Raw genomic sequence first — 113,339 nt, 5'->3', positions numbered from 1 at the left:
TGAGCAGAAAGCAGATGTCAGACAGGCGTTTGTCGCGGCCGCGATGGTTGACATTATGCAGGATCAGGATTTCGAGCGAGGACAGATCCGGGTGCCCCGCCGCCGCCATGCAACGCGTGACCCAGCGGGTAAAGGCGTTGGACACGATGATCAGCCCGAACTCAAATTCCGACATTTCCCACCCTTCGCCCTCGGCCAGATGGCGCGATGACACGATGCGGCGGGAATCGGCAGGCGGAGAGGCGGCGGTTTTCTTGGTCATAATCGGCTTTTCTTGTTGGCAAAACGCTGATGTGTTGCCGGGAATTTATGCATGAACGATAATTTTTCTCAAGCTTGGTAAATGCCAAAACACATCGCCACCGTCGCAACACTCTGAAAATCCAACGACTTCCCGGCTGTCACAGCACGCTGTGAATACATTTAAAAAACGTTGACAAATTGTAAGTGTTTTTGAAATGATTTGCGAAGTTGAACACAGGGAGAAAAAAGATGTTCATGACGAAACTGCTTGGCGGGGCGGCGATTGCCGTGGCCGCTTTGACATCTCAGGTCAGCGCCGAAAGCTGGGATATGCCGACCCCGTACCCGGATGCGACCTTCCACACTGCCAATATCCATGAATTCGCCAAAGACGTGGCCGAGGCCACCGGCGGCGCGCTCGAGATCAAGGTGCATTCCGCCGGGTCGCTCTTTAAACATCCCGAAATCAGCAAGGCCGTGCGCAGCGGTCAGGTGCCGGCGGGCGAATTTTTCCTTTCGCTTCTGGCCAATGACAACGCCGCGTTTGGTGTGGATTCACTCCCCTTCCTCGCCACCAATTACGGCGAAGCCGAAAAGCTTTGGGCCGCTCAGAAAGAGGTCATTGACCAGCTCTTGGACGAACAGCGTTTGATGGCGCTTTACGCGGTGCCATGGCCGCCGCAAGGCCTTTACACGACCAAGGAAATCACCTCGGTGGCCGATCTCGCAGGCCTGAAATTCCGCACCTATAACGCCACATTGGAAGAGTTTGTGAACCTCGCCGGTGCCGCGCCAACCCAGGTCGAAGTGCCTGACATTCCACAGGCTTTCAGCACTGGCCGTGTCGAGGCGATGATCACCTCACCCTCCACCGGGGCCAATTCCAAAGCCTGGGATTTCCTCAGCCATTACACCGATATTCAGGCCTGGATCCCCAAAAACATCGTCGTGGTGAACAAACGCTCCTTCATGCGTCTGGACGAAGCCACCCAGGCCGCCGTGCTTGAGGCCGCCGCCAAGGCCGAGGCCCGCGGATGGGAGATGAGTCAGGCAGAAACCGCCGCCAAGATCGCCGTTCTCAAGGAAAACGGCATCACCGTGGTGGCCCCCAGCGAAGAGTTGATGAGCGGCCTGAAAGATATCGGCGCGCAGATGCTCGACAATTGGAAAGCCAAAGCAGGCGATAGCGGTTCGGCGCTGTTGCAGGCCTATCAGCAGTAACACGACACCGGTTCGGCGGGGGCGACCCCGCCGGCCAAACCTGTGGGAGGGCAGGATATGAGAGCAGCATTGGATTTCATCTATCGCGCATCAGGGGGGCTGGCGGCTTTGTTCATCACCGGCATCACCGTGATCGTCGCCATACAGGTCGTTTTGAACCTGATCGACAAAATCGCCATCAAATTCACCGGGCAGGGGGTTGGGCTGACCATCCCGTCTTATGCCGATTTCACCGGGTTTTTTCTGGCCACCGCCAGCTTTCTGGCGCTGGCCTACACTTTGCGGGCCGGGGGGCATATTCGCGTGACGCTGATCACCTCGCGCCTTGCCGCGCCCATCCGTCGTGTAGTCGAAATCATCGCCGTGATCATCGCCCTGGGGATGAGCACCTATGCCACCTGGTATATGGGCCTTTTGGTTCTGGAATCTCATGAGTTTGGTGATCAAAGCTCGGGTATGGTCTCTGTGCCGCTCTGGATCGTGCAAACCCCGGTCGCCTTTGGTCTGGCTGTCCTGACTCTGGCCCTGGCTGACGAACTCGTTGCGCTTTTCCGGGGGCAGCCTGCCTCTTGGGATGGCAAAGGCGACAACCTGCTGAGCGAATAGGGGACCATCATGTCAATCGCTGTACTTTCGCTGATCCTGCTGGTTCTGCTCTTTGCCTTTCTTGGCTCGGGCCTTTGGGTGGCCTTTTCGCTGCTGGGTGTGGGCGTTGCCGCCATGGCCCTGTTTTCAAACGCACCTTTGGGTCTGGTCATGGCCACGACTTTCTGGGGTCATAGCAATTCCTGGGCTCTGGCCGCCTTGCCACTGTTCATCTGGATGGGCGAGATCCTGTTCCGCTCGCGCCTGAGCGAAGACATGTTCACCGGCCTCGCACCCTGGATGAACCGCCTGCCGGGGCAGCTCTTGCATGTGAATGTCTTTGCCTGCGGGATTTTCGCCGCCGTGTCCGGCTCCTCTGCCGCCACCGCCGCCACCATTGGCAAACTCTCGATCCCCGAACTGGCCAAGCGCGGCTATCCCGAACAGATGGTCATCGGCACCCTGGCCGGGTCCGCCACGCTGGGCCTGCTGATCCCGCCCTCGATCATCCTGATCGTCTATGGTGTCGCGACCGAGCAATCCATCGCGCGGCTCTTTGTGGCCGGAGTCCTGCCGGGTCTGCTGCTGGTCAGCCTCTTTGTCGGCTATGTGGTGATCTGGGCGTTGCTCAACCGCAAATCCCTGCCGCTTGAGGACATGCGCGTCAGCTTTGCCGAGCGTCTGAAACGCTCGCGCCGCCTGTTGCCGGTTGTTCTTTTGATCACCGGTGTGATCGGCTCGATCTATGCGGGCATTGCCTCGCCCACCGATGCCGCCGCCGTGGGGGTTGTTCTGGCTCTGCTGCTGTCCTGGCGCTCGGGCACGCTCAGCTGGGAAAGCTTTCGTGACGGGCTTATGTCGGCCACCGTCACCTCCTGCATGATCGCCTTTATCCTGGCGGGCGCGTCCTTTCTGACCGTTGCCATCGGCTTTACCGGCATCCCGCGCGTGCTGGCGGAATGGATCGGATCGTTGGGCCTCTCGACCTTTGTCCTGCTCGCCGCCCTCACCGTGTTCTTTGTCGTGCTCGGCTGTTTCCTCGACGGGATCAGCGTCGTGGTCCTGACCGCTTCGGTGATCATGCCCATGGTGCTTCAGGCCGGGATCGACCCGCTTTGGTTCGGCATCTTCCTCGTCATCGTTGTCGAAATGTCCCAGATCACCCCGCCCGTTGGCTTCAACCTCTTTGTGCTGCAATCCCTCACAGGCCGGGACATTCTGACAGTCGCCCGCGCGGCCCTGCCGTTTTTTGTCTTGATGATTGTCGCTCTGGTTGTCATCACTCTAGTCCCAGCCATCGTGACCTACTTGCCGGAGCGGATGTGACCCAGACCCTGCAAAAACACGTCTTTCCTGTCATCCGCACCGCCGGAGTGACGGGGATGCTGGTCAGTTTCGACGACCGCCTCAGCGAACCGGCCAACCGGGCCGCGCTCAGCTTTGCCGCCGCTGTCAAGGCGCAGGGCTGGGACGGGATCGAAGATGTCTCGTCTTCGCTGATCTCGGTCTGTCTGAATTTTGACCCGCTGCATCTGCCCCATGCGGATCTGCAAGCCAAGCTCGAGCAGCTCTTGCAATCGCAGGATTGGTACGCCTCAGACCTGCCGAACGGGCGTCGGTTGTGGCGCATCCCGGCGGTCTTTGGCACCGATCTTGCCCCGCAACTGGAGGAGGCCGCCACCGCCGCCGGCATGAGCGCGGAGGAGGCCGTCACCTCTCTGACCTCGGCGCGCACCCGCGTTCAGGCCATCGGCTTTGCCCCCGGTCAGCCCTATCTCGGTCAATTGCCCGAGGCCTGGGACATCCCGCGCCAAAGCCAGTTGACCAAGGACATTCCCCAGGGCGCACTGGTCGTGGCCATCCGCCAGCTTGTCCTGTTTGCCGTGCAGGCCCAGACCGGCTGGCGACAGGTCGGGCAAACCGCCGTCAAACTCTACCAACCCCGCGCCGCTGATCCGTTCATGCTGCGTCCGGGGGATGAGGTGATGTTCCACGCCATGTCTCGCGAAGAGCTGGCAAATATGCAAACCGATCCGATGGGTGGCGCAACCTCCGAGGTGCTGTCATGAGCCGCACATTGACGACGCATCGCATCGGTCCGGCGGTGACGATCCAGGATATTGGGCGGCTTGGCTATATCGGCGAAGGCGTTTCGCGCGGCGGGGCCGCCGACCGTCTGGCGCTCAGCGAAGGGGCGGCCCTGCTGGGCCAGCCCGATACTTTGCCCGCCTTGGAAATGATGGGCATGGGCGGCGAATTTGAAGCCAGCGAAGATATGCGCATCGCCCTGACCGGGGCGGAAATGCGTGCCACGATCGACGGATCTCCGGTGGTTTGGAATGCCAGCCACCTGCTGCCCGCTGGCGCGCGCCTGTCTATTGGTCCCGCGATAACAGGCTGTTACGGTTATCTGCATCTGGCTGGCGGCATCTCCGGCGCGGCCGAGCTTGGTTCGGTCGCCGCTCATCTTGCCGCCGGGCTGGGCCGTGCCTTGCAAGCGGGCGATACCCTGCGCGTCAATGCTGACAGCGGCGGCGAGACCGGGCATTTCCTTGAGCGGGATGATCGCTTGACCGGCACAGAGATCCGCATGGTGGCCAGCTATCAAACCCCGCTTTTTGCCGAAAATGAGATCGCGCGCTTTCAATCCGAAGCCTTGATCAAAGACGCCCGCGCCAACCGTATGGGCGTGCGCCTCAACCCCTCCACAACCGGCTTTGCGGCAGAGGACGGGCGCAATATCGTCTCGGATTCCATCATGCCCGGTGACATCCAGATCACCGGCGATGGCACGCCTTTTGTGCTGATGACGGAATGCCAGACCACCGGCGGCTATCCCCGCATCGGCACGGTTCTGCCCACCGATCTGGCCCGCGTTGCCCAAGCCGCGCCCGGCGCGCCGTTGCGGTTCCGCTTTGTCACGCTCGAAGAGGCGGTCGAGATCGAGCAAGCTCAGGCAAGCTATCGCGCCGGTCTCAGGCAGCGCCTGCGCCCCCTGATCCGGGACCCGCATAAGATCGCGAACCTGCTCTCTTACCAACTGATCAGCGGTGTGATCGCTGGCAACGAAGAATATGTCTAAGGAGGATTTGCCATGAGCCGCAGTGTCGATCTGAACGCCGATATGGGCGAAAGCTATGGGGCCTGGAGCAAGGGTGATGATGCCGCTCTGCTGGACATCGTGACCTCAGCCAATATCGCCTGTGGTTTTCACGCCGGTGATTGGGATGTCATGGCCGAGACCATGGCGCAGGCCGTGGCCAAAGGGGTGGGGATCGGCGCGCATCCGGGCTTTCCCGACCTGCATGGGTTTGGCCGCCAACGGATGGGCTTTTCCCACGCCTCGCTGGGCAATCTGGTGCGCTATCAAATCGGTGCAGCCCAGGCCATGGCGCGTGCCGCCGGGGGCGAGGTGCGCCATCTGAAGCTACACGGCGCCCTGGCCAATATGTGTTCCGAGGACGAGGCCATGGCCCGCGCCTGCTATAGCGCCGCCATGTCCGTCGCGCCTGATCTGATCGTCATGGTGCTGGCAGGCACGGCGCAGCAACGCGCCGCCGAGGCCTTGGGTTGCAAGATTGCCTGCGAAATCTTTGCCGACCGCGCCTATAATGATGATGCGACGCTGGTCGACCGCGCCTTGCCCGGCGCGGTGATCCACGACCCGGCCATCGCCGCGCCGCGCATCGCCGATATGGTCGAGGCCGGGGCGATCATCGCCGAAAGCGGCGCACGCATCCCAACCCGCATCGACACGATCTGCCTGCATGGCGACACCCCAACGGCCGTACAAATCGCCGGTTCCGTCCGGGATGAACTGCAACGCCGAGGGCTTGAGCTGCGGATGTTTGATTGAGGAGATCCCGATCTTTCATCTAAAAACAAAGGGTTGCCTGTGATGTTTCCCCGGATCGCTTGCGATCCGGTTCGCACCCGACCCCGCCCCCCAGGGCGGGTGCGAATTCAATCCTAGGCTTCAACTCGCTGCAACGGTGTTTAGCTCAATACCCGGTCACCCAGAACGCCGACCCGCCCTCGGTGTCGGGTGCGAACCTCTGTTACGCCCGGTCGTTACAGCGACTTCAATTGAACTGGATGCGTTCTAATAAGGCAGCCCGATATAGTTCTCGGCAAAGACCTTTTGCGCATTCACATTGTCGCGCAGGAAATTCACATCCGCCAACTGCATCTTCAGATCAAATTCGCTTTGATCCGGGAAACGGTGCAGCAGATTGGTGGTGGTCCAGCTGAACCGCTCGGCCTTCCAAATCCGCGCCAGCGCTTTTTCCGAATATGTATCAATGCCATGGCTGTCACCATCGTGATAATGCTGCACCAGACCGTTATAGAGGTAATGCACGTCGCTCGCCGCCGTGTTCAGCCCTTTGGCCCCGGTTGGCGGCACGATATGGGCCGCGTCGCCGCAAAGGAACAACCGTCCCCAGCGCATCGGCTCGGTGACGAAACTGCGCAAAGGCGCGATGGATTTCTCAATCGAAGCCCCCGTCACCAAAGCCTCGGCATATTTGCTCGGAATCCGCCGTTTCAGCTCCGTCCAAAAGGCATCATCGCTCCAATCCTCGGGCGTATCAGACAGCGAACACTGCACGTAGTAACGGCTCAGGTTTTCATTGCGCATCGAGCACAGGGCAAACCCGCGCTCGGACCCGGAATAGATCAACTCGTCATGCACCGGCGGTGTCTCCGACAGCACGCCAAGCCAGCCAAACGGATAGAGTTTCTCATATTCGCGCCGCACGTCCAGCGGGATGGTCTGGCGGCTGACCCCGTGGAAGCCGTCACACCCGGCGATAAACTCGCAATCGATCCGATGGGTGGAGCCATCCTTTTCATAGGTCACATAAGGCGCGTCGCCATCCGCCTCGTGAATCGTGACACCCTCAGCGTTGAACACCACTTTGCCATCCATGGCCTCGCGCGCGTCATAGAGATCGCGGGTGACTTCGGTCTGGCCGTAAACCACCACATGGCTTCCTGTCATCTCTTTGAAATCGATGCGAAATTCCTGATCCTCATAGGCGATGACCGTGCCGTCGTGAATGTGGCTTTCACGATCCAACCGCGCGCCAACGCCCGCCTCGCGCATCAGGTCAACGAAACCAACCTCAAGAATACCGGCCCGAATGCGCCCCAGCACATAGTCGCGGGTCTTGCGTTCCAACACGACGGTATCAATGCCCTTGCGGTGCAAAAGTTGGCTGAGCAACAGGCCGGATGGGCCGCCGCCGATGATGACTACTTGTGTGCGCAACGGACTGTCTCCTCTTGTGGATGCCTTATATTGATTTCCAATTTCGATAAAGTAAAATGAAGTTACTGCCTGTTTCCTTGTCGAAAATGGAAAGAATATGATCGACCGACGGATCAAGTTCCGCCATATCCAGTGTTTTGTTGAGATTTGCCGCGAGAAAAGTCTCAAACTGGCGGCGGAAAAACTCTATCTGACGCAACCGGCGATCTCGAAAACTCTGAAAGAGCTCGAAGAGATCATGGCAACCACCTTGCTCACCCGCAGCCGGTCCGGCGTTTCCCTGACGCGCGAGGGCGAGGTGTTTTTGCATTTCGCGCAAATGTCGCTGGCGGCCTTGCAGCAGGGGCTGACCGGGGTGGAACAGCTTGGCTCGGCGGGCAAGACCCGGCTCTCCGTCGGGGTGCTGCCCTCGGTCGCGGCCCATGTCATGCCGGTTGTGGCGCGCGAATTTGGCGAGTTGGCCCCAACCGCCAGCCTGCATATTGAGGACGGCCCGCATGGTTTCCTGATGGAACGGCTGCGTATGGGGCAGCTCGATCTGGTGATCGGGCGATTGGGGCGGCCCGATAGCATGCAGGGCGTCAGCTTTACGCAACTATACGAAGAGCGCGTGGAATTTGTCGTGCGGGCCGGGCATCCCTTGGTTGAACAACCCGATATCAAGCGCATTGGCAATTGGCAGGTGATTTACCCGCCCGAAGGCTCGGCCATTCGTCCCTTGGTCGACCGGTTTATGATCGCGCAAGGGTTGACCAAGATCGATAATCGCATCGAAACCGTCTCAGGGGCCTTTGGCCGTGTTCACACCCGCCAGTCCGATGCGGTTTGGATCATCTCTGCCGGGGTGGTCGCGAATGAGTTGGCGGATGGGCATCTTGTTGCTTTGCCGTTCGAAACGTCGATGACCCGCGGCCCGGTCGGCCTGATGCAGCGCCCGGATGATGGCCAATCCCCCGAGGCGCAAGTCTTTGGTCTTGCCGTCACCTCAGCCCTGCGCAAGCTCAATATGACTGCCGGGTAATTGCCGATGAAATAGCGTTTCGCTCATTATTTCAGCCAACTTAAAGTTGCGCTTATCTGACACAAATAGTGTCGGGTGTTGCGTTCTTTACCCTGCTAAAGATAACTTTGCTAAGGCCATGTCAAACAGGACAAAGCATGCAAACATTTGGCGAATTGATGTTCACGCAGGACGTGCGTGCAGAACAGGAAACCCGCGGATCGGCAGACCACTATGCGCGCCCCTATCGCGAACTGACGATCGGGCCGCGCGAGCAGGAGTTTATTGAAACGCGCACCAGTTTTTACATGGGCACCGTCAATTCCGATGGCTGGCCCTATGTGCAACATCGCGGCGGGGAGGCCGGGTTTTTGAAGGTCGTGGATGACACGACCCTGGCCTTTGCGGATTATCCGGGCAATCGGCAATATGTCTCCACCGGAAACCTGGCCGGAGACTCCCGCGTCTCATTGTTCCTGATGGATTATCCACGCCGCGCCCGGCTGAAAATTCTGGCTCGGGCAGAAGTTGTGGAGGCAAGTGATGAGCCCGAGCTGACCGCAACCCTGGCCGCCCCGAACGACCGCCCGGTGGAAAAGATCTTTAAACTGACCGTGGCCGCGCTGGATTGGAATTGCCCCAAATACATCACGCCGCGCTTTGACGAAGAAGAGATCGAGGCCATGCTTGGGCCGCGCATGCGCAGCATGGCCGAACGCATTCGCGAGCTTGAGGCCAAGTTGCAGGATGCCGGGTTGAACTGAGCCTAGATCACAGACAGTCCTGGATTACGTCCCGCAGCTTGCCCAGATTGATGGGTTTGGCCAAATGGCCATCCATCCCACTGTCAAGACAGGCTTTTTTGTCTTGCGGCGAGGAATGCGCCGTAAGGCCGACAATATGGCAGCGCGCAGCCTCCTCAGGTTTTTCCGCCTCGATCAGCCTGATCTGAGCCGAGGCTTCTAACCCGTTCATCACCGGCATGCTGACATCCATCAGAACCAGGAATGGATTGTGGTCCCGGTATTGTTCAACAGCCTCAACCCCGTTGGTGGCTGAGACAAAAGGCAGGCCTAGCCGCTTTAACACCATCTGCACCAGTTTCAGATTGGTGGCATTGTCATCGACAACCAGAACCTTGCGGTCGGTTTTGGGCAGCGGGGCAAGCTTGCCTTTTTTGGCATTGGTGACACGCGGCAGGGCCGGGCGTTGGCCATTCTGGCTGACTTGATCGATCACCTGCACCAAAGCCCGCGCCGAAACAGGTTTGGCCAGGGTCGCGTCCAGCTTTTCCGTGGCGATTGTGCTGCCCATGGAATGCAACAAAATCACCCGTGGCGGATGACCAGAGGTGACGCTGTTCAGGCTATTCAAAAAGGGCTCAAGCTTGAGATCCGAAACCCTGTCATCAATCAGGACAAAGGCCGGGGGTGCCCGATCTTTTGCCAATGTTTGCAAACTGTTGAGCAGAGCCTTGTCGGATTCAACGCTGGTGATCTGGATACGCGCATTGGTCAGACATTCCACCAGACTGGCCACAAGGTCGGGCTGGTCACTCAGCAGCACGCCATAACCCTCAAATGGCCCACGTTTTTTGGCGGGGCTGGGGGTGGCAGGAACAGGAACAGCCTCGGCCAGAGGCATTTCAAAGCCAAAGCTCGATCCGACCCCAACTTGCGAAGTCACCTGAATGCGCCCGCCCATCAGTTCAACAAAGCCCTTGCTGATGGCCAGCCCCAACCCGGTGCCCTCATGTTTGCGGGTAAAGCTGCCATCGACCTGGGTGAACCGGTTGAAAACCTCTTTGATCTTGTCCTGCGGAATGCCGCAACCGGTGTCCTGCACCTCGATCCTGAGGCGATCCTCGCCAGATTTTGACAGCACCCGCTGCGCATGGATCAATACATGCCCCGCCTCGGTGAACTTGACCGCATTGCTGGCAAAATTCAGCAAGACCTGTTTCATGCGGGCAAAATCACCCAGCATCATCTCCGGCAAATCAGGATCGCACCGGGTGATCAGCTCAACATTCTTGCGCGCCGCCTGCAGGGCCAGAACCCGCGCCGTGTCTTCGACCAGATCCTGGATATCAAGCGGCTCCTTGCGCAGTTGCATCTGACCGGCTTCGATTTTGGAAAAATCCAGGATGTCATTGATAATATTCAGCAATGACTGGCCGGAGGTGGCGATGGTATCGACCAGATTGGATTGATGTTGATCCAATTCGGTTTCCGCCAACAGCTCGGTCATGCCCAAAACGCCATTCATCGGCGTGCGGATCTCATGGCTCATACTGGCTAGAAATTCGGTCTTGGCCGCTTCGGCAGAGCGGGCCTGTTCCAGCGCCTGACCCAGCTCAATATTCTTGGAGTTCAGATCCAGGCTGAACTTTTGCAGCCGGGTTTGCGCATCCTCATTGGCGGCCAGTCGCGCGCGCAGATTGTCCAGCATCTTGTTGAAGGATGTGGCCAGGCTAGAGACCTCATCATTGGTCTGAATATCGATGAACTGATCCAGATTGCCCGCCGCCGCGCTGCGACTGGCCTTGGTCAGTTTTTCCAAGGGGGCGGTCAATCGTTGCGCAATCAGAAAGCTGATGAACACGCTGAAGATTGTGAACAGGCAGGCAAAGGTCAGATTTCGGTAAAGAACAAAGGTGATATCATGCTGATCCAGGGCCGTATGAACCGAATAACGCACCGTCCCGTAATAGGTCATGCCCAGTTCGACCGGTAGGGCGACCTCGACAACGTCCCCCTCCCAAACCAGCTGCAATTGCCCGCTGTTTTGCGCTTGATCGACCAGAGCATCTTCGATGGTTGCCAGAAACAGCGACCCGCCCTCGTCCTCGCTGGTCACCAGCAAAGTGCCGTCCGGGTCGATGAAATCCAGCCTGGTGATTTCGGGCTGCTCGGCCAGTTCTTCATAGATCACATCCAGCTCGGCCGGGCGATTATCGATCAGATAGGGCAGGGTGGCTTCGCGTACCAAAGACCCAAAGGATTTGGTCTTTTCCAGGATACGCTCATTCACCAATTGCAGCTGGGTAAAGGTGTTGATGATCGTCAGGGTCACCACGATGGCCGCCGTGGTGAGCCCGAAATACATCGCCATGCGTCCGCGCAATCCACGCGTCTTTCGCCTGATATATCTGGCGACGGGAGGGGCCTGAACGAACGCCACGTCTAGTCTTGCATTAATACAGTCTGAGAACGTCCAAACGGCTCAGCAGGGCATAGATCGGTGCAAAAGTCGCCTCAACCCCATCCGGGAATTCGTCAAACCGGGTGGTTTTGTGGAACTTTTTCATGATCTTCTTGCCCTCATCACTGCCCTCCAGCGCGATAAGCTTTTGCTTGATGATCTCTGCCAGCTCTGGCGACAGCCCCTTGCGCGCGATCACCACCTGACGTGGCACCTCCATGCTTTGTGCCAGCGCGCGGTATTGGCCGGGGCGGGCCTTTTCCAGCATGGCAAAGCCGCGCGGATCGGTGGCCGCCGCATCGATCCAGCCCTTGGCCAGCCACAGAACCGTGTTTTTATCATCCTGGGTAAAGACATAGCCCAATGAGCTGCTGCTGAAATCAGCCTCGCGATTGGGCAATTCGATCACGTCCAGCCCCGCCTGCAACACCATATCCAGGGGCAGCAAAAACCCCGAGGTTGAATCCGGGTCCTGAAACCCGATGCGCCGCCCGACCAGATCCTCGATCGATTGCAGAGGGCTATCCGTGGGGACAATGATCAGCGAATGATAGCTGCCAACACCGCGTTTCCAGCGGCGCAAAAACGGCTCCGCCCCGGCCTCTCGCGCGACCCGAGCTGCCACAAGCGGGCTGTCAAAAAACAGATCGACACGATCCGTTGACAAGGCTTCGACCATATCCTGCGATGTCGGCAAGACCGAGATCTCGACCTCGGTTATGCCATGGTCTACCAGTTCTCTTTCTAGATAGGCGGCAAGGGGGGCAAAACGGTCCAAGTGCTTGCGCACATTGTCATTTACACTGCCCAGGGTCAGGGTCTCGGCCTGGGCCAAGACCCCTGTTATGGCGAAAAAGAGGGATAGGATGATGGCTCGCATTTATCTGGCTCCGATATTCGGTTCGAGCCGACCATATATGCCAATCCTTGCATGACCTTTAAATACAAGGGTGAAACCGGGCTGATACGTGTTGGATTTTACCTAAGCTCATCGCGCTGGTGAAAAACAAAACTGCGCATCGAAACAGATCCCAGATCAATCGCATCGGTCATGAATGTCAGATCATCCCCGGCATTGGCCGCCCCGGCGATTGTCAGCGCGGGCAGGTAGTGGTCGATGCTTGGATGGGCCTCTTTCAGCAGCGATCCCAGCCCCACTCGGTCACTCAGGGTTTTCAGATCCCGCGCCTCGAGCCGTTCGGCAAAACGGGTGTCAAACTCCACCGCGAAATCCAACGCGCCGCCGTCAAAGCGCATCCGCCGCAGGTTATGCACCACATTGCCCGACCCCAGGATCAGCACGCCGCGATCCCGCAAATCTGCCAGCAACCGCCCGGTTTCCACATGCCAGTCCAGATCCTTGCTCATATCCAGCGAGACCTGAAACACCGGCACATCCGCATCGGGATACATGGAGTTCAGCACCGCCCAGGCCCCGTGATCCAGTCCCCAGCTGTCATCCTCTTCGGCGTGATGGCTGGCCAACAGGCTGGCCACGGTCTTGGCCAGGTCCGGCGCGCCGGGGGCTGGGTATTGCTGTTGATACAGCGCCTCGGGGAAACCATGGAAATCGTGAATGGTTTTAGGGGCTTGTGACACATCCACCAGAGTTGTGCCCCGTGTCATCCAATGGGCCGAGACCACCAGAATGGCCTTGGGGCGCGGCAGGCTTTGGCCCAGCTCCGCCCAGGATTTGCTGAACGGATTGTCACCCAATGCGTTCATCGGGCTGCCATGGCCCAGAAACACCACCGGCATTCTTGCGCTGGGGCTGAACCGGTCTTTCAAATCCGTCAATGTCAGGCTTTGCATGTCGTTCTCCTTACCGGCCCGAGGGGGTGCCTCGGGCCTTGTCAGATATCAGGTCGCTTGGCCAAGAACCCGGTCAACAACCGGCAGGCGCAGAGCATAGGCCCCGCTGCCCAAGGCCAGGATCACCACTTGGATCATCGCCCAGAAAACCGGGAATTCCCATCCGCCGCCCTCAGCTGAAAACAGCCAGCCATTGCCCGAATGCACCCAGGCCGCGCCCAGCAATACCGGCAGCAGGGTGAGTGCCACCACACGGGTCGCCACGCCCAGGATCAAGGCCGCGCCACCGACCAATTCGGCAAAGATCGTCAGATAGGCCAGAAAACCGGGCAGGCCGAGGCTTTCAAAGAAGCCAGCCGTGCCGGCGGGGGTGAAAACCAGCAGTTTCAAAAGCCCATGGGCGATAAAGGCGGACCCGCTGGTCACGCGCAGGATCAGGGCGGCGATATTGGTCGATACGGTCTGTTGCATGTCGTTTCCTTTCAGCTGCCCTTCTTGGGCATTTGGCGTTGTGTTCGCGTCTGAGGGAAAGATAGATCCGCTTGATATGTATCGAAATGGCGAATAAATAGAATGACTATCCACATTTTGTTCGCAATAGGTGTGCCATGGACATCACCGATGCTTTGAAATCCTTTGTCGCTACGGCGCAGACCGGCTCCTTTACCAAGGGGGCGGCGCAGCTGGGCATCTCCAACCGGCTGACCTCCAAATATGTGGCCGAGCTTGAGCGCCGTTTGGGCATCCGTGTCTTTCAGCGCACCACCCGCCGCATCGGCCTCACCCCCGCCGGAGAGGAGCTTTTGGCCCGCGCCCCGGCCTTATTGGACGAGCTCGAGCTGATGCTCTCTGAAGTCTCGGACGCCGCGCCGGATATTTCCGGGCTGATCCGGCTGTCGGCTTCGGTGAGTTTTGGCGAGCTTTGCGTTGCCCCGATGCTGGCCCGCTTTGCCGCGCGCCACCCCGAGATTTCCTTGGATCTGCGGCTGAGCGATGATCACGTGGACTTGGCCAGCGACGGGCTTGATCTCGCCTTCCGCATTGGCGAAAGCGCGCGCTTGACCGTCAAGGCGCGCAAGCTGGCGATGATGCGCCCGGTCATTGCCGCCAGCCCGGATTATCTGGACCGTCACGGCACCCTGGCCACCCCCGCCGATCTGGCCAATCACGCTTGTATCATCGACACCAATCGCAAGACGCCGCAGCGCTGGCAGCTTGATGCCAATGGCCCGGCCTTCGACGTGACCTCGCGCTTTCGCGTCAACTCAGCCCGCGCCGCAGCCGAGCTGGCCGTGGCGGGCTGCGGGCTGACTTTTGCGCCGCGTTTTGTGCTTCAGGATCACCTGGACAGCGGTGCTCTGACGTCCGTCCTCAGCGAGCATATCACCATCGAAACGCCGATCAGCATTGTCTATCTCGAAGGCCAGACCCTGCCGCGCAAGATCCGCACCCTGATCGAATTCGCAGTCGCGGATTTCCGCGACCACCCGCTGTTTTAACATACTGCCAAGAACCGCCCCTCAGCGATCCGCCACGCAGCTCTGGCTCTGCTCACCCAGCCCATCAATGCCCAAACGCACGCTGTCCCCGGCCTTCAGATAGCGCGGCGGGGTAAAGCCCATGCCAACCCCCGGAGGCGTCCCGGTCGAAATCACATCGCCCGGATGCAGCGTCATGAACTGCGACAGATAGCTGACCAGATGCGCAACCCCATAGGCCATGGTCCGGGTCGAGCCATCCTGCACCCGCTCGCCATTCACCTCCAGCCACATGCCCAGATCCTGCGGATCACCCGCCTCATCCGGCGTCACCAGCCAGGGCCCCATCTGTCCAAAATTGTCGCAGGATTTGCCCTTGGTCCATTGGCCCTGCCGCTCAATCTGAAAGCCGCGCTCAGAGACATCATTGATCACGCAATAGCCCGCCACATGATCCAGCGCCTCAGCCTCGGTGACATATTTCGCCGCCTTGCCAATCACCACGCCCAGCTCGACCTCCCAATCGGTCTTCTCTGAGCCACGCGGGATCAGGATCGGATCATTCGGCCCGCAAATCGCCGAGGTCGCCTTCATGAACAGCACCGGTTCCGAGGGCACCGCCATCCCCGCCTCTTCGGCGTGATCGGCATAGTTCAAGCCGATGCACATGAACTTGCCCGTGCCCGCCACGCAGGCCCCCAGCCGTGGCTCCCCCGCAACCTTGGGAAGCGAGGCCACATCCAGATCCTTGAACCGGTCGAGATTGCCCAAAACCTCGCCCGACAGATCCCCGATCAACCCGCTCAGATCGCGAATATCACCGTTGTCATCCAAGACACCCGGCTTTTCGGCCCCACGCGGGCCATAGCGCAAAAACTTCATCTTTTCTTGTCCTTACAAGTTCATCTCTGGGTCAGATCATCGGGTCAGATGGTCCAACCACCATCAATATTCATCACCTGTCCCGTGGTAAACGCCGCCTCGTCTGAGGCGAGGTAACAGGCCAGCGCGGCAATCTCTTCGGGCTGTCCAACGCGGCCCAGCTTTTGGCGGGCGTTGAAATCCGCCCAGGCCTGTTCGTAATCCCCCGTGGCGCGCAGCCGCTCATGCAATGACGGGCTGTCGACCGTACCGGGGCAGATCGCATTGGCGCGCACCCCCTGTTGCACGTAATCCGCCGCCACTGATTTGGTCAGCCCGATCACCGCCGCCTTGGTGGTGCCATAGACCATGCGATTGGGCACCCCGGTGATCGAGCTCGCCACCGACGCCACATTGACAATCGCGCCATTGCCCCGTGCAATCATGCCCGGCAGCACCGCGCGAATGGTGTGAAACATCGACTTCACATTCACGGCAAAGGCCTGATCCATCTCCGCCTCGCTGGCTTCCAGGATGGTGCCGCCATGCACCATGCCAACACAGTTGAACAGCACATCCACCGCGCCGATTTTGTCCACCGCGTGTTGAATGGCCTGCGGGTCGGTGACATTCAGGTTCAACACCTCCAGCCCGCTGACCCCGTCGAGCGGACCGGTGTTGATGTCACTGGCAAAGACCCGCGCGCCTTCTGCCGCCATCCGCTCCACCGTCGCGCGCCCGATGCCCTGCGCGCTGGCCGTGGCCAGCACCGTCTTTCCCTGCAACCGCATCCGCGCCTCCCACAACCGCTATGCTTTATGTGCCGCGATAGGGGCAGATCGCGCGGCTTTGTGCAAGCGTCGAAAGGGCGTTTCGATGCGCGAAAATCAGCGAGGGATTGGGCAGGGCGGCCCGGCTGCAAAAATATTCTGCGCAATAACGCGAATGTGACACGGATTTTTCGGCTGCAAGTCCAGCGAATGTCGGCAAAAGGGCCAATCCCCCCAAAACGCGCATCGTTTTGTACAGATTGCCCAAGGGGTGCGGGTTAGGCCTCGGGAATTCGGGCAAAATCGGGCTGGGCAATCTCTCCGAAACGGGCGCAGAATCGGACAGATTGCTGTTTAAGATTTGGTTAAAGGGGCAGGGTTAAGGCAGCGAACGCTTCAGGTTTGACAGCGGATGATCTCATCTAGGGTTTGCTCCAAACCATCCCGCCCACGCGGGACCCAGCCAAGCGCACGCAGCTTATCTGTATTCATGGCGCTGACCTTGGAACTGTCTGAAAGCGAAGGGAAATTTCCGTTGATGCCGGAAAGATTGGCGTAAGTCTCCAGCAGATCGCGATGATCCAGAATGAAATCTGAAACGTTGAAAGTCTCTCCCCTGATGCCATTTTCAATTATAATATCAATGGCTTGTATCAGGTCCGCAATATGCACCTCCGTCCCGGCGCGCGCGCGACTCACTTTACCCGCTGCGAAATCAGCAAAAAGCCCTTGCCATTTATGCCCCCGCCCGGGAACCGGAGGCCCGTAAACACCGGTGATGCGCAGGCTAACCCCCAGATTTCCCAGCGCTTTTTCCGACTCGTGTTTGACCCGCCCATAAAGCGTATCGGGCCGCGCGGCCATATCCTCAAACAGCGCTGTCCCAGCCGGGTAATCACCATAAACCGCGCGGGTGGACAAAAAGATCACCTGACATCTCGCCCGCTCCGCCGCCTGCCAAAGGTTCAGCGTACCATGTTGATTCTTATGGATAAAATCACCTGGATTGTCCCCTTCGCCACCGCGATATTTGCCCGGAACATGGGCAAATCCGGCATGGATCAACACGTCAAACCCGCTCAGATCAACATCCTGCCCCAGCTGCCAATCAACATCCGCCTTGCGCCCAAACCGCGTAATATCATGATTTCCTTGACTAAAGTGCTGCGCGACAGGCTGCCCAAGCAACCCGCTGGCCCCGGTGATGGCGATCCTCATGATGGGTTGGAAAGCGTATTGAGATCAATGGCTTGGCCGCCATCTGCATAGTGCCGCCACAGCTCGATCAAGGGGCGCAATTGCTCTGACTTTTCATGATCCTGCCAGGGTTTTTCATACTGAAAATGCAGCACATGAATCGACGGCCAATGCCATAGATTTGGTAGGTTCATCCAAACATACTGCAGCATGTTGTAGGTCACCGGCAGCCCGTGCCAATCCGGGAAATTGCTTTGCAAGAATGTCTGATCCGTGCGTCGCCAGAAGGCCTCGGGCTGATCCAATTTTTCCAACATGTTTTCAAAGGTTTGCGGGTTTGGCTTGGCAGTGAAGACCCCGGAATTCAGCCGGTGAAAATCCCCCAAACCCTCGTAAACATTTGGCGCAGCACAGAATTCCGGATAGTCAAACAACCGATCGCAATTTTGCAAAACCAACGTATCCGCATCCAGAAACACCACGTTTTCATAGTCCAATTGCCACAACCTCAACTTGGCGAAATTGTCCAGCGGGGTGTGGAACTCTGGCTTTTTTCCCTTTGTAAACGGGGCTTTATCATGCATTACCTTGCGGGCGTGACGGGCGTTGAACGCTTCTGAAGTCGGCAAAAGCTCGGTCTTGATCAGACGTGCATCGCCCAATTGCGCCAGCGCGTCATCCGGCACGCCGCCCGTATAAAGCACCACCAAGTCAGCCCGCGTCTGAGTGAGCCGTAGAGAATACAGTAAGGCCTTGGCCCCCAAAGCAAAATCCGCGTTGGTGACCAAGGTGACATAGGCATTTTCGCTGCGCGCCGGGCGGTTTGCGACCCAGCTCATGAGACCGACCGAATGGCCCGCCCCTCGGGATCATGCTCGACCTTCTGCGACAGATCCTTGGTCCAGGCAGACACGGCCGGAACGCGGGAGCGATCCACGCGATAGGCGAATTTCTTCGCCACATCAACGACTTCGTCCAAGAGCCCCTCTTGCAAAGTGATCGGATCAAGGCCGAGTTCCAGGAATTGTTCGTTGCGCACGACCAGATCATTCTCAGCCGCTTCCTTGCGCGGATTGGGCAGATAGGCCACCTCGGCCCCGGTCATCATCGCCACCAGTTCGGCCAGATCACGCACCCGATGCGTTTCGGTCATCTGGTTAAAAATCCGCACGCGATCCCTAGCCTTGGGCGCATCCGCCAGCGCCAACTCAATACAACGCACCGAATCCTGGATGTGGATAAAGGCGCGTGTCTGCCCGCCTGTGCCGTGGACCGTCAGCGGGTGGCCAATTGCGGCTTGGATCAAAAACCGATTTAAAACAGTGCCATAGTCGCCGTCATAGTCGAAACGGTTGATCAGTTGATCATGGCGGCGGGTCTGGTCAGTATGGGTGCCCCAAACGATGCCCTGATGCAAATCGGTGATCCGCAGCCCATCATTTTGCGCGTAGAACTGGAACAGGATCTGATCCAGGCTCTTGGTCATGTGATAGACCGAGCCGGGCTTGGTCGGGTACAGGATCTCTTGGGTTGCGCGCCCACCATCGAGCTTGTCCAGCTCAACAGTCAAATAGCCCTCGGGGATCGCGGCACCGACGCTGGAATAGCCATAAACGCCCATCGTCCCAAGATGTACCAGATGCGCATCAATCCCGGTTTCTACAAGCGCTGCCAATAGGTTATGGGTCGCGTTGATATTGTTGTTGACGGTATAGACCTTGTGGCGGTCGCTTTTCATAGAATAGGGCGCGGCGCGCTGTTCGGCAAAGTGGATCACCGCGTCAGGGGCGTTTTCACCCATCCAGGTTTTCAGCCGTTCATATTCCGAAGACAGATCAAGCAGGTGGAAGTTCAAGCGACGACCGGTCAACTCGTGCCAGACGCGGCAACGTTCCTGGATCGAGTCCATCGGGGTCAGCGATTGCACCCCAAGCTCTGTATCAATCCAGCGTCTCGATAGGTTGTCGATGATGTGAATCTCATGTCCAAGATGTGACAAATGCAGCGCTGTGGGCCAACCTACAAAGCCGTCTCCGCCAAGAATTGCGATTTTCATGCCATGCTCCTTGTTTTGGCGCTGGCTATCAATGGGGTGTAACAATTTGGCGACGGGCGGCGGAATTACGCCCGCCCAAACCCCGCGACCTGACCCAAGGCCAAGCGCAGAAAATCCGTCATGAAACCGTCACTGCGCTGTCACATGCAGCGCCTAAGCCCTGCGCAATCGCACCTCGGAGGCGGAGTTGATGATCAACCGTACTTTGTTCTTGTCCGATATCCATCTTGGCACCCGAGGGTGCAGCGCAGAGTTGCTATTGGACTTTCTCAAGGAACATGACGCGGACACGATCTATCTCGTTGGAGATATCTTTGACGGCTGGGCGCTGCGCCGCGGCTGGCATTGGCCGCAAAGCCATAACGACGTGGTGCAAGAGCTGCTGCAGCGCGCCCATGACGGCAAACGCATAGTCTTTGTGCCCGGCAATCATGACGAGGTGATGCGCAATTATCTTGGCACTCATTTTGGTGGGATCGAGGTGATGCGCACCGCCGATTTCACCGCTTTGGACGGCAAACGCTATCTGGTCACGCATGGGGATCAGTTTGACGCCGTGGTGATGAATGCCAAGTGGATCGCCCATCTTGGCGACCGTGCCTATGAATTTCTGATCTGGCTCAACCCCAAGATCAATCGCATCCGCTCACTTTGGTCTGGGCGCTATTGGTCTTTGTCAAAATGGGCCAAGCAGCAGGTGAAATCTGCGGTGAACTTTATCGGTGAGTACGAAGATGTCCTGGCCGAAGAGGCGCGGCGCGGCAATTATGATGGCGTGATCTGCGGCCATATTCACCACGCCAATATCAAGACCATCAACAACATCCTTTACGTCAATACAGGCGATTGGGTCGAAAGCTGCACGGCGGTGATCGAACGCCCGAATGGTCGGCTGGAACTGATTGATTGGGAAGCGAAAATCGCGGCCAACAAAGAACGCCCGCGCCGCAGAAATCGCCCGAAAACCAAGAAGAACAGCCTTGTCGATGTGCAGGGTTAAACAGGATTTATCATGACTTCACTCCCTTCCGTCAGCGAGCAAATCGGTGCCGCCGTCAACCAGAATGATGCGCTTAGCAAAGAGGGGCTGCTGGAGCGTTTGTTCGCGCGCCTGTTCCACGGCTTGGTCTATGCGCAGATCTGGGAGGACCCGGTTGTTGACATGGAGGCGCTGCAATTGGGGCCGCAGGATAACGTGGTTTGCATCGCCTCGGGGGGCTGTAACCTGTTGTCGTATCTGACGGCGGATGTGGCCTCCATCACTGCGGTTGATCTGTCGCCGGCCCATGTGGCGGTGAACCGGATGAAGCTGGCGGCGGTGCAGTATTTGCCCGACCACAAGGCGGTTTACGACATGCTGGGGCATGCCAATTTGCGCGACAATGTTCTGGCTTTTGACACCTATGTCGCCCCGCATTTGGACGCTGAAACTCTGGCTTGGTGGAATGGCCTGACCCTGCGCGGTCGGCGCAAGATGATGCTGGCGCGCGGGTTCTACCACTACGGGCTTTTGGGGCGGTTTTTGTCCGTGGTGCATCTGGTCACGCGGATTGCGCGGGTCGATTTCGCCCCCTTGCTGCGCGCCAAAACGCTGGCAGAGCAGGCGGCGTTTTTTGACCGCGAAATCGCGCCGCTTTATGACAGCCGTTTTGTGAAATTCGTGGCCCGCCGCCGCGCCTCTTTGTTCGGGCTGGGCATTCCCCCGGCGCAATATGACAAACTGGCGGCGGATGCTGGGGGTGACGTGATCCCGGTGCTTAAGGAACGGACGCGCAAGCTGTTTTGCGACTTCCCGATTGCCGAGAATTACTTTGCCTGGCAGGCCGCCAATCGCGGCTATCAGCCGGACGGGCAGGGCTCCGTCCCGCCCTATCTGGAGGCACAGAATTTTGCCGCTGTGCGCGCCAATGCGCCCCGCGCCACTGTGCTGAACCAATCCCTGACCGATATGCTGGCGCAGCAACCCGCTGCGTCCAAAAGCGCCTATGTCTTGCTGGATGCGCAGGACTGGATGAATGATGATCAGCTCAATGCACTCTGGTCCGAGATCACGCGCACAGCCGCCCCCGGCGCGCGGGTGATTTTCCGCACCGGTGGGGCAGATGACATTCTGCCGGGCCGGGTGCTGCCTGAGGTGTTGGATCGCTGGGCCTATCAGCAAGAGGCTTCAAAACGCGGTTTCCAGAATGACCGCAGCGCGATTTACGGCGGCTTCCATCTTTATGAATTCCAAGGGTGACGTGATGGCGGACAGCACGACACATCATGGGGCCTTGATGGATGGTATCTATCGCCGTCAGCGCCTGATTTATGATGTGACCCGCAAATATTACCTGCTGGGGCGGGATCATCTGATTGATCAGATGCACCCCGAACCCGGCGCGCATATACTCGAGATCGCCTGCGGGACCGGGCGCAATCTGGATCTGATTGGTCGCCGCTATCCGGGGCGGGTTTTGTATGGTGTCGATATCTCGTCCGAGATGTTGATAAACGCGCACAACAAGCTGGGCGCACGTGCAAGTTTTGCGCAGGGCGATGCCTGTGCTTTTGATCCCGAAACCCTGTTCGGGCAGGCGCGGTTTGACCACATTGTCATGTCCTATAGCCTGTCGATGATCCCGGATTGGCAGGCCGCCATTGCCGAGGCCCTGCGCCATCTTGAACCGGGCGGCACCCTGCATATCGTTGATTTTGGCGATCAAGCGCGGCTGCCGCGCTGGTTCAAGGCGGGTCTGCGCAATTGGCTGGCTCGGTTTCATGTTACGCCCCGCGACGGGCTTGCGGATGTGATATGCGCGCAAACCGGGGTGGAGGTGACGTTTTTGCCGCTCTATCGCGGCTATGCGCAGTATGCACGGGTCACCAAATCACCCGCGTGACAGTCGGCAATTGCTTGCAAAGCCTTGCTATGCGGGCTTGCCTGTCGTCATGTTATAATATAACAGATCACATCTGACGTCATAACCATGGGGCCTGGTGTGAAAGATACGCGCATTCCTGTTACTTTGCTCACCGGATTTCTCGGGGCGGGCAAAACCACATTGCTCAACCGCATCCTGCATGAGTCCGGTGAACGCATCGCAGTGATCGTCAATGAATTCGGTGAGGCCGGGCTGGATCATGACCTGATCGAAACCGCCTCGGACGATGTCATTCTGATGGCGTCGGGCTGCCTGTGCTGCACGGTGCGAGGGGAGTTGGCGGATACCGTTTTGCAATTGCTGCATCGGCGTGAATCCGGCTCGTTCGAGTTTGACAGGATTGTTATTGAAACCACCGGTCTGGCCGATCCCGGCCCGATTATGCAGACCATGGTTGTTGATCGCGGGCTGGCACGGTTTGCACGCTTGGACGGGGTTGTCACCCTGGTGGATGCCGCCAACGGAGCGACCACTCTGGACGCCCAGTTTGAGGCCGTGTCACAGGTCGCCGTGGCCGATTTGATCGTTCTCAGCAAGACCGACCTTGTCATGTCTGAACAAGTGGCGGTTTTGGAGGCGCGGCTCAAAAGCTTGAACCCCAATGCGCGCATTCTTCATTCGGTCAGCGGTGAAAACGTCATCGATCACATGTGGGATCTGAGCGGTGTGAGCGAAGGCGTCGCCCCGGCCCAAGCCGTGTCCTGGCTGGCCGCTCCGACAACTCCGACGGCGGACCCATTTGCCAACCTGTCCGGGTTTGCCAATAAAACCCCCGAGCCATCCCCGTTCAATCCGCATGACACCCGTATTGGCACGGCGTCGATCATTCTGGATGAGCCCCTTGAGGATCGCCAGTTTGACGCCTGGTTGAACACGCTGATTTCGTTGAAAGGCCCTGATATTTTGCGGGTCAAAGGCATTGTCTTTCTGAAGGGGATCGACATGCCTTTTGTCTTTCACGGCGTGCAAAAGATCTTTACCCCGCCGATGCCGATCCGCGATTGGCCCAGCGATGACCGTCGTTCGCGCATCGTGGTGATCGCCCGCGACATCACACGACCCGAATTGCAGCGCAGCTTTGACATGCTGCGCGGAACCTTCTCCTCCGAAAAAGAGCCTGCATCCTCATGAAAGATATCAATCCCAACGACTCCCGTCTTCCGGTCACTGTTCTCTCCGGCTTTTTGGGCGCGGGTAAGACCACGCTGCTGAACCGTGTCTTGAACAATCGCGATGGCCGCCGTGTTGCTGTCATTGTGAATGACATGTCCGAAGTGAATATCGACGCCGATCTGGTGCGCGAAGGCACCGAGCTGTCGCGTTCGGAGGAGACTTTGGTTGAAATGTCCAATGGCTGCATTTGCTGCACCCTGCGTGACGATCTGCTGAAAGAGGTGCGCAAGCTGTCCGAAGAGGGGCGGTTTGACTATCTGTTGATCGAATCCACCGGGATCTCGGAGCCGCTGCCCGTCGCGGCGACCTTTGATTTTCGCGATGAAGAGGGTGAAAGCCTGTCGGACGTGGCCCGGTTGGACACGATGGTGACGGTTGTTGATGCGGTCAACCTGCTCGAAGATTTCTCGAGCCATGATTTTCTGAGTGATCGCGGCGAATCCCTGGGCGATGATGATGATCGCAGCCTGGTCAGCCTACTGACCGAGCAGATCGAGTTTGCCGATGTGGTGATCCTGAACAAGGTGTCCGATGCGGGCCCTGAGCGGGTGAAAAACGCGCTCAAGATCATTCGCGCGCTGAATGGTGACGCCAAGATCATCGAAACCGATCATTCCGACGTCTCTGCCGAGACCATTCTGGACACGGGCCTGTTTGATTTTGACACGGCGCATGAGCATCCGATGTGGGCCAAGGAGCTTTATGGCTTTGCCAATCACACGCCGGAAGACGAAGAATACGGCATCACCTCTTTTGCCTATCACGCCCGCGCACCGTTTCACCCGCGCAAGCTCTATGAGGTGTTGAACGGTGATTTGCCGGGTGTGATCCGCGCCAAGGGCCATCTTTGGGTGGCGACACGTCCGGATTGGGCGATTGAATACAGTCTGGCCGGGGCACTGTCCTCGATCAAACCTTTGGGGCGCTGGTGGGCCTCTGTCCCGCAGGAACGCCTGCCCACGCATCCCCAAGCTCAGGCCGAAATTGCGCGCAATTGGGTAGAGCCTTGGGGGGATCGCCGGCAGGAGATCGTGTTTATCGGCACGGGCCTGGATCGCGAGGCGATTTGTGCACGTTTGAACTCGGCGCTGTTGGACGTGGATGATTTCATGCCGATTGACTGGTTCGAACTGGACGATCCGCTGCCGCAATGGGGCTGACCCTTATCCGATACATCAAACGGCCCAAAGAAGTTTGGGCCGTTTTGCTTTTGTGACCCTGGCGCGGTCCAAAGCTGACCATCGCCGGCGTTACCTGTTCGAGTTTTGATCATTCCTGTTCGTTCCTGTTCACTTTCCCGTGTGCATCCTGGGGCGTTTGACCGTCAGTAAGGGCCTTTTCACACTGTCCGAACCGACGGCCAGTTCCGACAGTGCCTGAGAAAATAGCCTTGAAAATATGAGTCCAAGGCGTGCTCAACTCTTCCTTTGATAGCACGATCTTGGGCCTCAAACCGGATGTCTGAAGCTGTTCGCTTGGCCGTGAGCAAAGGTGATTGCCACATGTCCCTTTGATCGATTGCGCTATCATACCCGAACGCGGTGGCCCGGATCGATTCGCATTTGACGATGCTTGACCCGGCTTTTCGCGCGATTTCGGGGAGAGAACATGTTCAAACTATTCGCATCTACTGCTTTGACGCTGTGCCTGGCTGGCGCGGCCTCGGCGGAAACATTCAAATGGGCGGGCACGACGGATCCGCAAACAATGGACCCGCATGCGGTCAACTCTGCGCCGGTTCTGGGGTTCCTGAACAACGTTTACGAGGGCCTGGTGCGCCGGGGCAAAGACATGGCGGTTGAGCCTGCTTTGGCCACCTCCTGGGAGCCGATTGGCGTGGGCGAAGGCTGGCGTTTCAACCTGCGCAAGGGCGTGAAATTCCACGATGGCGCGGATTTCACCGCTGAGGATGTGCTGTTCAGCTATCAGCGTGCCTCATCCGAAGCCTCGGACACACGCAGCTGGTTTGCGCCTGTGGCGGATGTGAAGGTGGTGGATGATTACACGGTCGACATCCTGACCTCTGCCCCCAATCCGATCTTTCCGGATTCCATCGCCAACTGGATGATGATGGACAAAGGCTGGGCCGAAGCCAACAGCACGGCGCTGCCAGATAAGGAAAACGGTAACTACGCCACGTTGAATGCCAATGGCACCGGGGCGTTTATGCTCAAGGATCGCCAGCCCGGTTTGACCACAACCCTGGCCCCGTTTGATGGCTGGTGGGATGAGGCGGAACACAACATCACCGAGGCGGTATTCACCCCCATCGACAACCCGGCCACCGCTGTGGCGGCGCTGTTGTCTGGTGATGTGGATATGATCAACCCGGTGCCCATTCAGGATGCCGCCCGTGTGGATGAACGTGACGGCACCAAGGTCATTCGCGGGATTGAGGCGCGTGTGATCATGCTGGGCTTTGGTCAGGACCGGGATGAGCTGAAATACACCGCCATGGCCGGACAGCCCAACCCGTTCAAGGATGCCCGCGTTCGCGAAGCCGTGGCCAAGGCGATCAATGTCGATGCGATCCTGAAAACCATCATGCGGGGCAGCGCCGAACCTGCTAGCCAGTTGGTCAGCCCTGCCATGCGCGGCTTTTCCGATGCCTTGGCCGCACGTCCCGCCTATGACGTGGCCGGTGCCAAGGCGCTCTTGGCCGAAGCGGGCTATGGCGATGGGTTCTCCTTTGGTCTGAAATGCCCCAACAACCGTTACCTGAACGACGAAGCGGTGTGTCAGGCGGTGACGGGCATGTTGGCGCAGGTGGGAATCAAGGCCGAGCTCGACGCCATGCCGGTGCAGAACTACTGGCCCGAACTGCGCGCCGACAATTTCGACATGTATCTGCTGGGCTGGTCGCCGGGCACATTTGACCACGAACACCCGGTGCGGTTCCTCGTGACCACGCCAAACCCTGAGAAAAAGCTGGGTTCGTGGAACTTTGGCGGGTTCTCAAACGCGCGCGTGGATGAGCTGTTGCCGATGGTCCAGTCCGAGATCGACGATGGCAAACGCCAAGCCATGATGGATGAGATCACCTCGATCTATCAGTCTGAACACGCCTATGTGCCGATGTATGTGCAACCGCTGGTTTGGGGCGCGCAGGACAATATCGAGCTGACACAGCGCCCGGATAACTTTTTCATCCTGCGCTGGGTCACCGTGAACTGACTTTCAGCTCGCTTAAAAGAGCAGAGCGCCCCTAAGCTGGGGCGTTCTTTACCGCCTGCGGGTTTCAAGAAATGCTGTCATATATCATCCGCCGCGTCCTTCAATCAGTGCTGGTGTTGCTGATCGTGGGGTTGGTGGCCTTTGCCATGTTCACCTTTATGGGTGATCCGATCGACAATATGCTGGGGCAGGAACGCACTCAGGAAGATGTGGATCGTTTGCGCGCCCGGTTGGGTTTGGACCAGCCCTTTGTGGTGCAATATGTCAAATTCATCCTAAGCGCCTTGCAGGGCAATTTTGGTGTGTCTTACGAACAGGGGCGTCCTGTGGCGCAGATCCTGGCCGAGCGCGCTCCGGCGACGCTGGAGCTTGCGCTGGTCTCGGGCGTGTTCGCGCTGGGGGCGGGGATCGTGCTGGGCGTGTTCACAGCCATCCGCCGCAACGGATTTATGGCGCAGATGGTTATGACCATCAGTCTGGTTGGCGTGTCGCTGCCAACATTCTTGATTGGCATCCTGCTGATCTACCTCTTTTCAGTTGAACTTGATTGGCTGCCCAGCTTTGGCCGCGGCGAGGTGGTGGATCTGGGCGGGTGGACGACCGGATTTCTGACAACCAGCGGGCTGCGCGCCCTGATCTTGCCCGCGATCACTCTGGGCCTGTACCAGATGACCCTGATCATGCGGCTGGTCCGGTCGCAAATGCTTGAGGTGCTGCGGCAGGACTACGTCCGATTTGCCCGCGCCCGTGGACTGCCAGAGCGGGCCGTGCTGTTTCGCCATGCGCTGAAAAACACCATGGTGCCGGTGATTACGGTGGCGGGCTTGCAGCTGGGATCCATCATCGCCTTTGCCATCATCACCGAGACGGTGTTTCAATGGCCCGGTGTCGGGTTGCTTTTCATCAACGCCATTCAGTTTGTCGATATCCCGGTTATGGCCGCCTATCTGATGCTGATTTCCGTGATGTTTGTCGGGATCAACCTACTGGTTGACCTGCTATATGTCGCTATTGACCCGAGGTTGCGCACATGACGACGAGTTCCGAGCAAACGGCCAAGCCCAAATCCATGCTCGCCCGCGCCTGGGACAGCGATGTGGGATACAGTTTCCGTCATTCGCCAGTCGCGATCATTTCAAGCACGGTGGCTTTACTACTCATCCTCGCGGCGGTTTTCGCGCCGCTTTTGGCCGTGATGAACCCGTTTGATCCGGCCAGCCTGAACCTGTTGAACGGATTCACCCCACCGCTGTCACAGGCGGAATTCAGTCCGGATTGGTTCCTGCTTGGCACCGATGATCAGGGGCGCGACGTGTATTCGACCATCCTTTACGGGATGCGGATATCGTTGTTTGTCGGCTTTGCCGCTGTGGCGCTGGGCATGGTGATCGGGATCACGCTGGGCTTGATCTCGGGCTATTTTGGCGGCTGGGCGGATGCCATCATCATGCGGATTGCCGATGTGCAGCTGACCTTTCCCTCGATCCTTGTGGCGATGCTGATTTTCGGTGTCGCCAAGGGGGTCACCCCGGTGGAGTATCGCGACCAACTGGCGATCTGGGTGCTGATCCTGGCGATTGGCTTGTCTGACTGGGTGCAATTTGCCCGGGTGGTGCGGGGTGCGACACTGGTGGAAAAGAACAAGGAATATGTTCAGGCGGCGCGGCTGATGGGGCGAGGGGCGCTGCCGATCCTGTTTCGCCACATCCTGCCCAATGTCATGTCGCCGGTTCTGGTGATTGCTACCATTTCACTGGCCTTGGCCATCATTGCCGAGGCGACGTTGTCTTTCCTCGGGGTCGGGGCCCCGGCCACGCAGCCAAGCTTGGGCACGCTGATCCGCATTGGCCAAGGGTTCCTGTTCTCGGGCGAATGGTGGATCTTGGTCTTTCCTGCGGTGACCCTGCTGGCCTTGGCGCTATCCGTGAACCTGTTGGGCGATTGGCTGCGCGACGCCTTGAACCCGAAATTGCGATAGAGGCTGGTCATGTCACTTCTCGAGATCAAGGATCTGACTGTTGAATTCCCCACTCGCCGTCAACGCTTTGTCGCGGTGGCTTCGGCGGATCTGGTGGTGGAGCCCGGTGAAATCCACGGGCTGGTTGGCGAAAGCGGGGCAGGGAAGTCCACCATTGGTGCGGCCATCATGGGGTTGCTTGAGGCACCAGGGCGCATCACCGAAGGGGAAATTGCTCTGAATGGCAGCGCGATCAGCGGGTTGGATCAGGATGCCATGCGGGCACTGCGCGGCAACCGGATCAGCATGATCTTTCAGGACCCGCTGACCTCGCTGAACCCGCTTTTCACGGTCCGCCAGCAATTGGTGGAAACCATCTTGACCCATCTTGATGTGTCCGGAGAAGAGGCCGACCAGCGCGCCCGTGACCTGTTGGACCGCGTCGGTATTCCCGACCCGGACACCCGTCTAGACCAATATCCGCATCAGTTTTCCGGTGGGATGCGGCAGCGGGTGGTGATTGCGCTGGCTTTGTGCTCTGAGCCCGAAGTGATCATCGCGGACGAACCGACAACCGCGCTGGATGTGGCCGTGCAGGCGCAAATCCTTGACCTCATTCGGGAATTGGCAGAGGAGCGGCAGGTTGGGGTGATCCTGATTACCCATGATATGGGCGTGATTGCCGACACGACCGATCGGGTCACGGTGATGTATCAGGGCGAAGTGGTCGAAACGGGGCCAACCGATCAAGTTATCGGCGACCCGCAGCATCTTTATAGCCAGTCGCTGATTGCTGCGGTGCCGCGCCCCAATGAGCCGCGCCATCGCTTTCCTCAGATCAGCTATGGTGGGCGGCAAACCCGCTTTGCCATCGAAGATATTGCTCGCAATTGGCCACGCCAAGATGCCGATCCCGACACCCCCTTGATCAAGGTGCAAAACCTGTCGAAACGCTTTCTGGAGAAGCGCAGCCTGATCCCGGGCAAAAGCACCTATTTCACCGCTGTCGATGATGTCAGTTTTGACATTTTCCCGGGCGAAGTCTTTGGCATTGTTGGGGAAAGCGGGTCGGGGAAATCCACCATCGCGCGGCTTATCAGCGGGCTGCATCGGGTTGATGGCGGCGTGGTTCACTTTCGCGGCCAAGAGGTAAGCGATCTGTCCAACAAAGCGGTTCAGGCGGCCTTTCGGCAGGAAATTCAGATGATTTTCCAGGATCCGTTTTCATCGCTGAATCCGCGTATGCGGGTGGACCAGATCATCGCAGAACCGATCCATCACCACCGGTTGCTCAGCGGCAGCGCCGTCAAAACCCGCGTGGCCGAACTGTTGGAGCAGGTCGGAATGGGGGCGGAGGCGGGTTTCAAATACCCGCATGAGTTTTCCGGCGGGCAGCGTCAGCGTATTTGCATCGCCCGAGCATTGGCCACCCAACCGCAATTCCTGATTTGTGACGAGCCCACCTCGGCCTTGGATGTGTCCATTCAGGCGCAAATCCTAAATATCCTTAAGGATTTGCAAGAGCATCTGGGTCTGACCCTGCTCTTTATCAGCCATGATTTGCCGGTGGTGCGTCAGATGTGTTCGCGTGTTGCCGTGATGAAGAATGGTCAAATGGTCGAACTGCAGGCGACCGAGGATCTGTTTGCTCGGCCAAAGACAGAATACACGCGCGAATTGCTGTCCCTGATGCCGCGTTTGGACGCCTTGCAAAGCAGTGGCTCCTGATGCGCCTATACGGCTTTGATACGGTTAATACGTTCAAGGTGTTGATCATGCTCGAGGAAATTGGCCAGCCCTATGCGTTCGACCCAATCGATATCCGGGCAGGCGAACAGCACAGCCCCGGTTTTCGTGCGCTCAACCCCAATGGCAAAGTGCCGGTTCTGGTGGTCGAGGAGGAGGTGCTGGTCGAATCTGCTGCGATCTTGATGTTTCTGGCGGATCGTTCAGGCTTTGGCTTGGCCAAAACCGGCTGGCAGCGACAAAAGGGGCTGGAATGGTTGATGTTTCAGGCCTCAACCCAAGGGCCTTTGTTTGGCCAGTTGGAATATTGGGTTGAGCTGGCGGGCGACCCGAACCCCGAGATGCAAAGCCATTACCGCGCCATCTGCCAAAAGATCCTTGTGCAGATGGAGAGCCGTTTGGAACAGACCACTTGGTTCGACGGAGCCGATTACGGCATCGCCGATATTGCGCATTACACTTGGATGATGCGGGCATCGCGGCTTGGGCTTGATCTGAATGACTGCCCACATGTCCGCGCCTGGATGTTGCGGATCGACAAACGCCCGGCGGTGATGCGAGCCACTCGGGATGCTTTCAGCCCTTTGCCATCCTCATCGTCAAGCTCGCCCCGGTCTCAACCGGATTGATGGTCAAAGACCCACCATGCTGCTCAGCCACGGTCGCAGCAATGGCAAGGCCCAGACCACTGCCATCAGAGGGTTCTACCTGTGAAAACCGCCCCAAGGCGGCTTCGGCATTGTCCGGCGACAGGCCTTTTCCGTCATCACTGACCGTAATGGCGATATGCTTATCCTCGTCACGCAACGTGACCGAAATCATGCTCAGCCTGGCCCCGCCATGTTTAAACGCATTGTCGATCAGGTTCTTGAGGGCTTCGGAAATAAAGACTTGGTCGCCTTTGATCGGAACCGTGCCTTCGGGGGCCGAAAGTTCGAATTCCAAACCTTGCGAGAGCAATTCAGGCCCGATTTGCGCGCAGACCTCTTGAACGGTTTCGTTCAGGTCAAACCGGGTGAACTGGCTGTCCGGAACGGGTTGGCGCAATCGATCCATAGACAGCAATTGGTTGGTGATGCGGGTGGATTGGCGCGCGGCGGTGATCAGAGCGTCCAGACGTTCTTGGCGATCTTCCGGTGTCGGGGAATCGCGCAAGGTTTCCGCCATGGACAGCACCGCAGCGGCGGGGTTGCGCAATTGATGCGCGGCGTTCGAGATAAAGACCTGATGCGCGTTCATGCTGCCTTGGATCTTTTCCAAGAGGTGGTTGAGCGTGGCCACAACCCCCTGAACCTCGACGGGAACGCTGCGTTTGATCTGGCTGAGATCATCGGGGGAACGGACGGAAATCGCTTGTTGCAGATCAAGAAGCGGGCGCAGGCCCAGATGCACGCCGAACCAGACCACCAAAGCCAGGGTCAGGATCAACCCGGCCATCAGGCTGATGGCGCGGCGCGCGATTTGGGCGGCAAACTCCTCGCGTTCGGCCATACGCTGCCAGACCGTCACGGTCGCATTGCCCGAGATGCCGTCAATCGATACGCGTTCAATGATCCGCAAGACTCGAACTGGTTCATTGCGATAGCTGGCGCGGTCATAATGGGGGCGCTGCAGCTCGGCCTTGGCGGTTGAGGCCACAGCCGGGGGATAGGCATAGCCGGTGACGTAAATCCCGTCCGGACCAGTGGCGTGGTAAAACACCTCGCCGCCTGCGGCATCGTGGATCAAACCACTGGTGGTCGGTGACAAAAGATCACCGCCCGAAATGGTTACATCGCGCGAAATGGCCAGGGCGGCGGACAGCAATGAACGATCAAACAGGTCCTCGGCGGTGGCCTGCGCAACGTTGTAGCGCCAGATGCCAAGCATGATCGATACCAGAAGCAGGGGTATCATGATCAGGGCAAAGAGCCGTTGGCGCAGGGAATAGGTGCGGGTCATTCGCGCAGCTCTTCGAGCATGTAACCAAGGCCGCGCGCGGTTTTGATCGCAACGCCGTAATCGGCCAAGCGACGTCTGAGCCTTGAGACCAGCGGCTCGACCGCGGTTTGATCAACATCCGCGCCGATGCCATAAACATGATCGGTCAGCAGCGTTTTGGAGACGATGCGGCCGCGCCGTTCCAGAAGGCATTCCAACACCGCCAATTCCTTGCGCGGAATATCCAGCGGCACGCCTTCGACGCTGACCTGCCGGGCGGTGCGATCAAAGGTGATATTGCCAATATTGTCCTGCGCGCCGAATTCCAGGTTCTTGCGGCGGGTCAGCGCGCGAATGCGCGCCTCAAGCTCGTCCATTTCAAACGGTTTCACCAGATAATCATCCGCGCCCAGATCCAACCCGGCAACCCTGTCGCTGGTTTCGCTGCGTGCGGTCAGCAAAATGACAGGTGCGCTGTCACCCCGCGCCCGAAGCGCGCGAAGAATGTCGAGACCGCTTTTGCCCGGCAAATTGATATCGAGCACCACAAGGTCCGCCCCTTCCTGCGCCAGGAAAGCATCCGCCTCGGCTCCGTCATGCAGCACATCCGCCGCGTGCCCCCGATCACGCAAACGGTAAGAGATCGCTTTGGCAAGAGACTCGTTGTCTTCGACGATGACGATCCGCATTTTCACTCCCTTTGGCTGCGTGCAAGGTTCACGCAAGGTTGGCCCATCATGTTCAGCAGATCGTTGGGGGAATCAATCCCCCTCATTTGTCGAACATTGTCGCTTTGGAGGCACGGACGTGTTTGACTGGTCATTAGGGAGGAACATATGACCGTTCTCAAATCCACACGCAACGCCGTGCTCGGCCTGATTGCAGCCGCCGGTCTGGCGATGCCTGCCCAAGCCGACGTCGATTTCTCGGGTAAGACCATCGAATGGGTCATCCCCTTTTCTGAAACAGGTGGTTCGGCCAAATGGGCCAACTTCTTTGCCCCGCTTTTGGGTGAGGCGCTGCCGGGTCAGCCGACCGTTGTCGTGAAATTCATGCCCGGTGCTGGTTCGACCAAAGGGGCGAATTGGTTCCAGAAGCAAAAGGATGGGGACGGTACGCTGTTGTTCGGCTCGTCCGGGTCTACGCAGTTCCCCTATCTCTTGGGTGATCCGCGGGTGCGTTATGAATACAATGACTGGAACGCGGTCATGGCGTCGGGCACCGGAGGTGTTGCCTATCTGAATGCCGAAGACGGGGCCAAGTTTGATGGCTCTGCCAATGCTTTGCAGGACACCGATTTCATCTATGGCTCGCAAGGGGCAACCCGTCTGGACCTCGTGCCGCTTTTGGCCTGGAAAATGCTCGGCATGAATGTCGAGCCGGTTTTTGGCATCAAAGGGCGCGGCGATGGCCGTCTGATGTTTGAACGTGGCGAGGCCAATATCGATTACCAAACCTCTTCGGGTTACCTGAAAGGGTCGACCGCGCTTGTGGATGCAGGCAAGGCCGTTCCGATGATGACCTGGGGTGCCTTGGACGAAAATGGCGAGATCGTGCGCGATCCGACCTTCCCGGACATTGCAACCTTCAAAGAGGTTTGTGAGGCGACCGAAGGCTGTGAAACCTCGGGCGAAGCGTGGGATGCGTGGAAAGCCTTCTTTGTCGCGGGCTTCCCGGTGCAGAAACTGGCCTTCCTGCCTGCGGGCACTCCGGATGACATCATTGCAGCCTACACCAAAGCGTTTCAGGACGTTGTCGCGCGCGACGATTTTGCCGAGATTTCGTCCAAACGTGTTGGCAAATATTCGGTCTTTACCGGTGGGGGCGCGCAGACAGCCCTGGGCACCGCGACCAATGTTCCGGCAGAGGCCAAGGCCTATGTCACGAATTGGCTGAGCGAAGCTTATGGCGTTACGCTGAAATAAGCTGGACTTAGGTCAAATCGGCACCAGGCGCGCCTGTTCACCCCTGTAACGGGCGCGCCACCCTTCTGAAAATCCTGACATTTTTTTGAAAGCGAGTCCCATGGAGATGTTCGCAACCGCACTTCCTGCGCTTGGAGAGGCGTGGGCATTGATCTTGCAACCTGTCGTGCTGGGTTATCTGGTGCTTGGCGTGGTGATGGGGCTGGCGGTCGGGGTTTTCCCCGGTCTCGGCGGCATTGCAGGCCTGTCCCTATTGCTGCCTTTCATGTTTGGCATGGACCCAATTCTGGGCCTGGCTTTGATGATCGGCATGGTGGCGGTTGTGCCGACCTCTGACACGTTTGCCTCGGTCCTGATGGGCATTCCCGGCAGCTCGGCCTCTCAGGCGACGGTTCTCGACGGGTTTCCCATGGCCAAAAACGGTCAGGCGGCGCGGGCGCTGTCGGCTGCTTTTGCGTCGTCGCTGTTTGGCGGGCTGGTCGGAGCCTCGTTTCTGACGGTATTCATTCTGGTCGCGCGTCCCGTGGTTTTGGCCTTTGGCCTGCCCGAGATGCTGATGATCACCATTCTGGGCCTGTCCATGGTGGCCGTGCTTGCCGGGCGTATCCCGCTCAAAGGGCTGGCGGCGGCGGGTTTGGGCCTGATGATCGGCACTATTGGCGAAGCGGATGCCGGCGGCTCCCTGCGCATGGCCAGCTATGACATTCCCTATCTCGCGGATGGTCTGAAACTGGTCATCGTCGGTCTTGGCATCTTTGCGGTTCCCGAAATTGTCTCGCTCCTGCGTCAGGATCGCTCTATCGCCAAAGGGGCTTCGCTTGGGGCGGGGTGGCTGGATGGGGTCAAAGATTGGTTCGCCAATATCTGGCTGTCCATTCGGTGCTCGATCATCGGTGTGGTCGTGGGCATCATTCCGGGCCTTGGGGGCTCGGTCGTTGATTGGATCGCCTATGGTCATTCCGTGCAAACCACCAAGGACAAAACAAAGTTCGGCAAGGGTGAAGTGCGCGGCGTGATTGGGCCCGAAAGCTCCAACAACGCCAAAGAGGGCGGTGGGCTGGTTCCGACACTGCTGTTCGGCATCCCCGGTTCCGGCTCTATGGCGATCTTCATCGGCGCGGTTGCTTTGCTGGGGTCTGGCGATATCGAAGTCGGCCCGGGCATGCTCAAGGACAATCTCGACATCACCTATTCCATCGTCTGGCTTTTGGCGCTGGCCAATGTTGTTGGCACGATCATCTGCATCGCGGCCTCGGGTGGCATCGCCAAGCTGACCACGATCCGCTTTACCTATCTTGCGCCCTTCCTGTTCATGCTAATCAGCTTTGCCGCCTTCCAGTCGGGTCAGAATTTCGAAGACCTTCTGGCGCTGTTTGCCATCGGGTTGATCGGGATTTTCCTGCGCCGTTTTGACTGGTCGCGTCCGGCCTTTCTGATTGGGTTCGTTCTGTCCAACCCGGTGGAAAAATTCACCAATCAGGCGTTCCAGATCGCCAGCTTCCGCTTTCGCAAAAGCTTTGAAGAAGGCATGGAATACGTGTTCAGCCCCATTGTGATCGTGCTGATCATTATCACCGTGATCTCTGTGGTGCTGGGTATTCGGCAGGCCAAAACGATCATGGCCGAGGGCGATGTACAGTCCGGAGCCAAGCGCGCGCCGCTGGTCTTTCTGCTGGTTATCGCAGGCTACCTGATCTTTGCGCTGATCAATGCCAATATGATCCCCGACTACAATATGACGGATAAGATCATCCCCTTGGTTATTGGCGGGTTTTCTCTGGCCTGTTGTGTAATCCTGTTGGTCCAGATGATGCGTCGCCCCGAAGGTGACACGATCTTTGCCGACAAAGAGGTGGCGGGTGAGGATGCGGATGCGCCTTTTGGGTTGTGGTCCACCTTGGCCTGGTTTGCTGGTCTGATTGCGGCCACCTGGTTTGTCGGCTTCATTCTGGCCTTGATCGGTTTCCTCATCAGCTTCCTGCGGGTGCGTGCCGGGGCCGGCTGGGGCAAGACATTGCTGCTGACCGCCTGCGGGATCGGGTTCATGTGTCTGATGGCGGGAGCGCTCAATCGCGACTTTCCTCCTGGGCTTTTGCAGGGGGCGGTTGATCTGCCATGGCCGCTCAAATGACCCAGACAGCGATTCCCTATCTCTTTATGCGTGGTGGCACATCGCGCGGGCCATATTTCCGGCGCGAGGATCTGCCAGAGGATCTGGATACACTGGCCAAGGTGCTCGTGGCTGCGCTGGGCTCGGGTCATGCGTTGAATATCGACGGGATCGGCGGCGGAGCCGCCGTGACCACCAAGGTTGCCATGCTGTCTGAAAGCGATGATGACTGGGCGGATGTGGATTACTTCTTTGCCCAGGTTTCGGTCGAAGACAGCACCGTGGATTTCAAACCAACCTGCGGCAATATCCTGTCAGGTGTTGGACCCGCGGCGATTGAACTGGGGCTTGTCCCGGCAACCGACACTGTGACCGAGCTGCGCATTCGCGCGGTCAATACCGGCGCGCGGGTCACGGCCCAGGTGCAAACCCCCGGCGGTCAGTTGACCTTTGACGGCGAGACCGAGATCGCAGGCGTTCCGGGGGCGTCGGCACCCATTGCGCTGAATTTCATGGGGGTTGTCGGGTCCTCGACCGGGGCGTTTTTGCCGACAGGCAATGTGCGCGACCTGATCGACGGAATCGAAGTGACCTGCATGGATGTCGCTATGCCTCTGGTGATCGCACGGGCCGAGGATTTTGGCCTGACCGGTTATGAAAGCGCGGCGGAACTGGATGATAACACAGCGTTCTTTGCACGAATGGAGGCAATCCGGATCAAGGCCGGGGCCTTGATGGGGATGGGCGATGTGTCCAAATCGGTGACGCCGAAATTTGGCCTTTTGTCCCCGGCACGAGATGGCGGAAGCATCGCGGTGCGCTATTTCATGCCCTGGAAAACCCACCCGACCATGGCCGTTACAGGGGCGCAATGTCTGGCCTCTTGCGCACTGACCCCAGGGTCCGTGGCCGAAGGCATGTTGGCGCGGCCAAATGAAAACCCTGCCAGATTGGTGCTGGAACACGCGTCGGGAACAATCGACGTGTTGGTGGATTTTTCCATGGATGACGGGTTTGCGCTGAATTCAGCGGGCCTGGTGCGCACGGCAAGAAAACTGGCAGACGGGCATGTCTATGTTCCTGCCAGCGTCTGGGCCGGACAAGGAGACAGAAAATGAGCATGCGCAATATCTTGGTGGCCTTTAACGGGTCTGACAGTTCGGTCGCGGCATTGAAATATGCCGCGTCTCTTGCGCGGGGCGAGGGGTATGTCACGGCGCTTGTGGCCCATGCCCAGCATGAAAGCTTTGACAGCCGCGCCCGCTGGGTACCGGACAAGGCGCGCGAGATCATCGCACAGGCCAATGCAGATCTTTTGGCAGGGATCGCCAATCGGTTTGAAGCGTTACAGGCTGAGCTTGGTCTGGGGGAACGGTTGCACTTCGAACAGGTTGCTGGACGTGTCGATACGGTCCTTGCGGAAACCGCGCGGACCTATGATTTGATCGTCGTCGGGCAGGATGGTGTTGGTGAGGCGGATGATCACGTTTCCATCCATCCCGATCGCATTGCTCTGCTCAGCGGTCGACCGGTCATCGTTGTTCCCCAAGACCATGATGCGGAGGCCAGCCACACCCATGCGGTGCTGGCCTGGGACGCCAGCCGCGCCTCGGCGCGGGCCCTGTCGGACAGCCTTGGATTGCTCGAAGATCAAGGGCGGGTGACTGTGTTGACGGTTGGCGAAAACACCGCGTCACGGCCCGTTGATGATGTGCTCAGGCATTTGGATCGGCATAAGGTGCAGGCTGAACATCAGCCCATCGCATCTGAGCCGGGCGTGGCCCGCGCCTTGATCGCTTATTGCCAGCAAACCGATCCCTGCCTGTTGGTTATGGGGGCCTATGAGCATTCCAAATTCCGTGAGGATTTTCTGGGCGGCGTGACGGCGCGAGTCTTGCGCGAAACGCCTGTGCCGGTTCTGTTGTCTCACTGATACCCGTCCTAACGCCTTTCCCTGGCAAGCAGTCAACAAAGAGGTTCGCTATGAAAGTTCACATTCTTGACGATTGGTTTGATACCTTGCGTGGCCTGCCATGTTTCAGCCTGTTGGACGGTCAGGATGTGACGGTTTGGACAGATCACGTGCAGGATGTGTCTGTGTTGGCCGACCGACTTGCTGAGGCTGAGGCGGTTGTCTTGTTTCGGGAGCGCACCAAAGTGACGCGCGCGTTGATTGAGCGGCTGCCGAACCTGCGCTTGATCAGCCAGCGCTCTGTCTATCCGCATATCGATGTTGCGGCTTGCACAGATAACAACGTGCTTTTGTGTTCCAAAATGCCAAAAGGTGGCACAAATTACGCGGCGGCCGAGCTGACCTGGGCGCTGCTGATGGCGGCGATGCGCCAGATCCCCGCGCAGATGGCAGCGACCAAGGCCGGGAAATGGCAGATCGGCGTTGGCAAGACACTGCGCGGACGCGTGCTTGGGCTTTATGGGTATGGGCGCATTGCCAAGGCGGTGGCTGAATACGCGCGGGCCTTTGGGATGAAGGTGGTTTGGTGGTCCTCCGACGAGGGGCGCGCCCGCGCTTTGGCGGAGGGTGCTAACGTTGCAGAAAACCGCGAGGCGTTTTTTGCGCAAAGCGATGTCGTCTCGGTTCACCTGCGCCTGAAACCCGAAACCAAGGGTGTCATCACCGCCAAGGATTTTGCAGCCATGGGCGCGGGCGCGGTGTTTGTGAACACTTCGCGGGCCGGGTTGATAGCGCCTGGGGCGTTGTTGGATGGTTTGAATGCGGGGCGTCCGGCGACTGCGGCCATCGACGTGTTTGACACAGAGCCGATGCGCGATCCCAATGACCCGCTCTTGTCCCATCCCAACCTGATTTGCACCCCTCATATCGGTTTCGTCACCGAGGATGAGTTTGAAGTGCAATTCCGCGACATCTTTGAACAGGTCGCGGCATACAGCGCCGGTGCGCCGATTCACATGATCAATCCCGAGGTCTGGACCCCGTCCGTGTGACCATCTTGGCGACAAGAGGCGCGCCGGTGATGACCAGAACAATCCGCACCAGATGGTGCGTGATAACAAAGCCGAGATCCGCGCCAGCGACAATGGCCAGGACCGTCATTTCCGCCTGACCACCCGGCGCAAAGGCGAGAAAGGCTTCGATTGCCGGAGCCAATCCAAGCCGGTTGGCCAGTTGCGCAAAAAAGGCCGCCAGCGCCGCGAGGATCAGAACGAAGGCCACACCGGCTGAGATCGTTTTGCGCAACTCGGCCATGGTGACGCCAACATAATGCACGCCAACACCCATACCGATAAAGAACTGCGCCGCCAGAATGGCCTCGGCCGGGGGGCGACTGTGCAGGACATCCCCAAGTGACAAGGCGCCGGCAGTGATCATCGGACCAAGGATCGACGCGCCAAAAAGGCCGAGCCTTTCGCCGCCTTTCCAGCCGATCAAGGCTGCGACAGCCATCAGGATCAACTCAAAAGCCGGGACTTGGCTGATGGGCGCACCGATAGGGTTGGTCAGGCCCGCGCCATAGAGATGGGTCAACAGGATGGGCGCGACGGTCACGATGATCAACACCCGCGTGGCATGGATCAAAGACAGCGCGCGGGGATCGCCGCCTGCCTCCTGTCCAAAGATGATCATGTCCTGCAACCCGCCCGGCATGGCAGCGTAATAGGCGGTTGGCATGTCAAAGCCGCAAATCTTGCGGAAGAACGGCACGCCGACCAGGCCGATTGCGGCGATGTAAAGCGGGATCAAGGCAACCGACGCCGCCATTTGCGGAAGTTGCGCCAGAACCGCCGGGGTGATCGAGGTCCCGACGGCCACGCCTAGGATCGTGCGCGCGCCCACGGAAACTTGCCCAAACCCCTTGAGCTGGACACCCAGAAGCGCGGCCAATAGGCAGCCCGCCATGGGCCCGAACAGAAAGGGCAGTGGCAGGCCGGAGAGGTAAAAAACCGCCAACCCGGCAAGGGCAAACCCCAAGGTCAGGCCGCGCCCGCGCCATTCAGCGGACATGGGGCACCCCGGTTTGACTGGTGTTTTCTGTGTTCACGGGCGCTGGACCTTTCCTCATGGTGCGGCGCGCTTCTTTTGTTCTTCGCGGATCAGGGCCGCCAGCCGATAGAACCCATGGGCCATTTTGCTGAACGGAGTCAGCAGAAAGAAGCTTAAAACCGAGCCAAGATGCAGGGCCAAAATCAGCGGCATGACAGAGGTCGCCCCCAAGGCATAAAGCGCCAAACCGCTGGCGGCGACAAAGCCCAACAAGGCGATAAAGGCCATGTCTCCCCCCCAGGCTTTTTCATCGCCAAGCGCCCGGTCTGATTTGCGTTTCAGCAGGATCATGGCAATGGTGCCAAGGGTCAAAAGGACACCGCCGGGCAGGCCCAGCAGCTTGGGCAGGGACCAAAGCGGGTAGGGGGCGGGGAGACCAAAGACGTAATGCATGATCGTCCCAACGGCAGTTGAGGCAAAACACAACAGGAACCCGTACATGATGGCTTGGTGGATATGCCGGCGGGCCTGGGAAAACCGGTCTTCATCCTCAAAATTGCAGCCTTCGCCATGGCCTGCTGCGAGGTCCTTCATCTTGGCGGCTGAGGCAAAGGCCCCGATCACATGAGAGAGACGCAAGCCTTCGCCGCCAACATCGGCCCAATAGCGTCGCAGGCTAATCGCGAGGCTGATAAGCGGGAACAGGAAGGCAGGCAGAAAAATAGCGACCATGGCAGAATGGGACAGGGCGGCATAAAATCCATTGCCCGCGCCCGTGCCCAAAACCCGTATGAGCAGGAACAAGACAGCGAAGCCAAGAACGCCAAGCAGAGCAATTCGAACCCCATGAGTGTGAAACGCCCGTGCAGCGGGTTGCGGCCAGGCATAGCTTTCCCAACTATCGCGGCGCAGTTCGGCCAAAGCTTGGGGCAGGTTCAGGTCGAATTCATGCGGGGCGGTGTATTGGCAGGCGTAATAACAGCCGCGGCAGTTATGGCAAAGATTGGCCAGCTGAGTCAGGTCGCCATCGCCAAAGGCGCGTTCCCGATGCAGGGCCGGAAAGACCGAACAATAGCCTTCGCAATAGCGGCAGGCATTGCAGATTTGTGCCTGTCGGCGGGCCTCTTGCAGCAAATCAGTTTGCATAATCAGCGGCCTCCCGACCTGCGATGCGTCCAAAAACGGTGCCGATGGTCATGCCAAACCCGGCCAGGTAACCTTGCCCCAGGATCGATCCCGCCATGGTTTCGCCAGCGGCCCAAAGATTGCGGATCGGCCCTTTGTCGGTGCCACACTGGGCGTTTTCATCGACCTTGAGCCCGAGATAGGTGAAGGTCACGCCAGTGCGCAGAGAATAGCCGTAAAAGGGCGGTTCGGTGATCGGGCGGGCCCAATTGGTCTTGGGCGGTTTGATGCCTGATGTTGAAACACCGTCCAGTTCGGTGGGGTGAAACCCCGATGTGTCCCCGCAGGCCGCGTTAAAGTTAGCCACGGTTTCAGCCAGCTTGTCGCCGGGCAGATCCATCATCTGTGCCAGGTCCTCAAGCGTATCAGCCTTGAGCGGCGGAAAGACCGATGGCATGAACAGGTTCAGCGATTTGCTGTCGATGATGACATAACCAACCTGATCAGGCTGCGCCGCCACCAAGCGGCCCCAAATCGCATAGCGTTTCGGCCAAACATCCTCGCCCTCGTCATAAAAACGCTCGGCGTTTTTGTTCACCACAATGGAAAAGGGCACGCAATCCAGCCGGGTCACGATGCCGCCATCAAATTTGGGCGCGCGCCCGTCAATGGCAACGGCATGGCATTGCGTCGGGTCTCCGATTGATTGCACGCCTTGATCCAACAGATCGGCCAGCACGACGCCCCGGTTATAAGGCGTGCCGCGGATCAGAAAGTTTTTCGCCGGGTCTCCCCAGGCGCGGGTCAGCCAATCAGTATCGGCCTGAAACCCGCCCGAGGCCACGATAACCGCAGTCGGCGTGATGCGTTGCGTCTTGCCTTGGTGGGTGAAATCGACCCACTCGATCCTGTCTCCGTTCAACTCCAGATGGGTCACCGCGGCCTCGTATTTGACCTCGACCCCAAGTGTGTCAGCCGTCCGGTAATAGGCATTCACAAGTGATTTGCCGCCTCCCATGAAAAAGGCATTGGTGCGGCCCAAAGACAGCGTTCCCGACAATGAGGGTTGAAACCGCACGCCGTGTTCTTGCATCCAGGGCAGGCATTGCTCGGACTGACGGATGGCAAGCCGGGCCAGGTGTTCGTCGGTTTTGCCATCGGTGACTTTCATCAGATCGGCAAAATAATCCTCTTCGCCGTAATCCTCGACCAACGGGCCCAAAGGCCCGCTATGCATACAGCGAAAATTGCGTGTGTGGCGCGAGTTGCCGCCGCGATAAGGTTTGGGTGCGGTTTCCAGAATGAGGACACGCGCCCCAGCCTCTGCCGCCGTCATGGCCGCGCACAGCGCCGCGTTTCCGCCACCGATTACGGCGATGTCATATTGCTCAGTCATGATGCTCTGTCATGGGCCTTGGATCGTTTGAATTCTTCTGCGGGCCAATCTGCCAAGACCCGTTTGATTTGACTAATGATGCTTTTGGTGAGATTAATGCGTCATGCGCATTAGTTTTGATTTCAGTGATCTCGAAGCCTTTTTGGCGGTCAAGGAAACCGGGTCTTTTCACCTTGCGGCGGATCGGTTGAACCTGTCGCAATCTGCCATCACACGCCGGGTTCAAAAGCTTGAAACATCACTGGATTCTATCCTGTTTGAGCGCACGACCCGCGATGTGAAACCAACGCTAGCGGCCAAACGGCTTCAAGCGCGGGCCGAGGCGATTTTGAGCGATGCGCGTGAAACGGCCATTGCCATGCGCGATGAAAGCGTCGCCTTTGCCCATCAGCGCAACGCTTTGGTGACGGTCGCGGTGATCCCGACCGTGGTGGCGCAGTTGATCCCCGAAGCGGTGCGCAGCTTTCGTGCCAACGGATATGCGGCGCGGTTTCGTTTCCTCGACTACACCGCCAACAAGGTCGCAGAGGCGGTGGCAAAGGGGGATGCGGATTTTGGCATTTGTTCCATTCCGGAGTTGGAGCCGAACACGCGATTTGATCCTTTGTTCGATGACCAAATTGTGCTGGCTTACCCTCAAGGGCATCCCATAGCCGCAAAGCCTGATCTGACCTGGTCGGATCTTGATCAGGTCGATCTTATCGTGCCTGCCCGCGGCACTGGAAACCGATTGTTGATTGACGAAGCCATGGCGCGCGCCAGATTGCCGTTGAACTGGAGCGTCGAATTTCGCCGCTCAACCACGGCGCTGGAGCTTGTTGCAGAGAATGTTGGTTTGGCGTTGTTGCCACGGTCTGCGGTGCGGTCCTTGCGCGATCCGCGCGTTGGTTTTGCGGCGGTCAGTGACCCGGCGGTCCTGCGCCCGATTGGGTTTCTTACCCGTCACGGGCACAAAGCAACCGAGTCCGAAGCCGCCTTTATCGACATCATTCGGCGCATCACCACGCGATGGAGCGATCCTGACCTCCAATAGCCCTTAAGGCTTTGGTCGCATTTTCGCGCTTTATGCCTTAGCATGAGCGTTAGGAAACGTTGCGAACATGCTGCCATGACCTCTGTGCTCTCTCTTTGCCGCCTGGGATGGGCGTCTTTTGCCTCGACACTCTCGCTGAGTGCCGCCGTCCATGCGGCTTGCACGGATGATGCGATGATCGTCTTTGATGGCTCCGGGTCCATGGCGGAAATGGGGTTCAACATGATCGATGAACCCCGCATTTTCGAGGCGCAGCGCGCCCTGCGAGATGTCATGCCGAAAATTGCCCCCAATCGCCGCATTGGTTTGATTGTCTATGGGCCGAAACTGGCCAGCGCGCCTCAGGCCTGCGCGGGGGTGGATTTGCGCTTTGGCCCGCGCCCTGATGCTGCACAATCGGTTGTCGACGCGATCAACGCGCTTGAGCCCGAGGGCAACACTGCCCTGACAGAAGCGGTGAGCATGGCCGCTGATGTCCTGGATTACCGCGTCAAACCCGGAACCATCGTTTTGATCACAGATGGCAAGGAAACCTGCGGCGGTGCGCCCTGCGCATTGGCGAACCACCTTTATGCCGAAGGGATTGAAACGACCGTCCATGTCATCGGGTACAAAGTGCGCGGTGAGCATTTCCACTGGCCGGGAGAGAGCGACGGTGATTATGCCCGAACAGACAGCACCGCCAAATGCCTGGCCACGCAAACTGGTGGCGAATATGTGAATGCTGAAACCGTAGATCAGTTAATTGAGGCGATGAACCGTATGCTGGGATGCAACTTACTGTTTTAAAGTCAGGATGCCCCGGCACTTTGCCGCCGCCAAGCTGTGGCGCGCCGTTCCATCGCCCCGATCAGCGCAAATTCGACGAGCAGCATAAAGGCGACAAAACTCAGCGCATAGGCCAGCACATATCCGGTTTCAAACAGTTGAAAATACAGATGGATCTGAAAGCCGATACCGTTGCTGCGCCCGAGGAATTCAACCACCAACACGATTTTCCAAATGATCGCCACGCCGTTGCGCATCGCACCTGCCAGATAGGGCCAGAGTTGGGGCAGGACAACATGGCGTAACACGGCGCTGCGCTGCATGCCAAAGACGCGGGACATATCGCGCAGCTTGGGGTCGAGCGCCTGCACCCCCTCGCGCACGGAAACCGCCACCATCGCGGTTTTGTTCAGGGCAACGGCGGTGATCGCGGCCGTTTCATTCAACCCGATCCAGAGATAGCACAGCACGATCACCACCAGGGCCGGGATGTTCAAGAGCACCACAAGCCAGGAGGAAAACCACCTGTTGAGGCGGGGCGACAGGCCCATGATCCCACCAATTGCACAGCCCAACCCCATGGCCAGCGCAAAGGCAAAGACCACCCGGCGCAGAGTGGCCAGAAAGTGATGCGGCAGCTCTCCTGACAGGGTTTCAGCCTTGGCGATGCGCCAAACCTCGCCCGGCGCAGGCAGAACCGAAGGATCATCGCCCATCCAAGCTGCTGCCGCCCACAAAACAATCAGGGCAATCAAAGAGATCACCACAGGTTTTGTATCTGTCACGGTCTTGGTCATGGCAGGCACATTGCCATGACGGGGCACGCTTGCCAAAAGCAATCGCGCCACCCTAGACCTTGGTCGAATAGGGCGCGCTGCCATGACCGGCATAGGCTTTGCGCCATGTTGACGCTCTTTCGTTTGCTTACCGTGCTGATCACGCTGATGGCCGTGCCTGCGCTGGCCGACCCGTTGCCACGCGACAAGATCGCGCCCTATATCGTGCCCCCGATGAGCCTTGGCGAGCAGTTGAATGACAAGGGAGTCTGGCAATTGCTCAACTCTGGCGGGGCCGAAGCGGGCTATGTCTTTGAGACCGAGCCGATGGCCCCGCTGCCGGGGTTTTCGGGTGCCTCCATCAATATGCTTGTGGTTCTGGATCTGGATGGGCGGTTCCTGGATGTTCAACTGATCTCTCATAATGAGCCGATCTTTGTCTCGGGCCTGCCGGAAAAGCTGTTTTACGATTTTTTCAAGCAATATCGGGGCCATTCCATATCTGACAGCCTCGTTGTCGGCACGCCCTATGGCGCGGGCAGCGAAGGGTCTGCGCTGGTTTATCTGGATGGTGTCACCAAAGGCACGGCCTCGGTCCGGATCGCGCATGAAAGCATTCTGGCAGCGGCCTTGCAGGTGGCACGCGAAAAGATGAGCGGCATCGCCACCGGCCCGCCGGCCTTTCCCAAGATGGATTATCGCGAAGATCTGACATGGGATGATCTGGTGGCGCAGGGTATCGTCACGCGCAAAACCGTCTCGAATGCCGAAGTTGATGCGCTTTTTGCCGATACGCTCTGGGCTGATGATGATCCCGAGGCCAGGGACGACCCGGAGGCACCTTATCTAGACCTGTGGGTCGTGGATATCGGCGCGCCCTCGGTCGCGCAGGCGGTTTTGGGCAAAAGCAGCCTTGAAGAATTGCAGAATTTCATGCAGATATCGGACACGGATGAACCTGTCCTTGTGATCGAAACGGCGCGGCATGGGTTGATCACCGAAGAGTTCGTGCGCAACACCGCCCCGGACCTGATCAGCGCGCGCCAAGGTGGGTTTCCCATCGCCTTTCGCGACAGCGACATCTATATCGAGCTGCACCCCGATCTACCCGACGCATTGCAGGATGGAGCGGCGCTGATCCTACGCACGGATCGCCGTCTTGGCTTTGATCCGACAACGGAATGGGTGCTGGAAATCAGCGCCTTGCGCGAACACGGGTTCTTTCAGCCTGAGGTGGGGACGGTCGTCATTGATGTGCCGCATGTGACGCCGGATCGGTTTTACGCCCGTCCTGAAATCGCCAAACCCGCGCCGCCTTGGCTGGATGCATTGCGGGCGCGGCTGACGGATCTTATCATTTTGGCGGTGTTCTTGACCGGGCTTTTGGCGGCGCTGAGCTTTGGCATGAACCGGCTGGCGGGGCTGTCCGCGTTCACGCCTGTGCGCCTTGTCACATTGGGGTTTGTGACCGGTTTCATCGGCTGGTGGGGGCAGGGGCAGTTGTCGATTGCGACACCGATTGCGGTGGCGCGCACAGCACTTGATGGCGGCAGCTTTGAATTCCTGCTGTATGATCCATTCTCACTTTTGATCTGGGCGGTCACGATCCTTGGTTTTGTCATCTGGGGGCGCGCGCTGTTTTGCGGCTGGTTGTGCCCCTTTGGTGCGTTGCAGGAATTTGCCCACCATCTGGGCCGCCTGTTGCGCCTGCCGCAGATCGAGCCGAACCGGGTTTGGGATACCCGTTTGAAGGGGCTGAAATACGTGGTTCTGGCAGGGTTTGTCGGGCTTCTTTTCACCAATCCCGCCGCGATTGATACGGCGATTGAGGTTGAACCCTTCAAGACGGCAATCACCACCTTCTTTGTGCGCGAATGGTATTTCGTGGCCTACGCGGTTGGCCTTTTGATCCTGTCCATGGTCCTGTTCAAGGGGTTTTGCCGCTACCTGTGTCCGTTGGGCGCTGTCATGGCGATTGGAGGTTTTCTACGTGGACGCAAGTGGATTGAACGCCGCCTTGAATGCGGCAGCCCCTGTCAATTGTGCAAAGTCAAATGCAACTACAAAGCCATCGCACCAAGTGGAAAGGTCCAATATTCCGAATGCTTTGGCTGTCTCGATTGCGTGACCATCCATGATGATGCCGCGCAATGTGTTCCTTTGATCCTCGCCGCCAAAGGGCGCAAGTTGGAGGTGCCCGCCGAATGACACTGACCCGTCGCCGTCTGCTCTGTATTGCCGCCAGTCTTGCGGCAAGCCCTGTTGTGGGACAAACCTCCCGTCACAGCTGGCAGGGCAGGGCCTTTGGGGCTGAGGTTTCGATCACCTTGCATGGCCCGCCTGTGCAAACCCAAACAGCCTTGGATGCGGCCAAGCGGTTGATTTCCGAAACCGAGGCGCGGTTTTCGCTGTTTGATCCCGGTTCGGAACTGTCGCGCTTGAACACCGCGGGAGCGCTGCGACCCTCCTCGGACATGTACGCGGTGTTGCAGATTGCCGAGACAGCGCATCACTTGAGCGGAGGGTTGTTTGACCCGACGGTACAGCCGCTTTGGCAGGCATTGGCCCTAGGGCGGGATGTTGAAACCGCGCGCGCGGCGATTGGGTGGCATCGCGTTTCGCGACACAAAGCGCAGATTAGGCTGGAGAAAGGGCAGGCCCTGACCCTGAACGGCATTGCGCAAGGCTACGCCACGGATCGGATTGCAGCGCTGTTGACACGTCATGGCTTTGAAAACGCCTTGGTGAATATCGGAGAGCATCGCGGATTGGGCGGGCCTTGGCGTCTGGAAGTGTCAGACCCGACATATGGCCCCCTGGCCAGACGCACTTTGACCAACAGTGCCATTGCGACCTCAAGCCCTCTGGCGACACCACTGGGCGAGGCGGGGCACATCCTGCACCTCAATCGCAAGCCGCGTTGGTCGACAGTCTCGGTTGAGGCGGACAGCGCCGCTTTGGCGGATGCGCTGTCAACTGGTCTGGTTTTGGCCGATCTGGCCAAGATCCGGCAGGTCAGTCAGCACCAAAGTATCAGACGCATCACGCTGATCGACTTTGCTGGCAACCTTACGACCCTTCAGACGTAGGGCCTATCGTTCCGGTGCCTGATGGGTCAGGCCGTATTCCTTGTAGATGGCTGCGATGCGCCCGTCTTGCAGGGCGTAGTTGATGGCGTCATCCACTGCATAGGCCAATGGGCGATAACGGAAATTCACCGCCACGCCCAAGGTCCATTCACCCACGGCAAAGCCTGGCAAGGGCGGTTGATGCACGTCAGAACTGTCAGACAGCCCATGTTCCAGCGCCCCGAGCGGGCCCATAACCGCTTTGATCTCGCCCGCATTCAAGGCCTCCATCGCCGCTTCGGTCGAGGTAAAGCGACGGATATTGTTCAACAATTGCCCTCGCGCCAGGCCCGAGAGGTAAAAGTCAGCGATGGAATCGTTTTCGACCCCGACCGTGTCGAACCGGAAATAAGCCGGGACGGGTTTGTCTTCGGGATAGCTGGCCTTGTCATAGGCGATGGCGATGCTTTCCCCGGCATATTGACCGGTAAACACCACCTGTTCGACCCGGCATTTAAAGGCGCTGTCATAGGGAATGCGCATCATCACATTGGCAATACGGCCCCCGATCAAGGCACCTTTCCAGATGTTGAATCGCAGGTCCGCATCCAGGTTTTCGCCTGCGGCAACAAAGTTGAAGCGCGCATCGACCCCAAGATCTTCGGCGATAATCCGGGCGATTTCGATATCAACGCCGCGCGGTTGACCGGCCTCTTCCCAAGAATAGGGCGGATAATCTTCGTAAACCGCGAACAGCATGTGACCTTGCTCGATGATCTGGTCGAGCTCTTTGCCGACGATATCACGTCCGACATTCTGCGGCTTGGGCTGAGGGACGTAATCGGCGCAGGGATCGGTGGCATAGGCGGGCAAGGCCAGCCCAAGCGCCATGCATCCTGCGGCAAACACTGTGCGAAATCTCATCAACTCTCTCCCTCGTTTGAAAGCAGCAAGGCGTGCCGATGGGAATCGACACGCCTCTGAAGTGTTCAAAACCCCGCCAATTAGTGCGCGGCGGAAAGACCGATGGTCAAGACTTCCGAGGCAGACTTGAAGGCTTCGGCAGAGCCGTCAATGAGATTGGCAGCGCGATAGGCAACGCTGTCAGCCACCGGTGCGCCCGAAGCCGTCTCGATCTGGGCGGAGATCTCGGTCAGACGGGTTTTGAGCGCCTCGGTATCCGCGCCGCTGGCATCGGCGATATACCCTTCCATCTGGTCACGCATCGCCTTGAGCTCTTCTGCGAAATCATCCAGCGCACCCTCGTCTGGGCGGGCTTCGATATAGGTGCGGATGGCCCAGGCGGCTTCTTGGCCCAGCAACTCACCAAAGGCGGGCATTTTGGTGATCCCGTTTTGGGTGTAACCCTCGCGGAAGCGTTCTACATACCACTCGTCGCCATATTCCTCAGCTTCGAGAAAGCGCAGATCAGGGGCAAGACCACCCGAGACAACCTCAAGCCCGTGACACCGTGCGCAGTTCTGGTTGTAGCCCGATGCCCCGATTTCAATGGCGCGCTGCCATGTTTCTTCGCCAACCTTTTCGGCGCGATAGGGGTTTTCAGTCAACCAGTCGCCTTCGATTGCTGGCAGGCCAGTTGTGTCCACCGCTTGCGGGGCCACGTCGCCGTGGGCCAGCGCCTGTGAGGCGACCAAAGTCAATACGCCGGCAGTCAGGGCGCGGGTCAAATTAAGGTGTGGCATGGCAAGTCCTCCCATACATGCAAAGTGCAGTTGCCTTATCCCTAAGCAAGCAGGCCGCGCGGCGGTATTGGACTTTGGTTGGGGGCAAAGATGGGTCTAAAACCCGTGTTTGCGAGGCTTTTGCGACTATGGTCCTATGGGGCCACGCGGATTGGCTGGCTAACCTTCCCGCATGACCCGTTTACGACCAAAATTTCTGGCGATGCTCACCGCCTCAGCCCTTGCGCTATCCAGCGCTGCTTTGGCTGATACCGCGCTGACCATTGGCTATTTGCAGATCGAACAAGAGCGCCCGCCGACCTTGTCGAACCTAGATCCGTTACCCAAAGATAATGGACTGGCCGGGGCGCAGACCGCGCTGGATGACAACCTGACAACCGGCAAGTTTCTTGGCCAAAGCTATGAGATGATCACCGAGGTTGTTTCGCTGGGTGATGATCCGGCGGCAGCGGCGCGTGGCCTGCTGGAAAAGACGCCGTTTCTGGTTTTGGACGCGGATGCCGCAGCTTTGCTGGACGTCGCAGATATGCCCGAAGCGCAGGATGCGCTGATTTTCAACACTGCGGCGGGTGACTTGTCTTTGCGCAGCGAGTCCTGCCGCGTGAACTTGCTTCATACGGCGGCGTCAGATGCGATGCGCACCGATGCCTTGGTGCAAGTATTGGTTAAGAAACGCTGGTCCGACCTGGTGATGATCACCGGCACCCATGCTGTTGATCTGAGCTATGCCGAGGCGATGCGCCGCTCTTTGAACAAGTTCGGGCTCAAGCTCGGCGCAGAAAAGGAATGGGTGTTTGACGCCGATATGCGCCGCAACGCTGCGCAGGAAGTGCCGCTGTTTACGCAAGATTTTGGTGATTACGACGCACTGATCATTGCAGATGAGGTGCATGATTTTGGCCGCTATGTTCTTTACAATACTTGGGAGGCGCGCCCAGTCATCGGCTCCGAAGGGCTGAGCGCCGTCAATTGGTCGCCGGTGATCGAACAATGGGGCGCAGCGCAGCTGCATTCGCGATTCGAAGAGGCGCATGGCCGCTCAATGACAGCGCAGGATTACGCGGCTTGGGCTGCAGTGCGCACAATGGGTGAGGCGATGACCCGCACCAATGCCAGCGACCTGCCGACCTTGCGCGACTATATCCTGTCTGAGAAATTCGAGCTGGCCGGGTTCAAAGGCCGCCCTTTGACCTATCGCGATTGGAATGGCCAGTTGCGCCAACCCATCGCCATCGCCCATCCCCGCGCGCTGGTGGCACAAGCCCCGCTAGAGGGGTTCCTGCATCAATTCAACGAGTTGGACAGCCTGGGGCTGGACCGCCCCGAAAGCAAATGTGAGGCCTTTAAATGAGAATTCTGTCTACAGTGGCCGCGCTTTTGGCCAGCACAAGCCTGGCCAGCGCGGGCGAGATTTGGGTGACCAATGAAAAGGATGACACGGTGTCGGTGATTTCCACCGAGACGCTTGAGGTTATCAAGACGTATGAAACTGGCGAGCGCCCGCGTGGCATCCTGTTTTCCAAGGATTTCAGCCGTGTCTATATTTGCGCGTCAGACAGCAATGCGGTGCAGGTCATGGACCCGAACACCGGCAAGATCCTGAACGATCTGCCCTCGGGCGATGACCCGGAACAATTCGTGCTGCACCCCAATGACCGGCATCTTTACATCGCCAACGAGGATGACGCGATCACCACCGTTGTTGATACCGAAAGCCGCAAGGTGATTGCCCAGATCGATGTCGGGGTCGAACCCGAGGGCATGGCGGTGTCGCCCGATGGCAAAATCGCCATCACCACCTCTGAAACCACCAATATGGCCCATTGGATCGACACAGAGACGCAAAAGCTTTTCGCCAATACCCTGGTCGATAGCCGCCCCCGTCATGCGGAATTCGTCAAAGAGGGCACGGAGATGTGGGTGAGTTCCGAGATCGGGGGAACGATCACCGTGTTTGATGCGTCCAATCAGGCGGAAAAGGCTAAGATTTCCTTTGAGGTTCAGGGTGTTCATCCCGACCGGGTGCAGCCAGTAGGGTTTGAATTTGCCGCTGGCGATACCCATGCGTTTGTCGCGCTTGGGCCGTCAAACCACGTGGCTGTGGTCAATGCCGACACCTATGAGGTCGAAGATTACATCCTGGTTGGGCGGCGCGTCTGGCACATGGATTTCAACGAGGATCGCTCGCTGTTGTTCACCACCAATGGTGTGTCTGGCGACGTGACCGTGATCGATGTGGCAAGTCGCAAAGCGATCAAGACCATCAAGGTCGGGCGCTTTCCCTGGGGGGCGGCCTATCGGCCTTCGCCAACCTGATCCGCGACACAGAATTTCCGCGACAAGACCTGTCCGGTTTTTAGCTAAGAGCAATTCCAGAAAAACGGGAACCGGTTTTTCGTCCGGAATTGCGACCAATTTCTAATGGGAGGAAAAACCATGCCTATTCGCACAACTCTTGCACTGATCGCCGCACTGGCGCTTGCTGCGCCGACCGCGGGCTTTGCCGATGATGACGATGATGATGATGGCGGCTTTGGTGCCGCCGGTCTGCTGTCTGGCAAAAACAAGGAAGATCTGCCGCCGGTGATCCTGTCGGCGGGCGAACCGATCTCGCCCACCGGGCCATGGACATTGAAATCCGGCACCTATTATGAGTTTGAAATTCAGGGGGATGGCAGCCAGGAACTGACTTTGGTTGGCCCTGAATTCTTCCGCGCGATCTGGATCGATGAGATCGTGGTTGAGGGGCTAGAGATCCGCCCGCTGGGGCTTGATTCCATCGAGTTTGATGAGGCCGGAGAGATGGAAGTGGGTTTCGTCGCGATCAAACCCGGTCAATACTACATCAAGATTCCCGGCACCACGGGTGAAACCCAAAGGCTTGATATCACCATCGAATGAGCGGATTACTTGTCGAAGACCTGACCTATTCCTATGGTCCAAAAACGGCGCTGAAGGATGTGTCTTTCAGCGTTGCTGCAGGGCGGTTTTGTGTGCTGCTTGGGCCGAACGGGGCGGGAAAATCGACATTATTCAGCCTGTTGACCCGGCTCTTGGTATCATCCAAGGGCCGGATTTCCATTGCTGGGTATGACTTGCAGTGTCAGCCAAGGGCGGCTTTGGCGCGGCTGGGAATTGTGTTTCAACAAACCACTTTGGATCTTGACCTGACGGTGGCGCAAAATCTGCGCTATTTCGCGGCGCTGCATGGGCTGTCGGGCAAGGACGCGCGTATGCGCATTGATGCGGCGCTGGATCAGTTGAGCATGCGCGAACGCGACGGGGAAAAGACCCGGTCTCTAAATGGCGGGCATCGCCGCCGGGCGGAACTGGCGCGCGCGCTGATCCATGACCCAGAGGTTTTGCTGTTGGACGAGCCGACCGTCGGCCTGGATGCGGCAGCGCGCCGCTCGATCACCGAATATGCCCATCACCTTGCTGATGAGGGGAAAACCGTGCTGTGGGCCACTCATCTCACCGACGAGGTCTATGACAAGGATCGGCTGGTGATCTTGCACCAAGCACAGGTTCTGGCCGATGGCTTTGCCGCTGAGATCGCGGGTGACATGCCGCTGGCGGACCGCTTTCTGTCCCTGACGGGGGCCGAGGCATGAGGCTCTATTGGACATCGCTTTGGGCGATCATCACACGGGAAGCGCTGCGTTTTATCCATCAGCGCGAGCGTTTTGTCGCCGCTTTGGTACGTCCGCTGATCTGGCTACTGGTCTTTGCCGCCGGGTTTCGTGCCGCCTTGGGCCTTAGCATCAGCCCGCCCTACCAGACCTACATCACCTACGAGACTTACATCGTGCCGGGGCTGTGCGGAATGATTATGCTTTTCAATGGCATGCAGTCCTCACTTAGTCTGGTCTATGACCGGGAAATGGGGTCGATGAAGCTGCTGCTGACCGCCCCTTTGCCACGCGGATGGGTGTTGTTTTGCAAACTTCTGGGGTCAACCGCGATTTCGATTTTGCAGGTCTATGCCTTTCTTGGCATCGCCGCCCTGTTTGACATCACCCATCCGGCCATTGGCTATGTTACCGTGCTGCCCGCGCTGATCGTCTGTGGGCTTATGCTTGGGGCGTTGGGGCTTCTTTTGTCTAGCTTTGTCAAGCGGTTGGAGAATTTTTCGGGCGTGATGAACTTTGTCATCTTCCCGATGTTCTTTCTGTCATCCGCGCTTTATCCGCTGTGGAAAATGGCCGAAAGCTCGGAGTTGCTTCACGATATTTGCGCGCTCAACCCGTTTACCCATGCGGTCGAACTCATCCGGTTTGCGTTGCATGCACAGATGAATTGGTCCGCCTTGGGTTGGTCTGCGCTTGCGCTGGCGGTGTTCATGGGCGCGGCACTTCTGGGCTATGATCCAGCACGGGCGCGTCAGAGATAATACGAGCCGGTTTGCCACCTAAGGTAATGACGCGCGTCGCCAGTCGTTCGGCCTCCTCTGCGACATGGGTGACGAGCAAAGTCGTGACTTGATGGGCGTCGCGCAGTTTCTCAAACAGCGCCATCATTTCATCTGCTAATTCACGGTCGAGCGAGACAAAGGGTTCATCCATCAAAAGAAGGTCTGGTTTGGCTGCAAAGGCGCGGGCCAGGGCCAACCTGCGCTCTTGCCCAAGCGAGAGTTGGCCGGGATAATCACCACCTCGCCTCGCAAGCCCCACATCCGCCAGCCATTGATCTGCCTCGGCCGGTGTTACTCCGGCAGTCAGACAGATGTTCTGGGTCAGGTTGCGCCAGGGCAGCAATGTGGGCTCTTGAAAGACCATGGCAATTTTGCCTTGGACTTTACATTGGCCCTGAGTCGCTTCGTCGAGACCGGCAATAACGCGCAAGATCGTGGTTTTCCCAATGCCAGAGGGGCCGGTCAGGGCGACTGTTTCACCACGTGTCACGCGCAAGGCAACGCCCCCGAGGATTACCTCGGAGGCGCGCTGAAGGTGCTCGATCCGCAGATCAAGCAGGGGGAGCTGGTTAGCTGCCGGGCTGGACAAATGTACCCTCCGGCAGGTCCGTGGCGTCGCCCATCAGATCCGGGCCGCCGAGTTTCACCATCAGGTCAAGCATCTTGGCTGCTGCGGTTTCATCCACGGGGCCGGGGGCAGGGATGCCCGCACGAAAGCCCGCTTTCAGGGCCGCGAATTGCGCATCGGTTTTGGCATTCATCCGGGGGCGCAGGCGGTCCCATTCAGCGTCATCGCTTGCCAGAATATCCTTGGCCGCCCGCGAGGCCGCTGCCATGCCCTCAACCAATTCCGGGTTGTCGCGCAGCATCTCGCCTTTGACGACATAGCCCAAAAGCGGAGTGTTCGGATCCAGCCCCAAGGCGGTCGCGGCATCAGAGACATCCACCAGTTTGCGCATGCCCGAGGCTTCCATCTTGGCGAGGAAGTGCCAGAAGTTGATCGCCGCGCCGACTTCACCCGACAGAGCTGATTTGAAGATCAAGGGCGGGGCACCAAAGACTTGTTCCGTTTCGGATTTCAAGTCCAGCCCGGATGTTTGCGCTGCATAGGCCTGCAGGATCAGCCAGCTTTTGTCCAAAGGTCCGCCAGCAATGCCAACTTTCAACCCTTTGAGATCAGCAAGGCTTTGGGCGGGGCTGTCGGCGGGAACCATGACGCTGCCCACGGCCTTGGAATAGGGGATAAAGACATAGTCCTTGCCCGCAGCGCGTTGCCGCGCCACCCAAAGCCAATCGGAGACGATCACATCGGCCTCGCCACCCTGAAAGGCGACCTTGGCCGCGGATCCGCCAGCGACGCCCTGAACGTCCAGTGTAAAGCCGTTGGCGCTGTCCAGGCCGTGATGTTTGATCACGTCCAATTCCCAGTTCACGGTGCCGAATTTCAGCACGGCGGCGCGCAGGGTTGGGGCCTCGGCTAGGGCCGCTCCGGCGGTTGTTGCCAGTGCCAGGGCGGCACCGCAAAGTGTGTTCATGATATTCATGGTATCCTCCCTAACCATGGCTGATCTTCACCTTAGCAGCCGAAAAATGCGCCGATATACGACCATTGGACAGGGCGAGACGGGCATTCCGTTGATGTGGATCAAGATAGGCACCCGCACGCAATTGGTACTTTACCGCAGCGTAACGCAGTGAAGGAGAAAAACCATGCGTGCCCTGTCTACCCTAGCCGCCGCCTGCCTGTTGGCAGGCCCCGCCATGGCCGATACATTCGAAGAGGTAAAGGTCACCGCCGGCAAAACCCTGTTCGAAGGCGAATGCCGGCGGTGCCACGCGGTTGAGCCGACCGACCCCTCTTATGGGCCGCCTTTGGAAAACGTCCTGTATCGCGCGGCCGGCAGTGTCGAAGGTTACGACTATTCCATTGCGTTGGAAGCATCGGGCATTGTGTGGACCCCAGCGGCCTTGCGCGCCTGGATGGAAGACAATGACGGCTTTATGCCCGGCACCAAGATGCGCCATGTCGGGATCGAAGATCGCACCGTGCAGGATTTTATCCTGGCCTATCTGACATCGATTTCGACCAAGGATAACAAGGCGCTTGATCAATAAAGCGCGCCTAGACCGGTCCGATTTTCGGGCCGGTCGACGCGACGGTCAGCGAATGACGAGACGGGGCAGCCAATGGCTGTCCGGATCGCTTTCATGCAGGTCCTTGTCGCTCAGCGGTCGCAAGTCACCGGCGGCGGGGGGCACGCCCAACTGGTCGAGATCAACCTCGTGCAAGCTGCCAAGGATCTGATCCCCTTGCTGTTCAAGCTTGTAGTAAACCCCGTTCCACAGGTTGATCCCGTAATCATTCGCCCCTTTCCAAACGAATAAAAAGTCATATTCCAAGTCGATAAGATCCTCGGAAATATTGCGCTTGATCTCGTAAGGGTAGGGCAAGTGGCACCAATGCTTGTCCGGGCCGACGATGCATCGAAAGGGTCGCATCGACAGGAAATGATCGGAAAACGGTGCGTCCGCCATTACGATGTCATAGCTGCCGTCCGGTTCCAGATTAATCGTTGCGACCTTGGTCTCGTCCCCGGCGTTGGTCACCAAGACCACATCGCGTTGCTCGGCCAGAGCGGCAGAGGACAGGCAGGTGCAGATCAAAGCCGCGGTCAAAGATCGGTAATGATGCATGATGTCCCCCTGCATCACAGCCTAATTACCGCCCCTGTGAGTCGCTCTGAGACCATAGTCTTATATGGTGAAGTCAAGGAATTTAGGGTCGTACGACCATTGTGCAATACCTCTGTTTTGGGATTGAGCGAATAATATCCGCACCGTGTAGCTTTGCGCTGTTTGGACAGGCGCATTGGCCATTTCATCGGCAACGGGAGGAGAGGACATGAACAAATTCTTAACTGCAGCGGTGGCAGCAATCTTTGCCACATCCGCACTGACAACGGCGTATGCAAGCCCCGTCACCGAAGAGATGCTGGCCAATGATGGCGTATCCACCGGCGACGTTCTGACCAACGGGATGGGGCGTCATCTGCAACGCTACTCCCCGCTGGATATTCTGAACAAAGACAACGTCAAAAACCTTGTCCCTGCCTGGGCGTTCAGCCTTGGTGGCGAAAAGCAGCGCGGCCAGGAAACCCAGCCGATCGTGCATGATGGCGTGATGTATATCACCGGCTCTTACAGCCGCATGTATGCGATTGATATCAAGACCGGCGAAGAGCTGTGGCAGTATGATGCGCGCCTGCCTGAGGGTATCCTGCCCTGCTGTGACGTGGTGAACCGCGGCGCGGCGATCTATGGCGACAACATCTATTTCGGCACTTTGGATGCACGCATCGTTGCGCTGAACGCCAAGACCGGCGACACGGTCTGGAACAAGAAAATCGCTGATTACAAAGCGGGTTACAGCTATACGGCTGCGCCGCTGATCGTGAACGGGCTGGTGATCACCGGCAATTCCGGTGGCGAATTCGGCATCGTTGGCGAAGTACAGGCCCGTGACGCTGAAACCGGCGATCTCGTCTGGACGCGTCCGGTGATCGAAGGTCACATGGGCACGCTGAACGGCGAAGAAAGCACCATGACCGGTGTCCTGAACGCCACTTGGCCCGGCGACATGTGGAAAACCGGTGGCGGCGCCACCTGGCTTGGCGGCAGCTATGACGCTGACACCGACACGCTGGTCTTTGGCGCGGGCAACCCGGCCCCTTGGAACAGCTGGCTGCGCAACGCAGGTCAGTTGAATGACGGCACGGGCGACAACCTCTATGCCGCCTCCCGTATCGGTATTGATCCGGCAACCGGCGACATCAAATGGCACTTCCAGACCACCCCACGCGAAGGTTGGGACTATGACGGCGTGAATGAAGTCGTCGCCTATACCGACCGCGACGGCAACAAGCGCTATGCCACCGCCGACCGCAACGGCTATTTCTACGTGTTGAACCGCGAAGACGGGGCATTCGTCTCGGCCACACCATTTGTCAAAGACATCTCATGGGCCAATGGTATCGATGAAAACGGTCGCCCGATCTTTAACGAGGAAAATCGTCCTGGTGACCCATCCGCTGCCGCCGATGGCAAAAAGGGCGAGGTCATCTTTGCCTCCCCATCCTTCCTGGGTGGCAAAAACTGGATGCCGATGGCGTTTAGCCAGAACACCGGCAACTTCTATGTGCCCTCCAATGAATGGGGCATGGATATCTGGAACGAGCCGATTTCCTACAAGAAAGGCGCGGCTTACCTCGGTGCGGGCTTTACCATCAAGCCGAACTACGAAGACCATATCGGTAGCCTCAAGGCGATTGACCCGGATACCGGTGAAATCAAGTGGGAATACAAGAATGACGCGCCGCTTTGGGCGGGTGTCATGACCACAGCGGGTGGCCTTGTGTTCACCGGCACGCCTGAAGGTCGCTTTATCGCCTTTGACGATGAGACCGGTGAGGTTCTTTGGTCCTTCCAGACTGGTTCCGGCATCGTCGGCCAGCCTGTCACCTGGGAGCAGGATGGCGAGCAATATGTCACTGTGATCTCTGGCTGGGGCGGCGCGGTTCCGCTTTGGGGCGGCGAAGTGGCCAAGAAAGTGAACTACCTGAACCAAGGTGGCACACTCTGGACCTTCCGCCTGCCAAAGCAACTGGCTTCGGCTGACTAAGCTTTGACCCTTGAAAATCTAGAACGCCCCTGTGCTGAGCACGGGGGCGTTTTCGTTTCGAGGGGGTGCAAGGCCTGTTGTTTATGGGAATTTTCGCAAGCGTTGCAGCTATCGGAATAGCTGTCCGAATTCCGGGCTTGGATCCTGCACGCCAGCCAGACGCAGCATATGCCAGGCCAACGCTTGGTTGCTGGACAGAACCGGCTTTCCAAGCCTCTCTTCGGCCAATGGGATCACGTCGAGACAGCGCAAATTGGTGCAAGAAACGACCACCGCGTCGCAGGGGGCTTGGGCTGCGGTGGTTTCGATAGCCTCCAGGATCGAGGCCTTGGTGATCCGTGCGACCACTTGGTCATTACCTTCTTCAAAGGAGCCGAATCCGGCGATTTCAAATCCGGCCTCTTCCAGCTTAGCCCGCATTTTGGCGGAAACTTCGGGAATGTAGGGGGTCACAAAGCCGAGTTTCTTGACCCCAAGGTGGCGGCCCGCTGCGATGATGGCCGCCAGGGGATCGGTGACTTGGGCACCGGTGCACACGGTTTGGACCGTTTCTGCCACCCTGTCCGAGCCGATCACGGTAGAGGCCGAGGTGCAGCCAAAGCCAATAGCGTCGAAAGTCAGCGAGGGTGGCAAGAGACGAGCAGAGGCGGGCAAGTCCTGCTCCATCCGGGCGAGTGTATCAGGGCGGATTTCCGGAACCATGGGAATGCGACTGTGATATAGCGCCACCCCGGCACGGTTCATGATCCGCGAAAATTCATGCTCTAGCGTTTCGTCCGTTTCCAGGACAATCACCCCCAGATTGGCCCGCGTTCCAATGCCCGCATCCGTTTGAAAACCGAGTTTCATATGCAGTCCTCAGATGATTGGAAGTTCGGGCGCGGCGCGGGTGCTCAACAGCTCCGCCCCATCTGCGCGAATGACGATGTTTTCTTCATGCACCATGATCCGTCCATCGCCATAGCTCAACGAGGGTTCTAGCGTCAGCACCATGTTCTCGCGGATTTCGGTTGTGTCCCAGGCCGCGTGTGATGGCCATTCGGTCAACTGCATGCCAAGCCCATGGCCCAGCCGACCCACATCGCCGCCTTGATCATCCAACTCGCGGATTACCGATTGCATGGCCTGGAAAAGATCGCGGCAGGTGGCACCGGGGCGGGCGGCCTCGATCCCCGCCTCGGTCGCGCGCCAGAGCACGTCATAGGCCCGGCGCGAGGCGTCATCGGCACTGCCAATGGCCCAGTTCCTATCGAAATCGCAATAATACCCGTCCCAACTGGCTCCTGTATCCAACATTAGGATATCGCCCTTGGTCAGGGCGCGGCGCGTTGGGGGAGAGATCACATCGTGATAACCACCCGTATCGGCACCGCCGACAAGATAGGGCACATCGTCAGCACCTTGTGCCAGCCCTTCGCAACGAAAGGCGCGAAACACATCCGCAAGCGGTTGGCCCACATGAGTAAACTCTGGCACTTTGGCAAAGGTTTGTGAGCCGATGGCACAGATATGCGCGAGTTTTTCGATCTCGGCCGCTGATTTGACCATGCGCAAATCGCGGATGATTGGGGTTGCATCCGTGATCTGTAACCCTTTGAGCCCGAACAACAACCGTTCGTAATCGTCAAGGGGCATGCGCAGGTGAGTCTCATGACCTTTCAGCAATCCGATCACGTCACCGCGCTGAGCGTAGGGCGCAAGTAAGTCAGCTAGCAGGCTGATCCCATCATCCTTGGGCGCGGGTGCGCTCCAGGTGCGAATATCGCTGACCCAGGTCCGGCGCATCAGATCCGCGCCAATCTCGGGGATAATCGCGATGGGTTTACCGCTGGCCGGAAGGAACAGGAACCAGGGGCGCGTTGGGCTTTGCCAGAACAGTGTGTGAAACCCGCTGAAATAGCGCACTTCTGGTTCCGTGGTCAGCAACAGACCCGCTATGCCTGATTGGGCCATTTTGGCCTGGGCGGCAGCGGTTCGGGCTGCAAATTCTTCAACCGGGAAACCGCGAGGGGGCGTCGTCATGCTGGGTTTTCCTTTGTCAGTGAGAGCCGTTCCTTGACCAGCTTGACCCAGAACCTCGCCCCAATCCTCAGCAAGGTATCCATAACGGCGCGCGGCAGGGGGCCTTGTTGCTCTGTGGGGTAAAACGCCCCATCGATACCCACCCTCTTTTTATACCAAAGGTCTATGCGCAAAACGCATCAAGTTTTATCGACCGAGACAGAAAAAATTTCAGGAAAGCCTCTGTTGCCGACCAATTTTTGCAAACGGTTGATGTTGTCAGATCGGAACCGTCAGCCCGGTTTTGGTGCGATCCATCACCACGGATGTCCGAAACCGGCGCACATTCGAGTTTTCAAAGAACAGGCGATGCGTCAGTTCTTCGAAATCCTGCATATCGTGGGCGGTGCAGATCAGAATGAAATCAGCCTCACCGGTCACGTAGTAGCACTGCTGAACCAGAGGCTCGTTCCGCGCACGTTTGCGAAAAAGGTCGAGCTGTTGCAGGGATTCCCGCTCCAACTCCACAAGGACGATAAAGGTCATCTTGTAGTCAAAACGGTTTTGGTCCAGCACGGCGACCTCCTTTTGGATCACCCCATTTTCGCGCAATCGTTTCAGCCGCCTTTGAACTGATGGGACTGAGAGATGACACTCCTGCGCCAGCGCTTCCAAGCCGGTGCGGCAATCGTTTTGCAACACCCTGAGGATCGTGAGATCCGCGTCATCAAGCTCGACAGCCATGTAAATTCTCCGCGTCAAATGTGGCTTTGGCGAAAATATTAGTCGAGGTGTTGGGGGAAATCGAAAAAAAAGAGCGGGAGGAAGTGAAATAATGAGAGGCAGAGAACAAGGGGAACACCACATGACCAACCGCGACAGCCTTAGCTTTGCCCCAGATTTCGCACAGGCTCTCGCCTTTTTCCAAGCGCATGAAGATTACGCGGTGTCACCCTTGGTTGAGATCCCGGGCCCTCATGGGGTGACCGTTTTGGCTAAGGATGAGACGCAGCGCATGGGGCTTGGGGCCTTCAAGGCTTTGGGCGCGCCATACGCGGTGGCGCGGTTGATCGGCAAAGCCTGGCAGGAGCAGACTGGGGAAGCGCCGGCTTTAACCCGGCTCAAAGATCAAGATATTCGCGATTTTGCCGCGACGCATCGGTTTGTCTGCGCAAGCGCGGGCAATCATGGCATGGGTGTTGCCGCTGGCGCGCGGGCAATGGGGGCAAAGGCACGCATTCATCTGGCGGCAACGGTGCCCGACAGCTTTGCGGATCGGTTAAGGGCGCTTGGTGCCGAGGTGGTGCGGTCTGGTGACGTCTATGATGACAGCGTTGCCGCCGCCATCGCTGATGCCGAGAAGACCAGGGCCACGCTGTTGGCCGACGGAACCTGGCCCGGCTACACCGAGATCCCGAAACTGGTGATGGAAGGGTATTGCGTGATCGCAGAAGAGTTGCGCGCGCAGTTCGAGGTCTCTGGCCAGTGGCCAACCCATGTCTATCTTCAGGCCGGAGTTGGCGGTTTGGCCGCTGCCATGGCCCATATGATCCGCCTGAACTGGGCTGAACAGCCCGAGTTGATCATCGTTGAACCCGAAGCCGCTGCCTGTTTGCTTGCAAGTCATAACGCCGGTGAACCCACCCGCGGTGACGGACCCGAGTCCAATATGGGCCGTCTGGATTGCAAGGAGCCGTCGATCGTGGCTTGGGATGTTTTGGAGCGCTGCGATGTGCGTTACGAAACCCTGACCGAGGATGAAGGCCAGGCCGCTGCCGAGGCCATAACGGGATCCGGCATCGCCACCACACCATCCGGAGCGGCAGGTTTTGGAGCCCTATGCATGAGATTGCGCACAGCCGCAGAGGTCAAAGATTTGCGCCCGCTCGTCATCATTTCGGAAGGGCAGGGGTAGGACCTTAAGGTAGGCCGGACTGCCCCCCGGAACTCGGCCCTAAATTGTTACGCTCAAGGTGGGGCTACCCCTTGCGGATGTCCCACGGCCAGTTTCCACCCAATTGTATCAGATATTGGCCAGAACGCTTTTCAGCAGTTTGTCGGCCGCTTGTGTCAGGTTGCGACGGTTGTCACGGATGATGAAGTAGGGCTGAACATTGATTGGTGTGTCGACGTTCAGCGATGTGAGGCGCGCGGCAATGCCAGATGAGGTGAGCAGGGCTTTGACCTCATTTGTTTGCGGTGAAATCGCCTGACTTTCAGCCACCTGAGCCAGCGCGATCAACAGCGAAGAGCTGTTGATCACCCGGCGCGGGGTCGGAACGCCTGCGCTGTGAAAGGCCAGCTCGACCGCTTGACGGATCGGGTTCCCCTCGTCCTGGATCACCCAGGGGTATTCGGCAAGCTCTGCAAAACTCACCTTGTCGCGGGCTGCCAAAGGATGGCTGTCATGGACCAGCAAGGTGACAACTTCGTTGCGTCCCGGATAGAGGTGGAAATCGAGCCGGTCATGGTCTTCGGGCACACGGCCAAGGATAAAGTCATAGCGCGCCTCTTCAAGCCCCCGGAACAGGACCCGTGACGGGGCGACATCGACAGATAGGCGAAAATCCAGATGGTCGTTTTGCACCGCGTTGATGGCAGGCATCAGGCACCCGAGCGCCGGGCCGGTTACCGCGCCAACGCGCACATGCCCCATGACTCCAGAGCGCATGCGCGCCAGTTCATCTTCGATATTCTGCATCTCGGACAGGACCACGCGCGCGTGTCGGACAAAAACCTGTCCCTCGGCAGTTAGTTCCATTCCTGTTGGCTGACGGGTGAACAGCTTGGTTTCAAGGCTGGCCTCGATTTCCGCCAGAATGCGCGAGGCCGCCGGTTGCGACATGCCAGAAATCTGCGCAGCCATTTGCAGCTGCGCGGTTTCGGCGATCTTGATCACCAGCTCCATGTGTTTTGGCTTCACGCGATTGGCTAGGCGCATTGGGGCTCTGACCGTTTCTAGAGTTTCCTTCGCGGCTCTATATCATTTTTGATATGAAAAAGTCTATTCTTTGAGATTTATTATTATACGCTCAGCCGCTAACCCTTCTGCCATGCAGGACAAAGATACCTCGGAGGAGTTCAAGGGGCGCGACCTGCATCAATGGGAGATGAAAATCATGAAACTCAAGACCATTCTTGCCAGCACCGCGCTGGCCTTTTCCGCCGTCGCTGCCATGGCCGATACCGTGGGTATCGCCATGCCGACCCAATCCTCTTCGCGTTGGATTTCCGACGGTAATTCCATGGTGGAGCAATTCAAAGCCGCCGGGTATGACACCATTCTGCAATATGCCGAAGACGATATTCCAAACCAGCTGGCGCAAATCGAGAACATGATCACCAACGGTGTCGATGTTCTGGTCATTGCTGCGATTGACGGCACGACCCTGTCCAACGCGCTGGAAAACGCGCATTTCGCCGGGATCAAGACCATCGCCTATGACCGTCTGATCCGCGACAGCGAATATGTCGACTATTACGCGACCTTCGACAATTTCAAAGTTGGCGTGCAGCAGGCCAGCAGCCTGGTTGACGGGCTCAAGGCGCGGTTTGGTGATGGCCCCTATAATGTGGAACTGTTCGGAGGCTCGCCAGACGACAACAACGCCTATTTCTTCTATGATGGCGCGATGTCCGTGCTGCAGCCGCTGATCGATGCGGGCACTGTGAATATCGTGTCTGGCCAGATGGGCATGGACACAGTGGGCACCTTACGCTGGGATGGCGCGGTGGCGCAGGCGCGCATGGATAACCTGCTATCAGCCCATTACACCGACGCAACCGTGCAAGGCGTTTTGGCCCCTTATGACGGCCTGTCCATCGGCATTATCTCTTCGCTCAAAGGGGTTGGTTACGGCTCTGGCGATCTGCAAATGCCGATCGTGACCGGTCAGGACGCCGAAGTGCGCTCGATCAAATCCATGCTGGCGGATGAGCAATATTCGACCGTGTTCAAGGATACCCGCGAACTGGCCCGTGTGACCGTTGGCATGGTTGATGCCCTTCTCAAAGGTGGCGAGCCAGAGATCAACGACACCTCGACCTATAACAATGGTGTCAAGGTGGTGCCGTCCTACCTGCTGGAACCTGTTTCGGTCGATATGTCCAACTGGGAAGAGATCATCATCGGCTCCGGCTATTACACGATGGACCAGCTCCAGTAATCACGCTGTCCTCTCTGGGATGCGTTGGCGATCCGTCGTCGGCGCATCCCGGCTTAACCCATCCGAACACGTCTTAGGGAGCAAGACCATGTCGGCACTGCTGGAAATGCGTGCAATCACCAAAGAATTCCCCGGTGTAAAAGCGCTGGACCAGGTGAGCCTGTCTGTGGATGAGGGCGAAATCCTCGCGCTTGTTGGCGAAAATGGGGCCGGAAAATCGACCCTGATGAAGGTGTTGTCGGGCGTCTATCCGACCGGCAGCTATGATGGCGAAATCATCTATGACGGGGCCTTGGCGCAATTCTCCGGAATTGCTGACAGCGAGGCCAAGGGCATTATCATCATTCATCAGGAACTGGCCCTGGTTCCGCTTCTGTCGATTGCCGAAAACATCTTTTTGGGCAATGAGCAGGCCAAAGGCGGCGTGATCAACTGGCGCGAAACCGAACAGCGGACGGTTGAACTGCTGCGCAAAGTCGGGCTGAGCGAGCCTCCGGGCACCTTGATTGACAAGATCGGCGTCGGAAAACAACAATTGGTCGAGATCGCCAAGGCGCTGGCCAAAGATGTGCGCCTGCTCATTCTCGACGAACCCACTGCTGCCCTGTCCGAGGCCGATAGCCAGGCCCTGTTGGACCTGATGCTCGAGCTTAAGGCGCAGGGGGTCACACAGATCATCATCAGCCATAAATTGAACGAAGTACGTCAGGTGGCCGACAAGATCACTGTGATCCGGGATGGGACCTCGGTCAGTGCCATGGATGCCCGCACCGAAACCATCACCGAAGACAAGATTGTGCGTGATATGGTCGGGCGAGACATGGCCGCCCGCTATCCGGCACGTGACCGCCGCGCTGGTGAGAAAATCCTTGATGTCAAAAACTGGAACGTGTTCCACCCGCTGCACGCTGATCGTCAGGTCATTCACGACGTGAACCTGACAGTAAACGCGGGCGAAGTTGTTGGGATTGCGGGGCTTATGGGCGCGGGGCGCACCGAGCTCGCCATGAGCCTGTTTGGGCAATCCTATGGGCAGAAGATTTCTGGCGATGTGCTGATGCATGGGCAGTCCGTTGATGTCAGCACCGTGTCCAAGGCCGTGGCCTCGGGGCTGGCTTATGTCACAGAAGACCGCAAAGAGTTGGGTTTGATCCTGGATGAAACCATCCAGCGCAACATCACCCTGTCGAACCTGCCCGAGGTGGCCAATGGCCAGATCCTGCAAGAGACCAAGGAAACCCGCGTCGCAGAAAGCTATCGCGATGCGCTCAACATTCGCACGCCGGGGGTGTTTCAGCGTGTGGTCAACCTGTCAGGTGGCAACCAGCAAAAGGTTGTCCTGTCCAAATGGCTCTTTGCAAAACCCGAGCTGCTGATCCTCGATGAACCCACCCGGGGCATCGATGTCGGGGCCAAATTTGAAATCTACGGGATTATCAACGACCTGTCCGCACAAGGCAAAGGCGTGTTGATGATCTCTTCGGAAATGCCCGAACTCTTGGGCATGTGTGACCGCATTTACGTGATGAACGAAGGCGCATTTGTCGGCGAACTGACGGCCGAAGAGGCCAGTCAGGAAGCCATCATGTCGCTGATCGTGACGGACTGAGGGAGGCCGGCATGACAACAACCACAGAAAACAGCCCCAATGAGCAAAAAGCTGGCATCGGCGAATACTTGGTCCGCCATTTGCGCGAATATGGTCTGCTCTTTGCCTTGATCGCGATCATGGCCTTTTTCCAGATCGCCACGAATGGCACGCTGCTCAAGCCGGTCAATGTGACCAACCTTTTGTTGCAGAACAGCTATATCGTCATCATGGCGCTGGGGATGCTGATCGTGATCGTGGCCGGGCATATCGACCTGTCTGTCGGCTCGGTCATGGGATTTGTTGGTGCTTTGGCGGCGGTGATGATCGTCGAACTGGACCAGCCAACATGGATCACAATCGCAACCTGTATCGCGGCGGGGGCCTTGATCGGGGCGGCGCAGGGCTATTGGGTCGCCTATTGGGGGATTCCCTCCTTTATCGTGACGCTGGCCGGGATGTTGGTGTTTCGCGGGGCCTCTCTTTGGCTGCTCGAAGGGCAATCGCTGGGGCCATTTCCGCGCGAATTCCAGATGATGGCCAATGGGTTTGTGCCGGATATCTTTCCCGCCGGGTTCGGTGAATCCGTCGCCAAGCTGTTGGGCGAACGCCGGGTCAATATGCTGGCGCTTGTGACCGGGGTTTCCGCGGCCTGCGCGATCTTTTGGCTCGAGCTGAAGAAACGCGCACAAAACCGGGTCTATGGCATGGACACCGAACCGACCGCGTTTTTCTGGGCTCGTGTTGGCATCATCTCCTTTGCCCTGGTGTTCATCCTGTTCAAACTCTCCACTTTTCGTGGCCTGCCGAATGTGCTGATCACCATGGGTGTTCTGACCATCCTCTACGCGTTCTTTACCGAACGCACCGTAACCGGGCGGCGTATTTATGCGCTGGGTGGCAATATCAAGGCCGCCAAACTGTCCGGTGTGAAAACCGCGCGCCTGACCTTTTTGGCTTTCGTCAATATGGGGGTTCTGGCGGCCATCGCCGGGATGGTCTTTGCCGCCCGCCTGAATTCGGCAACGCCCAAGGCCGGGTTTGCGCTGGAGCTCGACGTGATTGCGGCGGTCTTTATCGGTGGCGCGTCCATGTCGGGCGGCGTTGGCAAGATCGTCGGCGCGGTGGTCGGTGCCTTTCTGATGGGGGTGTTGAACAACGGCATGTCGATCCTTGGCATCGGCATCGACTATCAGCAGATGATCAAAGGGCTCGTCTTGCTCGCTGCTGTCATCTTTGACGTCTACAACAAGCAAAAGAGCTAAGCAGATGGCATTTGTTCCCAAAACATGGCCCCGCCGCCTGCGTTCAGCCGAATGGTATTGCGGTTCGACCAAAGACGCGATCTATCATCGTGGCTGGCTCAAGAACCAAGGCTATCCAGACGATCTGTTTGATGGCCGCCCGGTGATCGGTATCCTGAATACCTGGTCCGAACTGACCCCCTGTAACGGCCATCTGCGCGAGCTCAGCGAAAAGGTCAAAGCCGGAATTTGGGAGGCCGGGGGCTTTCCCCTTGAAGTGCCTGTTTTCTCGGCCAGCGAGAACACGTTTCGCCCAACGGCTATGATGTTTCGCAACCTCGCCGCCATGAGCATCGAGGAACAGATCCGAGGCCAGCCTATGGATGGCTGCGTGCTGATGGTCGGCTGTGACAAGACCACACCAAGCCTGCTGATGGCCGCGGCCTCGGTTGATTTGCCCTCTATTGTGGTCACCGGTGGCCCCATGCTGAACGGCTGGTTTCAGGGGGAACGTGTTGGGGCCGGCACGCATCTGTGGCGCTTTTCCGAAGCCGTCAAGGCCGGTGAGATGTCGCAAGAAACCTTTCGCGAGGCCGAAAGCGCCGTCACCCGGTCAAGCGGCACCTGCAACACGATGGGCACCGCCTCCTCGATGGCGTCGATGACCGAAGCCTTGGGCATGGCGCTGTCCGGTAATGCGGCTATTCCAGCGGTCGATAGCCGCCGCCGCGTCATGGCGCAGATGAGCGGCCGCCGTATTGTGCAGATGGTAAAGGACGATCTGAAACCCTCTGACATTCTGACAAAAGACGCCTTTGAAAACGCCGTGCGCGTCAACGGAGCTGTCGGTGGGTCCACAAATGCCGTCGTTCATCTGCTGGCCATTGCCGGGCGCATCGGGGTGGATTTCACCCTGGATGACTGGGACCGCTGCGGTCGGGATGTGCCGACCATTGTGAACCTACAGCCATCGGGGGAATACCTGATGGAAGAGTTCTATTACGCCGGTGGCTTGCCGGTTGTTCTGCGCCAAATGGGCGAGGCAGACCTTTTGCACAAAGACACGCTGACCGTGTCCGGAGATGATATCTGGTCCGAGGTCAAAGAGGCGCGCAACTGGAACGAAGATGTCATTCGCCCCTTTGATCAAGCTCTGACACCGCAAGGGGGCATGGCTGTGCTCAAGGGCAATCTTGCCCCGAAGGGCGCGGTGATCAAACCTTCTGCAGCCTCGGAACACCTGATGCGCCATCGCGGGCGGGCGGTCGTCTTTGAGGATATCGACGATTACAAGGCCCGCATCGAAGATGAGGCGCTGGATGTGGATGAAACCTGCATTCTCGTGCTCAAGAATTGCGGCCCCAAAGGCTATCCCGGCATGGCCGAGGTTGGCAATATGGGCCTGCCACCCAAGGTTCTGAAAAAGGGCATCACCGATATGATCCGCATCTCTGATGCGCGCATGTCCGGCACGGCCTATGGAACCGTCATCTTGCACACCTCCCCCGAAGCCGCCGCAGGCGGGCCGCTGGCCGTGGTGCGGTCGGGTGACATGATCGACGTGGACGTGCCCGCCCGCCGATTGCATCTGGATATTTCCGAGGCCGAATTGGCGGACCGGCTGGCCCAGTGGCAACCCAGCCATGAGGTGCCCACATCCGGCTATGCCTGGCTGCATCAAGCCCATGTCCAAGGCGCGGATACCGGGGCTGATCTCGACTTTCTCAAAGGCTGCCGAGGCAGTGCCGTTGGAAAGGACAGCCATTGATGGATCTCGCACTTGTCGGCATTGGAAAGATCGCGCGCGACCAGCACGTGCCCTCTCTTGACGCCTCCCCGGATTGGAAACTTGCGGCAACGATTTCACGCCATGGCAGCGTCGATGGCGTCGAACAGTTCACCAGTTTCGAACAGTTCCTCGACGCGCGTCAGGATATTCGCGTCGTATCGCTTTGCCTGCCGCCGGTGCCGCGGTTTGACTATGCGGTACAGGCGATTGCCACCGGGCGGCATGTGATGCTGGAAAAGCCCCCCGGGGCCAGTGTCGCGGAATGTCAGAAATTGCTGGCCATGGCCCGTGCTCAGGGCGTGGCACTGTATGCGACCTGGCACTCGCGCGAGGCGGCGATGGTCGATGCGGCGCGCGATTGGCTTGCCGGGCAAAAGTTGCGCAAACTGACCGTCACCTGGCAGGAAGACGTGCGCCGCTGGCATCCCGGCCAGGACTGGATTTGGGAACCGGGCGGATTGGGGGTTTTTGACCCGGGTATCAACGCTCTCTCGATTGTGACCAAGTTACTCCCGGATGCGCTGCATCTGAGCGCCGCAGAATTGATCACCCCGGAAAACCGCCAATGCCCGATTGCCGCCAAGCTGCGCTTTGCCCATCCCCATGGCGCGGATATTCGTGCGGATTTTGACTGGCGCAAAGAGGGCGACCAGATCTGGCGCATCGAAGCGGAAACCGACAGCGGCAGGATGACCCTGGACGCGGGCGGCGCACAGCTCAGTATCAATGGCGTTCCCCAACAATCAGACAGTGCAGCCCTGAGCGGGGAATACCCCCGCCTTTACGCGCGTTTTGCCGAACTTGTGGCCTCGGGCAGTTGCGATGTCGACCTCGCGCCGCTCCGGCATGTGGCGGATGCCTTTATGATCGGTCGCCGCGAGATCACCGCGCCATTTCACGAATAGGACAGAGCAGATGAAATCTCCACTCACCGGCATTCTGCCAGTAGCCCCAACCCCCTTTCTGGACGACGGCCAGGTTGACGAAGACGGCATGCGCCGGGTTCTGGATTGCATGATTGATCAGGGCGTCGATGCAATCTGCATTCTGGCCAATTATTCCGAACAGTTTGTTCTGTCGGACGAAGAACGCGCACGCCTGATGCGGATCTGCCTTGACCATGTCGCAGGGCGCGTGCCGGTCATTGTGACGGTCAGCCATTTCTACACTGGCATCGTCGTCGAACGCGCCAAGGCTGCGCAGTCGCTGGGTGCATCCATGGTCATGATGATGCCTCCTTATCACGGTGTTGGCTTGGTGCCGGCAGAGGCCGGTATCTTTGAACATTTCCAAGCGGTTTCGGACGCGATCGACATTCCGATCATGGTGCAGGACGCCCCGCTGTCGGGCTGCCAGCTCTCGGTGCCGCTCTTGGTGCGCATGGCAAAAGAGCTGGAACAAGTGCGCTACTTCAAGATGGAAATGCCCTTTGCCGCGGATAAGATCGCCACGCTGATTGACCAAGGTGGCAGCGCCATCGAAGGCCCCTTTGATGGCGAAGAAGCCGCCACATTGCTGGCTGATCTGGATGCGGGTTGCACCGGGACAATGACCTCGGGCCTGCAATGCGAACATATCGGCAAGATCATCCGCAGCTATTTGGCCGGTGACAAAGAGGCCGCGCTGGCGCAATGGACGGCCTGCCTGCCACTGATCAATCACGAAAACCGCCAATGCGGCTTGCGCGCCTGCAAGACGGTGATGAAAGCCGGGGGCGTCATCAAGAGCGACCACGTGCGTCACCCGTTGAAACCCATGACACCGCGCACCCGCGACCGACTGCTGCAATTGGCCACAGATATGGACCTCATCGCGCTGCGCTGGGGCAAGTAGGAATAGATCACCATGATTATGAACGACAAAAACCTGATTGCCGGGCAATGGGTACCGGGGGATCAGACCTTTGCCTCCGATGCAGGCGACTTTCACGATGGCACCCCGGATATGGTGGCCAAGGCCTGCGAGGCGGCGGAAGACGCGTTTTGGACCTATGGGGCCAGCAGCGCAGAGAACCGCGCCGCTTTCCTGAATGCCATCGCGGATGAAATCGAAAACCGCGCCGAGGATATTACCGAGGTTGGCAGCCTCGAAACCGGCTTGCCCGCCGCCCGATTAGAGGGCGAGCGCGGGCGCACGACCGGGCAATTGCGCCTCTTTGCGTCTCATATCCTCAAGGACGATTACCCCGAAACCCGCCATGATCCGGCCTTGCCTGATCGTGCCCCATTGCCGCGCCCGGATCTTACGCTGATCCATAAGCCCATCGGCCCCGTGGCGATCTTTGGGGCATCCAATTTTCCTTTGGCCTTTTCGGTTGCGGGGGGCGATACGGCCGCTGCTCTGGCCGCCGGGTGCCCGGTGGTCGTCAAAGCGCATCCGGCCCATCCGGGAACCTGTGCCATTATCGCCGAGGCGATCCTGGCCGCGATTACCTCAACCGGCCAGCCTGCCGGGACCTTCAGCATGATCCATGGCAGCGGTGCCGAGGTGGGCTCGGCGCTGGTCCAGCACCCGCTGATCCAGGCCGTTGGCTTTACCGGGTCTCACAAGGTGGGGCGGATCCTCTTTGATCTCTGCGCGGCGCGTCCGGTGCCGATCCCGTTCTTTGGCGAGTTGGGGGCGGTCAATCCGATCTTTGTCTTGCCCAATGCCTTGGCAAATCGCGGTGAAACTATTGCCGAAGGCTGGGCAGCGTCGTTGACCTTGGGGGCGGGGCAATTCTGCACCAATCCCGGCGTCCTCTTTGTTCCAGGTGGCGCGGCTGGCGATGCCTTTGTCGCCAGTGCCAAGGCGGCACTGGAACAAATCGCACCGCAAACCATGCTGACCCAGGGTATTGCCCAGGCCTGCCGCGCAGGTGTTGCGGCGACATCTGACGTGCCCGGCGTGCAAACGCATCTTTCGCCCCAATCGCAACAACGCGACGGCGTCGCGTCTCTGTTGGAAACCGATTTGCAAACTTGGATCGCCAACCCAATTCTGGCCGAAGAAGTCTTTGGCCCGCATGGGATCATTGTGCGCACCGGAACTGACACTGACATGGTGGCTGCGGCGCATGCGCTTCAGGGGCAGTTGACCGTGACCTTGCAAATGGATGAGGGTGACGCGGCCCTTGCCAAACAACTGCTGCCCATTGCCGAGCGCAAGGCAGGTCGGGTGCTGGCCAATGGGTTTCCAACCGGCGTCGAAGTCGCGGACGCCATGGTGCATGGCGGGCCTTACCCGGCCTCATCCAATTTCGGCGCAACCAGTGTTGGCGCGCTGGCAATCCGTCGCTTTTTGCGGCCTGTCTGCTACCAGAACATGCAGCATCTTTTGTAAATGCGCGAGGCGGCCCTTTTGCCGTGATGCAAAGGGCCGCCCGCCCGTCTAACGTTCACCCGCGTCCGCGATAGGGCGGCACGCCCTGATCCGGAATCCACACCGCTTCGGGCATCGGGCCGGTTTGCCAAAACACGTCAATCGGGATGCCCCCGCGCGGATACCAATAGCCGCCAATTCGCAGCCATTGCGGGTCCAGAAACTCTGCCAGACGGCGGCCAATCGAGACGGTGCAATCCTCGTGAAAGGCTCCGTGATTGCGGAACGACCCCAAAAACAGCTTGAGCGATTTGCTTTCAACCAGCCAATCGCCGGGCACGTAGTCAATGACCAGATGGGCAAAATCAGGCTGCCCGGTCATCGGACAAAGCGAGGTGAATTCGGGCGCGACAAAACGCACGTTATAGGCCGTGTCAGCCTGCGGGTTTTGCACCCGTTCCAACTCGGCCTGGGACGGGTCGGACGGCAGGATCGTGTCGCCGCCCAATTGTTTCAGATTGCTGTAAATCGAGTCTGTCATGGTGATACTCCTGTCATCAGACACCACGTTTGTTGCCCCAAAGCAAAACATGCAGCTGCGGAAGAATGCGCGGGGTGAACCAGCCATCACTGGTCACTTTTTCCACCAGCCAAAGCATACGATCCAAGCTGTCCTGCGTCTTGATGGGAAGGTCCGGATCGACATCCGGATTGCCCGGTTGCAGGTAGAGCGGCAGATCCGGATAGCGACCGGCAGCAGCGCGCGCCCAGTCATAATCGTTGGCGTCAAAGATCACGATCTTCATCACCACCTGAGTTTTGGCCCCCGTCGCAGCGATGCAGTCTTCGAAATCGGCCCAATCCACGGTCTCACCGCTAGAGGGCGGTTTTGGGCTGAGCACCAAGGTCTCAAGCGCGCCGAACCATGGTTTGGCAATCGAGCCCTGGGTCTCGCATGCAAAGCGATACCCCTTGGATTGGCCCAATGCCATGACTTGGGTGAAATCCTGAATAGCCGGGTTGCCACCAGACAGGGACACGGTCAAAGGCGTGCCACCCGACAGGCGTTCAACCTCGTCCCAAACTGCCTCTGCGGACATGGGGTGCCAGTCGTGGCGATGCGCGCTGTCGACTGCATGCAGGCTGTCACACCAGGAGCAGCGATAATCACAGCCCCCGGTGCGGACAAAAACGGTGGGTTCCCCAATCAAGGCCCCTTCACCCTGAATGGTGGGGCCAAAAATCTCGGCGATGCGCAGGGTCATGCCGCGGATTTGGGGCGGTATTCGGCCCATGTCTTGGGGGTTTCCGACACCCGCACCGCCGAGGTCTGCGGCCAGCGCGCCTTGCACCAGGTATAGAAATGAAAGGCGACATTTTCCGTCGTGGGCGGGATGTCCATCACATCATTCAGATGCCGGTGGTCAAAGGCGTCATCAATGTAATCCTTGAACGCGCTCAACTCGTGGAAATCAATGATAAAGCCGGTCTCATCCAGGGTTTCGCTCTCAAGCTCGAGGTAGACAATGTAGTTATGCCCATGCAGCCCGGCGCATTTATGCCCCAGAGGCAAGGTTTCGAGACTATGCGAGGCGCAAAAGTGGAACTCTTTGCAGATGCGAAACATTACGCGGTCTCCTGATGGCTGTCAGTCCCGGTGGCGGTGCCAGTCGCGGCGCGCCAGAAATCAGGATCTTCGTATTGGGTGGGGTCGGTGATGCCCGCCAGGTGAAAGGCTTCGCGCCGTTCCACACAGGTGCCGCATCGCCCGCAATGATGCGTGCCGCCTTTGTAACAGGACCAAGTATCGGCAAAGGGCGTGTTTGCGGCGACCCCTTCGGTGACGATATCGGCCTTGGTTTTATGGACGAACGGCGTCACCAGCGACACGTCGGCATAGCCATCCAAAGCCGCGCACTGCATGGTGTCGAACGCCTCGGTAAAGGCGGGGCGGCAATCGGGATAGATAAAGTGATCCCCCCCGTGAACCGCTGTGGCAACGCCCGTATCACCCTTGGCGGCGGCGATGCCATAGGCAATGCTCAACATGATGGCATTGCGGTTTGGCACGACGGTAACTTTCATCGTGTCTTCGGCATAGTGGCCGTCGGGCACATCAATATCGTCCGTCAGGGCAGACCCGGTCAGGGACGCCCCGATCGAACGGATATCAACGATATGATGGGGAACATGCAGACGCCGCGCCGCCGCGGCTGCAAATTCGACTTCTTTCTTGTGACGCTGGTCATAGTCGAAGGAAACCAGGCGGCTCAGCTCACCTTGGGCGGCGATGATATGGGCAAGCGACACGGAGTCGAGCCCACCTGAGCAGATGACGAGTGTTTTCATTTTGAACCCTTGTTTTGATAACCGGGTAGGCTGCGACCGGTGGCGTGCGCCTAATGGTTATGGGCAAAAGGGTCAAGACGAGAGTTTGCGTTGATTGGACGCGATGGATCAGCCATGGCTACACGTCCCGCAGCCTCGCCGGGCTTTGTCAGGAAGATTTCTAGCAGAGGCTGGAGTACCTTTCGCCGATTGGTGCAGGAACAGGCCCGCCATATGCTGCCAGGCTTTCGCTCTCAGGCCAAACGAGACTTACTTGCCAATTCAGAAGAATTAGACTTTGACGTCATACAAGATGATTTGGTGCTTGAACACATTCTCCTGGATCGTGATATTTTCGCTTGATCGATTGCGATGACGGCGTTTTCGGTTATCGTCTCTTTGACATCGCCACAGCTTTGATAATGAGTGTTCGCGAACCCGGAGACGACCAATAGATTTCAAAATTCTCTATCTATTCAAAATATTAAGATGCGTAACCTATGCGGGTTGGTTTGTGCCCAAGCGCGATAAAGATGAGGTGCTTGTCAGCAATCAACGCTTTACTTTGGCTGCACAACAGCTTTGTTTCGCATAAATAGCTGAGCCGCATTACACCAAGGCACATGTTAGATTGTTTCAGTTGTCACCTGACTGTGACGTCGCCTAGTGCGGCGTGTTGGTTCTATAGTTATCAGGTGTTCAATACAGTTTTGAGCAAATTTTTTGGCCTGTACATGTCCATTTTTTCAAGCGATTTTTCTGAGAAGTTTGGGGTGACGTAATGAAGAGATTAGTTGGCTCCATTGTCCAAATAACCATAAAAATTGGGCGAATTTATGGGATCTGCACTCATGACCTGGGTAGGGATGGGCAAATATTGATGATGTTCCGGCCAGTGTTTCCTGACGATCTGCCACACCCGGAAAGGATGCTTTTCGGTGAACCCGTGCGAACATGGATTAGGTTCCCGTTGCGCCATGCGACGAAGCAGCCGGACATCAAAATCGTCGGTGCTGTCGAGTTGAAAGAGGGGGGACCGATCTTCCGACCTTTCGGTCTCCCGGTCTTTCTGCACCAGGAGAGCGGGCCTCGGGCTGGTGGTTGGTTACTGGCGAGAAGCAGGAATGGGTGGACGCGCTATCTCTGGAGATGGCCCTTTTGCCGGAAGACGGCTTTCCGGGGCTGCCCCTCCCCCAAGATTGGTACGAAAGAGATGTCCTGCCGACGTCGCCTGAAAGGCTATTGCTTGGCCCGATTGATTTCACACTCTCCGAACTGAAAGAGTTTTGCTTGACTGAAAAAGGTATGCCGAAATACTGGCCATGTTGAGGGGCGCGCTGGTTTAGCGGGATGCCATTTGTCTCCTCACAAGTGCGAAACATAAGAGTGCACCCGGCCGACGTCGTACCAGAGCGAAGCGAGAAATCTCGCCTAACCTTTTTCTGCGTCGTTAGAAAGCGGGGTAGAAGTGCCGAAAAGCTCGTCCAAGGCTTTTGGGATCCCAAGCCCCTAATTACCGTGAGTGAGTTTCTGGGCTGAAAACGTTCATAGTGGATTGGCGTTGGGCTGCCCTTAAGTGACGATGCAAACCTGTTCAGTCAAATTTGTGTCTTGTCATCGCCGATTCTGCAAACTGCATGGTTTTTTGCTTTTAATGGTGTGAACATCAACCTGGATCCTCCAATATTGAACACGAGAACAGAAATTTCAGTGGTATTTTTCTGTGCTCCCCCCTGAGATTTGAGGGGGGAAAGTTAAATATATCAGGGTGATAGGTTGTGGGTGGTCGATAAGGTGCGTGTTCATTAAAACATTTCTTGCACACGTGTACAAAAAATGTTTTGAATATTGCGTACTTGCTGAATTGGAGGTCGCGGTGCTGATGGAAGAGGGTGTTCTGGCGCGAGAAGTCTTGCTTAGGCAGGTCTTGTTGTCTGCCGGTCAGATCGTACGTGAAGGGTTTTTGCGGCGGGATGCGAATACATATTCGCTTAAGGGGCCGCAGGATTATCTGACCGAAACCGATGCGGCGTCCGAGTTGCACATTCGGCAAGCGATCTTGTCCCAGTTTTCCGAAGACAGTGTTTTTGGTGAAGAGGAGGGCGGTGAAGTTTCGGCGCAGACCTGGGTGGTCGATCCTATTGACGGAACCGCAAATTTTGCGCGGGGCCTGCCGCACTTTTGTATTTCCATCGGGTTTGTCGTCGATCGCAATCCGATACTCGGCGGCATCTACAGCCCGATCACAAACGAACTTTACTATGCACGACGCGGGCACGGCGCGAGCCTTAACGGTAAGGCGATTTCAGTGTCTGGGGCAGACCTGCCGGAAAGTGCGACCGTCGAAATGGGTTGGTCAACGCGTGTGTCGACCGAGACCTACCTGGAGTCCATGGAGGGGCTGCTGAACTCCGGATTGAATGTGCGTCGCTGCGGGTCTGGAGCTTTGGCCTTGGCGCATGTCGCGGATGGTCGTTCGGATGGCTATTGCGAGCTGCACATGAATTCGTGGGATTGCATTCCCGGATTGCTAATCGTGTCCGAAGCGGGCGGTGAGGTCTGTGAATATTTGCAGACAGGCGACCTGCGCGAGGGCGGGCGTATTTTGGCCGCGACACCAAAAATTGCGCCGACGATGAGCCGGTTGCTCTCCACGCGCCTTTTGCCGCGCACGCAAGTGCCCGAGACAGCCTAAAGCCGCCGATAAACAAAAACAGCTGTGCGGAGGAGGAGACATGGCGCTGACAGAGGGAAATATCACAGGCATCCGATCCGGGCGTCTACGTCGTCTCGGGGGCGCGCTTATGTCTCCGGAACGTGTGATTGCGATCATTATGGCCATCGGGCTAGCGTTTCTGGTCTTGGTGCCGCTGCTCGAGCTTTTGCGGGAAACGCTGACCGTACAGCCCTATGACAAGGCTTATTTGCCGAACGCCACCGAAGGCGACCTGACCACGTTTCATTACGAGCGCGTGTTTTCCGGGCGCATGTCGGCGGCGCTGTTTTACAAGCCGTTTATTCATTCATTGATCACCGCGACAGGTGCCACGGTCTTTTGTCTGGTGCTGGGGGCTTCCTTGGCTTGGGTCGTCGTACGCACCAATGTGCCGTTCCGTGAAGCGGTGAACACCATGATTGTTGTGCCCTACATGCTGCCATCCTGGGTGATGGCGCTGGCTTGGCTGACTTTTTTCAAGAATGATCGTCTGGGCGGGTCTTCGGGGGTGTTTGTCTATCTCTTTGGTGTTCAGCCGCCCGACTGGCTGGCATTCGGAGCTTTGCCGATCATTATTTGCCTGGCCTTTCACTACTATGTCTATGCCTATCTGATCCTATCCGGTGCCCTGTCCACCGTGGACAGCCAGCTAGAGGAAGCAGGCGCCATTGCCGGGCTGTCACGGCTGCGTCAATTCCTGTCGATCACGGCCCCCTTGGTTCTGCCTGCTCTTGGTTCGGCCATTGTGATGACCTTCATTCGCGTTGTCGGATCGTTTGGCACGCCAGCGGTTCTGGGTATGCCAGTTCGTTATTTCACCTTGCCGACCCAGATTTACGCAGCGATTGGGTCACGAAACGTGGGCGATGGGTATTTGCTTGCCCTGGTTCTGGTGCTGATGGCGATCCTGTTTATCTGGATCAATCAGCGGATGATCGGCGTGCGCAAAAGCTTTGTGACCATGTCCGGTAAGGGTGTGCGCACCAAGACGATCGATTTGGGGCCTGCACGCTGGCTTGTGCTGGGGCTGGTTGTCTTGCTTCTCGCCTTTACGGTGATCTTGCCCATTGGTTTGCTGTTGCTGGAATCGCTGTCCAAAACCGCAGGCAATTACGATCTGTCCAACCTGACACTGCACTATTGGATCGGTGAACGTGGTGATGTCGACGCGATCCATCCGGGCGTGTTGCATAACCCGCTTATCCTTGGCGCGGCCTGGAACTCCATTCGGTTGGCGTTCTCTGTGGCGATCCTGACCGGCGTATTGGGGTTCCTGCTTGGATATGTGGTGGTGCGCACGCGAGGGACTTTTGCGTCCAAATCGCTCGAGATGTCGGCCTTTTTGCCCTACATCTTTCCATCCGTGGCCTTTGGCGCGATCTATATCGGGATGTTCTCGCGCCCCATTGGTCCGTTTCCGGCGCTCTATGGCACGTTCTTCTTGCTGGTCTTGATCTCAAGCGTAAAGAATTTGCCCTATACCTCGCGGACCGGCATTGCGGCCTTGCTGCAAATTGACAAATCACTGGAAGAGGCCGCACGGACCCAAGGCATTGGATGGTTTGCTCGGGTGCGCCGGATCATCATTCCGCTCGCCTCGTCGGGCCTCGTGTCCGGCATGTTGCTGAGCTTTATCGGGACGATGCGCGAGCTGTCATTGATCATCTTGCTTGTGACCCCGTCAACCGCGGTCTTGGCCTCGGTGATCTACACCTATCAGACCGATGATGTGCCCCAGCTTATCGGAGCCGCGACGCTGCTGCTGGTGCTTCTGGTGATCACGTTCAACATCCTGTTCCGACTGTGTTTCAAAAACGCAAAGCTTGGCTTTGCCTGACCTGAAATGACCCTTGTGGGGACCAAAACGATACCAAAGAGGAGGAGAAATATGCGTATCAAATCAGCGATCTTAGCAGGAGCTCTGGCGCTAACGCCCATGGCGGCGTTCTCAGAGGAAACGGCGGAAATGAGCTTTGATCAATGGCTTCAATGGGCCCAGCTCGGAGAGCATCAGCCCGCTGCCGAGGATTGGGAACAGATCATTGCAGCTGCCAAGGAGGAAGGCAGCTTGACGGTCTATGCATCCTCATCCTCGATCAGCAAAGTCGCCGAAGATTTCATGAAAATCTATCCTGAGATCCAGGTGAATGCCTTTGATCTTGGCTCGGAAAAGACCATCGAGAAATTGGTGCGGGAACATCAGGCCGAGCTGTACAATGTGGACGTCGTGACCACGGGTGGTGCTGCGCAAATGATTTATGAGATGCTGCCAGCCGAGCGCATCGTCAACTATGTGCCGCGCTACCTAGAGGACAATATTCCAACCGATCTGCAGTCACCGCTTTTGACCCAAATGGTGGAGGCCACGGTTCTGTTCTACAATACCGAAGCCTACCCGGATGGTCCGCCGATCAGCAATATTTGGGAGCTTACAGAACCCGAATGGACCAAACGCGTGGGCATGAAAAGCCCGCTGGGTTCGCTGACCACACTGGCGCTGATTGCCAATCTTGTGGAACATGGCCCAGCCTTTGAAGAGGCGTATGAGGCTTATGCGGGCAAGCCGCTGGAATTCTCCGATGGCATCGACAATGGCGCTTATGAGTTCTTTCATCGCTTGATCCAGAATGATCTGGTGATCTTTAGCTCCGGGTCGAAATTGGCTGCCGCATCTGGATTGCCAGGACAGGAAAGGCCACAGATCAGTTTCTCGTCGATGCATTATATCAACAAGAACAAGTCTGACGGGTACCAGAACGCGATCCTTTATGATCTCGAACCGGCCGGCGTCTATGCCTATTCCACCTATACCTCGATTGCGGGACGTGCCCCCAAACCGAATGCGGCCAAGCTTTTTGTTGCGTTTCAATTGGGGTCGGACAACCTGACACCCGACACCAAAATCGCGGCCCCATTCCGCGAGGGTGAGAGCTTGGAGCTGCTGCATGGCATGGGGGCATATTACAAGGTGGGAACGTTCTCCCCAAGGAATGATGTGCCAATCCCAGAAGGTGCCGATCAGTGGCCAAGCGTCAAAAAGCTGTGGGGCAGCCCAGAGTTTCAGCGCGACAATGTCGCCTTGGTCGCTGATTTCTGGGTCTATGAGACCAGCCAATAATAACCGCGTCTAAGCCAAAGATCCGCGCGGGACACCGCGCGGACCGACCGAAATACTCAATGAAACGGTGCGCTTGAGGGAGAAAAAGATGAGCGAAGTAAGCCTGACAGGCATCACCAAACATTACGGCGAATTCCTCGCTTTGCCCGAAATGAATCTGACGATCGAAAAGGGTCAGTTCGTCACGCTATTAGGGCCATCGGGGTGCGGCAAGACCACGACGTTGAGGATTATTGCCGGGCTGGAAACGCCGACGCGAGGCGAGCTAGTCTTGGGGGGGCGTACGATGTTTTCGGATGTCTCTCATGAGAATGTTCCACCCGAAAAGCGCGGTCTTGGATTCATCTTCCAGAGTTACGCCCTATGGCCAAACATGAAGGTCGAACGCAATATTACGCTTGCCCTGCGCCAGGCCAAAATGCCGGCGGCTGAGATCGAGGCGCGTTTGGAAGCCGCCTTGGAAAAAGTGCAGCTCAAAGGGCTCGAAGACCGGTTCCCCTCCGAACTGTCTGGGGGGCAGCAGCAACGTGTGGCCGTGGGGCGATTGATTGCAGCGCGCAACGAAATCCTGCTCATGGACGAGCCGCTGTCCAATCTTGACGCGGTGCTGCGCACGGAAATGCGCGCCGAGCTGAAGCGCTTGTCGCGTGAGCTGGGGGCAACGACTGTTTATGTGACCCATGATCAGGTCGAAGCTTTGACAATGTCCGACCTTATCGTGGTCATGAATGAGGGGCGGATCCAACAAGCGGGCACGCCCTATGAGATCTATCATCACCCTGCCAATCTGTTTGTTGCCGAGTTTATTGGCGACCCAAAGGTTAACTTGTTTGACGCCGAGCTTGTCGTGTCCACGACAGGCGCGCGCATCAAAGGCGCGGGCGTTGATTTTCATCTGACGCAGCCAGTGCAGCATTCTGGCGGAGCGGTAAAAGTGGCTGTGCGCCCGGAACACCTATGCATTCACACAGACCCCAAAGAGGGGGCCATTGAGGCCAAGATCGACGTTGTGCAACCAACGGGATCACAAACGATTGTTAGCTTGGATATGCCTTCTCAGCGCGTGACTGCTTTGGTTGCGCAATTCCGTGAAAGCTGGCCACAAGAGCAGGTCTGGATCGACTTTGACCCAGCGGATGCCATGATATTCGACGCCAAAAGCGGGGTTAATATTGTTGAAAACGGCCAGACCGCCACACAAGTTGCGGCGGAGTGAATGATGCACAACCTTGCTTTGAAATCACCGGTGTTTGACCGCCCCGCCATGAGCCTTATTGCCAAAGGGATCGGCCCGCATTCTGCGGATCTGTATATCGGCGGCATGGAGGCGGCGAGAGACATCAAGATGCTGCGTGAGCGCGGTGTCGGGATCGTTGTGAATTGCGCCGTGAACCTAGATATCAATCTGGTCGAGCAAGAGATTTTGCCTGAAGGGGGCGGAAAAGCCTCGGCGGGATATGGGCCGTTGCGCTACTATAAATTTGGCATGATCGATGGTTATGGCAACCCGGCGGCAATGATGCTGTCTGGCTATCTTCTTTTGCGCGGCGCGATTCATCAAAACATGCCCAAACGTGAAACCTATCCCTTTTCGGACGGTGGAAATATCCTGGTGAATTGTCGTGCGGGTCGCAGTCGATCAACAGCCCTTGTGTCTCTGTTTTTGCACCTTGAATGCCCTGATCAATTCCCAAGACTGGAGGATGCGGTCGCTCATGTCAGAACGCGCCGTGAATTGCGCCCGGAGGAATGGTTTGAGGCCCCAAAACCCATGTTGATTGAAGCGGCGCAAAAAGCTGTGCCATGGGCGCGGGCATTGGCAGAACGAGACGCGCCATAGATACGAGCAGTACGATGGCCAACCACAAATTCGCTGTCATAGCGGATGCGCATGTGCATCCGCTTAATGCAGATTTCGGAGTGCGTGATCGCAACGGTCTGTGCATGCGTAGCTGGGCTGACACGCGTAAATCCACGCGGGTGTTCAACGAAAGTGAGGGGGCATTTTCCGCAGCGCTGGATCGTCTCAAAGAGCAAGGTTTCCTGAATGTGGTGCTGCTCGGCGATTACACAGATGATGGGCAGCGTCGCACGACCGACGCTGTTGTGGCGATGCTGGAAGAGCGCGAAGAGCAGGACGGGTTTCGGTTTTTTGCACTGCCGGGTAATCACGATACCTTTGGAGCCGAGCAGCGCGACCACACAAAGATGTTTCTAGACGCTTTAGGTCAGCCGCGTTCGGTTAGCAGTATGGATGGGGCAGGGGAGTTTCACGACCCCGCAATGGCAAGCGATCCGCATCCCGTGGGCGTGATGAAGATGGCGCAATTTGGTTATATGCCCCGTGACGGTGACCTTTTGTGGGAAACGCCTTTTGGCTCTGACCCATCTGTTCAAGCCAGGCAATACATATGCAGTTCTGCTGACCGAAAAGTGGCGCTGACCTTCTTTGACGCAAGCTATCTAGTTGAGCCTGTCAAAGGTATTTGGCTGCTGATGATTGATGCCAATGTGTTTGAGCCGACTGGTCAAGGGAATGAGGTTTTTGGAAGTTCCAATGCCGGTTGGAATGCCATGCTGCGGGTCAAACCCTTTATCCGTGATTGGATGCAAGATGTGGCCGAACGGGCTAAGGCGAATGGCAAAACCTTGCTGACCTTCTCTCACTATCCGATGGTTGATCCCTATCGGGACTACGATTGTGCTGAGGAAACCTTGTTCGGGGCAACTGCGATGGCAATGCGGCGACCGACGCCGGAAACCAGCCGAGCCTTATGTGAAACGGGGATTGGTTTGCACTTTAGTGGCCATCTTCACGTTCGCCGCCGAACAGAGGTCGTGCATAAGGGGCAGCAGTTGCAGAATGTCGCTGTTCCTTCCCCTGTCGCTTATCCGCCCAGCCTTGCCGTCATAGAGGTTTCCTCTGCTGAAACACGTGTGAGCGATCTGCGATTTGACGATCATCAGGTCGATCCGTGCCTTCGCACGGGCTACGAAACAGAGGCCAAGGCCGAAGGGGAGGCATTGGACAACGCACACCACGCGCCAAGCTATGGTGCTTTTTTGTGGGAGCATTGCTCGGCCTTGGTGCCTCATCGTTACCTGCCCAAAGAGTGGCCTGACAGCCGGGCCAAAGAGGTGCTTAGCGGCTCGTTGAGCCAGGCGCTTGCGTGGGTCAAACCGGAGCAGACGCTTGATTTACAGCGGGATTTTGCCTTGCTTGATGTCGTCGCAGATTGGTACCGGATTCGCGCTGCAGGTGCTCTGGCGCTGGAGGATCTGCCCTCGGAAAGATTTGACGCTTATCAAACGCTGCGATCTCACCTATCGTCTTCTGATTCAAAATGTGAGCGCGCGCGGTTTTGGACCTTGTTCCTGACGCGCCTTTGCGACTTTTGCGATGATGCCTTGCAAGAGCGTGGAGATTTTACCCTTGGAGACGCTCAGCTGCGAAAAAGGTGCGCTCCCGAGCAAGTTTGATGCCGGGGCGGGCTGTATGAGGAGAGCATGTCAGCAACTTTGATTTTTGTGAATATGTGCGGTGCTGTCGCGCTGCTCTTGGTCGGTTTGAAGCAAATCAAGTCGGGGATCAATCGCGCGGTAGGGTCGCAGCTGTCCCATGCGCTTGCCGTCGGAACCCGCACCCAGCCTCGCGCGTTTCTCTCGGGGCTTGGGGTGACATTGCTTTTGCAAAGCTCAACGGCGACGGCGATGCTTGCGGCCTCATTTGCAAAGCGCGGTATTCTTCGGGCTCAGATGGGGCAGATTGCCTTGCTTGGTGCCAATGTCGGTACCGCGCTCACGGCTTGGATCGTATCGCTCAACCTTGGTTGGGTTTCGCCCGTTTTGATCCTTTCGGGTTTTGTCATGGGCAAAGGGGGAAGCCCAAAAAGACGCGGCTACGGTCGCGCTCTTGTTGGGGTCGGGCTTGTGCTCTTGTCGCTGCAGCTTTTGTCCGAAGCCAGCGCCCCCATGCGGCAATCCGAGGCGCTCTTAGCCTTTATCGCCTTGCTTGAAAACGCGCCGATTGTGGCACTGGGTCTCGCGGCAATGCTGGCTTTGTTATCTTCCTCAAGCCTGGCGGCAATCATGATGATTTCAGCCATTGCTGTGGTTGGTACGTTAAGCCCCATTCTTGTCCTGTCGCTTGTTGTTGGGGCAAATATCGGAGGGGCTATTCCGCCGGTCTTGATGACACTGGGCCATGTGCCTGAAGTGCGCAGGCTGACATTGGCCAACCTTGCGGTTCGCGCCGTTGGTGGTTGCGCCGTGCTTTTTGCGTTGCCGTTGGTGGTCAATTCCTTGACGGTGCCGCTCTCGAACCCAGTCGCTTTGCATGTTGTTTTCAATGTCGGTTTGGCAGTTCTTGCCTGGCCCCTATCCGGGTTGATCGCGCGAGTGTTCGAGTGGAGCCTGCCTGATGAGGGAGCCACAAGCGAGGCCTTTGGCGCAGAAGCCGAGACGCGTTTTCTGTCAGAAAGCGACTTGCAGACACCGGTGGTGGCGTTGGCCAATGCAACCCGCGAAGTTCTGGCGATTGGCGATAATGTCGAACGGATGCTCACGACGATCCTGAAGGCTCTGCAAGAGGGCCGTGACGATGCTTTGACCCAGGTTCAAACGCTGGAAGACGAAGTTGATCGCCGCCAATCAAATGTGAAGCTTTATCTGACCAAGCTGACGCGGAGCGAGTTGACAGAGGAAGAGAGCCAGCGTGCGATTGCCATTGTCGATTATGCGATTAATCTCGAGCATGTCGGGGATATTGCCGAAAAAGGCTTGGCAGCTATGGCCGCCGTGCGGTCCCAAAAGGGGCTTATGTTTTCCGATGAAGGCCTGTCGGAAATCCTGTCCCTGTTTTCTTTGACACTTGATAATCTCAGGTCCGCGCAAACCGTCTTTGCGACCGATGATTTTGCGCTGGCGCGGCAGATGATCGAAGCCAAGATCGATATTCGCAGAATGGAACGCCACTCTGCGCAACAGCATATGGAAAGATTGCGGGACGGCCAGGCCGAAAGCCTGGAAACCAGTTCCTTGCATCTCGATATTTTGCGCGACCTAAAACGGATAAATGCGCATCTGGTGTCAGTTGCGCATCCCATTTTGGACCAACAGGGATTGCTGGAGGAAAGCCGCATCCGACCAATGGCTTATGAGCGTGAATTGGGATAACGGGCCAGCGCGACGTCGCGCGTGCCCTAAGTGGTTGCTGCCTTGCGGATTGTCCCGCGCCAAATGAGAGGGGCCTCAAGTTCGATGATTTCGTTTTCCGTAGCGACATCCGGAGGTGAACTCAGCCAATTGATTGCGGCCTCGTTGATTTCATCAATGGGTTGGGAAAAGGTCGTTAGGTCATAGCTTTCCCAGCCCGATTGCGGGATATTATCATAGCCGATCACAGCAACGTCATTTGGGACATTCAGACTAAATCGGCACCGGGCTGCGTCCATCAGCCCGCAGGCCAGAAGGTCAGTGACGCAAAAAACGCCATCTGGGCGAACGTCCTGCGCAAAGAGGTCCGTGCCAATTTGCAGGCCGGTGTCATACGAGGTCTCGCCCCGGATCATTTTGAACACTTCAGTGCCGTGGTCCTTTGCAGCGTCTTCAAACCCCTCGATACGGCTGACAAGGCTGGGAGTGCCTGCGTTGGACGAAACCAATGCCGGGCGTTTGCACCCCGTACGCATGAGCGTGTTGAACGCCACTTTGCCCGCGGCGTGATCATTGAGCCTGATTTGCAAGGTTCCCGGTTGCGCATCATCGCGGTTGATCAGCACCAAACGCATCCCGTGACGCAGGCACATTTCGGTCAGCGCCGTGTCTGGCATACCTGACAATATTATGGCTGCTTCGGTCCGATAACTGGTTGCTTGACGCAAAGCATTGCGCACGCTTTCATCCGAGTTCTCGGTGGCAATCAAAACCGGGGTTTTTCCGGCAGTCTGGAGTTTTTGTGCCAAAGAAGAGAGCAGGGCAGCGCGAAATGGTGTCTCGATTTCAGCGGCAATGATCGCAACCAAACCACTTTGAGAGCTGATCAACCCGCGGGCTAGGTGATTGACCTGATAGCCAAGAGTGTCCGCAGCGGCCATAACTTTTCGCCGCGTTTCCGCAGAAACACTTGCGCCTGGCGTAAAGCTACGGGACACCGCTGCCCGAGAGACACCAGCGAGCTGTGCCACTTGATTGGCCGTAACGGGCCCCGTTTGGGCCGTTTCTTTCTTTGTTGGCATGTTGATTTGATCACGATTGCATTGGGTTAACCGACCTTAGCCTGTTTTTGCACTCAGGAGAAAGCATTTCTTATTGACGTGCACGAAATTTGGCTCAGTATTGTACACGTGTGCAATGGCAGATCTACCGTGAAACACTTGGGAGGAAATTATGAAAAATACTGTGATAGCCGTAGGCGCTTTGACGGCGCTTATGCCGGTCATGGCGCAAGCCGACGATTTGAATTTGATCTGTTCGGCCGACATCGTGATCTGCGAAAAAATTGTCGAGGCCTTCGAAGCAGGTCACGATATTGACGTCAATATGGTGCGTCTGTCGTCCGGTGAAGCCTATGCCAAAATTCGCGCCGAGGCGCGTAACCCCCGGACAGATCTATGGTGGGCCGGGTCCGGTGACCCGCATCTTCAGGCGGCGAACGAGGAATTGACTCAACCCTTTAAATCTCCGCGTCTGTCCGAGTTGCACAGCTGGTCTGTGCGTCAGGCAGGGAGTGCCAATTACCGGACGGTGGGCGTCTAATTGCGCGCGTTGGGACGGGGCTACAATACCTACCAGTATTCTGGTTAAGCGGTCGCGGACGAAACCGACCAGTCAGACGAGACCTCAAAGATTTCTTTCGTTCGGTCATCTGACTCATGCCGCAGCTTCTGAAGCTGATTCATCAATCGCGTAACAAGGTATATGGATCTCATTTAAAAACTGGAAACTCGTGGAATTTGCCGCATCGGTGAACTAGGGCTCACTTCCTGCCTCGGATGCGGTACGTCATCGAGTGACTTTCTGTGTTGGCCAACGACGGGTTATCACTGTGGGAGGGGATGGCGGATCCGAGGATCATTCATAGAAACACCTAACTTACCCGCCAGAAACAGAGCGCGGGAAACGGTAACCCTAGAGAAAGGAAATTTCAGGCAGTTTTTGCAGTGCTGCGTGCAAAAAAACGGCAAGTCGGTTTCTACAATGAGACAATGCCGCGCCCGCAGATCTCTGTGGGACCAAAGGTTCTTTTTCCCTGCGGGCCCCAAGTCACCGAGAACTCCGAGCGGGACAAAAAGCGCCTTGCTGTAAACCTCGTTTAAATGTGCAGCGCCCGCCCGAGCGCCTTGAGCGCTGTTTCTTGGACGGTTTCGGTCAGGGTTGGATGCGCATGAATTGTGTCGCCAATATCTGTCAGGGTGGCTCCCATCTCTATGGCCAGGGAAAATGCGCCTGCCATTTCCGACACGCCAGCCCCAACCGCTTGAATCCCAAACACAAGTTCGGTTTCCAGTTCAAACACAATACGAACAAAACCATCGCTGCGTTCCATCGTCATGGAGCGACCATTCGCTGCAAAAGGGGAACAGTGCGGTTTTGGTCCCGTCGATTTCATCGGGCAGCGCGCCCACAGCGACAATTTCGGGATCGGTGAAACAAACGGCAGGCATTGCCCGCTTGTCCCAGACAGAGGGAAGTCCGGCGATATGTTCGGCCACGATCACACCCTGCGCCATTGCTCGATGGGCCAACATGGGATCGCCAGTCACGTCGCCGATTGCAAAGACCCCGCGCATGGAAGTGGCGCAATGTGTGTCCACGGCAATAAACGAACCGCTCATCGTCAGGTTTAGATCTTCCAAACCGAAACCCTGGAGTTTCGGAGACCGGCCGACCGTGACCAAAACTGTGTCTGCTGGGATTTCAAGCGCGCCGCTCTCTGTATCCGCCAGCAATGCCGATCCATTCTTGGACATGCCTTTTGCCGTGGTTGACAGATGCACGGTGATGCCCAAAGCCTTCAATTGCGCCATCACGGGCTTGGTCAATTCCGGATCGTATTGCGGTAGAATACGGTCTGCGGCTTCGACCACCGTGACTGAGGCTCCGAGTTTGGCCATGGCCGTACCAATCTCCAACCCGATATAGCCCCCGCCGACGATGGCCAGGTTCTGTGGCACGTCCTGTAGGTCCAGAGCTTCGGTCGAAGAAATCACAGATCCGCCGAAAGGAAGAAACGGCAACTCAAATGGTCCTGATCCGGTGGCAATCACCATGTTCTGGCAGGCAATCCGCACCGGGCCTTTGCGGGTCGACACCTCGACAGTTTTACCGTCGAGGATCCGGGCCTGCCCGGAAACAGTGCGGGCCTTGGCTTTTTTCAGCAGGCTGGACACGCCCCCGGTCAAGCGTTTGACGATGCTGTCTTTCCAGGCCATCGTCTTTGCCAAATCAATCTTTGGAGCTGTCGTGGAAATGCCTAGATCGTTCTTGCCCGAGAATGTCTGGGCCTTGGCAAATTCATCCGCCGCGTGGATCAGAGCCTTGGACGGGATACATCCGACATTCAGGCAGGTGCCTCCGGGCTTGTCCCCTTCCACAACGATCGTATCAACACCCAGTTGCGCGGCGCGAATGCCGCAGACATATCCGCCAGGACCCGCGCCGATGATCAGCAGCGCGCAAGTTTTTGTTTTCATGGACTATTCCTCCAAAAAGATCATGGCCGGGGTTTCCAGCAGGGTTTTGATACGTTGCACGAAGACGGCCGCATCCCAACCGTCGATCACCCGGTGATCAAAACTGGCCGAGATGTTCATCATCTTGCGCGGAACAAATTGTGTGCCGTCCCACATTGGGCGGGTCGCCATTTTGTTGATGCCCAGAATAGCCACCTCGGGGTGATTGATGATCGGTGTGGTTGCCAAAGCGCCTAAGGGTCCAAGCGACGTGATCGTGAATGTCGACCCGGTCAATTCCTCTCGGGTCGCCTTGCTGGTTCTGGCCGCCTTTGACAGTCGTGCAATCTCGGCCGCGGTGTCAAAGAGGCTCAATGCCTCGACATGTCGCAGCACCGGCACGACCAGCCCGGAATCGGTCATCGTTGCCATGCCGACATTTACGGCACCATGGCGCAGGATGATGCCGTCATCATCCAGGTAATGCGCGTTCATTTCCGGGTGATCCAGAAAGGCCTTTGCCAGCGTCGCAGCCACAAAGGGCAGCACGGTCAGTTTGGGTTTTTCGCCCCGGCCCGCGTTGAGCGTGGCCCTCAGCTCTTCCAGCGCGGTGACGTCGACCTCTTCGACAACCGTGATATGCGGGATACGGGAATTGGCGAGCGCCAAGCGTTCCGCGATTTTGCGGCGCATGCCGACGACCTTGATTTCCTCAGTTCCTGTCCGAAAGGCGCGCCCCTGCCTAGGCTGCTGGCCGGGTTGCTGCAATGGCATCTCAAAGACCCCATCCAGATCATTATGCGTGATCCGCCCGGCCGGGCCTGATCCAGCAACCCGTCTTAGGTCAACGCCGGCCTTTCGGGCCCGAGCCCGAACCGAAGGCGACGCCAGAGGGGCTTGGCCTTCTGCGCGGGGCGCACCGGACATTGCCGCCTTTTGGGGCTGCGCGCGCGCGGGTTTGTCCGCGCCCGGTGACGGCTGTTGGGCCTTTGGCGTCGGGGCCTGAGACGGCGCGACCGCCTGGGACGCCGCACTGCCCGCGACCGGAGCGCTCGCATCGGTTTCAATCAGGACAAGGTCTGACCCGACGGGCAGCACTTGCCCGATTTCACCGCCCAGTTGCACCACCTTGCCCGAGTAAAGCGAGGGGATTTCGACGCTGGCCTTGTCGGTCATCACAGCGGCGATCACATCGTCTTCTTGGACGATGTCTCCGACGTCCACGTACCATTCTGCCAATTCGGCTTCGGTGACACCTTCGCCCACATCGGGCAATTTGACGGGAAGAATGTTCATTCAGTCCTCCATCGCTGTTTGCAGGGCGCGGGCCACCCGATCGGGTCCAGGAAAATAGTCCCACTCGGTGGCGTGCGGATAAGGTGCATCCCAGCCAGTCACCCTTTGGAGCGGGGATTTGAGATGCCAGAAACATGCTTCCTGAATTTCCGCGATCAACTCGCCGCCAAAACCACTGGTTCGTGTCGCTTCACGCACAACCACGCAACGGCCGGTTTTCTCGATTGATGTTTTGATCGTCTCAAGGTCCAGTGGCAGCAGGCTGCGCAGGTCGATGATTTCAGCGTCGATGCCGGATTGTTCGACCGCCGCCTCGGCGATGTAGACCATGGTTCCGTAGGCCAGGATCGTGACCTCCGCCCCTTCGCGGCGAATGTCGGCCTTGCCGATGCCAATCGAGTAATGCCCTTCGGGCACCTCACCGGCTGGATGTTGCCTCCAGCCAACCGATTTGCCCGAATGGTCGCCATAAAATGGCCCATTGTAGAGCCGCTTGGGTTCCAGAAAGATCACCGGATCGGGATCTTCTATTGCGGCAATCAACAGACCCTTGGCGTCATAAGGTGTTGAGGGAATGACCACTTTCAGGCCTGCCACATGGGTGAACAGCGCTTCGGGGCTTTGGCTGTGGGTCTGACCGCCAAAGATACCACCGCCTGTGGGCATGCGCACGACCAGAGGGCAAGTGAACATCTCATTGGACCTATGACGCAGCCGCGCGGCCTCTTGCGTGATTTGGTCGTAAGCGGGATAGACATAGTCTGCAAACTGGACCTCGACGCAGGGTCGCATGCCTTGGGCAGCCATGCCCACGGCCATCCCCACGATGGCGCTTTCGTTGATGGGGGTGTCAAACACCCGCTCTTCGCCATATTTGGCCTGAAGCCCGGCGGTACAGCGAAACACGCCACCGAAATAGCCGACATCCTCGCCAAATACCAAAACGCCGGGGTCCCGCGCCAGCATGATATCCATTGCGTCGCGCAAGGCTTCGATCATTGTCATTCTTGGCATATCAGTAACCCATTTCCTGACGCTGGCGGCGCAGATGCTCGGGCATTTCTGCGTAAACGCCTTTGAAAATGGTGGCCGGAGAGGTCGGTTTCGGGGTCACGAAGGTTCCGTGCGCTTCCACGTCTTTCTGAACCGCAGTGACCTGATCCAGAATTTCGGCCTCGGCTTGAACATGGCGGGCTTCCGACCACGCGCCCTGCAGGATCAAATGCGCCTTGAGCCGCTCGACCGGATCGCCCAGCGGCCAGGCCTTGGCCTCGTCCTTGGGGCGATAGGCAGAAGGGTCGTCAGATGTGGAATGCGCGGCAACGCGGTAGGTGAACCATTCGATGGCTACCGGGCCATGGCCTGATCGCGTACGTTCCACCGCCCATTTTGAGACTGCTGCGACCGCCAGGTAGTCATTGCCATCCACCCGTAGCGCAGGAATGCCATATCCCCGCGCGCGCGAAGCATAGGTGCGGGACCCACCGGTTGCGACGCCGGTATAAGTCGAGATCGCCCATTGATTGTTGACGATGTTCAGGATCACCGGTGGCCGGTAAACAGAAGCACTCAGCAAGGCGGCATGAAAATCGTTCGAAGCCGTCGCCCCATCCCCGATCCAGCCCGCCGCGATCTGGCCGTTGCCGCTGAGCGCATTGGCCATTGCCCAGCCCACGGCCTGAATATATTGCGTGCCAAGATTGCCCGAGATGCTGAAAAAACCATAGTCGCGCGAGGAATGCATGATCGGCAATTGCCGCCCCTCAAGCGGGTCGCGTTCATTCGAATAAATCTGCCCCATAAGGTCGCAGAGTGGGTATTCGGCCGCGATCAGCAGGCTTTGCTGGCGATAGGTGGGAAAGTTCATGTCCCCTTTCACCAGTTGGCGTTGAAAACCGCAGCCAATGGCTTCTTCCCCGGTGCATTGCAGATAGAACGAGGTTTTGCCCTGCCGTTGTGCGTTGAGCAGGCGTTTGTCGACTGCGCGCATCTTCAGCATGTCGCGCAGCCCCTGCAGCAAAGCGCTGACATCCAGATCAGCGATGTAATCGGCCCAAGGACCAACCGCTTTACCTTCGTCATCAAGCACGCGGATCAAGCCATTTGCATAGTCGCGTGAATGGGTAGCTTCGAGATCCAATGGCGGCACCTGCAAAGCTCCGGCGGGCGGGATTTCAATAGCCGAGAAATCCGGCATGTCATCGGGCCGGGCTGGGGGGGGAGGGTAAGTCAGTTTCAGCGCCTTTGTCATTTGGCCTGTATCCTCGTTCCGGCGTCCAGACGGATGACTTCGCCGTTCAGCATGCTGATTCCGGCAATGTGGGTTGCGAGATCGGCAAACTCTTTGACCCGGCCAAAACGTTGCGGAAATTCCGATGTTTGGGCCAGCGCGTCCTACACCTCCTGCGGGAAGCCCGTGACCATTGGCGTTGCAAATATGCCCGGCGCAATCGCCGCAATACGGATGCCGCTTTTGGCAAGGTCGCGTGCCATGGGCAGCATCAGCCCGACGACCCCCGCCTTTGACGAAGCATAGGCCAGTTGCCCCATCTGGCCCTCATATGCGGCAATCGATGCGGTGTTGATGATTACGCCGCGTTCGCCATCGGCGTTCAGAGCGTCTGCAGTGGACATTCCAAGGGCCGATTGTGTGGCGACGTTGAAGGTGCCCATCAGGTTGGCTCTGATCGCCTTGGCATAGAGTTGGGCATCATGCGAAGCACCGCGCGAAATTGTCTTGGCCGCCGGCGCGATACCCGCGCAATCGGCGCAAATCCGTTCCTGCCCCCGGATGCCGCGCAGCTCTTCCAAGGCAGAAGTCACAGCAGTGGCGTCGGAAATATCGCATTCTGCGAATTGCCCGCCGATTGCTTTCGCAAATGCCCGACCGGTCTCAGCATTCATATCCAATATCGCAACAGGAACGTTTTTTGCGCGCAGTGCGCTCGAAACCGCTGCGCCTAGTCCCGAAGCCCCGCCGGTGACGATGGCGGGCGTTTCCCGAACTAAAATCATTTCTGAAACCTCCGTTTCAGATCGCGGGAGATGTTGATGCGCTGCACGTCCGAGGTGCCTTCGTAAATCTGGCAGACGCGCACATCGCGATAGGTTCGCTCCAGCGGGAATTCGGACAGATAGCCATAACCGCCGAGCGTCTGAATGGCGTCAGAGACCACCCGCTCGGCCATCTGACTGGCCGTCATTTTGGCGATGGAGGCCTTTCGAAGGCAGGGCTGGCCCTGATCTTTTAGACGCGCGGCATGCAGCACCATCTGACGCGCACTTTCGATCTGCGCGTCCACATCCGCCAGACGAAAGGCGACCGCCTGATGTTCGAAAACTGGTTTGCCAAATGCGCGGCGGTCCAGCGCATAGGCGGTTGCATACTCCAAAGCGGCCTGCGCCATGCCAACCGATTGCGACGCAATACCGATGCGCCCGGCTTCGAGAGACGAAAGCGCAATTGTCAGGCCCTGCCCCTCTTCTCCGATCAACGCATTGGCATCCAGTTTCATGCCGTCGAATGTCAATGCGCAGGTGTCCGAAGCTTTCTGGCTCAGTTTCTTTTCTGGCTCTGCAACGATAAAGCCGGGCGTGTCCTGTTCAAAGTAGAAGGCCGAGCTCCCTTTCTTGCCTGCGTCGGGATCTGTCACCGCAAAAACCTATTGTTGCTCCGCCGATCTTGGCCGAGGTGATGAATTGCTTTGACCCGTTTAAAGTATAGCCGTCATTGGTTCGGGTCGCGCGGGCCTTAATCGACGCGGCGTCGGTTCCTGCCTCAGGGACTGTCATGCTTAATAAACCCAGCTGGCCCATTTCGCCTAAAATGCCGGGTTCGATGGCTCCGGCGGCTTCGCGCGCACTGGCACCGGGGGCCAACCTGTCTTGCGAAAACTGCCGCGCCATGTCGCGGATCATTGTTTGTTCTTCGGTCAGTACTCCGGTTATGGCATCACTCCTCTTGGAAACCATCCATCGGCGTACGTTTCGCGCCGTGCATTACAACTTCGAACATGACAGTCCTTTCCGCCTTATCTGAATAAGAGCTCGCGTTGATCGTATGTTTGCGCGCAGGGATTGCTTGCCTTTCTATTGCTCCGGGGCGGAAAATTATGCATACTTTAGCTAATGATTTGGCATTACCGGGCTATCACATGCAGAATATTGACGAAACAGATCTCAGGATCTTGCGCGCAATGCAGCGTGATGGCTCCATGACTGTATCGCAGATAGCGGAACAGGCCTGGTTTTCTCAGTCACCTTGCTCGCGCCGGATCATTCAACTGCAAGAACAAGGTGTGATAGCGAGCAAGCATGTTTAGCTTGATCGCCGCAAATTGGGATTCAACGCAGTCGTCGACGCGCGGGTAAAGCTGAAAATGCACGACAGAAAGTCGCTGGAGTAGTTCAAAATCGAAGTGCGCGCCATTCCCGAAATTCAGTCAGCGGTATTGTTGCTGGGCGAGTATGATTTTCACCTCAGGATCGTCGTTCTAGACATCGACCATTATCAGGCCTTGCTTCAGGATAAACTCGTTTCACTTCCTGGGGTTCAGGAAATGCAGAGTTCCGTCATACTGGAGGTTGTGAAGAATTCGACGGCTCTGCCTTTGTAGCTTTCCAGCGACGAGGCGATGGAAACAACCGCGATGCTCCACGCTATCTATTCAAAGACACAAAACCCAGCCTGACACCTGGGGTCGGGGCCTGAAAGCTTGGTTGGTCCTTCCGAGCCGCGCCGATCAGGCAAAGCATCTCGTTTTACTCGGCTCCGGGTTTCTGTTCTATACTGGTTTGGCATGAAAGTGATGCCTGGGGAGGTCGCGTCATCTCGATCAAGAATTTCCAAAGAGACGTGACGATCCGGCACCTGCGCGTGATTTCGACACTTTCCGAGTTGAAACTTGTGGCGCGTGTCGCCGAAGCGCTGAATGTTTCCCAGCCCGCTGTTTCGAAGCAGATTGCCGAGCTTGAGCGCATCGTCGGCGTGCCAGTCGTGACCCGGGATCGCAATCGGCTTTATTTGACACCTATTGGAAAGCGTTTGGCCGAGCATGCGAAGCAAACCCTTGATCAGCTGGGACGCGCGGCCTTTGATATTGAAGCAATGGCGAGCGGTGTGTCGGGCGCGGTCACTGTAGGAGTTGTAAGTTCGGTCGCCCCAACGCTTTTGCCGGGGGCGATTTCTCTGCTCAAACGCAACTCGCCGCAAGCAAGCGTGTCTGTCATCGAGGGGCATTTCAATGAATTGCTGCCGCAAATTGAAGCCGGTGCCATTGATCTTTTGATCGCGCGCATTTGGAGGCCCCAGGAATTATCAGGCATCGAACAGATGGCGCTGTTTTCGGAGCCCCTAGTGGTCGTTGCGGGGCGCGGCCATCCTCTTGCACAAATGGAGCAACCAGACTGGGCCGACGCCAAGGAGTATCCGTGGATTATGCCGCAAGCGAACTCTGTTGCGCGTCAGGCCGTTGATGCATTGTTTTCTGACAACGGCCAAACACCACCCAGCAACATTATTGCATCCTTGTCATTAACGTTGAATCTGGAACTTTTGGGCCAAATGCCCGCTCTGGGGTTGATGCCGCGACGGCTGGCCCAGAGACATGCCGCACGCGGCGAGGTCGCGATATTGCCGCTCGACACTGAGGGCTACCTTTCGGAGGTGCGCTGTTTCTGGCGCCCGGACCAGCTTTGCAGAAATGGTACAATGTCCTTGTTTCTAAAATGCCTCCAGCAGACGACGGATGAGATCAAAACCATTCCGTTTGGTTAATGTTTTGGGCAGGTAATTCATTATTTCTTCCCGAGGCTTTGCGTTACCTTAATGAAATGCAAGGTTTGGGAGGGCTTTGTTTGTCGACTGCATATAATGATGACAGGGCGTGTGCCCCTGTACCCAGTGCTGCGCTCACTCGGCTTTCTCTTGTGGAAGTGCTTGCCGGGTTCAAAGCAAAGACCCTGACTCCAAGCGACTACCTAGACGCCTGCCTGGATCAGATTTCTTTGATCAATCCCAGGATTAACGCGCTGACGACGATTAATTCCTCGCGCGCTGTGACCGCTGCACGCGAGGCCACCAAGCGTTGGCAAGCCGGGTCGCCCATCGGGCCGCTTGACGGCGTGCCTATCGGTGTAAAGGACCTCCAGAACACGCGGGATCTGTTGACGACACATGGCAGCCCGCGTTTGCGGGCCTATCTGCCCGATGACGATTTGCCATTGGTCGCCAGACTGAGGCGCGCCGGGGCAATTGTTTTGGCCAAAACGAATGTTCCTGAATGCGGGGCAGGTGGAAACACACGAAATCCGGTATGGGGCGCAACGGGCAATCCATTTGACGCGAATTTAGTTTGCGGTGGGTCATCAGGTGGCTCTGCAGCGGCTTTGGCCGCAAACCTTTTGCCTTTGTGTACGGGATCAGACACGGGTGGCTCGCTTCGCTTGCCCGCCGCCTTTTGTGGCGTTGTTGGATTTCGCCCTTCGGTGGATGTCGTCGCACATCCGACCCGACCTTTGGGATGGTCCGGGATCTCTGTACTTGGCCCGATGACGCGAACGGTGGATGACCTTATTCTGGCGATGCAGCTGTGTCAGGCTGCCGATCCAGATGATCCTTTGTCGGTGCCTGCCAAGGCAGACCGATTCACTGCACTACCTGATATCGAGCTTGGCGACCTCCGCGTTGGGGTCAGCGAAGATTTTGGCGGCGCTCCTGTCGACCCAGCCATCCGCGACACGTTTCGCAACCGGATTGAGACGATCAGCCGGAAAGTTCGAAACATTTTCCCGGTGGATCTCGACCTAGGGGACATGGACAGATGTTTTGATGTCCTGCGCGCGGAAAGCTTTACGGCGGCGTTTGGCGAGATCATCAAAAGCGAACCAGATGCATTCGGGGACGAGGTTTCGGAGAACATTAAACTGGGCCAGTCCATGTCCCTAGCAGATCGGGCTTGGGCGCATGCTGAACAAACACGCATACTAAGGCGGTTCAATGCCTTGATGCGTGACGTTGATGTCATTCTCTTGCCAACGACACCCGTCTCGCCTTTCCCTTGGACCCAAAGGCATCCGGCGGAAATCGACGGGCAAAAATTGGACATCTATTACAGATGGCTGTCATTGACCTATCGCGGGTCATTGCCCGGTGGGCCATCAATAACGCTGCCTTGCGGGCGTGACCCATTTGGACTGCCATTTGGTTTGCAAGTCTTGGGTCCGGTCGGCGGCGATGCAAAAGTGCTCGCCGTGGCGAAGGCGTTGGAAGCTGCCTTTGAACAGGATCGCGAGACCGCGCGGGCACGCCCCGATTTGAACGCCATACCTTTGTCTAAGGTGAGCCTTCAATCGATCGTCACACACCCCCCACAGATGGACGCAAAAACAGGCGCAGAAAAATCAACTTTAGGAACGGCGGTCTAACAACATGTACCTGATTCCCATCGCCTTTATTGTCCTGCTCATCAGCGGCACCGCCTTTGCGTACTTAATGGGCGCGGTCTCTGTTCTCACCTTTGTTGCCTTGGACAAGACGCCGTTTCTGTCGATCCTGCCTCAGCGGATATTCTCTCAGCTGGACGTCTTTGCCTTTATGGCGATGCCGCTTTTTATTCTGACGGCTGAGATCATGAGCCGTGCTGGAGTGACCAGAAGCCTGATCGATTTCGCGATGTCGATTGTTGGGCGCCTGCGCGGTGGTCTCGGGCATGTGAACATTCTGACCAGCGTGTTCTTTGCTGGCATTTCCGGGTCTGCTGTCGCGGATAGCGCAGCCTTGTCTCGCACCTTCGTGCCAGAGATGAAAGCGCGGGGTTATGATCCGTATTATGCCGGCGCGATCACAGCGGCGTCTTCGATGATCGGCCCAATTATTCCACCGTCGATCATCATGATTATCTATGGCGGGCTTACAGGTGCCTCTGTCGCCGCATTGTTCATTGCAGGTGTTTTGCCGGGCTTGCTGCTGGCTGCGTCCTTGATGGCGTTAAACGGTGTCGTGGCAGCCATCAAAGGCCTCCCCGGCGGCACGGCAAATGACGTGCCCCGTTTCCTTCCAAGCCTTTTGAATGCCGCCCCTGCGCTGTGTCTGCCAGTGGTCATTCTGGGGTCCTTGGTTTTCGGATTGGCCACCCCAACAGAGGGCTCTGCCATCGCGGTCATGGTCGCATTGGCCGCTGGCCAATTCTACAAGGGCTTGAGCCTACGAATGATCCTTGAGGCGGTTGAAGCGACCGCACGGATGACCGGCACGATTTTCATTATTCTCGCCGCGATTTCCGTATTGGGGTATCTGGCCGGGCAACTTGGTTGGTCCAGCGCTTTGGCTGACTGGGTCGAATCCTTTGGCCTTACGGGCACCAACTACTTGCTTTTCCTGGTCTTCATTTTCCTGATCGCAGGCATGTTCATGGATACACCCGTGGCCTTGACCCTCCTAATTCCATTGTTTGCGCCACAAGCCATGGAGCAAGGAATTAGCTCAATCCAGCTCGGGATCGTGCTTTGTTTTAACCTGTGTGTGGGGTTGATTACACCGCCCCTCGGGAAGTGTTTGGTCGTCGTTTCTGCGCTCACCAAGCTGAATTATTGGCGTCTGGCATTTGCCGCGCTGCCCTTTATCGCGGTCCAGGTATTGGTGCTGCTGTCACTGGTTTTCTGGCCTGCGATCACTCTAACCCTGCCGAGTTTGTTCGGCTTTTCAGTGAACTAACCAATCTTAAGGGAGGATATCATGAAACTTGCAAAATTGTCATTGGTGGCCATGCTCGCGCTGGCGACCACGGCGACCGCAGAGGTGAAGATCGCGCTGGACAGCAAACCTGATCTCGAAACCAGCGGCTCGTATAATTGGGCACATACATTCGGGAAGGTATTGACCGAAGCGGGTATGGAGGTGCGCGAAATGCCGCGCGGTTCGGTCGGAAACGAGGCTGAAAAGTTCGACCAGATTTCCACCGGTTTGCTGGAGGTTTCCTTGTCAGATGTGCGCGCGGTCGCGCAGGTTGACCCATTCATCTACGGCGTTCGCCTGCCGTATATCTTCGATGACATTGCTCACATGGATCGTACGCTTGACGCCGGCAAGGTCTTTGACCGGGTCAACGAAAACCTGGCCAAACAAGACGCGGTTCTGCTGTCCTTGGCGCCACTTGGCCCGTCATCCGGTGTCATCACCACCAAGGCGGTTGTCCGTTCTCCTGCGGATATGTCGGATTTGCGTATGCGTGCGCTCGATGATGCGCAGATCGCCATGTACAAGGCATGGGGCTCCAGTGGTACAATCGTGCCTTGGGGTGAGGTGCCTGCAGGCCTGCAAACTGGCGTGATCGACGGCTATTTGAACTCGCCTTTTGTTCCTGTGATGTTCGGCCAGACCGACTTTGTAAAGAACTTCTCCGATGCCGGGGTCATCATCCCACTGCGCGCAGTCATCGTGTCCAAGCTCTGGTACGATGGTCTGTCAGCGGACGAGCGTAGCACGGTTGATGCAGCCGTAGAGGCCGCCGATGCCGCGACACGTGAATGGCTGGCGGCGGCTTCTGTTCGCGGGCTTACTTCGCTCGAAGAAAAAGGTGTCACTGTGCAACGCCTGACAGCTGAGGAGCGTGCAGTGTTTCGCGAAGCCTCTAAGCCAGTTTATGACTCTGGGCTGATGGCGTCCGAAGACATTCAAATTTGGACGAGCCTTTCTGACGGCAATCGCTAAAGGCCAAGTGGTCGAGCCTTTCTTTGGCTCGATCCAATCACGAAAGGGCAACCCCATGCGCTCACTTATCATCGGGACAAGCAACGGTCTTCACTGGGCCATGAGGCGTGCCGCAATATTTGCTGTCTGCTTGATGTTTGTAACCGTCGCAATCCAGATTGTGGCGCGATATGTCTTTGCTTCTCCGCCAATCTGGACCGAAGACGTTGCCCGTTACGCCATGGTTTGGACAGGTTTGCTGGGGGCCACGCTTTCGTTCAAAACCCGCTCGGACGCGGTGTTAATGGAGAGCGTGTTTCCCGACCGCCCCTCTTTTTGGGGTTTTCTAACCGAAGCCATTCAAAGCGCTGCGGTTTTGATCTTTATTTGTCCGGTCGTCTATTTTTGCTTTGTCGGCCTGCGGGGCGGATTTGCAAAAGGATACCTCGGGCGTCAAAGCGGACTGACGGCTGATACCATTGGAATCCAGATGGTTTGGATTTCTGTGTCAGTGCCGTTGGCCATGATCGTCATATTGGTTCACCTCGCCGCGCGATGGGCGGGGGATGGCGGGAACGAAACATCTGAATCTCAATTGGACTAAGAAACCTAGCCAGGCCTGCAGATCGTCCGTTGAGGCGACCGGCCGATGCTACAAAATGGACATCTATATGACACGGGAAGCGACCGCAGCTGCAATCTCTGAACTTACTGAATTGCTTGGCGAGCGCCTGTCCACCGGCAGCTCTATTCGTGAAATGCATGGTCGTGATGAGGCCTATTCTGATCCAGCGCTGCCAGATGCAGTCGCCTTTCCGACCAGCACCGAAGAAGTGTCCAAGATCGTCAAAATTTGCGCAGGGCGGGCCGTGCCGATTGTTCCATTCGGAATTGGAACCTCGCTTGAAGGGCATGTAATCCCGATTCATGGCGGGATCAGCGTCGACATGAGCCGCATTAACAAGGTCTTGGAAATTAACGACAGCGATCTTGATGCGGTGGTGCAACCAGGTGTGACCCGGACCCAGCTGAATGAAGAGCTTCGAGCGACCGGGTTGATGTTCACGGTCGACCCCGGTGCAGATGCAACATTGGGGGGCATGGCTGCAACGCGCGCGTCCGGAACCAACACGGTGCGTTACGGCACCATGCGGGAAAATGTCCTGGCGTTGGAAGTTGTGCTGCCGGATGGAACGATCATTGAAACCGGATCGCGGGCGCGGAAATCTTCGGCGGGTTATGATCTGACCCATTTGTTCGTCGGTTCCGAAGGAACCCTTGGGATCATCACAAAGCTGACAGTCCGCCTGTTCGGACAACCGGAATCAATTTTGTCGGCGACTTGCGCTTTTGAAACCGTTGATGACGCAGTAAACTCAGTCATCATGGCGATCCAGATTGGCCTGCCTATGGCTCGGATCGAGCTATTGGACGAGGTCCAGATGAAGGGTATGAACAAGTTCAACCCAGATCTGGGTTTGCCTGAAAAACCGCACTTGTTTCTTGAGTTCCACGGGTCGGAGACCGGAGTCAAAGAGCAAGTCGAGCTTTTTGAAGGTATCTGTGAAGAGTTCTCGGTTTCGGGCTTTCAATGGGCGACAAAGGCCGAGGACAGAAACCGCCTTTGGACCGCGCGACACAACGCTTACTACGCCGGAAAATCCTTGCGCTCAGGGGCCGAAGGTTTGGTGACAGACTGTTGCGTCCCTATTTCAGCTTTGTCGGAATGTATTGCGCGCACAAAAGAGTTGATCGCCGCTTCTGGTCTGATTGCGCCAATTGTGGGCCATGTGGGTGACGGTAACTTCCATCTTCTGATCCTGATTGACCCGAAAAACCCGGTAGATCTCAAGGCCGGCAAGGACCTTGCGTCCAAGATCAACAAACTCGCTTTGTCCTTTGGCGGAACTGTGACGGGCGAACATGGTGTCGGCATCGGCAAGAAACAATATATGCTGGAAGAACATGGTGCTGCTTATGCTCTGATGGGGGTGATCAAGCGGGCAATAGACCCGACAAATACCTTGAACCCGGGCAAGATTGTCGAGGTGAACTGACGCCGCGGCGAGCAAAACAGTTTTGAAAGGCAGGGAGCCGAAAACCCATGTCTCTGCACGGCGATCCGGTCGGCAACATCAATTCGTCTCCAAGCCCTAAAAACAAGTTAGAACATCGTTGCCGTAAAGCCAGATGACGTCCGGCTCGGAACGGTTTTGCGTGTTAGACGAGGTTTTGGCGGAGGAATCGAAACTGGTTTGGAAATTGAACCACTGAACTTGGGGCGTATTTTGTTGAAAATGGACCTGTCATGTTTTGTGCCGCTCATTGATACTTGGAAGCTGAGCTGGAGCAGGAGCTTCTGATAGTGGCGAGAACAATATTGGCTGCCACAGTCGGTGTGGTGAATGCAAAACGAGTAGGACCGCCATATAGAGACAGCCTTTGCGCGTTCAGACATAGCTGATTTCACCTGCCCAAATCTGCTTCGGCTGATCCACACGGAAGCCCCGGCTCAGCAGGGGCGCGCAATATTGCAGGCGTGGTTACTGTCCCCCTCTCGGCAGATCACTTCGCAATCGCCTGCCGGGCAGTGGTCGTCACCTTGTATTTCTTGGATCGTTCGACGCGTATGTTATTCTCGCGCATCAATCGGCCAACGCGGCGATAGCCGATGGGCATGCCAAGCTCCTTCAGCTCTTCGGTCATCCGTTGAGGGCCATAGCTGCTCAGGTTGAGCCGGGACTGTTCCTTGATATGCGCCAAGACCTCCATGCTGGTTCGCCGTCTCTGTTTTGCAAGGCGGCTACCATCTGCGCGCAGGCTAGGTGAACTTGCTCCAGAACCTTGCAAAGCCGGTTGGTCGGCAATTAGTGGCTATGCTCTTCGATGAACCGGAACCTCATGGCTTTTGACTCGCGAAAAGTCTGTGGCCTTTTTTAGGATGTTCCTCTTCTACTACAGCATGCGGTTTTCCCGACGAAGCCTATCATTTTCGCGGGCAAGACAGGTGAAGTCCGTGTGGGCACCATCGACCTCAGCACTCTGGCGCTGGATTAGGTGCAGGAGGGCAAGATGGACTTTGTCTTGAACCAACAGCCCTTCTTGCAGGGCTTTTACCGTGTTCTGATGGCGCAGCAATGGGTCGATTTTGGCCTTGCACCAGCCAACGCGATCAATTCCGGCCCGCTGCTGATTGACGCGACGAGCGTGGACAAGTTTCTGGCCGTCAGCGAGGCCTTCCTCGGCTATCGGGGAGCAAACTAAACCATGGCCTTTTCAGCAAACCAAAAGACCGGTCAGAGCGATCACTCTGGCCCCTCCGCCAAGCACCTTGCGCCTATGACCCTGACAACCTTGCAAAAACAGCCGTGGATCGGAGCCGCTGCAGCCGCCGTCTTCGTTTTCGCCTTTTTCGCTTATTTCGCCGGCTCAACCGGCTTCCTGACCGCCGGCGGCACGGCGGGATGGCTCAACACCGCAGCCGAGCTGGGCATTATCGCCATTCCCATCGGCCTCTTGATGATCTCAGGCGAGTTTGACCTCTCGACCGGGTCGGTCGTCGGCGCGGCCTCGATCATCGTGGCCGTGACGGTGACCTTCCTTGGCCAACCCATCGCACTTGGCATTCTGATCGCCTTAGCAATGGGCGTGCTGGTGGGCCTGTTCAACGCACTGCTGGTCTACCGGACGCGCGTACCCTCGTTCATCGTGACCCTCGCGACCAACTTTATCGTCGCAGGCACCGCACTCGCCCTGTCGCGGCTTGTGACGGGGTCCAGCACCCTATCGCTGCGCGATACCGGTTGGGCCGAGTTTGCCTTTGCTGCACGTTGGAACCAGATGTACATCTCCATCATCTGGTGGGTGCTGGCCGCCGCACTGGCCGCCTGGGTCTTGCGGGCAACGCCTTTCGGCAACTGGATCTACGCCACCGGCGGCAACAAGGACGCCGCGCGCCGCGCGGGCGTGCCGATCTGGTGGGTCACGCAGGTGCTTTACGTCTGGACCGGGGTTAGTGCGGCCTTTGTCGGTGCCATGACGGCCATTCAGTTCAACCAGGGCAACGCCGTCGCAGGCCAAGGCTATGTGTTCGAGACAGCCATCGCAGCCGTGATTGGCGGCGTGCTGCTGACCGGCGGCTTCGGGTCAGTCTTCGGGATTGTGTGCGGCACGATCATCTACGGCATCATCTCGGTTGGTCTCTTTTACACCGGCTGGCCGACGGACTGGGCGCAGACCTTTATCGGAGCGCTTCTGGTTATCGCTGTTCTTGCCAACAACGCCATCCGCAACGCCGCGATGCAGTCAAAGAAGGGCAAGTCATAATGGCACAACAACCGCTTTTGACCTTAAAGTCTGTCAGCAAGTCCTATTCGGGTGTGCAGGCCCTGTCCGATGTCAGCATCGAGACCTTCGCGGGCGAGGTGCATTGCCTACTTGGCGACAACGGCGCGGGCAAGTCCACCCTGATCAAAACCATGTCAGGCGTCGTGCACCCCACCTCTGGCGACATCATGTGGGAGGGCCAGCCCGTCACACTGGACAGCCCCAAGGAGGCGCAAGAGCTAGGCATTGGCACGGTGCACCAGGATGTGGGACTGATCCCGATGATGAGCGTAGCGCGCAATTTCTTCTTGGCCAATGAACCCACGCGCGGCTGGGGGCCGTTCAAGCGGATTGATATGTCGCAGGCGAACGGGGTGTCGATCGACGCCATCCGCGCCATGGGCATCAGCCGTGACATCGACCCTGATCAGGTGGTCGGCACCATGTCAGGCGGCGAGAAGCAGGCGATTGCCATCGCCCGGGCCGTCCATTTCGGTGCCAAGTTCCTGATCCTGGGTGAGCCCACAGCTGCCCTCGGCGTGCACGAATCCGAGGTCGTGATCAACCTGATCGAACGCACCAAGCAGCGCGGCACCGGCATCTTGCTTATCACCCACAACCCAACCCACGCCTTGGCCGTGGGCGACCGGTTCACCGTGCTGACCCAGGGGCGCGTGGTGGATCAGTTCAAACGCGGCGAGCGTGACCAGATCATGGACCTCATGGCCGGGGGGCGCAGGTTGGCTGCGGCAGAATAGGGCCGCTTTGCGCAGGGATCACCTAGAGCTTTCTTCCCACTAGATCGCAGACATATGACACATAGTGCGGCCGCTGAACTCAGAAGAGCCTCAAGATCATCGAGAAGATCTTCAGTGTCAGACCGGAAGCCCTGAAAATCATGTTGCCTAAAACGAAGATTTAGCAGTTCCGACTTCACCTTGGCAAGCAACGGGTAGACGTGTTTGTTGCTTCGTTATTTAGTGGCGATCTGAATAGCAGCCCAATGAATTTCTTTGCGCGTCCTGAACCCTTAGTATGGTTTACGTAGCCGGTATAACTGTAAGCGATGGAAACATGCTGGTGTGGCGTTATTCCTAGTTCGTCTACATCGGTATCGTCGATAAGTTGGATCAGAGTTAAGGAGAGAAGTTGAGCGCTCCCAAATGGCGTTCGGCTTTATAATTCGTTGCAAGTTTCGACCGCCTTAGCCAGGCGCGTGAGACTCTATTTTCACTGCGTAAGTAAAGGTGGCCGAGACCTTCTTGGATGGGTTGGATCTTTTCCAAGCAGACCCTTCATTTGCCGCACAGTAACTGATCGGCGTTCTATTTAAGCGGCACGTAACAGATCGTACGATGGCACAATGGACGTGGGTCCCTACGGCCTCCTTGACGGGTAAGCCAAGAGTGGTTTCACAACTCGAAGTTTCGTTGGCGCCCGCACTACGGCACGATCTCGGGTCCAGATTTCGTGAATTAGTCGGCGACCAGTGCCCCGGCGCGACCAGAAATTGAGTGATACCCTTGGAACTGCGTCACGCCCTCGTAGCCGCAATTGCGTCCGATGCCCGAGTGTTTGAAACCACCAAAAGGTCCGTTGCCATCTTGGACCGACGGGCCGTGGGCGTTGATAAATGTATAGCCCGCCTCGATCTGGCGGCTCAACGTGACAGCGCGTTCCCTGTCTGCCGACCAGACCGAAGAGGCGAGGCCGAATTCACTGTCATTGGCTGCTGCAACTGCGTCGTCCTCTTTGTCGAAAGGCACAAGGGGAAGGACGGGGCCGAATTGTTCTTTGCGCACGACGGAAAGTTCGGGGTCCGCCTTGAAAACCAAGGTCGGCCGCTGGAAATACCCATCCGCATAAAGCGCCTCATCATGCACCTGGCCAAGCTCCTGCACATCCTGACCAGCCGTGCGTGCTTCTGCGATCATGTCGGTCACTACTTTGAGCTGTTTGGCGTTGTTCAGGGGGCCCATGGTTGTTTCTGGTAAGAGACCATCACCAACAATCTGCCGGTTGCAGACCTCTCGAAGACCTTCTGCCACTTCATCAAAACGCGAGCGGTGCACATAGAGACGTTTGAGCGCAAAACAGATCTGCCCAGTGGACATAAAGGCCGCTCGGTATAGGCGTTCAAACGCATCTCCACTGAGATCTGCGTCTTGAAGAACCAAACCCGCATCATTCCCGCCCAGCTCCAGAGTGACGGGGGTAATATTCTCTGCGGCGACCTTCATCACATGGCGCCCAATGTCGACAGAGCCAGTAAAATTCACGTAGCGGACGTGAGGGTGACCAATAATCGCGTCGCCAATGCGCCCTGCGGAACCAGTCAGAATATTCACCACACCGGGTGGCAACATCCGGGCGATTTTATGCAAGGTCATGGTTGGGGCCAGCGCAGAATTAGCCGAAGGTTTCACCACGACCGTGTTGCCCGCCATCAGCGCCTGGGGCAGCTTGGCGCCAAGGATCGCCAATGGCCAATTCCACGGCACGACCAAAGCCGCCACCCCGCGCGGCTGGCGGGTTATGATCGTGTCATTGGGGGCTGCCTTGATGATTTCATCTTGGGCCAGCCTGTCACCGTAATTCGCAGCTTGAACAAAACGATGCCCCAGTCGGCTAATCTCGAGATGAGTCTCAAAAAGGATCTTGCCATGTTCTCGGGTGAATAGACGCGCCCGTTGTTCCACCTCTTGGGCGTCTTCGGTAATTGCTGCCGCAACCTGACGCAGCATCGCCCCGCGCTCTTCATAGCTTAGCGCCGCCCAGGCTGGGAATGCTGCGTGCGCGGCCTTGTTGGCCGCCTCGACATCATCAAGCGTCGCCGACGCCGCCCGCCCGACCAGTTCATTCGGTCTTGCAGGGTTAAAGATGTCATATGTGCCACTGTCGCTGGCAGGGCGCGCCTCTCCGCCAATGAACAATTCGGTCTGGATCGGGTCAGTCATTTTTCTCTCGCTCTCAACGGGTTGCATCTGGAAGCCATGTGGCGATTTCTGGGAAAGCCAAGATCAAAATACCGCCGACCAGCATCGCCAGAATGTAGGGCAGAACACCAAGGAAGATCGCACCAAGCGGGATATCGGGCGCAACGGATTTGACGGTAAAAACATTCATGCCAATCGGTGGCGTGATAAGACCCAGTTCGATCACGATGATGACCAGGATGCCAAACCAGATAAGGTTCACACCAAGCCCGTTGAGCGACGGTAAAAACACCGGGATAATCAAAAGCAAAATTCCAATGCTTTCGAACACAGTGCCGAGCACAACGCAGATTGCGCAGATCATCAGGACCAGCCCCATTGGACCAAAGTTCCAGGCTAGGACCTTGTCCTGCAGATCGTAGGGCATTCCCGTCAGATTAACGAATTGCGCGAGGATCAAAGCGGCGAAAACGATTGAAAAGATCATCGCAGAGGTGACAACGGTCTCTTCGAACACACCCCAAAGGCTCGCCCTGTCCAAGAAAAAGCCACGGGTCACGCCAAAGAGCCAAGCGCCGAAACTTCCCACTGCCGCTGCTTCGGTTGGCGTGAAAATGCCTGAATATATTCCCCCGAGAACCGCCCCGAACAGGAGGATCACCGGCCAGGTCGACAGTGATGCGCGGATGGTCTCCCCCAAGGGGAGGGACTTTCCCTTGGGACCGAGCTCCGGTTTGACTGCGGTCACCAGCACCACCGCCCCCAGAAACAACGTAACCAAAAGAAGCCCCGGCACGATGCCAGCAATGAAGAGCTGGCCGATGTCTTCGCCCGCGACAATCCCATAAATCGCCAGCGGGACCGAGGGCGGGATCATGATCCCAAGCGTGCCACCAGCAGCAATTGTGCCCGCTGAAAATCCGGGGGAATAGTTGAAGTCTCTCATAGGCGGCACAGCCACACGAGTCATCGTCGCCGCTGTGGCAAGCGACGATCCACAGACCGCAGAAAACCCGGCACAAGATACGATCCCGGACAAGGCCAAACCGCCGCGAAACCGGCCCATCCAAGCATAAGAGGCGGCAAACAAATCCTTTGAGATGCCTGATCGGTGAATGAAGGCCCCCATCATTATGAAAAGCGGGATGATCGAAAGGTTGTAGTTGGTTGACGTCTCGACGATCCACTGGCTCGAAACAGAAAGGGCCGCCTCAAAGCCGCGGAGATACATCAGCCCAAAGAACCCAACCGCAAGCGATGCAAAGGCGAGCGGCACGCCGACAAAAGCGAGCAGCAGAACAGCCGCAAATCCCAGGAGGGCGAGTTCCATGTGATTGTTCCTTATTCGGCGTTTTTGTCGGTGGGCAATGGCTCTGGCACGCCTGACCGTATGGCCAGCAATGCCGCAGGGATCGAAAGAGCTGACAACAGCGTAAAGGCCCCAACAATAAGGCCAATTGGCAATCCAAGAACAATGCTGTCCTCGGGGTATTCAAAAATATCCAGAAAACGCCAGGCCAGGATCGCAAAGATCGAGGTTACGCCAATGAGGCTGAAGATGTCATAGATCCCGCGATAGATCTTGGGCATATGTTTGATCAGCCAAGGCTCAAAAATGGCCACTTTGACATGCGCGCGATCCCTGGTCACCGCAAACAATCCAGAGAAAACGGCACCCCCAAGCAGGTACTGGGTCATTTCTGACGCGCCGAAGATCGGATCGTTAAACAGGTAACGCATTGTCACATCGCAGACGGTTATGACGGCCATCGCTAAGAGGCAACTCGCGCCAAGTACAATCGTAACCGTACGCATTGTTCGCATGTCCATTCCTCTGTGGCGTTGGTGTGGCCCGCAGAAACGCGGGCCAGGTTTTTGCCTGTGATTACTTATTCTCGGTACGGGCTTGGATTTCCGCCGCCAACGCGTCGAGGATCGCAGAGGTATCCGTGCCATATTTCTTTGAAACACTCTCGGCCCAGCTCGCCGCAATTTTGCCGGATGCCTCCCCGATCGCAGTGATCAAGCCATCACTCGGCTCATTGAACACAACGCCCATCTCCTGCAGTTTTGTCAGCGCGGCGGCCTCTGCTTCGTTGGTTGCTTCACCGATGCGACGGGCAAGTTCGGCACCCGAAAGTTCGCGGACAGCCGCGCGATTTTCATCTGAAAGACGTTTCCAGGCCCGATCATTCACAAAGACCGAAAAATTGGCGGATTGCATGGACGGCAACATGTCCACACAGGACTTGGTATAGGGGGCCACGCCAAAACTAACGATGGTTTCGGCGGTCAATCCCATATGCGCGTCGACCGTGTTGCGCGAGGTCAATTCCTGAACCTGCACCGCTGGCCCGGCCACGATTGCCAAATCCATGGCCGAAAACGTATTGGCGATGGTGCCCGGCAACGCCCAGATGCGGCGCTGCTGTAGGTGTTCGAGCGTTTCAATTGGGTCATCGGTGGTCGAGCAAAGATAGGCGGGCCCGAGGTTGAACATCGAAATAAGCTCAACCCCACGAAGGTTTTCGTGCTCTGCAAACTCGGCTGTATAGGTGTCCCACAAGGCAGTGGAGACAGCCGCCGTGTCGCCTAGGTTGAGCCAAGGCATCTGGCTGATCAAGGTTGCGGGCGCGTTTTTTGCAATGAAGCCATTGAAGACAAACCCGGCATCCGCAACACCATTGCGGACGGCGTCCATGACGCCAGGCGGCGGCGCGACGGATTTGGCAGGAAAGGTGATTTTAACTTCACCACCGGTCGCTTTGGAAACATCATCGGCCCAGGTTTGAAAAACTGGCCAGATGTAATGCGTTGGTGGGAAAAAGATGTTGAAGGACAGGTCGGTTTCAGCTGCTGCGGGCAGCGGGTTCAAACCGATTGCGGCGGCAAGTGCAAGGGCTGTGATCTTGAGTTTCATGGAGTCCTCCCAGGTCGCATGGCGATCAAATATCCACGCAGAATACCCGCCCGCAGCGCACCAAAGAAGCTCACTTAGATTGCTAGATATAGATTTTAGGTATCACTCGATCTCTGCCTTCTCGATCGCGATCACGGTTTTCCGGATGCAGTTTTCCATATGTTGTGCGGCCGTTGTCAGCGGATGCCCTGCACGTGTCACGAGACAAAAATGCTGGCTCTGAAATTCCTCCTGAATAGGGATTTGAACCACATCCCACCCACCTTGAACGCTGGACATTAAGCGTTTTGGAAAGGTGCAGACCGCGCCGAGTTCAGCCACAAGAGACATAGCGCCAAAATAGGATTCAGACGTTGTGACAGATTTTGGAGGTGTCAGGTGATTGTCGAGGAAAGGTTGTCGAAAGATGTCGCCGGGACCACCCAACGTACCAATCATGATCCATTCGCAGTCGGTCAGTTCGGCAAGGGATTTGGCATTTCTCAAAGGTGAATCCGCAGCGGTAATGACAACGATCGGCAAGTCCATAAGCGGTTCGACCACCAAATTCCGGCACATGGCCTCGGGCGGTTTGGGACCGAGCACAATATCCACACTGCCGTCAGATATTGGCTTTAACGCATTGGGAAACAACCCACTCGACAGCTTGACCTGGACAAAGGGAAAGCTGCGCCGGAACATTGAAATGGCGCGCGGCATGACTTTGACCGCCGCAAGAGGCGACACACAGACATTGACAGAGCCGGCTTGCCCGCCGCGCAGCTGATCGACCTCTTCATCAAGGCGCTCAAGGTCGGATTGAATGGCTACAAAGCGGTTTAACAGGGCTTCGGCCTCTTCGGTCGGAACCACGCCGCGCGCCGTGCGGCGGAACAGTTGCACCCCCAGCTCTTCCTCTGCCAGGCTAAGGGCCTTGGTCAACGTGGGCTGAGCTTTATTCAGTTGCTGCGCGGCCGCTCGGATGCTGCCTGCTTTGGCGATTGCAACAATGGTTTCGATATATTGCAATTTCATAGTGATACCCAAAATCTATCAATAGAGATTTAACATAGCTTCTACTGATCAGTAATTGACCTGTAGGCTCAGTGTCAAAACGAAAAGAGAGACAGCAATGCCCCAGTCAACCTACGCAATAACGGGAGTATCGAGCGGCATCGGCGCTGAACTGGCCAGGATCCTGAAGGAACGCGGTCATTACGTGATTGGCTTTGATATTGCGACTTCGGCTGAACATGTAGACCGGCTGATTGCGCTTGATTTGAATGACCCTGGTTCGATTGCTGCGGCGACGAAGCAATTGGATATCCCGGTTGACGGTCTTTGCAACAATGCCGGGCTGCCACCACGAGAGGGTCTTGAAACCACCATCTTGCAAGTCAACTACCTGGGGCAGCGCGATTTCTTAAAACGCATCTTGCCACTTTTAAAGCCGGGAGCATCCATCGTGAATATGGCCTCTCGGGCCGGGCAAGGGTGGCGAGACGGCGTTCATCAAGTTAAGCGGCTCAGCGCATTGAGCACGCCCAAAGAGCTAAAGGACTTCATTGCAGCCGAAGGCATCGACGCGACCCGTGCCTATAATCTGTCGAAAGAAGCTTTGATCCTCTGGTCGTTGGCAGAAACCGAAACCATGATCGGTCGTGGCTTACGGATCAACACGCTGAGCCCTGGCGCGATTGCCACAGGAATCCTGGACGATTT

General features: G+C 57.5%; 110 protein-coding genes and 1 pseudogene (2 of these 111 cut by a window edge). 66 read left to right on the top strand and 45 right to left on the bottom strand.

What is annotated here, in order from left to right; genetic code table 11:
- Window positions 1-262, bottom strand: the 5' end (the start) of a protein-coding gene (locus CLV87_RS16775) for a winged helix DNA-binding protein (protein WP_099247214.1). Its footprint begins 275 nt before the window's first position; only the first 262 of its 537 coding nucleotides appear in the window; it begins with the start codon at window positions 260-262; its stop codon lies off the left edge, out of view.
- A 230-nt stretch (window positions 263-492) separates the two neighbouring features.
- Here CLV87_RS16775 and CLV87_RS16770 point away from each other — a divergent pair, with 230 nt between their 5' ends.
- The 6 genes from CLV87_RS16770 to CLV87_RS16745 are packed head-to-tail and all read left to right on the top strand — an operon-like array spanning window position 493 to window position 5,905.
- Window positions 493-1,464, top strand: a complete 972-nt coding sequence (locus tag CLV87_RS16770) for a TRAP transporter substrate-binding protein (protein ID WP_099247213.1) — start codon at window positions 493-495, stop codon at window positions 1,462-1,464.
- A gap of 57 nt (window positions 1,465-1,521) precedes the next feature.
- Window positions 1,522-2,070: a TRAP transporter small permease gene (locus tag CLV87_RS16765; RefSeq protein WP_099247211.1), complete on the top strand. Its 549-nt coding sequence runs from the start codon at window positions 1,522-1,524 to the stop codon at window positions 2,068-2,070.
- A 9-nt stretch (window positions 2,071-2,079) separates the two neighbouring features.
- Window positions 2,080-3,375, top strand: coding sequence for a TRAP transporter large permease (locus CLV87_RS16760; RefSeq protein ID WP_099247209.1), 1,296 nt, complete (start codon window positions 2,080-2,082; stop codon window positions 3,373-3,375).
- On the top strand, window positions 3,372-4,118 hold the full coding sequence (locus tag CLV87_RS16755; RefSeq protein WP_255301728.1) for a 5-oxoprolinase subunit B family protein: 747 nt from the start codon (window positions 3,372-3,374) through the stop codon (window positions 4,116-4,118). Before CLV87_RS16760 ends, CLV87_RS16755 begins: the two co-directional genes overlap by 4 nt.
- The gene (locus CLV87_RS16750; RefSeq protein ID WP_099247208.1) at window positions 4,115-5,131 is read left to right on the top strand and encodes a 5-oxoprolinase subunit C family protein; all 1,017 of its coding nucleotides are present in this window, start codon (window positions 4,115-4,117) and stop codon (window positions 5,129-5,131) included. The genes CLV87_RS16755 and CLV87_RS16750 overlap by 4 nt, the downstream gene beginning before the upstream one ends.
- A gap of 12 nt (window positions 5,132-5,143) precedes the next feature.
- Window positions 5,144-5,905 carry a LamB/YcsF family protein gene (locus CLV87_RS16745; RefSeq protein WP_099247206.1) on the top strand — a complete coding sequence of 254 codons (762 nt, stop codon included), beginning with the start codon at window positions 5,144-5,146 and terminating at the stop codon, window positions 5,903-5,905.
- A 246-nt stretch (window positions 5,906-6,151) separates the two neighbouring features.
- On the opposite strand, the gene pobA is transcribed toward CLV87_RS16745, so the two are convergent.
- Window positions 6,152-7,321 (bottom strand): 4-hydroxybenzoate 3-monooxygenase, encoded by a 1,170-nt coding sequence (gene pobA, locus CLV87_RS16740; RefSeq protein WP_099247204.1) that lies wholly within the window; start codon window positions 7,319-7,321, stop codon window positions 6,152-6,154.
- Window positions 7,322-7,418: 97 nt separating this feature from the next.
- On the opposite strand from pobA, the gene pcaQ reads away from it, so the two are divergent.
- Both pcaQ and CLV87_RS16730 read left to right on the top strand, forming a co-directional pair.
- On the top strand, window positions 7,419-8,342 hold the full coding sequence (pcaQ, locus tag CLV87_RS16735; RefSeq protein ID WP_099247202.1) for a pca operon transcription factor PcaQ: 924 nt from the start codon (window positions 7,419-7,421) through the stop codon (window positions 8,340-8,342).
- A gap of 137 nt (window positions 8,343-8,479) precedes the next feature.
- Window positions 8,480-9,085 (top strand): pyridoxamine 5'-phosphate oxidase family protein, encoded by a 606-nt coding sequence (locus CLV87_RS16730; RefSeq protein ID WP_099247200.1) that lies wholly within the window; start codon window positions 8,480-8,482, stop codon window positions 9,083-9,085.
- A gap of 7 nt (window positions 9,086-9,092) precedes the next feature.
- On the opposite strand, the gene CLV87_RS16725 is transcribed toward CLV87_RS16730, so the two are convergent.
- The 4 genes from CLV87_RS16725 to CLV87_RS16710 all read right to left on the bottom strand — a co-directional run bounded on the left by CLV87_RS16725 (window position 9,093) and on the right by CLV87_RS16710 (window position 13,808).
- Window positions 9,093-11,447 (bottom strand): hybrid sensor histidine kinase/response regulator, encoded by a 2,355-nt coding sequence (locus CLV87_RS16725; protein WP_133840816.1) that lies wholly within the window; start codon window positions 11,445-11,447, stop codon window positions 9,093-9,095.
- Window positions 11,448-11,517: 70 nt separating this feature from the next.
- A complete protein-coding gene (locus CLV87_RS16720; RefSeq protein ID WP_099247196.1) occupies window positions 11,518-12,405 on the bottom strand; it encodes a phosphate/phosphite/phosphonate ABC transporter substrate-binding protein in 888 nt (295 codons plus the stop codon).
- Window positions 12,406-12,503: 98 nt separating this feature from the next.
- Window positions 12,504-13,337 (bottom strand): 4,5-DOPA-extradiol-dioxygenase, encoded by an 834-nt coding sequence (ygiD, locus tag CLV87_RS16715; RefSeq protein WP_099247194.1) that lies wholly within the window; start codon window positions 13,335-13,337, stop codon window positions 12,504-12,506.
- A 48-nt stretch (window positions 13,338-13,385) separates the two neighbouring features.
- Window positions 13,386-13,808 carry a DoxX family protein gene (locus CLV87_RS16710; RefSeq protein WP_099247192.1) on the bottom strand — a complete coding sequence of 141 codons (423 nt, stop codon included), beginning with the start codon at window positions 13,806-13,808 and terminating at the stop codon, window positions 13,386-13,388.
- A gap of 137 nt (window positions 13,809-13,945) precedes the next feature.
- Here CLV87_RS16710 and CLV87_RS16705 point away from each other — a divergent pair, with 137 nt between their 5' ends.
- Complete coding sequence (locus CLV87_RS16705) at window positions 13,946-14,836, top strand: LysR family transcriptional regulator (protein WP_099247190.1); 891 nt, start codon at window positions 13,946-13,948, stop codon at window positions 14,834-14,836.
- A gap of 21 nt (window positions 14,837-14,857) precedes the next feature.
- Here CLV87_RS16705 and CLV87_RS16700 read toward each other — a convergent pair whose 3' ends face one another.
- The 5 genes from CLV87_RS16700 to CLV87_RS16680 form a co-directional block, all read right to left on the bottom strand.
- On the bottom strand, window positions 14,858-15,697 hold the full coding sequence (locus CLV87_RS16700; RefSeq protein ID WP_099247188.1) for a fumarylacetoacetate hydrolase family protein: 840 nt from the start codon (window positions 15,695-15,697) through the stop codon (window positions 14,858-14,860).
- A gap of 44 nt (window positions 15,698-15,741) precedes the next feature.
- A complete protein-coding gene (locus CLV87_RS16695; RefSeq protein ID WP_099247186.1) occupies window positions 15,742-16,467 on the bottom strand; it encodes an SDR family oxidoreductase in 726 nt (241 codons plus the stop codon).
- Between the two features lie 375 nt (window positions 16,468-16,842).
- A complete protein-coding gene (locus tag CLV87_RS16690) occupies window positions 16,843-17,664 on the bottom strand; it encodes an NAD-dependent epimerase/dehydratase family protein (RefSeq protein ID WP_099247182.1) in 822 nt (273 codons plus the stop codon).
- Window positions 17,661-18,482, bottom strand: a complete 822-nt coding sequence (locus CLV87_RS16685; RefSeq protein WP_099247179.1) for a glycosyltransferase — start codon at window positions 18,480-18,482, stop codon at window positions 17,661-17,663. The genes CLV87_RS16690 and CLV87_RS16685 overlap by 4 nt, the downstream gene beginning before the upstream one ends.
- On the bottom strand, window positions 18,479-19,699 hold the full coding sequence (locus CLV87_RS16680; protein WP_099247178.1) for an NAD-dependent epimerase/dehydratase family protein: 1,221 nt from the start codon (window positions 19,697-19,699) through the stop codon (window positions 18,479-18,481). Before CLV87_RS16680 ends, CLV87_RS16685 begins: the two co-directional genes overlap by 4 nt.
- A 190-nt stretch (window positions 19,700-19,889) precedes the next feature.
- Between CLV87_RS16680 and CLV87_RS16675 the strand changes: the two genes are divergently transcribed.
- The 10 genes from CLV87_RS16675 (at window position 19,890) to CLV87_RS16630 (ending at window position 31,302) form a co-directional block, all read left to right on the top strand.
- Complete coding sequence (locus tag CLV87_RS16675; protein ID WP_099247176.1) at window positions 19,890-20,699, top strand: UDP-2,3-diacylglucosamine diphosphatase; 810 nt, start codon at window positions 19,890-19,892, stop codon at window positions 20,697-20,699.
- A gap of 12 nt (window positions 20,700-20,711) precedes the next feature.
- Window positions 20,712-21,938 carry a DUF3419 family protein gene (locus CLV87_RS16670; protein WP_099247174.1) on the top strand — a complete coding sequence of 409 codons (1,227 nt, stop codon included), beginning with the start codon at window positions 20,712-20,714 and terminating at the stop codon, window positions 21,936-21,938.
- A gap of 4 nt (window positions 21,939-21,942) precedes the next feature.
- Window positions 21,943-22,581, top strand: coding sequence for a class I SAM-dependent methyltransferase (locus CLV87_RS16665; protein ID WP_099247900.1), 639 nt, complete (start codon window positions 21,943-21,945; stop codon window positions 22,579-22,581).
- 99 nt (window positions 22,582-22,680) lie between these two features.
- Entirely contained in the window at window positions 22,681-23,754 is a 1,074-nt protein-coding gene (locus tag CLV87_RS16660; RefSeq protein ID WP_099247898.1) for a CobW family GTP-binding protein, read from the top strand.
- Complete coding sequence (locus CLV87_RS16655; RefSeq protein ID WP_099247172.1) at window positions 23,751-24,956, top strand: GTP-binding protein; 1,206 nt, start codon at window positions 23,751-23,753, stop codon at window positions 24,954-24,956. The genes CLV87_RS16660 and CLV87_RS16655 overlap by 4 nt, the downstream gene beginning before the upstream one ends.
- Window positions 24,957-25,404: 448 nt before the next feature.
- Entirely contained in the window at window positions 25,405-26,970 is a 1,566-nt protein-coding gene (locus tag CLV87_RS16650) for an ABC transporter substrate-binding protein (RefSeq protein ID WP_099247171.1), read from the top strand.
- A 71-nt stretch (window positions 26,971-27,041) separates the two neighbouring features.
- A complete protein-coding gene (locus tag CLV87_RS16645) occupies window positions 27,042-28,004 on the top strand; it encodes an ABC transporter permease (RefSeq protein WP_099247169.1) in 963 nt (320 codons plus the stop codon).
- Window positions 28,001-28,948: an ABC transporter permease gene (locus CLV87_RS16640; RefSeq protein ID WP_099247167.1), complete on the top strand. Its 948-nt coding sequence runs from the start codon at window positions 28,001-28,003 to the stop codon at window positions 28,946-28,948. The genes CLV87_RS16645 and CLV87_RS16640 overlap by 4 nt, the downstream gene beginning before the upstream one ends.
- A 9-nt stretch (window positions 28,949-28,957) precedes the next feature.
- Window positions 28,958-30,655: an ABC transporter ATP-binding protein gene (locus CLV87_RS16635; protein WP_099247165.1), complete on the top strand. Its 1,698-nt coding sequence runs from the start codon at window positions 28,958-28,960 to the stop codon at window positions 30,653-30,655.
- The gene (locus CLV87_RS16630; protein WP_099247163.1) at window positions 30,655-31,302 is read left to right on the top strand and encodes a glutathione S-transferase family protein; all 648 of its coding nucleotides are present in this window, start codon (window positions 30,655-30,657) and stop codon (window positions 31,300-31,302) included. Before CLV87_RS16635 ends, CLV87_RS16630 begins: the two co-directional genes overlap by 1 nt.
- Here CLV87_RS16630 and CLV87_RS16625 read toward each other — a convergent pair.
- Window positions 31,250-32,614, bottom strand: coding sequence for a sensor histidine kinase (locus CLV87_RS16625; RefSeq protein WP_099247161.1), 1,365 nt, complete (start codon window positions 32,612-32,614; stop codon window positions 31,250-31,252). The two genes, CLV87_RS16630 and CLV87_RS16625, sit on opposite strands and share 53 nt — an antisense overlap.
- Complete coding sequence (locus CLV87_RS16620) at window positions 32,611-33,282, bottom strand: response regulator transcription factor (protein WP_099247159.1); 672 nt, start codon at window positions 33,280-33,282, stop codon at window positions 32,611-32,613. The genes CLV87_RS16625 and CLV87_RS16620 overlap by 4 nt, the downstream gene beginning before the upstream one ends.
- A 147-nt stretch (window positions 33,283-33,429) precedes the next feature.
- Here CLV87_RS16620 and CLV87_RS16615 point away from each other — a divergent pair, with 147 nt between their 5' ends.
- The 5 genes from CLV87_RS16615 (at window position 33,430) to CLV87_RS16595 (ending at window position 39,592) form a co-directional block, all read left to right on the top strand.
- Window positions 33,430-34,518, top strand: coding sequence for a type 2 periplasmic-binding domain-containing protein (locus CLV87_RS16615; RefSeq protein ID WP_099247157.1), 1,089 nt, complete (start codon window positions 33,430-33,432; stop codon window positions 34,516-34,518).
- Between the two features lie 100 nt (window positions 34,519-34,618).
- Window positions 34,619-36,649: a tripartite tricarboxylate transporter permease gene (locus CLV87_RS16610; RefSeq protein ID WP_099247155.1), complete on the top strand. Its 2,031-nt coding sequence runs from the start codon at window positions 34,619-34,621 to the stop codon at window positions 36,647-36,649.
- The gene (locus tag CLV87_RS16605; protein ID WP_099247153.1) at window positions 36,646-37,746 is read left to right on the top strand and encodes a 4-oxalomesaconate tautomerase; all 1,101 of its coding nucleotides are present in this window, start codon (window positions 36,646-36,648) and stop codon (window positions 37,744-37,746) included. The genes CLV87_RS16610 and CLV87_RS16605 overlap by 4 nt, the downstream gene beginning before the upstream one ends.
- Window positions 37,743-38,561: a universal stress protein gene (locus tag CLV87_RS16600; protein ID WP_099247151.1), complete on the top strand. Its 819-nt coding sequence runs from the start codon at window positions 37,743-37,745 to the stop codon at window positions 38,559-38,561. Before CLV87_RS16605 ends, CLV87_RS16600 begins: the two co-directional genes overlap by 4 nt.
- 50 nt (window positions 38,562-38,611) lie before the next feature.
- Window positions 38,612-39,592: a D-2-hydroxyacid dehydrogenase family protein gene (locus tag CLV87_RS16595; protein ID WP_099247150.1), complete on the top strand. Its 981-nt coding sequence runs from the start codon at window positions 38,612-38,614 to the stop codon at window positions 39,590-39,592.
- On the opposite strand, the gene CLV87_RS16590 is transcribed toward CLV87_RS16595, so the two are convergent.
- The 3 genes from CLV87_RS16590 to tcuA are packed head-to-tail and all read right to left on the bottom strand — an operon-like array spanning window position 39,561 to window position 43,110.
- On the bottom strand, window positions 39,561-40,610 hold the full coding sequence (locus CLV87_RS16590) for an AbrB family transcriptional regulator (protein WP_099247148.1): 1,050 nt from the start codon (window positions 40,608-40,610) through the stop codon (window positions 39,561-39,563). The two genes, CLV87_RS16595 and CLV87_RS16590, sit on opposite strands and share 32 nt — an antisense overlap.
- Window positions 40,611-40,664: 54 nt before the next feature.
- Complete coding sequence (gene tcuB, locus CLV87_RS16585; protein WP_099247146.1) at window positions 40,665-41,735, bottom strand: tricarballylate utilization 4Fe-4S protein TcuB; 1,071 nt, start codon at window positions 41,733-41,735, stop codon at window positions 40,665-40,667.
- A complete protein-coding gene (gene tcuA, locus CLV87_RS16580; protein WP_099247144.1) occupies window positions 41,725-43,110 on the bottom strand; it encodes an FAD-dependent tricarballylate dehydrogenase TcuA in 1,386 nt (461 codons plus the stop codon). The genes tcuB and tcuA overlap by 11 nt, the downstream gene beginning before the upstream one ends.
- Window positions 43,111-43,213: 103 nt before the next feature.
- On the opposite strand from tcuA, the gene CLV87_RS16575 reads away from it, so the two are divergent.
- Window positions 43,214-44,143, top strand: a complete 930-nt coding sequence (locus CLV87_RS16575; protein ID WP_099247142.1) for a LysR family transcriptional regulator — start codon at window positions 43,214-43,216, stop codon at window positions 44,141-44,143.
- A 75-nt stretch (window positions 44,144-44,218) separates the two neighbouring features.
- A complete protein-coding gene (locus CLV87_RS16570; protein ID WP_235871961.1) occupies window positions 44,219-44,932 on the top strand; it encodes a vWA domain-containing protein in 714 nt (237 codons plus the stop codon).
- 2 nt (window positions 44,933-44,934) lie between these two features.
- Here CLV87_RS16570 and CLV87_RS16565 read toward each other — a convergent pair whose 3' ends face one another.
- Window positions 44,935-45,750: an ABC transporter permease gene (locus CLV87_RS16565; protein ID WP_306438018.1), complete on the bottom strand. Its 816-nt coding sequence runs from the start codon at window positions 45,748-45,750 to the stop codon at window positions 44,935-44,937.
- A 63-nt stretch (window positions 45,751-45,813) separates the two neighbouring features.
- On the opposite strand from CLV87_RS16565, the gene CLV87_RS16560 reads away from it, so the two are divergent.
- Together CLV87_RS16560 and CLV87_RS16555 are read left to right on the top strand one after the other, a co-directional pair.
- Window positions 45,814-47,895, top strand: a complete 2,082-nt coding sequence (locus CLV87_RS16560) for a 4Fe-4S binding protein (protein WP_099247138.1) — start codon at window positions 45,814-45,816, stop codon at window positions 47,893-47,895.
- Entirely contained in the window at window positions 47,892-48,776 is an 885-nt protein-coding gene (locus CLV87_RS16555; RefSeq protein ID WP_099247136.1) for an FAD:protein FMN transferase, read from the top strand. Before CLV87_RS16560 ends, CLV87_RS16555 begins: the two co-directional genes overlap by 4 nt.
- A 3-nt stretch (window positions 48,777-48,779) precedes the next feature.
- On the opposite strand, the gene CLV87_RS16550 is transcribed toward CLV87_RS16555, so the two are convergent.
- Window positions 48,780-49,679, bottom strand: a complete 900-nt coding sequence (locus tag CLV87_RS16550; protein ID WP_208293348.1) for a substrate-binding periplasmic protein — start codon at window positions 49,677-49,679, stop codon at window positions 48,780-48,782.
- Between the two features lie 80 nt (window positions 49,680-49,759).
- A complete protein-coding gene (gene pedF / locus CLV87_RS16545; protein ID WP_099247132.1) occupies window positions 49,760-50,458 on the bottom strand; it encodes a cytochrome c-550 PedF in 699 nt (232 codons plus the stop codon).
- 172 nt (window positions 50,459-50,630) lie between these two features.
- Here pedF and CLV87_RS16540 point away from each other — a divergent pair, with 172 nt between their 5' ends.
- The 5 genes from CLV87_RS16540 to CLV87_RS16520 all read left to right on the top strand — a co-directional run bounded on the left by CLV87_RS16540 (window position 50,631) and on the right by CLV87_RS16520 (window position 54,851).
- Window positions 50,631-51,809 carry an ABC transporter substrate-binding protein gene (locus tag CLV87_RS16540; RefSeq protein WP_235871960.1) on the top strand — a complete coding sequence of 393 codons (1,179 nt, stop codon included), beginning with the start codon at window positions 50,631-50,633 and terminating at the stop codon, window positions 51,807-51,809.
- Window positions 51,806-52,774, top strand: a complete 969-nt coding sequence (locus CLV87_RS16535; protein WP_099247130.1) for a YVTN family beta-propeller repeat protein — start codon at window positions 51,806-51,808, stop codon at window positions 52,772-52,774. Before CLV87_RS16540 ends, CLV87_RS16535 begins: the two co-directional genes overlap by 4 nt.
- Before the next feature lie 120 nt (window positions 52,775-52,894).
- Complete coding sequence (locus tag CLV87_RS16530) at window positions 52,895-53,359, top strand: hypothetical protein (protein WP_099247892.1); 465 nt, start codon at window positions 52,895-52,897, stop codon at window positions 53,357-53,359.
- Window positions 53,356-54,072 carry an ABC transporter ATP-binding protein gene (locus tag CLV87_RS16525; protein WP_099247128.1) on the top strand — a complete coding sequence of 239 codons (717 nt, stop codon included), beginning with the start codon at window positions 53,356-53,358 and terminating at the stop codon, window positions 54,070-54,072. The genes CLV87_RS16530 and CLV87_RS16525 overlap by 4 nt, the downstream gene beginning before the upstream one ends.
- Window positions 54,069-54,851, top strand: coding sequence for an ABC transporter permease (locus CLV87_RS16520; protein ID WP_099247126.1), 783 nt, complete (start codon window positions 54,069-54,071; stop codon window positions 54,849-54,851). The genes CLV87_RS16525 and CLV87_RS16520 overlap by 4 nt, the downstream gene beginning before the upstream one ends.
- On the opposite strand, the gene CLV87_RS16515 is transcribed toward CLV87_RS16520, so the two are convergent.
- Window positions 54,799-55,461: an ATP-binding cassette domain-containing protein gene (locus CLV87_RS16515; RefSeq protein ID WP_235871959.1), complete on the bottom strand. Its 663-nt coding sequence runs from the start codon at window positions 55,459-55,461 to the stop codon at window positions 54,799-54,801. The two genes, CLV87_RS16520 and CLV87_RS16515, sit on opposite strands and share 53 nt — an antisense overlap.
- On the bottom strand, window positions 55,442-56,407 hold the full coding sequence (locus CLV87_RS16510; protein ID WP_099247888.1) for an ABC transporter substrate-binding protein: 966 nt from the start codon (window positions 56,405-56,407) through the stop codon (window positions 55,442-55,444). The genes CLV87_RS16515 and CLV87_RS16510 overlap by 20 nt, the downstream gene beginning before the upstream one ends.
- Window positions 56,408-56,582: 175 nt before the next feature.
- Here CLV87_RS16510 and CLV87_RS16505 point away from each other — a divergent pair, with 175 nt between their 5' ends.
- Entirely contained in the window at window positions 56,583-56,987 is a 405-nt protein-coding gene (locus CLV87_RS16505) for a c-type cytochrome (protein WP_099247124.1), read from the top strand.
- A gap of 45 nt (window positions 56,988-57,032) precedes the next feature.
- On the opposite strand, the gene CLV87_RS16500 is transcribed toward CLV87_RS16505, so the two are convergent.
- Window positions 57,033-57,566: a hypothetical protein gene (locus CLV87_RS16500; RefSeq protein ID WP_133840815.1), complete on the bottom strand. Its 534-nt coding sequence runs from the start codon at window positions 57,564-57,566 to the stop codon at window positions 57,033-57,035.
- 208 nt (window positions 57,567-57,774) lie between these two features.
- Here CLV87_RS16500 and CLV87_RS16495 point away from each other — a divergent pair, with 208 nt between their 5' ends.
- Window positions 57,775-59,550: a PQQ-dependent methanol/ethanol family dehydrogenase gene (locus tag CLV87_RS16495; protein WP_099247120.1), complete on the top strand. Its 1,776-nt coding sequence runs from the start codon at window positions 57,775-57,777 to the stop codon at window positions 59,548-59,550.
- A 108-nt stretch (window positions 59,551-59,658) separates the two neighbouring features.
- On the opposite strand, the gene CLV87_RS16490 is transcribed toward CLV87_RS16495, so the two are convergent.
- The 3 genes from CLV87_RS16490 to CLV87_RS16480 form a co-directional block, all read right to left on the bottom strand.
- On the bottom strand, window positions 59,659-60,399 hold the full coding sequence (locus CLV87_RS16490; RefSeq protein ID WP_099247118.1) for a maleate cis-trans isomerase family protein: 741 nt from the start codon (window positions 60,397-60,399) through the stop codon (window positions 59,659-59,661).
- A gap of 9 nt (window positions 60,400-60,408) precedes the next feature.
- A complete protein-coding gene (locus tag CLV87_RS16485) occupies window positions 60,409-61,572 on the bottom strand; it encodes a M24 family metallopeptidase (RefSeq protein WP_099247116.1) in 1,164 nt (387 codons plus the stop codon).
- 258 nt (window positions 61,573-61,830) lie between these two features.
- Entirely contained in the window at window positions 61,831-62,295 is a 465-nt protein-coding gene (locus CLV87_RS16480) for an Lrp/AsnC family transcriptional regulator (RefSeq protein WP_099247114.1), read from the bottom strand.
- Window positions 62,296-62,416: 121 nt separating this feature from the next.
- Between CLV87_RS16480 and CLV87_RS16475 the strand changes: the two genes are divergently transcribed.
- Window positions 62,417-63,466, top strand: coding sequence for a pyridoxal-phosphate dependent enzyme (locus CLV87_RS16475; RefSeq protein ID WP_099247112.1), 1,050 nt, complete (start codon window positions 62,417-62,419; stop codon window positions 63,464-63,466).
- A 108-nt stretch (window positions 63,467-63,574) separates the two neighbouring features.
- Here CLV87_RS16475 and CLV87_RS16470 read toward each other — a convergent pair whose 3' ends face one another.
- Window positions 63,575-64,492: a LysR family transcriptional regulator gene (locus CLV87_RS16470; protein ID WP_099247110.1), complete on the bottom strand. Its 918-nt coding sequence runs from the start codon at window positions 64,490-64,492 to the stop codon at window positions 63,575-63,577.
- A 178-nt stretch (window positions 64,493-64,670) separates the two neighbouring features.
- On the opposite strand from CLV87_RS16470, the gene chvE reads away from it, so the two are divergent.
- The 7 genes from chvE to CLV87_RS16435 all read left to right on the top strand — a co-directional run bounded on the left by chvE (window position 64,671) and on the right by CLV87_RS16435 (window position 73,659).
- On the top strand, window positions 64,671-65,717 hold the full coding sequence (chvE, locus tag CLV87_RS16465) for a multiple monosaccharide ABC transporter substrate-binding protein (protein ID WP_099247886.1): 1,047 nt from the start codon (window positions 64,671-64,673) through the stop codon (window positions 65,715-65,717).
- An 88-nt stretch (window positions 65,718-65,805) separates the two neighbouring features.
- On the top strand, window positions 65,806-67,326 hold the full coding sequence (gene mmsA / locus CLV87_RS16460) for a multiple monosaccharide ABC transporter ATP-binding protein (RefSeq protein ID WP_099247108.1): 1,521 nt from the start codon (window positions 65,806-65,808) through the stop codon (window positions 67,324-67,326).
- Window positions 67,327-67,337: 11 nt separating this feature from the next.
- Complete coding sequence (gene mmsB, locus CLV87_RS16455; RefSeq protein WP_099247107.1) at window positions 67,338-68,570, top strand: multiple monosaccharide ABC transporter permease; 1,233 nt, start codon at window positions 67,338-67,340, stop codon at window positions 68,568-68,570.
- Between the two features lie 4 nt (window positions 68,571-68,574).
- Window positions 68,575-70,317 carry an L-arabinonate dehydratase gene (gene araD, locus CLV87_RS16450; protein WP_099247105.1) on the top strand — a complete coding sequence of 581 codons (1,743 nt, stop codon included), beginning with the start codon at window positions 68,575-68,577 and terminating at the stop codon, window positions 70,315-70,317.
- Window positions 70,317-71,243, top strand: a complete 927-nt coding sequence (locus tag CLV87_RS16445) for a Gfo/Idh/MocA family protein (protein ID WP_099247104.1) — start codon at window positions 70,317-70,319, stop codon at window positions 71,241-71,243. The genes araD and CLV87_RS16445 overlap by 1 nt, the downstream gene beginning before the upstream one ends.
- Window positions 71,244-71,253: 10 nt before the next feature.
- Complete coding sequence (locus CLV87_RS16440; protein ID WP_099247102.1) at window positions 71,254-72,171, top strand: dihydrodipicolinate synthase family protein; 918 nt, start codon at window positions 71,254-71,256, stop codon at window positions 72,169-72,171.
- Window positions 72,172-72,183: 12 nt separating this feature from the next.
- A complete protein-coding gene (locus CLV87_RS16435; protein ID WP_099247100.1) occupies window positions 72,184-73,659 on the top strand; it encodes an aldehyde dehydrogenase (NADP(+)) in 1,476 nt (491 codons plus the stop codon).
- Window positions 73,660-73,714: 55 nt separating this feature from the next.
- Here CLV87_RS16435 and queF read toward each other — a convergent pair whose 3' ends face one another.
- The 4 genes from queF to queC are packed head-to-tail and all read right to left on the bottom strand — an operon-like array spanning window position 73,715 to window position 75,987.
- A complete protein-coding gene (gene queF / locus CLV87_RS16430) occupies window positions 73,715-74,179 on the bottom strand; it encodes a preQ(1) synthase (protein ID WP_099247885.1) in 465 nt (154 codons plus the stop codon).
- A gap of 16 nt (window positions 74,180-74,195) precedes the next feature.
- Window positions 74,196-74,903: a 7-carboxy-7-deazaguanine synthase QueE gene (gene queE, locus CLV87_RS16425; protein WP_099247098.1), complete on the bottom strand. Its 708-nt coding sequence runs from the start codon at window positions 74,901-74,903 to the stop codon at window positions 74,196-74,198.
- Window positions 74,900-75,265, bottom strand: coding sequence for a 6-carboxytetrahydropterin synthase QueD (queD, locus tag CLV87_RS16420; protein ID WP_099247096.1), 366 nt, complete (start codon window positions 75,263-75,265; stop codon window positions 74,900-74,902). Before queD ends, queE begins: the two co-directional genes overlap by 4 nt.
- Window positions 75,265-75,987 (bottom strand): 7-cyano-7-deazaguanine synthase QueC, encoded by a 723-nt coding sequence (gene queC / locus CLV87_RS16415; RefSeq protein ID WP_099247094.1) that lies wholly within the window; start codon window positions 75,985-75,987, stop codon window positions 75,265-75,267. Before queC ends, queD begins: the two co-directional genes overlap by 1 nt.
- Window positions 75,988-76,101: 114 nt before the next feature.
- On the opposite strand from queC, the gene CLV87_RS16410 reads away from it, so the two are divergent.
- From CLV87_RS16410 to CLV87_RS16370, 9 genes are all read left to right on the top strand, one after another.
- Window positions 76,102-76,329: a hypothetical protein gene (locus CLV87_RS16410; protein ID WP_133840814.1), complete on the top strand. Its 228-nt coding sequence runs from the start codon at window positions 76,102-76,104 to the stop codon at window positions 76,327-76,329.
- A 765-nt stretch (window positions 76,330-77,094) separates the two neighbouring features.
- Complete coding sequence (locus tag CLV87_RS24050; RefSeq protein WP_133840813.1) at window positions 77,095-77,295, top strand: hypothetical protein; 201 nt, start codon at window positions 77,095-77,097, stop codon at window positions 77,293-77,295.
- Window positions 77,296-77,848: 553 nt separating this feature from the next.
- Entirely contained in the window at window positions 77,849-78,661 is an 813-nt protein-coding gene (locus CLV87_RS16400) for an inositol monophosphatase family protein (protein WP_099247884.1), read from the top strand.
- A 40-nt stretch (window positions 78,662-78,701) separates the two neighbouring features.
- A complete protein-coding gene (locus CLV87_RS16395) occupies window positions 78,702-80,519 on the top strand; it encodes an ABC transporter permease (protein WP_099247091.1) in 1,818 nt (605 codons plus the stop codon).
- A gap of 51 nt (window positions 80,520-80,570) precedes the next feature.
- Window positions 80,571-81,800: an ABC transporter substrate-binding protein gene (locus CLV87_RS16390; RefSeq protein ID WP_099247089.1), complete on the top strand. Its 1,230-nt coding sequence runs from the start codon at window positions 80,571-80,573 to the stop codon at window positions 81,798-81,800.
- A gap of 88 nt (window positions 81,801-81,888) precedes the next feature.
- The gene (locus tag CLV87_RS16385) at window positions 81,889-83,016 is read left to right on the top strand and encodes an ABC transporter ATP-binding protein (protein ID WP_099247087.1); all 1,128 of its coding nucleotides are present in this window, start codon (window positions 81,889-81,891) and stop codon (window positions 83,014-83,016) included.
- A 3-nt stretch (window positions 83,017-83,019) separates the two neighbouring features.
- A complete protein-coding gene (locus CLV87_RS16380; protein WP_235871958.1) occupies window positions 83,020-83,640 on the top strand; it encodes a dual specificity protein phosphatase family protein in 621 nt (206 codons plus the stop codon).
- Window positions 83,604-85,280, top strand: coding sequence for a metallophosphoesterase family protein (locus tag CLV87_RS16375; protein WP_099247085.1), 1,677 nt, complete (start codon window positions 83,604-83,606; stop codon window positions 85,278-85,280). Before CLV87_RS16380 ends, CLV87_RS16375 begins: the two co-directional genes overlap by 37 nt.
- 27 nt (window positions 85,281-85,307) lie before the next feature.
- Window positions 85,308-86,975: a Na/Pi cotransporter family protein gene (locus CLV87_RS16370; protein WP_099247083.1), complete on the top strand. Its 1,668-nt coding sequence runs from the start codon at window positions 85,308-85,310 to the stop codon at window positions 86,973-86,975.
- Between the two features lie 26 nt (window positions 86,976-87,001).
- On the opposite strand, the gene CLV87_RS16365 is transcribed toward CLV87_RS16370, so the two are convergent.
- Entirely contained in the window at window positions 87,002-88,036 is a 1,035-nt protein-coding gene (locus CLV87_RS16365) for a LacI family DNA-binding transcriptional regulator (protein ID WP_099247081.1), read from the bottom strand.
- A gap of 151 nt (window positions 88,037-88,187) precedes the next feature.
- Between CLV87_RS16365 and CLV87_RS16360 the strand changes: the two genes are divergently transcribed.
- Window positions 88,188-88,556 carry a type 2 periplasmic-binding domain-containing protein gene (locus tag CLV87_RS16360; RefSeq protein WP_208293346.1) on the top strand — a complete coding sequence of 123 codons (369 nt, stop codon included), beginning with the start codon at window positions 88,188-88,190 and terminating at the stop codon, window positions 88,554-88,556.
- Between the two features lie 556 nt (window positions 88,557-89,112).
- Here CLV87_RS16360 and CLV87_RS24180 read toward each other — a convergent pair.
- From CLV87_RS24180 to CLV87_RS24370, 8 genes are all read right to left on the bottom strand, one after another.
- Entirely contained in the window at window positions 89,113-89,352 is a 240-nt protein-coding gene (locus CLV87_RS24180; protein WP_235871957.1) for a hypothetical protein, read from the bottom strand.
- Window positions 89,309-90,493, bottom strand: a complete 1,185-nt coding sequence (locus CLV87_RS16355; RefSeq protein WP_235871956.1) for a dihydrolipoyl dehydrogenase family protein — start codon at window positions 90,491-90,493, stop codon at window positions 89,309-89,311. Before CLV87_RS16355 ends, CLV87_RS24180 begins: the two co-directional genes overlap by 44 nt.
- Window positions 90,494-90,496: 3 nt before the next feature.
- Entirely contained in the window at window positions 90,497-91,768 is a 1,272-nt protein-coding gene (locus tag CLV87_RS16350) for a dihydrolipoamide acetyltransferase family protein (protein WP_099247079.1), read from the bottom strand.
- Window positions 91,769-92,782, bottom strand: coding sequence for an alpha-ketoacid dehydrogenase subunit beta (locus CLV87_RS16345; protein WP_099247077.1), 1,014 nt, complete (start codon window positions 92,780-92,782; stop codon window positions 91,769-91,771). It abuts the gene before it with no gap.
- A 1-nt stretch (window position 92,783) separates the two neighbouring features.
- Window positions 92,784-94,019, bottom strand: coding sequence for a thiamine pyrophosphate-dependent dehydrogenase E1 component subunit alpha (locus tag CLV87_RS16340; protein WP_099247075.1), 1,236 nt, complete (start codon window positions 94,017-94,019; stop codon window positions 92,784-92,786).
- A 143-nt stretch (window positions 94,020-94,162) separates the two neighbouring features.
- Window positions 94,163-94,783 (bottom strand): SDR family NAD(P)-dependent oxidoreductase, encoded by a 621-nt coding sequence (locus CLV87_RS16335; protein ID WP_306438017.1) that lies wholly within the window; start codon window positions 94,781-94,783, stop codon window positions 94,163-94,165.
- Window positions 94,780-95,421, bottom strand: a complete 642-nt coding sequence (locus CLV87_RS16330) for an acyl-CoA dehydrogenase family protein (RefSeq protein ID WP_304363313.1) — start codon at window positions 95,419-95,421, stop codon at window positions 94,780-94,782. The genes CLV87_RS16335 and CLV87_RS16330 overlap by 4 nt, the downstream gene beginning before the upstream one ends.
- Window positions 95,372-95,674 (bottom strand): acyl-CoA dehydrogenase family protein, encoded by a 303-nt coding sequence (locus CLV87_RS24370; protein ID WP_304363314.1) that lies wholly within the window; start codon window positions 95,672-95,674, stop codon window positions 95,372-95,374. The genes CLV87_RS16330 and CLV87_RS24370 overlap by 50 nt, the downstream gene beginning before the upstream one ends.
- Between CLV87_RS24370 and CLV87_RS24175 the strand changes: the two genes are divergently transcribed.
- The 9 genes from CLV87_RS24175 to CLV87_RS16295 all read left to right on the top strand — a co-directional run bounded on the left by CLV87_RS24175 (window position 95,559) and on the right by CLV87_RS16295 (window position 103,513).
- A complete protein-coding gene (locus tag CLV87_RS24175; protein ID WP_235871988.1) occupies window positions 95,559-95,807 on the top strand; it encodes a hypothetical protein in 249 nt (82 codons plus the stop codon). The genes CLV87_RS24370 and CLV87_RS24175 overlap by 116 nt on opposite strands.
- Window positions 95,808-95,880: 73 nt before the next feature.
- Window positions 95,881-96,090: an Lrp/AsnC family transcriptional regulator gene (locus tag CLV87_RS24280; RefSeq protein ID WP_306438016.1), complete on the top strand. Its 210-nt coding sequence runs from the start codon at window positions 95,881-95,883 to the stop codon at window positions 96,088-96,090.
- Between the two features lie 96 nt (window positions 96,091-96,186).
- Window positions 96,187-96,384: an Lrp/AsnC ligand binding domain-containing protein gene (locus CLV87_RS24165; RefSeq protein ID WP_235871955.1), complete on the top strand. Its 198-nt coding sequence runs from the start codon at window positions 96,187-96,189 to the stop codon at window positions 96,382-96,384.
- A 239-nt stretch (window positions 96,385-96,623) separates the two neighbouring features.
- Complete coding sequence (locus CLV87_RS16320) at window positions 96,624-97,544, top strand: LysR family transcriptional regulator (protein ID WP_235871954.1); 921 nt, start codon at window positions 96,624-96,626, stop codon at window positions 97,542-97,544.
- 152 nt (window positions 97,545-97,696) lie between these two features.
- The gene (locus tag CLV87_RS16315; RefSeq protein WP_235871953.1) at window positions 97,697-99,193 is read left to right on the top strand and encodes an amidase; all 1,497 of its coding nucleotides are present in this window, start codon (window positions 97,697-97,699) and stop codon (window positions 99,191-99,193) included.
- Between the two features lie 4 nt (window positions 99,194-99,197).
- Complete coding sequence (locus CLV87_RS16310) at window positions 99,198-100,481, top strand: TRAP transporter large permease (protein WP_099247071.1); 1,284 nt, start codon at window positions 99,198-99,200, stop codon at window positions 100,479-100,481.
- 21 nt (window positions 100,482-100,502) lie between these two features.
- Window positions 100,503-101,477 (top strand): TRAP transporter substrate-binding protein, encoded by a 975-nt coding sequence (locus CLV87_RS16305; RefSeq protein ID WP_099247069.1) that lies wholly within the window; start codon window positions 100,503-100,505, stop codon window positions 101,475-101,477.
- A gap of 133 nt (window positions 101,478-101,610) precedes the next feature.
- Entirely contained in the window at window positions 101,611-102,060 is a 450-nt protein-coding gene (locus tag CLV87_RS16300; protein ID WP_235871952.1) for a TRAP transporter small permease, read from the top strand.
- Between the two features lie 67 nt (window positions 102,061-102,127).
- On the top strand, window positions 102,128-103,513 hold the full coding sequence (locus tag CLV87_RS16295) for an FAD-binding oxidoreductase (protein ID WP_099247880.1): 1,386 nt from the start codon (window positions 102,128-102,130) through the stop codon (window positions 103,511-103,513).
- 260 nt (window positions 103,514-103,773) lie between these two features.
- Here CLV87_RS16295 and CLV87_RS24160 read toward each other — a convergent pair.
- A pseudogene (locus CLV87_RS24160) lies at window positions 103,774-104,459 on the bottom strand (IS3 family transposase); the annotation flags it as partial.
- A 69-nt stretch (window positions 104,460-104,528) separates the two neighbouring features.
- Here CLV87_RS24160 and CLV87_RS16285 point away from each other — a divergent pair.
- Genes CLV87_RS16285 through CLV87_RS16275 form a run of 3 tightly spaced genes read left to right on the top strand, consistent with a single transcriptional unit; the run spans window position 104,529 to window position 106,540 of the window.
- Window positions 104,529-104,720, top strand: coding sequence for a hypothetical protein (locus CLV87_RS16285; RefSeq protein WP_099247065.1), 192 nt, complete (start codon window positions 104,529-104,531; stop codon window positions 104,718-104,720).
- Between the two features lie 3 nt (window positions 104,721-104,723).
- A complete protein-coding gene (locus CLV87_RS16280) occupies window positions 104,724-105,782 on the top strand; it encodes an ABC transporter permease (RefSeq protein ID WP_099247063.1) in 1,059 nt (352 codons plus the stop codon).
- Window positions 105,782-106,540 carry an ATP-binding cassette domain-containing protein gene (locus tag CLV87_RS16275; RefSeq protein ID WP_099247061.1) on the top strand — a complete coding sequence of 253 codons (759 nt, stop codon included), beginning with the start codon at window positions 105,782-105,784 and terminating at the stop codon, window positions 106,538-106,540. Before CLV87_RS16280 ends, CLV87_RS16275 begins: the two co-directional genes overlap by 1 nt.
- Before the next feature lie 717 nt (window positions 106,541-107,257).
- On the opposite strand, the gene CLV87_RS16270 is transcribed toward CLV87_RS16275, so the two are convergent.
- The 5 genes from CLV87_RS16270 to CLV87_RS16250 all read right to left on the bottom strand — a co-directional run bounded on the left by CLV87_RS16270 (window position 107,258) and on the right by CLV87_RS16250 (window position 112,652).
- Window positions 107,258-108,739, bottom strand: a complete 1,482-nt coding sequence (locus CLV87_RS16270; RefSeq protein WP_099247879.1) for an aldehyde dehydrogenase family protein — start codon at window positions 108,737-108,739, stop codon at window positions 107,258-107,260.
- Between the two features lie 13 nt (window positions 108,740-108,752).
- Window positions 108,753-110,048: a TRAP transporter large permease gene (locus tag CLV87_RS16265; protein ID WP_099247059.1), complete on the bottom strand. Its 1,296-nt coding sequence runs from the start codon at window positions 110,046-110,048 to the stop codon at window positions 108,753-108,755.
- An 11-nt stretch (window positions 110,049-110,059) separates the two neighbouring features.
- Window positions 110,060-110,542, bottom strand: coding sequence for a TRAP transporter small permease (locus CLV87_RS16260; RefSeq protein WP_176556038.1), 483 nt, complete (start codon window positions 110,540-110,542; stop codon window positions 110,060-110,062).
- A gap of 61 nt (window positions 110,543-110,603) precedes the next feature.
- On the bottom strand, window positions 110,604-111,638 hold the full coding sequence (gene dctP, locus CLV87_RS16255) for a TRAP transporter substrate-binding protein DctP (protein ID WP_099247055.1): 1,035 nt from the start codon (window positions 111,636-111,638) through the stop codon (window positions 110,604-110,606).
- A 102-nt stretch (window positions 111,639-111,740) separates the two neighbouring features.
- Window positions 111,741-112,652 (bottom strand): LysR family transcriptional regulator, encoded by a 912-nt coding sequence (locus CLV87_RS16250; protein WP_099247053.1) that lies wholly within the window; start codon window positions 112,650-112,652, stop codon window positions 111,741-111,743.
- A 97-nt stretch (window positions 112,653-112,749) separates the two neighbouring features.
- Between CLV87_RS16250 and CLV87_RS16245 the strand changes: the two genes are divergently transcribed.
- Window positions 112,750-113,339: the 5' portion of an SDR family oxidoreductase gene (locus CLV87_RS16245; RefSeq protein ID WP_099247051.1), read on the top strand. Its footprint extends 208 nt past the window's final position; only the first 590 of its 798 coding nucleotides appear in the window; its start codon is at window positions 112,750-112,752; the stop codon falls past the right edge of the window.

The organism is Pelagimonas phthalicica (assembly GCF_004364805.1).
GTDB lineage: Bacteria > Pseudomonadota > Alphaproteobacteria > Rhodobacterales > Rhodobacteraceae > Pelagimonas > Pelagimonas phthalicica.
Note: the sequence above shows the minus strand (reverse complement) of the source record. Positions and strands in the feature narration are given on the sequence as shown.

Coding starts and splice junctions, on each gene's coding strand:
- CLV87_RS16770 (WP_099247213.1), top strand. CDS start 493: ATGTTCATGACGAAACTGCTTGGCGGGGCGGCGATTGCCGTGGCCGCT.
- CLV87_RS16765 (WP_099247211.1), top strand. CDS start 1,522: ATGAGAGCAGCATTGGATTTCATCTATCGCGCATCAGGGGGGCTGGCG.
- CLV87_RS16760 (WP_099247209.1), top strand. CDS start 2,080: ATGTCAATCGCTGTACTTTCGCTGATCCTGCTGGTTCTGCTCTTTGCC.
- CLV87_RS16750 (WP_099247208.1), top strand. CDS start 4,115: ATGAGCCGCACATTGACGACGCATCGCATCGGTCCGGCGGTGACGATC.
- CLV87_RS16745 (WP_099247206.1), top strand. CDS start 5,144: ATGAGCCGCAGTGTCGATCTGAACGCCGATATGGGCGAAAGCTATGGG.
- pcaQ (WP_099247202.1), top strand. CDS start 7,419: ATGATCGACCGACGGATCAAGTTCCGCCATATCCAGTGTTTTGTTGAG.
- CLV87_RS16730 (WP_099247200.1), top strand. CDS start 8,480: ATGCAAACATTTGGCGAATTGATGTTCACGCAGGACGTGCGTGCAGAA.
- CLV87_RS16720 (WP_099247196.1), bottom strand. CDS start 12,405: ATGCGAGCCATCATCCTATCCCTCTTTTTCGCCATAACAGGGGTCTTG.
- ygiD (WP_099247194.1), bottom strand. CDS start 13,337: ATGCAAAGCCTGACATTGACGGATTTGAAAGACCGGTTCAGCCCCAGC.
- CLV87_RS16710 (WP_099247192.1), bottom strand. CDS start 13,808: ATGCAACAGACCGTATCGACCAATATCGCCGCCCTGATCCTGCGCGTG.
- CLV87_RS16705 (WP_099247190.1), top strand. CDS start 13,946: ATGGACATCACCGATGCTTTGAAATCCTTTGTCGCTACGGCGCAGACC.
- CLV87_RS16700 (WP_099247188.1), bottom strand. CDS start 15,697: ATGAAGTTTTTGCGCTATGGCCCGCGTGGGGCCGAAAAGCCGGGTGTC.
- CLV87_RS16695 (WP_099247186.1), bottom strand. CDS start 16,467: ATGCGGTTGCAGGGAAAGACGGTGCTGGCCACGGCCAGCGCGCAGGGC.
- CLV87_RS16690 (WP_099247182.1), bottom strand. CDS start 17,664: ATGAGGATCGCCATCACCGGGGCCAGCGGGTTGCTTGGGCAGCCTGTC.
- CLV87_RS16685 (WP_099247179.1), bottom strand. CDS start 18,482: ATGAGCTGGGTCGCAAACCGCCCGGCGCGCAGCGAAAATGCCTATGTC.
- CLV87_RS16680 (WP_099247178.1), bottom strand. CDS start 19,699: ATGAAAATCGCAATTCTTGGCGGAGACGGCTTTGTAGGTTGGCCCACA.
- CLV87_RS16675 (WP_099247176.1), top strand. CDS start 19,890: ATGATCAACCGTACTTTGTTCTTGTCCGATATCCATCTTGGCACCCGA.
- CLV87_RS16670 (WP_099247174.1), top strand. CDS start 20,712: ATGACTTCACTCCCTTCCGTCAGCGAGCAAATCGGTGCCGCCGTCAAC.
- CLV87_RS16665 (WP_099247900.1), top strand. CDS start 21,943: ATGGCGGACAGCACGACACATCATGGGGCCTTGATGGATGGTATCTAT.
- CLV87_RS16655 (WP_099247172.1), top strand. CDS start 23,751: ATGAAAGATATCAATCCCAACGACTCCCGTCTTCCGGTCACTGTTCTC.
- CLV87_RS16650 (WP_099247171.1), top strand. CDS start 25,405: ATGTTCAAACTATTCGCATCTACTGCTTTGACGCTGTGCCTGGCTGGC.
- CLV87_RS16645 (WP_099247169.1), top strand. CDS start 27,042: ATGCTGTCATATATCATCCGCCGCGTCCTTCAATCAGTGCTGGTGTTG.
- CLV87_RS16640 (WP_099247167.1), top strand. CDS start 28,001: ATGACGACGAGTTCCGAGCAAACGGCCAAGCCCAAATCCATGCTCGCC.
- CLV87_RS16635 (WP_099247165.1), top strand. CDS start 28,958: ATGTCACTTCTCGAGATCAAGGATCTGACTGTTGAATTCCCCACTCGC.
- CLV87_RS16630 (WP_099247163.1), top strand. CDS start 30,655: ATGCGCCTATACGGCTTTGATACGGTTAATACGTTCAAGGTGTTGATC.
- CLV87_RS16625 (WP_099247161.1), bottom strand. CDS start 32,614: ATGACCCGCACCTATTCCCTGCGCCAACGGCTCTTTGCCCTGATCATG.
- CLV87_RS16620 (WP_099247159.1), bottom strand. CDS start 33,282: ATGCGGATCGTCATCGTCGAAGACAACGAGTCTCTTGCCAAAGCGATC.
- CLV87_RS16615 (WP_099247157.1), top strand. CDS start 33,430: ATGACCGTTCTCAAATCCACACGCAACGCCGTGCTCGGCCTGATTGCA.
- CLV87_RS16610 (WP_099247155.1), top strand. CDS start 34,619: ATGGAGATGTTCGCAACCGCACTTCCTGCGCTTGGAGAGGCGTGGGCA.
- CLV87_RS16605 (WP_099247153.1), top strand. CDS start 36,646: ATGACCCAGACAGCGATTCCCTATCTCTTTATGCGTGGTGGCACATCG.
- CLV87_RS16600 (WP_099247151.1), top strand. CDS start 37,743: ATGAGCATGCGCAATATCTTGGTGGCCTTTAACGGGTCTGACAGTTCG.
- CLV87_RS16595 (WP_099247150.1), top strand. CDS start 38,612: ATGAAAGTTCACATTCTTGACGATTGGTTTGATACCTTGCGTGGCCTG.
- CLV87_RS16590 (WP_099247148.1), bottom strand. CDS start 40,610: ATGTCCGCTGAATGGCGCGGGCGCGGCCTGACCTTGGGGTTTGCCCTT.
- tcuB (WP_099247146.1), bottom strand. CDS start 41,735: ATGCAAACTGATTTGCTGCAAGAGGCCCGCCGACAGGCACAAATCTGC.
- tcuA (WP_099247144.1), bottom strand. CDS start 43,110: ATGACTGAGCAATATGACATCGCCGTAATCGGTGGCGGAAACGCGGCG.
- CLV87_RS16575 (WP_099247142.1), top strand. CDS start 43,214: ATGCGCATTAGTTTTGATTTCAGTGATCTCGAAGCCTTTTTGGCGGTC.
- CLV87_RS16570 (WP_235871961.1), top strand. CDS start 44,219: ATGACCTCTGTGCTCTCTCTTTGCCGCCTGGGATGGGCGTCTTTTGCC.
- CLV87_RS16560 (WP_099247138.1), top strand. CDS start 45,814: ATGTTGACGCTCTTTCGTTTGCTTACCGTGCTGATCACGCTGATGGCC.
- CLV87_RS16555 (WP_099247136.1), top strand. CDS start 47,892: ATGACACTGACCCGTCGCCGTCTGCTCTGTATTGCCGCCAGTCTTGCG.
- CLV87_RS16550 (WP_208293348.1), bottom strand. CDS start 49,679: ATGAGATTTCGCACAGTGTTTGCCGCAGGATGCATGGCGCTTGGGCTG.
- pedF (WP_099247132.1), bottom strand. CDS start 50,458: ATGCCACACCTTAATTTGACCCGCGCCCTGACTGCCGGCGTATTGACT.
- CLV87_RS16540 (WP_235871960.1), top strand. CDS start 50,631: ATGACCCGTTTACGACCAAAATTTCTGGCGATGCTCACCGCCTCAGCC.
- CLV87_RS16535 (WP_099247130.1), top strand. CDS start 51,806: ATGAGAATTCTGTCTACAGTGGCCGCGCTTTTGGCCAGCACAAGCCTG.
- CLV87_RS16530 (WP_099247892.1), top strand. CDS start 52,895: ATGCCTATTCGCACAACTCTTGCACTGATCGCCGCACTGGCGCTTGCT.
- CLV87_RS16525 (WP_099247128.1), top strand. CDS start 53,356: ATGAGCGGATTACTTGTCGAAGACCTGACCTATTCCTATGGTCCAAAA.
- CLV87_RS16520 (WP_099247126.1), top strand. CDS start 54,069: ATGAGGCTCTATTGGACATCGCTTTGGGCGATCATCACACGGGAAGCG.
- CLV87_RS16510 (WP_099247888.1), bottom strand. CDS start 56,407: ATGAACACACTTTGCGGTGCCGCCCTGGCACTGGCAACAACCGCCGGA.
- CLV87_RS16505 (WP_099247124.1), top strand. CDS start 56,583: ATGCGTGCCCTGTCTACCCTAGCCGCCGCCTGCCTGTTGGCAGGCCCC.
- CLV87_RS16500 (WP_133840815.1), bottom strand. CDS start 57,566: ATGCATCATTACCGATCTTTGACCGCGGCTTTGATCTGCACCTGCCTG.
- CLV87_RS16495 (WP_099247120.1), top strand. CDS start 57,775: ATGAACAAATTCTTAACTGCAGCGGTGGCAGCAATCTTTGCCACATCC.
- CLV87_RS16490 (WP_099247118.1), bottom strand. CDS start 60,399: ATGAAACTCGGTTTTCAAACGGATGCGGGCATTGGAACGCGGGCCAAT.
- CLV87_RS16485 (WP_099247116.1), bottom strand. CDS start 61,572: ATGACGACGCCCCCTCGCGGTTTCCCGGTTGAAGAATTTGCAGCCCGA.
- CLV87_RS16480 (WP_099247114.1), bottom strand. CDS start 62,295: ATGGCTGTCGAGCTTGATGACGCGGATCTCACGATCCTCAGGGTGTTG.
- CLV87_RS16475 (WP_099247112.1), top strand. CDS start 62,417: ATGACCAACCGCGACAGCCTTAGCTTTGCCCCAGATTTCGCACAGGCT.
- CLV87_RS16470 (WP_099247110.1), bottom strand. CDS start 64,492: ATGCGCCTAGCCAATCGCGTGAAGCCAAAACACATGGAGCTGGTGATC.
- chvE (WP_099247886.1), top strand. CDS start 64,671: ATGAAACTCAAGACCATTCTTGCCAGCACCGCGCTGGCCTTTTCCGCC.
- mmsA (WP_099247108.1), top strand. CDS start 65,806: ATGTCGGCACTGCTGGAAATGCGTGCAATCACCAAAGAATTCCCCGGT.
- mmsB (WP_099247107.1), top strand. CDS start 67,338: ATGACAACAACCACAGAAAACAGCCCCAATGAGCAAAAAGCTGGCATC.
- araD (WP_099247105.1), top strand. CDS start 68,575: ATGGCATTTGTTCCCAAAACATGGCCCCGCCGCCTGCGTTCAGCCGAA.
- CLV87_RS16445 (WP_099247104.1), top strand. CDS start 70,317: ATGGATCTCGCACTTGTCGGCATTGGAAAGATCGCGCGCGACCAGCAC.
- CLV87_RS16440 (WP_099247102.1), top strand. CDS start 71,254: ATGAAATCTCCACTCACCGGCATTCTGCCAGTAGCCCCAACCCCCTTT.
- CLV87_RS16435 (WP_099247100.1), top strand. CDS start 72,184: ATGATTATGAACGACAAAAACCTGATTGCCGGGCAATGGGTACCGGGG.
- queF (WP_099247885.1), bottom strand. CDS start 74,179: ATGACAGACTCGATTTACAGCAATCTGAAACAATTGGGCGGCGACACG.
- queE (WP_099247098.1), bottom strand. CDS start 74,903: ATGACCCTGCGCATCGCCGAGATTTTTGGCCCCACCATTCAGGGTGAA.
- queD (WP_099247096.1), bottom strand. CDS start 75,265: ATGTTTCGCATCTGCAAAGAGTTCCACTTTTGCGCCTCGCATAGTCTC.
- queC (WP_099247094.1), bottom strand. CDS start 75,987: ATGAAAACACTCGTCATCTGCTCAGGTGGGCTCGACTCCGTGTCGCTT.
- CLV87_RS16410 (WP_133840814.1), top strand. CDS start 76,102: ATGGCTACACGTCCCGCAGCCTCGCCGGGCTTTGTCAGGAAGATTTCT.
- CLV87_RS16400 (WP_099247884.1), top strand. CDS start 77,849: ATGGAAGAGGGTGTTCTGGCGCGAGAAGTCTTGCTTAGGCAGGTCTTG.
- CLV87_RS16395 (WP_099247091.1), top strand. CDS start 78,702: ATGGCGCTGACAGAGGGAAATATCACAGGCATCCGATCCGGGCGTCTA.
- CLV87_RS16390 (WP_099247089.1), top strand. CDS start 80,571: ATGCGTATCAAATCAGCGATCTTAGCAGGAGCTCTGGCGCTAACGCCC.
- CLV87_RS16385 (WP_099247087.1), top strand. CDS start 81,889: ATGAGCGAAGTAAGCCTGACAGGCATCACCAAACATTACGGCGAATTC.
- CLV87_RS16380 (WP_235871958.1), top strand. CDS start 83,020: ATGCACAACCTTGCTTTGAAATCACCGGTGTTTGACCGCCCCGCCATG.
- CLV87_RS16375 (WP_099247085.1), top strand. CDS start 83,604: ATGGGCGCGGGCATTGGCAGAACGAGACGCGCCATAGATACGAGCAGT.
- CLV87_RS16370 (WP_099247083.1), top strand. CDS start 85,308: ATGTCAGCAACTTTGATTTTTGTGAATATGTGCGGTGCTGTCGCGCTG.
- CLV87_RS16365 (WP_099247081.1), bottom strand. CDS start 88,036: ATGCCAACAAAGAAAGAAACGGCCCAAACGGGGCCCGTTACGGCCAAT.
- CLV87_RS16360 (WP_208293346.1), top strand. CDS start 88,188: ATGAAAAATACTGTGATAGCCGTAGGCGCTTTGACGGCGCTTATGCCG.
- CLV87_RS24180 (WP_235871957.1), bottom strand. CDS start 89,352: ATGACGATGGAACGCAGCGATGGTTTTGTTCGTATTGTGTTTGAACTG.
- CLV87_RS16355 (WP_235871956.1), bottom strand. CDS start 90,493: ATGAAAACAAAAACTTGCGCGCTGCTGATCATCGGCGCGGGTCCTGGC.
- CLV87_RS16350 (WP_099247079.1), bottom strand. CDS start 91,768: ATGAACATTCTTCCCGTCAAATTGCCCGATGTGGGCGAAGGTGTCACC.
- CLV87_RS16345 (WP_099247077.1), bottom strand. CDS start 92,782: ATGCCAAGAATGACAATGATCGAAGCCTTGCGCGACGCAATGGATATC.
- CLV87_RS16340 (WP_099247075.1), bottom strand. CDS start 94,019: ATGACAAAGGCGCTGAAACTGACTTACCCTCCCCCCCCAGCCCGGCCC.
- CLV87_RS16335 (WP_306438017.1), bottom strand. CDS start 94,783: ATGATTTTAGTTCGGGAAACGCCCGCCATCGTCACCGGCGGGGCTTCG.
- CLV87_RS24175 (WP_235871988.1), top strand. CDS start 95,559: ATGCTTAATAAACCCAGCTGGCCCATTTCGCCTAAAATGCCGGGTTCG.
- CLV87_RS24370 (WP_304363314.1), bottom strand. CDS start 95,674: ATGGCGCGGCAGTTTTCGCAAGACAGGTTGGCCCCCGGTGCCAGTGCG.
- CLV87_RS24280 (WP_306438016.1), top strand. CDS start 95,881: ATGCATACTTTAGCTAATGATTTGGCATTACCGGGCTATCACATGCAG.
- CLV87_RS16310 (WP_099247071.1), top strand. CDS start 99,198: ATGTACCTGATTCCCATCGCCTTTATTGTCCTGCTCATCAGCGGCACC.
- CLV87_RS16305 (WP_099247069.1), top strand. CDS start 100,503: ATGAAACTTGCAAAATTGTCATTGGTGGCCATGCTCGCGCTGGCGACC.
- CLV87_RS16300 (WP_235871952.1), top strand. CDS start 101,611: ATGTTTGTAACCGTCGCAATCCAGATTGTGGCGCGATATGTCTTTGCT.
- CLV87_RS16295 (WP_099247880.1), top strand. CDS start 102,128: ATGACACGGGAAGCGACCGCAGCTGCAATCTCTGAACTTACTGAATTG.
- CLV87_RS16285 (WP_099247065.1), top strand. CDS start 104,529: ATGGACTTTGTCTTGAACCAACAGCCCTTCTTGCAGGGCTTTTACCGT.
- CLV87_RS16280 (WP_099247063.1), top strand. CDS start 104,724: ATGGCCTTTTCAGCAAACCAAAAGACCGGTCAGAGCGATCACTCTGGC.
- CLV87_RS16275 (WP_099247061.1), top strand. CDS start 105,782: ATGGCACAACAACCGCTTTTGACCTTAAAGTCTGTCAGCAAGTCCTAT.
- CLV87_RS16270 (WP_099247879.1), bottom strand. CDS start 108,739: ATGACTGACCCGATCCAGACCGAATTGTTCATTGGCGGAGAGGCGCGC.
- CLV87_RS16265 (WP_099247059.1), bottom strand. CDS start 110,048: ATGGAACTCGCCCTCCTGGGATTTGCGGCTGTTCTGCTGCTCGCTTTT.
- CLV87_RS16260 (WP_176556038.1), bottom strand. CDS start 110,542: ATGCGAACAATGCGTACGGTTACGATTGTACTTGGCGCGAGTTGCCTC.
- dctP (WP_099247055.1), bottom strand. CDS start 111,638: ATGAAACTCAAGATCACAGCCCTTGCACTTGCCGCCGCAATCGGTTTG.
- CLV87_RS16250 (WP_099247053.1), bottom strand. CDS start 112,652: ATGAAATTGCAATATATCGAAACCATTGTTGCAATCGCCAAAGCAGGC.